The following is a 113,966-nucleotide window of genomic DNA, read 5'->3' on the forward strand; positions in this document are numbered from 1 at the left end:
GATCCCGAGTTTGCTTAAACAAAGCGAGATTTGCCAGTAGCAAAGTCGTGGCAACCGCGATGAGCAAGACTTTACTTCTCAATGAAAAAGGTCCCGTTTTCGGGGGAGATATATCTGAATTCATTATTTTTCTTCTATTTTCACACTATTAAGTTGCCATACCATTTGTGAATGGTAGTGGCTAACATCGATCTCAGGAAAACGAGAGATAGGATAAATTAACCAAAATGGTCCTTTATCTCTTATCTTTATGTATTTCTTGTCTTTTTTATAGGCGACGATAGGTTCGTAACGCAGAATATCTTCACGATTTAGATTGGCATGATAGTCATTTAAAGCTCGTAATTCGACACGCTTTGGGACCTCTCCGAATGCTTGTCGAAGAAGCGTACTGAGAGTTACTCCCTCAAACACCGCCGGACTATCTAACCAAGGTAATTCAGTAACATAGGAGGTAATAGGCAGTGTTTCTATATCTTCGAGTGCAATAACGAGGTTGGTTTTTTCCGGACTGCTAAACTGTATTGTGTTCGCGAAAAGTGTCGGTGCAAACAAAAACAAAGTGAGTGCTACTATTTTTCTCATCTTGTGCCCTTTTGAGTTGTTCCCCTAGTCTCAGATAGCGCATTAATCGCTATCTAAAGCTATGGTTATATATTTATTAATAATAGAGCCAACTTGATGATTTTATATAATATGTTTTGAGTGAAAAGTAACCGCTGGTGAAATATACGTCAAGGTTAATAACACAGTTAACACTGCAACAAGTGGGTGAATGCATTATTTAGCTCATTTTGTGTGCATTTCGCTTCAGCTTGTCTAACTTTCGTGACACTTTCAGCCAATTAAGAGAGGGAATATGTTCGACTGGTATTACAAGGTTATCCTCAATTACACCAACTTTAATGGCAGAGCGAGACGCCAAGAGTATTGGTACTTTACGCTGGTGAATGTGTTGGTCAATTTGGTGATGGGGATCATCGATCGGGTCATTGGCAGCGTGATGCAAATGGACAATTTTGGCTTCTTCGGTGTGATTTATGCGCTGTTTATTATGATTCCTTCGATTGCGGTTACTGTGCGTCGCTTGCACGATTCAGGAAGAACAGGTTGGTGGGCTCTGATAGCCTTTGTGCCAGTTATCGGTATTTTGGTTCTGTTGTACTTCTTGATTCAAGACAGTGAAGAGGGCTCGAACCAATACGGCGCGAACCCTAAATATCAGTCGTGATAATGACAACCGTGATGGTTTGAATCGAGTGGGTTTAGATGCCTGAACCCACTTGGAAATAGACCGCGTTATCCTCATCACTGAAAGCGAAGTCCATACCTGCTTGCAAGCCATACCGACGTGCGATGAGGTAACGAAAGCCCACGCCGTAAGCGTATTCTGCATCGTTTTCAAATAGCGATTCTTCTGTTGAAGCTTAACCAAAGCCACCGAAGAGGTTGGTCGACCAACGAGTGTTCCATTGGTAGGTCAGTTGAGATTCCACCGAGAGTGTTTCATCCCCCTGGTATCGGTTTCTTGCTACACCACGTAGCTCGATATCTGGGTAGGACGCAGGCGGTAAAAAGCGCTCGTCAGTATAAAGCGACTTGTATTGTCCGCGCAGAGCCAGCGACCAATCATCGGCTAATTCCCAGTAATTGATGCCCTCAACGTCCAGTTGTTCGTATTCGTAATCACTACCAATGGCGTCGTTGTACCATAAGAACTCGGCTTTGTAGTTGTAGCCTTGAGTGGGACTAAAGAAGTTGTTTCGGTTGTCCCATTCCAGTGTTAGTCCGAGCCCTGAAATGGTCGGAGCGGTATTGGTCAGGGTTTGCAACAACTTATCGGCCACTGGTGAGTTAGTGGTTTTTTGGTCGGTGACGAAATAGAGCTGTTTCACACCAACAAACAGCGGTGCATCAATAATGCGGTATTGAAGATGGTTGAGCATGCCGCCGCCAGTAATCTCGAAATCTAATCCCTGACCATTGAATACGCCGTCTAAGCCCGGCAGCGCGGACTGCGGGTAGAAGGTCATGTTGAAGTCGCCATAACCGATGCCACCAAGGTAACGAACCGTGTCTTGTGCCCAAGTGCGGCGATGGCCAGCAAACCCCATCCAAGTGCCGTTTTCGGTTGCGAAGCCACCCACAGCGGTAATAGCAGGAGTCAAAAGTTGGGCGCCACCATCGAGTGATGTTTCCGCCAGTTTGCGTCTTTTCTCTCGTTGCTCATCGGATTCATGCAAAAACACGCCAGTAAAACCCAAGCCGTAGCCAACAGCAGGCTCGGTAATCACAATCGGGACGGGTAGAAAGCCGTAGGCGTTTTCAGCAAGGTATTCGCCCATATCCAATTGCCCATCGATGGGATCGAAAAAGCTTATCGCCTCGGCAATAGGAGAGGTCGCTAACAACCCGAAGCAAGTCGAGGTTAGCAGGACTGACGTTGGTTTTTTCATAGCGTACTAGCAGTAATTGAATGATGTTCAATTACAAGTTAGACGCCATTTCGGTAAATTTCAATGGGGTTATGTAAAGGTAAAGTGAGTGTTTTTAGAACACAAAAAGCCACCCAATAATTGGATGGCTTTGTCATAGAGAAGATTATTAAACCGTTTGGTTTTCCGGGCTCTTCTATTTGCTTGCGGTGTTAAAATCGGCCTTAAGCAAATAAGTACTTGGCGTGGAAGTTCAAGTGATCAGCGATAAAGCTCGAGATAAAGAAGTAGCTGTGGTCGTAACCCGGCTGCATACGCAGTTCGACTTCTGAATCGTGGGCTTTCGCTGCAGCCAGTAATGCATCAGGCTTCAATTGTTCAGCAAGGAAGTTATCAGCATCACCTTGGTCGACTAGGATAGGTAATGGTGATTTCGCTTGTTTTAGCAACTCACTTGCGTCGTACTGTTTCCAGCTTTCGATATCAGTGCCTAGGTAAGCGGTAAACGCTTTTTGGCCCCAAGGACATTGCATTGGGTTACTGATTGGGCTGAATGCTGAAATTGAACGGTACTGATCTGAGTTTTTCAGACCAATGGTGATTGCACCGTGACCACCCATGCTGTGACCCGAGATCGACTTCACGTCAGAGACTGGGAAGTTACTCTCGATGAGCGCAGGCAATTCTTTGGTGATGTAATCGTACATATGGTAGTGACGTGACCATGGCTCTTGAGTGGCGTTTAGGTAGAAACCTGCACCTTTACCCAGATCGTAGTTTTCGTCGTCTGCAACGTCGTCACCACGTGGGCTGGTATCCGGTGCCACAATGGCGATACCTAACTCAGCAGCCATGCGAAACGCACCGGCTTTCTGCATGAAGTTCTCATCGGTACACGTCAAGCCAGATAACCAGTAAACCACAGGCACTGGGTTTGATTTGGTTGCGTTAGGTGGCAAGAAGATCGCGAAGCGCATGTTGCAGTTCAAAGCGCGAGATTCGTGAGTGTACTGTTTATGCCAACCACCGAATACTTTGGCTTGGCTTAGGCTTTCAATGGTCATGGATAATCTCTCGATAAAACAATGATTTTCTAACGGCGGACAAGACCGTTAAAGACAGCGGATGACTCTCTTCCCAAAAGAAAACGTGTTCAAGAGAGAAGAGAGTTTATTTCAAATTTTCAAATAATCAGTCACATTACGTGAACCGTTATCTTGGATTATTTATCCATGTGAAGAACAGTACGGATAGATTCACCTTTGTGCATCAATTCGAACGCTTCGTTCACGTCTTGTAGACCCATAGTGTGAGTGATGAATTCTTGTAGACCGAACTCACCAGCCATGTAACGGTTTACGATTTCTGGAAGCTCTGAGCGGCCTTTAACGCCACCGAAAGCTGAACCACGCCATACGCGACCAGTTACTAGTTGGAATGGACGAGTTGAGATCTCTTGACCTGCACCAGCAACACCAATGATTACTGACTCACCCCAACCTTTGTGACAACATTCAAGTGCTTGACGCATCACGTTTACGTTACCGATACATTCGAATGAGTAGTCAACACCACCGTCTGTCATCTCAACGATAACGTCTTGGATTGGCTTATCGAACTTCATTGGGTTGATGACGTCTGTAGCACCAAGTTGTTTCGCTAGGTCGAATTTGCTTTCGTTGATGTCTACACCGATGATGCGGCTTGCACCAGCCATACGAGCACCGATGATTGCAGAAAGACCGATACCGCCTAGACCGAATACAGCAACTGTGTCGCCTTTTTCAACTTTAGCTGTGTTTAGTACCGCACCCATACCGGTGGTTACGCCACAACCTAGAAGACAAACTTCTTCAAGTGGTGCTTCTTTGTTTACTTTTGCTAGTGAGATTTCTGGAAGTACTGTGTACTCAGAGAAAGTAGAACAACCCATGTAGTGGAAGATTGTCTCACCGTTTACAGAGAAGCGGCTTGTGCCGTCTGGCATTAGGCCTTTACCTTGAGTTTCACGAACTGCCTGACATAGGTTTGTTTTGCCAGATTTACAGAACTTACACTCACCACATTCTGCTGTGTAAAGCGGAATTACGTGGTCGCCAACTTCAACGCTTGTTACGCCTTCGCCAACCATTTCAACGATACCGCCGCCTTCGTGGCCAAGGATTGAAGGGAAGATACCTTCTGGATCGTCACCTGATAGAGTGAATGCGTCAGTGTGACAAACACCAGTAGCAACGATGCGCACAAGTACTTCGCCAGCTTTAGGAAGTTGTACATCAACTTCTTCCATTTTTAGTGGCTCGCCTGCAGCCCATGCAACCATTGCCTTTGATTTAATGTGAGTTTGACCTGGTTTGATTTCAAGTGCCATTGGATGTTTCCTTTATATTCTCAGTATATGGAGTGACGCCATAAGCGTAGTTGAGGTTTGTTCACTGCGCTGCGTCGTTTTGTTGGTGCCCATTTTAGGTGTTTCACAAAAAATGATAATCCGGCTAAATTGAAAATGATTTTTACGTATGCGTAATAATCAATGTAATAACGTGATTGTTAGTGCGAGTGAGATTAAGAAGCACGAGAAAAATTATATTGGGGGTTTGACCTTAAGTGCGGTTGAGGGTTTAGTGTACCTGTCAATGCAAAATACTGAATTAGGATTGGTATGAACCAAAATCATTTACAGGCTTACTTAGATAAAATGGGCGTCACCCAATCACTGGATGTCAGCAGTGGTACCTTGTTAATGCTGCATAATGCTCAGCATCGTCGTTTGCCTTTTGAGAACTTTGATATTGCGCTTGGTCGCGGCATTTCTATTTCAGAGCAAGAGATTATCGACAAATTGATTTATCAAGAGCGTGGAGGCTACTGCTTTGAGTTGAATGCGCTGTTGTTGAAGGTGTTGCAGACCATCGGCTTTGATGCGCGACCGTTATTGGGGCGTGTTCATTTGTCTGGCACGCCATCGGGCAGAACTCATCAGTTCACTTTGGTTGCTATGGGAGAAGATAAGTGGATCGTTGATGTAGGGTTCGGTTCGAACACGCCACGTGCACCGCTGCCATTTGTACTAAATCAAGCCATTCATACTGACTTACAAACGTTCCGTTTTGTCGAACATGAGTTAGTCGGCTACATGTTGCAAGTTCAATCCTATGACGACGCGGAACAATGGATTGATTTATACAGCTTAGACTTTGAACACGTATTCGATGGCGACATCGTGTGTGGCAATCATTACACCTCCACATCGCCTAACTCACATTTTACTTCCAGCCGAGTGGCAGCGCTGGCGACAGATAGCGGAATCATTACTTTGCTCAATTACAGTTTAAAGTACCGATCAAATGGTGAAGTGGTTGAAATTGAGTTAGAAGCCGGACAAACGTATCTATCTGCGCTCAAAACCCACTTTGGTATCGATCTTGATGCGGATTACGCATCTTTAAAACCATTGAAAGAGTCGTAGCTGTGGCGAATCGCACTCTAATTGAGACTTCAAACATCGCGTTAGCTCCAATTTCCTTACTTAGTGGCTCAAAAATGTAAAGCACAGCTCAGTCTGTGCTTTTTTATTTGCGCTGCCTCTCGGTAAGGCACAAATCAAAAGTTTACCTTTAACTATGCGAAATAAATGAGGTAAATCATGCGCTTTGAATACTTGCTTGATGATGAAGTCACCCAAGAACTCGATGCTAAGTTAAGAGCTTTGCTGTCCACTTGCTTCACCAAGGAGCAAGACAAAATCTTTCAAACCCAACGCTATTTTAATGAAATGCCTCGCCACCGCTACCTACTTTGGGATGGCGATAGACTTGCCGCCCATGTTGCTGTGCATGAAAAGCAAGTCATGATTGATGACCAATCCTTTCCTATTTGTGGTATTGCTGAAGTCTGCGTCGATCCGGGTTCACGGGGGCAGGGGCTAGTAAAAATATTGCTTGAGGCTGTTCATAAGGACGCGTTAGAAAGAGGCGATGCGTTTTCAGTTCTGTTTGGTCTCACCTCGGTTTATCAATCCAGTGGTTATCAGCCCATCAATAACTTGAAGATGGAAGTTACCGCGAATCATTGGGTCTGTACTGATGAGACCATGGTATGCTCTCTCAAAATCATTTGGCCACAACAGACAGTTCATTTAGTCGGCTATCCTTTTTAAACAGGTTTTCTCCACATTTCAGTTTGTGTGAGAATACACAATAAGTAGAATTCCATAGGATCAAAACCATGGCGAATTGGGAAGGCGTCAGCGAGTTTGTCGCCGTCGCAGAAACCAACAGCTTCACTGGCGCAGCCAATAAGCTGAAAACATCGGTCGCACAAATCAGCCGTCGTGTATCAGCACTGGAAGAGCGTCTTGCTGTGAAATTGCTTCACCGTACTACGCGTAAAGTGTCGCTAACTGAAGCGGGGCAGCTTTATTATCAACAGTGTAAGCATCTTGTCGAAGGCTTAGAGCTAGCAGAGTTAGCGGTAACGCAGATGCAGGCAGAACCGAAAGGTCTGCTTAAAGTCACTGCACCTGTGACCTATGGAGAAATGAATCTTGCTCCCTTGCTGCACCAATTTTTAGAAAAGTACCCGCAAGTGAATTTGGATTTGAATCTGACTAACCAAAAGTTAGATTTGATTGAGCAAGGCGTCGATGTGGCGATTCGTCTGGGACGTTTGCAAGATTCAAGTTTGATCGCCAAGCGACTATCATCGCGTCAGCTGTATGTGTGTGCCAGCCCCGCTTACTTAGAGCGATCTGGTGAGCCGCATACCTTGTCTGAACTGAGTCATCACCAATGCTTGGTGGGTACCGCTGATTATTGGCACTTCAAAGAGCAGAAGCGTGAGAAGTCTCTTCGTGTTTCTGGTCGTATTAAGTGCAACAGTGGTTTTGCTTTGGTTGATGCGGCAAAGCGTGGTTTGGGCTTGGTACAGTTGCCGGACTACTACGTACAAGAAGCGTTAGACAATGGCGAGCTGGTGGAAGTGTTAACCGATTACCGAGACGATCGCGAAGGTATTTGGGCGCTGTATCCACAAAACCGAAACCTGTCGCCAAAAGTACGCTTACTGATTGATTTCTTAGCTGAAAATATGAGCTGAGTGATGAATTCAATGCATTGAAAAAAGCCAAGTTTGCATGTAGCAACTTGGCTTTATTTTTTGTGGCAAGTGGAAGTTACTGCTCGTTTAATTCCGCATCTTCGCGTTTGATGACCTTGTGGCCATCTTCTGATACGCCTTGTTTCCAGTAACTGCTGAGGTAAAGGTTTTCACGTTCCACTTCTTTTTCATTACGGAAGTATTGGCGTAGCGCGCGCATTGAGTCGAACTCACAAGCACACCACACAGCGGCTTCACCTTGTTGCCATTCAAGTTCACGAACTTTGTCTGCGAGAGGTTGCTCAGTAACCCAATGTAGCTCCATGCCTGCCGGCGCTTCGAGAGTTTGAATATCCGCCTCAGAAATCACGCTGATCACGGCATAGCCTTTTGCGTCTTCCGGCAGGGTGCGAATCTTCGCTGATAGCGCTGGCAACGCCGTCATATCCGCAGCCATAAAGAACCAATTCGCTTCAGTGTTTAGGTTCGAAATGCTGCCAGGGCCTGCGATGTTAATGGTGTCGCCTTCTTTGGCGGACATTGCCCAACGCGCGGCAAAACCACATTGTAAGTCTTTAGTAATGTGGCGCACGAAATCGACCTCAATCGTGCACGCTTGTGGATCGAAGCGACGAATGGTGTAAGTACGCATAACCGGACGGTTCTCTTCAGAGAAGCCTTGAATGTCCGTGCCACCGGTTTCGTTGAACAGCAGCTTGATGTAGCTGCCTTCACAATCTTGTGGGAAGTTGCCTAGTGCCTCACCTTGCAGGGTAATGCGCTGCATGTTCGGTGTTACCGCTTGTGTGTTGATGACAACGAGGCTTTTTGGTTGTGGTTTCTTTTTCATTTTAATTCACATTTCACTACGTTTGATAACTATTCTCTTTCTCATCTAAGATTAACAGTATCTCAACAAGGCAGATAGTGTCTTTATCTAAATTTACACTCTGATCTGAGAATCGGCGATTTAATTTCGGTACGCCTCGCTCAAATGAACACTTCGTCGTCCCGCTTTATAAGATAGTGGTGGGAGAATAAAAAAGGGCACCGAAGTGCCCTTGATAGAAGAATGGAGCTTGTTTACTGCGTTTGCTCTAACAAATGTGTTTTCAGGAATCGATCCATCGCTTGGTAACCATCAAGACGATTTTCAAGAGAGCGGAAGCCATGACCTTCGTTCTCTTTGACGATGTACTCCACCTCAACACCGCGGTCGCGCAGAGCATTAACGATCTGATCAGATTCACTCTTCACTACGCGTGGGTCTTTCGCACCTTGTAGAACCAATAGAGGAGCTTTGATTTGGTCGACATGGAACACTGGTGAGTAGGCTTTCATCATCTTCGCATCTTCAGGATCTTCTGGGTTACCCACTTGCTCATGCAGCATAGCTAGGAAAGGTGCCCAGTATGGTGGAATAGAATCCATGAAGGTGAACAGGTTAGAAACGCCAACATAGTCGATACCACATTTGTATAGGTCTGGTGTGAACGTCACACCAGCCAATGTGGCGTAACCACCATATGATGCACCGTAGATACAGACTTCACCATCTCGTGCGTAGCCTTGGTCAATCGTCCACTTAACACCATCAGTGATGTCATCTTGCATTGATTGACCCCATTGCTTAAATGATTTCTCCCAGAATTCACGGCCGTAACCGGTTGAACCACGGAAGTTCATTTGTAGGACGGCGATACCACGGTTTGCAAACAACTGAACTTCAGGTTGGAAGCCCCAATGATCACGAGCCCAAGGACCACCATGCGGCAACACAAGCAGTGGTAAGTCTTTTGCCTCACGACCTTTTGGCAGCGTTAAGTAACCGTGAATGGTTTCGCCATCACGAGCGGTGTAAGTGATTGGCTTCATCTGTGCCATGTGTTCTGGTTTATGCCAAGGAGCATTTGCTGCCAGTTTCTCGAGCGTATCCGTATTACGATCGTAGTAATAGTAATTTGGACGGTCGACATCGCTGTAGGTTACAACGATCATTTTACTTTCATCTCGAGTTGAGTTGTTTACTGAGATTTCAACCCCAGGTAACTTCTCTTGTAGACGCTCAAAAGTCTCTTCATAGCTCTTATCTAGGAAGTGATACTGACGCTTGTCCGTTACATAAGAGATCGTCGTGAGCTTGTTAAGTGCATTGGAGTAACTCGCATTAGTGACGTCTACTTCTGGATGAGAGAAGATCTCGCGTACTTCTTTATTTGCCTTCACATCGTATTCGATGATCGCAGACTTATCGCGTGTGATGCGCGAGGCGACATATAGATTCTTGTTGTCGGGTGTGAAGGAAATCGGTGAGAAGCTTTCTTTGAAAGTGAGGTTCTTTAATGGGCGGAACTCTTCATCCACGCTATCACGATACAGTACCGCAGTATTGACACCGTCAGAGGTTGAAATGACACGGATATTACCATCGTGGTCGGTACCCCAGTAACGGACATTGCCCGGGTTTTGCGCCACCAGTGTATTCTCGCCAGTTTTTAAATTATGGCGGTAAACATCGAACACTTGCGGGTTACGTTCGTTAGTCGTGATAAGAATGTCGTCTGGCTGGCTTTCTAAAGTGTCAATGACATAAGCCACAACACCAGATGTTGGTGTGATGGTTTTCTCTTCACCTGTTTTAACGTTCACCGTGACGAGGTAGAAGTTCTCATCACCGCCAGTATCACGTGAGTAAATTACGGTGTCATCACCAACCCAATAGTAGTAAGCGATGTCACGACCAGTGATTGACGTAATGCGTTTAACATCCTCTGGCTTGCCTACAGGATGTACAAAGACGTTTTTACGGTCTTGCCATGGCTTCATCATTGAAATGTAATCACCAGCTGGAGAGATTTGGTAGCTAGAGACTTCAGCATTACGGAAGAAGTAATCTACAGGATATTCCGGTGGGATAACTTCGGCAGTCGTCGTGGTCGAAGTTTGGCTACAACCCGCGAGTAGTAGGCCAAAAGCGGTAGCAAGAATAAGCTTGCGAGTACGCATTGTATAACGCTCCTTGTGTGACGGACCAGTCAGCATCGTGCTTGTCGGTCAGAGTGAATCGATAGTCGCTATTAAAGAATGAAAGCGACAAAGCAGTGAAAGAGAAGCCAAAATCGAATATATCGATAGGGTTTATGTTTGAGGGTTTTTAATATTCTTGTCACTGCTGTTGCTACTATGACCCAATCTATCCATGGAAGTGGCGATTATTTGTACTTACCGAACAAAGGACTAGCCAAAACTTGGTATCAATCACATTTATCCGTGCTTTTTATCATTTATATCATTGGGATAGTCGATAAAAGCAAAAGCGCAGCCATGCCATAGTTGAAGCCTTTTACCCGTTTTGGTGTGGTGAGCCAGCGTTGAAGTTGGATACCAGCGGCGGTCCAAAAAGTCACAGAAGGTAGGTTTGCTAAGCAGAAGATGCCAGCGATGAAAGCCAGTTCTAGCCAAGATCCACCACTGCTGTATACGGTGATGGCGGTAAGTGCCATTGACCAGCCTTTCGGATTCACCCATTGGAATGCAACGGCACCTAAAAAGCTCATTGGGCGGTAATCATCTTTGACTTCTGTTTTGCTGCTGGTGGCAATTTTGTAAGTGAGGTACACCAAGTATGTCAGGCTCAAAACCTTAAGAATCTTATGCGTGATCGGATACGTGTGAAACAAGCTCATAAGACCAATGCCAACCAAAATCAGCATCGCACCAAAGCCCAGAGTGATACCTAACATGTGTGGGATAGTGCGCTTAAAGCCGACGTTTGCGCCAGAAGTCATAAGCATGATGTTGTTTGGTCCCGGAGTGAAAGTCGAGACAAACGCAAACAGTGCCAGCGCACCAAGTTGATGGTATTCCATAGTGTGTTCCTGCATTTTTGTTTTGCCTGCGTGCACTCAGGCGAAAGATGGTTGTCTTGACTAGTCGAGAACAATGATAGGTAGAAGTGCCATCAATTTTGTGCTTTTATTTGATGAAAATACGCCAGATAAACAACAAAAGGTCATCATGGATAGATTTGACGAAAGAATATTGCAAGCACTGAAATCAGACGGAAGAATCTCCAACGTGGAGCTGTCTGAGCGAGTTGGATTATCGCCATCCGCGACTTTGCGTCGTGTGCAAGATTTGGAGCGTAAGGGCGTGATAAAAGGCTATCGGGCGGTGTTGGATAATCAGAAAATGGGCGTCGGTTTTATTGCTTATGTGTCGATTGGTCTAGCTTCTCACTCTAAACAGGCCCAGCTTGGTTTTGAAGACCACGTGCGCTTTGTTGACGAGGTAGTGGAGTGCCACAACATCACTGGTGCCAACGAGTACTTATTAAGGGTCGAAACCCAAGATCTTGCAGCATACAAAGCCTTCCATGCCGATGTGTTGGGAGAATGCGAACACGTCAAAGCCATCACGACCATGGTGGTGATGGACACGCCAAAAGACGAGCGTTAATTCTTTAGCCTACGATTTTGTAGCACGCCAATTTTGAAGTGACTCGAAAGAGTCAGTCGAGTGTGAGTAAAGTCCACATAAAATGCTGGAAAGCAGTCGTCAATCTGACAATTCCAGCATTTATTCTCACCTTCTAAATAATCGCATCCTGCTAATTTTTCTAAGTCGCTGCCCGGTCCGTGAGCAGTGAGTCAGAAATTTTAAGGATGAATGATGAAATCATACGTAACCCTTCCTCTTGCAAGCTTGGGCGCAATTGTTGCCTTAAGCTCTTTTAACGTCAGTGCCCACGGTTGGGTCGAGTTTCCAAGCGCACGCCAAAACACCTGTTATTTAGACGGTGGATTCTGGACCAATGAAATTCCAAACCAAGCATGTCAGGCCGCTTATGACGAGTCTGGTGCTTACCCTTTCGTACAACGTAGTGAGATTGCTGCCAACGTGCCGAACTACCGCGATATGGAACACGTGAAAGCCATTGTTCGTGATGGCGAACTTTGTTCTGCAGGTGATGCCGCCAAGAAAGGTTTGAATATCCCATCGCCAAATTGGCAGCGTACTAACGTGACGCCAGATGCGAACAACCAAATCGAATTGGTGTTCTTTGGTAAAGCGCCGCACAACCCTTCTTATTGGGAGTTCTATCTTTCTAAATCCACTTATGACGATACGCAGCCACTGACTTGGGACGATTTAGAACTGATCGATACTGCTGGTGACGTGTATGTAGATGCTGAGAAGCGCTACCGCATGCAGGTAACTTTCCCTGCAGAGCGCTCGGGTGATGCGATTCTTTACACTCGTTGGCAACGTATCGATGTGGCTGGTGAAGGCTTCTACAACTGTAGTGACATTACGCTAAACGGCAATGGCACCACACCACCAACTGATCCAGTTGACCCTACCGATCCCGCAAACAACCTGACTTCTCTTGGCTACTTTGTGGCACAAGGCTTTGGCCCAGTAGAGTCGGGTGATACGGTGCGTTTCCGCACCTTCAATGCAACAGGTAGCGAGATCGTCGATCTGTCACTGCCAATCAGTACTAACAACACCACGACGTGGGCTGCAGAGCTAGCGGATCAATTTAACTCACAACAAACCGGTGATTGGTATGTAGGTATTTGGCATGAAGCGATGAAGCACTACATGTTCGATAGCAGTAATATCTACGCAAACCAAGTACTGGCTCCGAATGCCAACTTTAGCTATGCGTTATCATTGATTAAAGGTGATACCCAACCACCGGTTGATCCAACCAACTTGTGGAACAAAGATGCGGTGTACAACCAAGGCGATGTCGTGACGCACAGCGGCCGTGAATGGACTGCGCAGTGGTGGACAACTGGTGAAGAGCCAGGAACCACAGGAGAATGGGGCGTTTGGCGTTAGTCATGAGCCGCTCTATATAAACAAAACCCTTCTCTGGTGAGAAGGGTTTCTTGTTTTAGCCGACGGAGCTATTTTGGGACCAAGGTTGCCAATTCATCGTGGCATGATCTGCCAATTTGAGCATGGGGATATCTTCATGGGTATCACCATAAGCGTAGATAGCTTGATGTTGGCTCAAGTCAAAAGCCGCTTGAACACGTTCTACCTTTCTTTCCAAGCTGCAATCTCTACTGTGATAGAGGCCGGTAATGCGTTCGCTACTACCGAGTAACTCACTGCAAAGTAAGTGATAACCATGAGTATCACACCAAGGTTTTAAGTAGGCGTTAAGTGAAGCAGAAACGACTACGATAGTATCACCTTGAGTATGATGCCAATCTAGTTTGGTTTTGGCTTCGGGGCGAATGTGTTGAACGATCACTTCTCGTGCAAACCGTGCTCCTAATGTTTTCACGTCGTTGGTTTTTCGTCCCGAAAAGGCGATAAAACTGGCGATTGGGCGCATTCGTTTCGCAGGGAGGAGCCCGGATTTGTATAGTGCATAAAATGGCGAGATTAAGATGTTGCCCAGCCACTTGCGTGGACCAGAAACCGAGTAGTGAAGGAACAGGCTAAACATATCCTCATCGGTGATGGTGCCATCAAAATCAAACAGTGCTAAAGCGGGCTTCCGAGAATCTGACAATCTGTTTCCTTAGAGTTTAATGTGCATGTCCGTGGGAGAAGTTTATCACCATCACGCCTGCTGCGATAAGCGCCATGCCAATCCAAAGGCTGGTGTCCATATGCTGACGATACACCAATTGAGAAATTAAGGTCACCGACACAATAGCCAACCCGGCCCACAGTGCGTGAACAATACCCACGGGCATACCGCCTTTCATTGCCTGTGCTAAACAGACGAATGCTGCCAAGTGACCAAGTAAAACAAGTGTTGCAGGCAGTGGTTTGCTGAAACCGTCAGTGGCTTTGAGTGCAACATGTGAAAGGGCTTCTGCGCCCACGCCTAAAAGTAAGAAAAACCAGCTCATTGTTATCATTCGTCTTCGGTTGTTGTGGAGTGCGGCTAGTATATTGGTGTTAAATGAAATGATAATCCCGTCGACTATCAAATTACTTTTACTCATTTGTAATAATTGGCATTACATACGCTTACAACTCAATATGAGCTCAGCAGATACACTCTCGTCCTGCTTTAATCCGTTATAGGGTAGAAATGGATGCGAAAACTACTGTTCTCCATTATATGTGCGTTGGGTTTGATCGGTTGTGATGACGATGGTTTTACCACAGAGAGACTCGACGACTTTCAAGACCCTAGAGCAGAATACGAAATTCAATCGGTGGATTTTCTTGCGACTGCAATTACCGATGCGATTAGCCTTGATGTTCGAGGTTGGGACGTTGAAAATCTATCGAGAAAAATTACATTTACGATTGATCAGATTACGACCAATATTCTCTGGTCTTTCAATGCGAGAGATCTTGTCCATTTAGGGCAGCTAGCTCCAGAGGTTGGCGATACGTTAACGGCTCCCATAATGGGCTATCAACTGATGCGTATTTCCCCTGACGCCTTCGTTGTATCGACAAGTCATCAAGTGGCACATTTGCAATACTCGGCAAATATCCTGGAGTCTAGGAAAGGAATTAGTGAGTACTATCTGAGTGAATCCGATACTGATATCGCTTTAGCCGTTTACCCTGAAGGGATTTCTCTGGAGATTTTTGGTGAACTCTACCGGGCGCATTACTTCAAAGAGAGTGATTCTTACCAACTTCGTTTTGAAAGCAAGGACGTTGACGGAAAAAGTCAGCTTGAACAAATTTCCATTGAGCTAAATGGGGATGCTGTACGACTTGAGAAAGGGAGCAGCGCTTATGATGGATGGCAGAGTCATGATGTTATCTCTCATCGCGAACTATTTGAATACAACCGCAAACAGAACACCCTCTCAATCCAATAGTTTTTTATGAATTATTGAAGTCATGGTCAGATCTATTTCTGAGTAACAGTTGGGAGACTCGCTCAGAGGCCATGACTTCAATTTCTTTTGCGCCTCACCTAGACCCTTTATTGCGCACATGGGGAAAGTTAGGGTTTCTTTCCCCCGTTTTTCTTTACCTGCTCATCGGAATAACAACAAAGTCGACAATCTAGCGGTAGAAAACCGCCAACCAAATTGTCTCTTGTTCTGGGGCTGTCCAACTGACGCGATGCTTTGTATGCGCCGGAATGTTGATGTGGTCACCGGCTTCTAAACGTTTTAAAGATCCATCTTCATAAGTCAGTTCACCTGCGCCTTGCAGCACCAACACCCACTCATGTTCTTCTTGATCGTACCATTCGCCCTCTGGCGTGGTTTGCCCTTTTGAGACAATACGCTCGATGCGCAGCTGTTTATGTGTGAGTAAGTCTTCGAACACTTCTTCATTCAGATCACTGGGTAGGTCTTTAAACAGATTCATAATGCTTCCTAAATAACGATCAGTCCAAATGGTGCGAGCAGTTGTTCTTGCTGCCAGTCGCAGATCTTAACACCGTATAAAGAGACGCGGCGAATGTCCAAACCTTCTAAATCGACGTGGGTAAGATCGCTCTCTTCTATATTAAAGCTGCCCCATTGTTCTCGACTGAATTCTCCTCTCGATAAGTCAGAGCCTTTAAAGCTCGCGCCCATCAAGTTTGCGCCGTTCCATCGGTTCTCAAATAGATCACATTTCTCTAGCAGTGCGCGCTCAAAGTTGGTGTAAGCCAAGTTGCAGCCCGTGATGTAGGCGATACAAAAGAACACAGTGTTGCTGACACGATTAGCGAAGTTGGTACTTTGAAAGTTTGCGCCCTTCAAATCGCATTTGCGCAGCTCGATGCCGACGCAATCCGCACCATTGAACTGAGACATGGCCAACATGCAGTTGCTAAAGCTGGCGTCTTTGAGCTTGGCATAACGGAAACTGCAGCCTTCTATGTCGCTCGGCTGGATAAAACGGCAGTCAATGAACTTTGCATCACTCAGATCGGCGTGGTCGAAATTGCATTGATAAAAGCGGCAGTTTTCAAAAGTGGTGTTTTGCAAATCGTGATGAGAAAAGTCTTCGTGTTCGAAAGTGAGATCGGTCTTAATCATGGCTTTTTATCTTTTCTTTGTTCGTTGGAAGCAGACTACCACTCTAAGTGACTGATTTTCCAGAAATATAACTTGTTGTATTTCAATGCCTTACAAAGGCCGAAAATCGCCAATTTAAGCGGTCAAACTGGCTTTTTGAGGGCGGTGTTTTTTGAAAATAATCCGAGCATATCGAGAAAATAGTTTTGTTGAATACAGAGGCGTACATAGGAGGGGGAATGAGAACTGCGACGCACTCTTCTCACACGCACAGTTTGCATTACAGAATTGTGTCCTATTTGCATAATTTGTTGATCAGTATGGCGATTTTGTATGCGAAAAAGTGATATTTTTTACAAATTGATTTCCATCAAAAAAGTAGGGTTTCTATGTGCTAGATTGCGCGCAGCTCAAGAATATAAAAACTATTAAGCCCTACAAAAGGAAATAACAATGAAAAAAACAATCTGCAGTCTAGCAGTGGTTGCTGCGCTAGTATCACCTCAAGTTTTAGCTCACAAAGAAGGTGATTTTGTATTACGTGTCGGTGCGGCTTCAGTTGTGCCAAATGACAGCAGTGACAAGATCTTAGGTTCTCAAGAAGAGCTTAAAGTGGATTCCAACACTCAGCTCGGTTTGACGTTTGGTTACATGTTTACTGACAACATCAGCTTAGAGGTGCTTGCAGCAACTCCATTTAGTCACGACATTTCAACAGACCTTCTTGGCTTGGGTGATATTGCAGATACTAAACACCTACCACCAACCGTAATGGTTCAGTACTACTTTGGCGACGCACAAAGCAAGTTCCGCCCATACGTGGGTGCCGGTCTGAACTACACCATCTTCTTCGATGAAGGCTTTAACGGTAAAGCGAAAGATGTAGGCCTTACAGATCTAAAACTGGATGACTCGTTTGGTCTAGCGGCTAACGTGGGTGTCGATTACATGATTGATGACAAGTGGTTTGTAAACGCTTCTGCCTGGTATGCAAATATTGAAACTGAAGCGACGTACAAGTTTGGTGGTGCAGCACAAAAAACTGATGTGAAGATCAACCCTTGGGTATTCATGATCAGTGGCGGTTACAAGTTCTAAGAAAAAGCAGTAGTAAAAGAGCAATAAGATTATTGGCATGACTTTTAGGGGCAGTTGCGGGGATTGCCCCTCTTTTTTTATGTCATTTTCTTGCGCAACATTTCCTTCCTATTTTCTCTCATTCGACCAATCTTCCTGTTTGTAAATGTATCGCTTAAAAAATGAATTTTCTGTTAATTCTCGATTGTTGAGAAAAGCGAAAATTTACTATAGCTAGGTTTTGAATTTGTTCTGATAAATTCGATTGCAAGTGCTCGGTTAAATATTAATCGAATACGGGAATAAAAATTACAAAATGAAGCTAAGGATTAGCTGACTAAGGAAAATTGCTCGTGAAGCGTGGAATTTTTACACGAGTATTTTTCGGTTTTGCTGTCTTTAGCTGAGAAAAATATCTTTATTTTTCAATCGATAGACAGGAAGAACTTAAAATGAAAGGAACCACACTCATTGCAGTATTTGCTTCGGCAGTTTTACTGTTCTCATACAGTGAGAAAATAAGTGCGGCAGAGAAATTTATTACTATCGGCACCGGTGGCCAAACGGGCGTTTATTACGTCGCTGGACAGTCGATCTGCCGTTTCGTAAACCGTGGTGCTGCAGACCACAGCATTAAATGTAATGCACCTGCCAGTGGTGGTGGCGTGGCAAACGTCAATGGTTTGCGCAGTGGCGAGTATAACTTTGGCATCATGCAGTCAGACCACCAATATAAAGCCTTAGAAGGTGTGGCTCCTTTCCAAAACAACCAACCAATGACGGACATTCGTGCTGTTTTCTCACTACAAAGTGAAGTGTTCACAATTCTTGCGCGTAAAGACGCGGGCATCACCAATTTCGACGATTTGAAAGGCAAGCGAGTCAACATTGGTAACCCTGGTTCTGGTCAACGTGATACGTTTGAGCAAGTGATGCAAGCAAAAGGCTGGTCGCAAGATGTGTTCAGCTTGGTATCGGATCTGAAACCTGCAGAACAAGCTTCCGCAATGAGTGACAACAACATCGATGCAATGAGCTACTTTGTTGGTCACCCAAACGGCGCGATTCAAGAAGCCTCGACCACAACGGATGCGGTGTTAGTGCCAGTAACTGGTCCGGAAATCGACAAGCTACTTGCCGAGCGTGCTTACTTCACCAAAGCAACCATTCCGGGGGGAATGTACCGTGGTAACCCTAACGATACGCAATCTATCGGCGGCAAAGCGGTACTCTCAACCACAGCAGAGACGGATCCTGAGTTGGTGTACCAACTGACGAAATCTGTGTTCGACAACCTAGACCGCTTCAAGCGTCTGCACCCAGCATTTAAAGACCTGAAAGAATCAGAAATGATTGAAGTGGGTCTGTCTGCATCACTGCATGAAGGTGCGGTGCGCTACTACAAAGAGCGCGGCTGGTTGTAATTCTTAGAACCTTCGATTTTTAGCAAGCGCTGTGATGGATTCGCGGCGCTTGCTTCTCTGTTGTTTGTGAGAAAATTATGGATAAGACGATCTCCACGTCCCATGCTGACACGCATCCGAGTGAGCTGTCGGCAGAAGAACTGATTGCCCAAGATGTGGGTGCTCGCTTGCCAACCGGAATCATGGAAAAGCTGATTGCCGGCTTGGCGTTACTTTGGTCTTTGTTTCAACTTTGGATCGCGTCTCCGCTGCCCTTTATTGTCGGTTTCGGTGTAATGAACGACACCGAAACGCGCGCCATTCACCTTGGCTTTGCCTTGTTGCTTGCCTTCCTTGTCTTCCCTGCTTTTAAGCGCTCCCCACGCGACCGTGTTCCTGCCTTCGACATCATGTTGGGTTTGATTGCTTGTGCGTCTTCGTTGTACTTGTTTGTTATGTACGAAGCACTAGCACAACGTCCGGGCAGCTTAACCACTGAAGACTTTATTACCGCATTGATTGGTTTGCCTCTGCTTTTAGAAGCGGCGCGTCGAGTGTTGGGCCCAGCATTGCCTGTGATTGCGTTGGTGTTTATCGGCTACAGCTTGGCAGGCCCATACATGCCGGGGTTGTTGTCCCACCGCGGCGTGCAGTTGGATGCGTTGGCTAACCACCAGTGGATCACTACGGAAGGTGTGTTTGGTATTGCGCTTGGCGTATCGACCAGCTTTGTATTCTTGTTTGTTCTGTTTGGTGCGTTGTTGGAACGCGCTGGAGCAGGGCACTACTTCATTCAATTGGCATTTAGCATGTTGGGGCACTTGCGTGGTGGTCCTGCAAAAGCGGCCGTCGTTGCTTCTGGCTTAACGGGTTTGATTTCGGGATCGTCTATCGCCAACGTAGTGACTACAGGTACGTTCACCATTCCGATGATGCGCAAAGTCGGCTTCTCTGCAGAGAAAGCGGGTGCGGTGGAAGTAGCTTCATCGGTGAATGGGCAAATCATGCCTCCTGTTATGGGCGCTGCGGCATTTTTGATGGTGGAATACGTTGGCATTCCTTATGTTGAGATCATCAAACATGCCTTCTTACCTGCCGCAATTTCTTACATCGCACTGCTTTATATTGTCCATCTAGAAGCGCTCAAGTTGGGCATGCAGCCAATTGATGCCGTACGCTCAAAACCTTGGCTAGCAAGGCTAACGGGATTTGCATTTGGCGCGGCGTTGATTTCTGGATTGTCGATGGCGGTCTACTATGGTTTAGGATGGTTGAAGCCAGTATTGGTTGACTTTGTACTACCGGGGATGGCGTTGATTCTGGCAATGGTTTACTTGGCGCTGCTAAAAGTCGCCGCAAGTAATGAGCCGCTATCAGAAGAAGATCCAGATGCTCCGCTAGAACAGTTACCAAATACGCGTGCAGTCTTGCTGTCTGGCTTGCACTACTTACTGCCTGTGGTGGTTTTGGTGTGGTGTTTGATGATCGAGCGCTTGTCTCCAGGGTTGTCTGCTTTTTGGGGCAGCGTGATTCTGGTGGTGATCGTTCTGACTCAACGTCCTCTGCTGACTTGGTTGCGTAAAGACGGCAAACACGATTACGGTAACTTCAAAGACGGTTGTATCGATTTGCGTGAAGGCTTGATTGCTGGCGCGCGCAATATGATCGGCATTGGCATCGCGACCGCCACCGCAGGCGTAATTGTTGGTGCGGTATCGCAAACGGGGGTTGGCTTAGTATTGGCTGATTTGGTTGAGATGCTGTCGATGGGCAACTTGCTACTAATGCTGATGCTCACGGCGGTATTGAGCTTGATTCTAGGCATGGGCTTACCAACCACGGCGAACTACATTGTGGTATCAAGTTTGTTGGCGCCTGTTATCGTCACGCTAGGTCAACAACATGGGTTGATCGTACCGTTGATTGCGGTGCACTTGTTTGTGTTTTACTTCGGCATCATGGCGGATGTAACGCCGCCAGTGGGTCTGGCTTCGTTTGCTGCTGCGGCGGTGTCGAAAGGGGATCCAATCAAGACGGGCTTAACCGCGTTTTACTACAGTTTGAGAACCGCGGCTTTGCCGTTCTTGTTTATCTTCAATACGGATTTGTTGTTGATTGACGTGGATTGGGCGCACGGTATCGCCATCTTTGTTATCTCTACTATTGCGATGTTGATATTCGCTGCGGCGACGCAAGGTTGGTTCCTGACTCGTAACCGTTGGTACGAAGGCGTTCTGCTATTGCTGGTGGCCTTTACCCTGTTCCGTCCAGGGTTCTGGATCGACATGGTGGTGGATCCGTACCAATCGAGCAATCCTTCCCAGTTGGCACAAACGCTTGAGCCGCTTGAAGAAGGCAGTGTGCTTAGAATGCGTATCAGCGGTGAAGATGCGGTAGGTAAGATGCGTGAATTCTCGGTGCTGTTTTCGGTTCCTGAAGGGGAAACCGGACAAGATAAGCTGGACGCACTTGGCATAGCGACTTATCAGCAAGGTGAACAAACTCTGATTGATATCGTTAGTTTTGCTAGCCCAGCAGAGGCGGCAGGATTGCAGTTCGACCAACAGATTGTCGATGTGCGTGTGCCAGTTGAGCGTTATCGCAAAGAGTGGATGTGGATTCCAGCAATGGTGTTGTTTGGTGTCGTGATTTGGCTGCAACGTCGAAGGGTAACTGCGCAGCTTGCTTCAGCTAATTGATAGTTAAAGATAAATAACCATAAAGCCCCGTTAGAGTTAAGACTAACGGGGCTTTTTTTGTCTGGAATATTCGTCATTTTTATTTCCATGTTATGGAATGATTAGCGTTCCCTATACTTTATGTACGTTAATAGCCAAGCATTTCGAGGTTGCTTGGCTATTAAAGAGTGTGAATATCTTTGCGCACCTTCTGAACAAATTATCAACGCTCAAAATCGGATCTTAACCTTGCAGATCATCTTATTGTCCGAAGATAGAAAAATCCTACACTGATCACAAAATTGAACACTTGGACAATATAAATGAGCGACGATATCGCGAAGAACTCCTCTTCGAAATCCAAACTGACCAAAATCCTTTTCCTTCTCGTTTGTGCTATCGCTTTTGGTGCGATGTACTGGTCTTGGCAATATTCCGACGGTCACCCGAGTACGGAAGATGCGTATGTAAGAGCAAAAATCCTATCGGTCGCTCCACAGGTTCAGGGTCAGGTGGTATCAGTAGAAGCGAAAGATTTCCAAGTCATCAACAAAGGTGACTTACTGCTTAAGATTGATTCTCGCCCTTACTTATTGGCAGTGAAACAAGCGAAAGCCGCTTATCAGTTGGCCGTTCAACAACACGATGTGGCAGACAAACAAGTGACCGAAGCGGTGGCGGGATTGGATGCGGCGCGTTCTAACCTGACCGAAGCGCAGTTGGAATACAAACGTACTAACTCGTTAGTGAAACGCAAACTAGCGTCTGACCAAGATTTGGATACTGCGAAGAACAAACTCGCTAACGCTCAAGCAAGCTTAGAACAAGCACGCGCAACGGTTGAAAAAGCAATCGCAAACCGCGGTGAAGAAGGCGCAGAAGCAGCGGTTGTTCAACAAGCGGCGGCGCAACTTGCACAAGCTGAATTGAACCTTAGCTACACCGACATCACTTCTCCTGTCGATGGTATCGCGGGTGAAATCAACACACATACTGGTTCTGTTGTTGGCATTGGCCAAACTCTGTTCCCTGTGATTGTGAAAGACAGCTATTGGGTACGCGCAAACTTCAAAGAAACTGACCTAACACACATCAAAGCAGGCATGCATGCTGAAGTCGTGATCGACATGTACCCAGACGTAGTTTGGGATGCGAAAGTGGAAGAACTGTCGCCAGCAAGTGGTACCTCTTTCTCTTTGATGCCACCAGAGAACGCAACCGGTAACTGGGTAAAAATCAAACAACGTTTCCCTGTGCGTTTGACGCTTGAAGTGCCTGAAGGTGCGCCACAATTACGCGTGGGTGCAAGTTCTGAAGTGACTGTTGATCTGAAAAGTAACGCACAATGAGTAACGAGATTACGGCCGACAAACGGGGAATAGCCACCGTCGCCGTGATGCTTTCGGCCATCATGGTGCTGATAGACATGACCGTTGCTAACGTGTCGCTTTCACACATGATGGGCGCGTTGGGCGCAACGGCAGACCAAATCACTTGGGTGCTAACTGGCTACAGCATGGCTGAGGCGATCTTCATTCCGATGACCAGTTTCTGGGTATCGCGATTTGGTGAGCGTAAAGTCATGCTGGTGGCGGTGATCGGCTTTGTGATTGCCAGTGCTTTCTGTGGGCAAGCGGGTTCACTCGAAGAGATGGTGGTGTTCCGTATTATCCAAGGTGCGTTTGGTGCCTCGGTTATTCCACTGGCGCAATCGACATTGGTTCAGATTTACCCTTCTGAGCAAAAAGGCAAGGCGATGGCGATCTTCTCCATCGGTATCTTGCTTGGTCCTATCTTAGGTCCAGTAGTGGGCGGTGTGATTACTGACAACATCAACTGGCGTTGGATCTTCTACGTCAACTTGCCATTTGGCTTGGTGTGTACTGCGCTGATTTATCGCTACATCCACATCAGCAACAAATCCAAACCGAACTTCGACTGGTGGATCATTGGTTATATGGCCCTCGGGGTCGGTGCGTTGCAGTTCGTGCTCGACAAAGGTAACGACGAAGACTGGTTCAACTCTCGCATTATCCAAACCGCAGTGCTGCTGGCGATCATGGGCTTAATCATGTGGATCTACCGCAGTTGGAAGACCAAGAGCCCCATTGCGCCTCTGTGGCTCCTTAAGGACAAAAACCTCATGGTCTCGTCCTTAATGATGGCGGTGGTGTCGATGGCCATGTTTGGCTTGACTACTCAACAACCGATGTTGCTCGAAAGCTTATTGAACTATCCAGTGTCCACCACGGGTATGTTAATGGCACCGCGGGGCTTGGCGTCTGCGTGTATGCTGATATTGGTGATTGTGATTAACCCACAATTCGATCCAAGGTTGAAGATTGTCTTTGGCCTAACCTGTATCGGTATTGGTAGTTACCTCATGACCTTGTACTCCATGGAAATCGATACCTTCTGGATCGTGATGCCAAGTATGATTCAAGGTATGGGCTTAGGTTTGACCTTCTCGACCTTATCGACACTGGCGTACATGACATTGCCAAAAGAGCAGTCGGTGGCAGGGGCGAGTATTTTTAACCTGTTCCGCACCATTGGTAGTTCGTTTGGTATCTCGATTGCGACTACATACCAATACCGCGATAGCCAACAGCAATGGCACGCTTTGGGAGAAGGCTTTAATCCTTATAACCCAGTGTTGCATGACTGGGCTGCGAAGCAGGGGTTATCGATTACCGATCCTGCGGCATTGGAGCAATATCAGAACATGCTCCATCAGCAATCGCAAATGGTGGCCTTTGTGCACACCTTCCAATTGGTCGGGGTGATGTTCGTTATCATGATGCCGATGCTGGTGTTTATCCGCTCAAGGTAGCGTTGAAACTGAAGCTAAACAAAAGCGCCTTTAACTCTTCTGGTTGAAGGCGCTTTTTTCTATTTGACGTCTGCGTATGAGAATAGGCAATTAACTGAAAGTTACTTCGCTGAAATGTGGGTTTTCGGTGAGTGCTCTCATTGCGATCAACTGCTCGGTTGGGAACGAAGTCCGCTCACCTGCAACATCCAAAAATAAGCATTCTTGTCGCTCCATATCGTAACCGGTATCGAATGCGCTACCTTGGTGTGTCTCACCATTCTTCAAGGTAATCTCAACTGGTAACTTAAACATACAGGCGATTTCAATAAAATCATATTGACTACATGTCACCATAACTTTCTCCTTTCGTTCTCTTTTATCAGACCGATAAAGGGTAAGAACTCATCTATGAAGCCTACTCTCTATTTTACGCCTAATTGGAGGACTTCCCAAGTAAACCAAAACATACCAGCCTATCTTTAAGATCACCGTTTCTCCTTTACAAGTAGGAGTCGATGCGTTGAAAGAGAACTTAATGTTGCATATGGAGTGAAAAAATTAGCCGTAGAAAAATATGTGAGCAAGATAGAAAAATAAAGGTATAATATGATGACGCTTCAATAATATTCCTCTCTCTTTAACCAACTCTCTTGCTCCTTATAACAAGAATTTTACTGGTCATTTATTTATTATAATTCCAGTAAGTCGTTATTTTTCTGTGATCTCTCGCGTGACTAAATTTCTAAGTACAATTTTTTGATACTTGCCACCTAATAAAGTAGCCTTTCAATAGAAAACTTTTACTAAAAAACCTAGCGAACTTAATTTTACGCATCAAAACAATTATACTCATCGCATACTGATAAGGCTTGCAATAACTGGTTGAAGCTTAATCTATATGGGTAAAAATCCATCGGTTAACGCTTAGTAAAAAGTCTCATCATTGAAACACATTTAATAGATAGAAATTGCTGGAATTATTTGGAACCGGCATCACAAGAGTAGGACTCTCTTGAATATATCATCAGGGATGCTGAAAAATTAAAAAGGCATTGTTAGATGAATAATTCTGCAACGTATTTACTTGCTGCTTTACGAGAAAAAATAAAAGAGAAAGGGATTTGCTATTCCGATCTCTCTGCTGGAATGGGGATTCCGCTATCAACTATCAAAAGACAACTTCATAACACGTCTCTTGGATTGGATAAAATACTCTCGTTTGCTACTCATTTAGATACGGATTTGGTTGAATTATCTATGCGAGCGAAACAGCTTCAACAAGAGAATGAACAATTCATTACTGAAATTAATAGCGAGATATTTAATCAGTATCCATATTTGTTTGATTTCTTATATTTGTTGCGTCGTAAAGAGTGGTCACTACAAGATATTTTGAGTAAATACCAACTTACTCATACATCTCTTACCTTGTATTTAAGAGCCTTGGAAATGATGGGTTACATTGAGTTAAAAGGTGATGATCAATACCGTTTTAAAGACCAAGGTCGTTTTATTTTTGAAGAGGGTTCCAAGCTCGATACTTTGTTTGCTAAGCGTTTTCGAGACGAAGTGTTTAGCCATGACGTACGACCACCAATCTGCATGGGACGCATAGCCATTACTGAGGAACAAGAAGAGAAACTGGCTAACGAGGTATACAACAAGCTGATTGAGTTTGATGTACAGAACAAGAGTGGGGAAGGCAGCAAGCGACTCCGAAACGTGTTGATGACCTATACGCCAGGTAAGCAAATTTTTCTCTCAGATACCATTCCAAACATTGACGGTGAGTTATTAAAAGCCATATCGATGGCGAATGAAAAATAGTGAATATTTAATCACAAAATAAAGAATTTATATGAAGTGGGTGTGTTTGATAATGAATGCATCAAAGACCCACTATTACCCAAAATTAATGACCTGTTATTTAAATAGGCCAAACGAAGAAGAGACAAATTAACCGATCTCTTCTCAAATCCAAAAGTGAAATAAATAAGGCTGAATCTTCATCATCGAAACTCGGCAGGGCACGTCTCGACCTTTTTTCGCCTGATCAGGACCAAAAGCCAATAAATGAGGGATATAACATGCACTTTAAGACTTCTTTGTGTGCGATTGCTGTCGGGGTTGCTCTAACACTTAGTGGATGCAACAGTAGTGATAATGATTCTAACGTGGATGCACCATTGAAAGCGGCTGAATTCCATAACACCATTGATCGTGCTGGTGTGCCAGTGGCACTGCGTGATTTGCATGGTGGTCACCTTCGCTACATTCCAATGTTCGATAACGGTTCTTGGCATGGACACACGCTAGACACCAAGGGTGGTGAAATTACTCTAGGTGGTACGGCGTTGTTAACTGAAGAGTACGTGTCATTCATGGCAGCACGTTTCGACCGTTTGGCGCTAACGGTGGATGGTGAAGCTATGCCGCTTAAGCTGACAGAAGCGTATTCACAACCTGGCGCGCTGATTCAAAAGTATACGGGTGATGATGGCATCGAAGCAGAATTAGAAATGCGTTTTGTAACAGATCGTACGTCTCTTGTGAAAACGACGATCAAGAACCCGAACAAGCTGGCTATTCAAGGTGAGTGGGACGGTGAGTTGATGGCGGATTACCGCGCTGACGATGGTGAACTATACAAAAACAGCGACAGCACAGTACGCAGTGTTGAAGATGCATACCCTACTTACTCACGTGAAATTGCCGCGACAGAAAATGGCGTAGCAGTGTCTTTTGGCGCGGTTCGTGACTCTTGGTCTCTACTGACTTCGGGCGACTCTAAGTTTGAAGTGACACGCTCTGTTAAGCCAGAAACATCTACCATTGATGATGATAAGAAAGGCTTCGTCCAAACGGCTGAGCTAGGAAATGGCGAAGAAATCACGCTATATACGGCTTACACGCACGTTCAAAACACCCAAGAGCAAGCGTCTGAGTTTGCGAAATTAGACGACGTGATGGCCGATCCAAAAGGCTACATGCATGAGTCGGCAATGCGTTGGGAAGAGTACTTAGAAAATGGTTTGACCAACGATGCTGCTTCTAAAGAGCATGAGTTCGTTGCAGTAAAAGCGATGGAAACACTTAATGCAAACTGGCGTGGCGCAGCGGGTGCAATTGACCATGACACGGTGACACCATCGGTAACCGCTCCTTATTTCTCAGGTAACATGACTTGGCCGTGGGATACGTGGAAGCAAGCTTATGCAATGTCACATTTCAACCCTGATGTGGCGATGGAAAACATCCGTACTGTGTTCCAATATCAAGTACAGTCTGATGATCCTGTTCGTCCTTGGGATGAAGGTTACCTGCTTGACGTAGTGACATACAACTTACCAGCAGAGCGCTGGGAGGGTATGTCGGCGGAATACAAAAAAGTATTCCCTCAAGCTACCGATGGCCTGAACTGGAATGAGCGTAATACTAAACCATCACTTGCTGCATGGGCTGTTTGGGAAGTGTATACCGCGCTAAAAGATGAGCATAACCGTCCCGAAGAAGCTAAAAAGTGGCTAGAAGAGATGTATCCGAAGTTGGTGGCATTCCATGATTGGTGGCTACGCGCTCGCGATACAAACAAAAACGGCATCCCTGAATACGGTGCAGCGAAAGACCCAATTCATACCGTATTTGAAGAGGATCTGAACGACGGCTCTTGGGGACCAGATGCTTCGATCGATGATATGAAGTTCTATTACAAAGATGAAGCGAGTGGTTCTGACTGGATTAGCGAAACAGGTATCGAGAAGTACAACGAGCTACTAACATCCGGCGATTACACCGCAATGAGCATCCCTGCAAAAGTAGCGGCAGGTTGGGAATCGGGTCGTGACAATGCAGGCGTATTCGGTTTTATCGATACCATCGATGACCTACAAGGTAAATCTGCGTTGCCAACGCAAGAAGAAGCTGAAGTGATCGACCAAATGGGGCGCTACGCACACAATACCAACGGTTTCGACAACACCTACGATATGGTGATGGGTACAGATGGTTCTGTTGTGACTTACCGCGATGATTCAGCTGTGAACATGGATAAACTGGCTCAGGCGAAGAAAGACTGGGAAGTGAAATTCAACGAGAACACGGATGAGTCAAACAATCTATCTGGTTACTCGCTGATGCAAGAATCAGTTGACCAAGCGTCTTACTGGTACTCTGACAACCTGTACCTATCGCAAATTGCAGAAGTTCTGGGTAAAGCAGACAAAGCTTCTGAGTTTAAAGCGAAAGCGGATGACACTAAAGAGTACATCAATCGCTGTATGTTCGATGACGCGACAGGGTTCTACTATGACATTGAAGTGGTACCGGGCGGTCTAAGCAACCAGTGTGCTGGTCCAATGCTAGTGAAGCGCGGTATGGGCCCTGAAGGTTGGTCGCCACTATTCAACAATGCAGCGACGCAAGAGCACGCAGACAAGGTTGTGAAGAACATGCTCGATACCAGCAAGTTTAACTCACCTAAGATCCCGCTAGGTACTGCATCAATGGATAACCCAGCATATGGTCCGGATATTTACTGGCGTGGTCGTGTGTGGCTGGATCAGTTCTACTTTGGCGTACGTGGTATGGACAACTACGGTTACGGTGTAGAAGCGCGTCAAATGGTTGATAAGCTATTCCAAAACGCACAAGGTCTAACGGAAACAACGCCGATTCAGGAAAACTACAACCCTGAAACGGGTGCTGTACAGGGTGCAAACAACTTCTCTTGGAGTGCGGCGCACTTATACATGTTGTACAACGGCTTTGTTGGCAAGTAAGACTCGCTTGTTACTTACAGCGTGAAGATTTGAGCGTTGCAGATGACCCCCCTAGCATCTGCAACTGCTTAATTCTCTTCAATTAGGCTCAATAAGATCAAACCGGACAGTGAAAACTGCCCGGTTTTTATAGAGTTAAAGCACTACTTTTTTCTGTTTTTCTAAAAGTTGTATGCGATAAAAACTGCGCTACAACACCACTTCTCTTTAAAACCTAATGGCTTATCTCCCCGCATTTCGTTCTGTCTATTTTCAATAAATAACATTTATAAAATGATCGTTTAACCGTCTTGTAACAATGCATATGCTGCAAGTATTAGTGAGGTCATTTACATTCATGCAAAAGTATTAGAGTTACTTCCAATCTCGCCGTTATTCAATGGTACTGAGCCAACGTCTTTCCAACACTCTATTCTGTCCCTTGAATCTTCCTCACCCTTAAGAGCGTATTGATAAATACCTCACTTTCTACGTTGTCAGCATGACGTGTTGCGATGCAACACCATCCAGGAAGGTGACATGAACTGTTTACAGACCAGCCTTTATAACTTGCTAGAAGATAATAACTTTGTGCCATCTAATGAGTACAAAGCCTCTATTGCAAGCTATCTTTATTCGGATACTTCCCTTACGCCAAAAGCGATGAATGAGCTCACGCAAGAGATTTTTCAGAGCAAGCAAACCATGGCGTATTATCTGTTGCACAACGCGATCAACGAGGAAGAAGGGGCTGAGCGCCTCAAGATGATTGCCAATCGTTATGCGCAAGGAGAAATGAAGCAACAGATCATGCTCCACTACCAAAACGACAGAAATCACTCCGCGATGTATGCCAGCTTAATTCCGTTGACGGGCTATCAAACCGAAGTCTATCAAGAGGCCAAATCGAGCGATTTTAGTAATGTGAGCCACTTTCATGATGATATTAAAATCCACCTTTTCCGAGCTCACTCTGTCGAACTTCGTTCTTGGTGTTTATTGGTTTCTCAACTGAGTTTTATCGATCAATCCGATGTGCCTTACCTGAAAGAGATGCGCCCAACGATCCAGAAGATACTGGATGATGAGATGAAGCAGGTCTCCTACACGGCTCAACATGTTAGTCAGTGGCTGGAAGAAGATCCTTCACTGTGCCAAGCCTTCACTCAATGCATGAACCACACTTATCGAGAAACTTGGGACTATCTAGCTTCGATGGCTGAGTTTATGCGTGATAGTGCGCCGTATTTTATGGTTTAAGCACATCGCATTTGAAATTTAAGAGAGACTCAACGTTGTTTGTACTGCGTTGGGCAATAACCTCTGTTCACACCTGGTGAGCACAGTTTTAAGTGCTTGGTCTTCCTGCCGGTGACTCGATGTCGCCAAAGCTTAAAACTGTTCGGTTGTAAGTGGCGGCGCATTAAGTTGATCACCCCTTTCTCGTCCAAACCAAATTGATGCTCGATGGCTTCAAATGGGGTTCTATCTTCCCATGCCATCTCAATAATTCTTGATAGCATGTCATCGCTAAAGGTCATTCGCTAATCCTGTTTTGCTGTTGGACATACACATACGTAACGCGCAGCGATTCGGGTTCATTGAGGGGGATTTTTAGTAGAAAACTGATGGCTTTCTGGTGCGTTATTTCTGTGGTTTTAGCTCGACCACATTGCCTTCTGGATCTTCCAAGTAGACAGATCGCCCGAAGCCTTGAGCACCATATCTTTCAGTAAACTCTGCAACATGCACATTGTTTTGGTGTAAGTAAGACAGCAGCTCTTTTTCTTCGAAAGGTGCAATCTGAAGGCAAAAGTGGTCAAGGTTACGACCATTTTGGCTGGGCGACTTTCCGCCTAGTTTCCCAAGTTCACTATCGACCGTTACCAAATCAATGATCGCCATTCCTGCGCGAAGCTGAGTTAACCCTAAGTCTGGTAACTCACGCTCTATTGGGCATCCTAATATATCTCGATAAAAGTGCAGCATCGCGTCGAGATTGTCTGTTCTGAGTACCACGTGGTCGAGCGCTTTTACTTCAATTGGATTTCTCGGATTTGCCATGACGTTGTCCTTTTGTCCTTGATGACAAAAGTATACGCACTAAATCAATAAGCTGATCGCCAGAGCAAGCATGACAAAGCCAATGATGAATTCCAAAATCTGCCAAGAACGCGCATGTTTGAAGATGGGGATAAGCAGTTTGGCGCCATAGCCTAGGCTGAAAAAGAACACGAAAGAGGCACAAACAGCACCTATCGCAAACTGCCATTTATGCGGTTCATATTGAGTGGAAATAGAGCCCAGCAATACCACTGTATCAAGGTAAACATGCGGGTTTAACCATGTGAATGCCAAGCAAATCAGTGCTGTCTGCCATGCACTTTTTGAGGTATCACCTTCAGGGTTCATTACGTGTCTTTGTGTGAATGCAGAGCGTAAGCTACTGATGCCGTACCAGGTTAAGAACGCTGCGCCAGCGTAACGCGCAATTGTCTCGATCAAAGGAAACTGAGTTACCAAGTAACCGAAACCCGCGACACCAAGAGAAATTAAAATGGCGTCAGACAAGGCGCATAAGAAGCACACTAAGAATACATGATGCTGTTTGATGCCTTGCTTTAAAACAAAGGCATTTTGCGCTCCAATAGCCAGAATTAAGGAAATGCCCAGCGTAAAGCCCGCAAGATAGGTGGTCATTTTCTCTTCCTTGAATTGTGACCAAATCAGGTTTCAAACCATAACCTTGTCGGAAAATTGCTGCAAGGCACAGAACAGAGACTTACTAAAATTGTTTGATGGCGTTGAGGCGTCGTAATTGTGAGAGTTGCGATCAATTTGCATCGTGTATTTACCCTAATTTGGTGTTACCAGTTACAATATGCACGACTATATGAATAAGGGAAAAACGATGAAAGCAGTTTGGTTAGCTGCCGGTGCAATGGCACTGAGCGGATGTTCTGCAATGAATTCAGCAAATGATGTATCTCGCCCATCAGCAGAGATGTTTCCAGAAATGGAGAACATGACAAAGCATGTTTTCTATGTAGACCCAGCAATCAACGAAGCAGATAAGCGCGTAGAGCTGGTGGTTGGTAAAATGATGGAAACAGACTGTAACCGTGTATCTTTAGGCGGCTCTGTAACTGAACATACATTGGAAGGTTGGGGCTACACCTATTACCAAGTAGATTCTTCAGCGGGTGGTGCTATTTCAACGCTAATGGCTTGTCCTGAAGATATGGAGAAGGTAGAAACGTTCGTGCAAATGCCGACTCGTGATTTGTACCGTTACAACAGCAAGCTACCAGTCGTGGTTTACGCTCCAGCTGATTTGGATGTCGATATTCGCGTATGGGCTCCCGAAGAGTGATCTTGAAGCCTAGCAAAGCGGCTCTGATTTTAAGTGGCTTGTTAGTGTTAGCGGGTTGTTCATCGTCTTCGCCTGAACTCCAATATCAATGTAATGATGGTCAACAGTTCGCTGCTAGCTTTACGGAGGATGCAGCGCTGATCAAAACCAACAATGGAAGCGTTATAGAGCTAAAACAGGTTCGCTCTGCTTCTGGCGCGAGGTACCTATCCGATGATCATATGTTGGTCCTTCACACCAAAGGTGACGAAGCCATTTTGATCGTCAACGAGATATCTCAAAGTACTTGCCGCATTAAAAAGTAATCGCGTTAGTGAAAGGCTTGGTTCAGGACCAAGCCTTTTTTCATGTGCCGTTTGAAGATGGGTTTAGCCTTAGAGAGTGAGTTTGTTGTTTCGTGTTCACAACCCCCTCCAGCTCCCCCTTGTATTGAAATGGTTTGCTTGGCATTGAAGTTTCGCTTTTAAGGGGGAGGGCTTGTTTATGGAGTGCCCCATTTTTCCCGTCATTCCGAGGAGCCTAGGCGACATCAGGAATCTCTTTTTAACGCGCTCAAACAGTTCTTATGTGTTTTGCTCTTCGAAGCTGAAACCAATGGACGCTAGGGAGGGGGCTCATAAAAATTAACAAAAAAAGGTTGGTACTAGGCCAACCCTTTTTGATGCTTAAGCATTCAATTGTTCCAACTGGATGCGTAAGTTTCTTAGCGACAACAGAGTTAAAGAGTAATTGTCTGATCAGTAAACTGAATTTTCTCTATATTTGATAGGATATTAGAGCCATCGCGGTTATCGATGCGATCGACAAGTTGAGTTCTGTTATTTCCTAATTTTTCTATTGTGTACTCAGTTTTTGGGCCATGTACTATGACGGTGTTTGACCCAGAGTTGCCAGTAATGGTGTTATCGTGATGGTTGATTTCAATATTGCTGCTTTTCGTACCTGACAGCGTCAATTTCGTCAGATATTGTGAATGATAGGTATAGGGTGTTGTAGCATCGAGGATCATCTTAAACGTCCCTTCAAACGAATCTGAGATATAAGCATCGTACGTTAACACTGGCGAGAAGATTTGCTCCGTGATGTATTGAGCGTTCGGATCATCAGTCACAAAGTCTTGACGGTGTTTAACGTTGTACATCCCCCACATACCAGCGCCATCGTATGCTCCCCAAAGTCCGTAATAGCTATCAATCACCGCTGCGAAATACTCTTGATCCACACTGACTTCTTGTTGCCATTCTTCTAATGTCTCAGCGGATGGATTATATGCGTTGTGCAACGACTGCTTTTGAATTGCGTTTAACTCTCTCTGGAACTCGGGTAAAGCAGCAACACCACCCTCGGGAGCATTGAGTACTCCGATGCCGTAATCGTGTACCAAGTGAAGAATCTCTTCATAAGAAGCATCGCGGTGGTTCGCATAATCTTGGTTCACGTACCAAGCTCCTCCCTCGACCTGGATCTCCTCTTCAAACAATGGTTGCCCATCTAAGTCATCGTTGTATTTTGGCTCGTCGTGATAGTTCATCAGTTTAAGAATGGCACCATTGTTTGCCATCGCGTTTGCGATCTTGTGTTTTTGTTCGACTGTTCCGTATTTGCTGCCTTCGACGGGTGTTAGGTAGTGATTCAAGACATTGACGGCTTTGACTATCTGATAATTTGATAATCGATTCATGATCAATATATGGATTGATTTTCCGTTCGGCGCCTTGACCGAAACATATCGGTTGTAACCCGCTTTTGAGTAAGCAGAAAATTGACTTGGAACAGGCTCAACCTTGATACCATGAACAACAGAAGAGGATGGTCCAGTAGTAGGGGGAGTTGTTGGCGTCGTATTGTCTGAGCTGTTACAGCCGGAAAGTAATATGGTTGAAGCTAAAATGGTGAGAGGTATTGTTTTCATCATTAGTCTCGCTTTTTTACATTGAACCACCAATGTAATTGAACATCGTTTTATTTTGTTTGATAGCGAGTGGTATTGGACAGTTCAATACAATCTCTTACAAGGTATGAGGAGAGAAGGTTATGAGAAGCAGATTCACTAACATGTGCCAACAAAAAAGGGTTGGCACTAGGCCAACCCTTTTTCATTCTTAGACGTTTAATTATTCGTAATCAGACGCGTAAGTTTCTTCGTAAGTGTGTGAGTAAAGCTCGAACAAGTTACCAAACGGGTCTTCCATGTAGATCATTTGAGCTTGTTTGCTGTCGTCTTCTGGGTGGTATCGCATGATGTCCATGCGAGCTTTACCACCAAACTCTTCAATACGTTTGATTGTGTGTGGGAACTGCTCTTTCGCTACTTGTAGACAGAAGTGGAAGATGCCTAGACGAGAGAAATCTACTTCGTGACGCTCTTGACGCTCTTTCATTTCAAACAGCTCAACACCGATGCCGTCAGATGTCACAAGGTGAGCGATGTTGAAGCCTTTAAAGCCTTCACCGAATACGGCTATACACATACGACCGATTGCCGATTCGCGCTCTTCGATAACTTCTGTGTTGTTCATTACGATGCGAAGACCAAGCGCTTTAGTGTAGAACTCTACTGCTTTGTCCATATCGCCAACCATGATGCCTACGTGATTCATTTTCATAATTCTGCTCCAAAAACTGTGATGATTAATTCGTGTTTCGTTTCGATGGAGGAGAGTATATGGAGAATTTCTGATTACATGAAATTATCAATAATTTTCAAGATAATAACTTTTTGTTATTAACATCTCTTAGGCATCACTCGTTTTATTTTTAGTTAGGCATAAGACTGACTGACGATGAGCTCTCTTAGCCATTTATGGCTTGGGTCGTTATCAAGCTGTTTGTTCCAGAGCAAGAAGAATGCCCCAGGCTCTAGTTCGAATGGTAGCGGTTTGATGACAATATCAGAGGCTTCCTCAAAGATGCGGATGCATCTATACGGGTAGGTGAGTAATAAGTCACTTTTTTCGCAGAGTTTTATCGCACTGGATACGTCAGACATGTTGACGGCATTATTGATATGAAGACGCTGCATTTCTAGTACTTCATGCAATAACCAACGAGAAATCCCCCCGGTGATCACTAGAATGTGTCGGTACTTTAAAAAAGTGTCGAGGCTCCACTCCTCCTCTAATGCTGGATGTCCTTTTCTCATAATACACACAGGAGTATCACGCATTAATTCCGTATAGCTAAGCGAATCAGGTATCGTCTCCACGTGCTTTTTAGCACGGCTGTCGAACTCAAAAATGCCCACCCCAAAATCGACCTCTCTTCTCTGCAGTCGTGCGATACTATTGCTGCTCCAATCATTACTCTTGAGAGTGATGTTAGGCGCACAAGATAAAGCTTGAGGTAGAAAACGTGGATAGATGGTAGTGTAAGCCGTTTCGATCAGATCGATATGGAAAACACGTGTTGAGTTTTCTGGATCGAACTCCTCAGGTTCACGAAGCTGATCAATTTGCATCAGGATTTGTTGCAGCTTGCTTTCTAATGCCAACGCTTTTGGGGTCGGCAATAAACCTTTGGATTCTCGCTCGAATAAGGGGTCATCAAACTCCTGGCGCAATTTAGTAAGCTGTTTACTGACGGCCGATTGAGATAAGAATAGCTTTTCTGCGGTTCTGCTCACGCTGCGCTCTTGCAGTAAAACGTACAGACAAATCAGCAGGTTCATATCATTTTTGATTAAGTGGGATAGATTTATCATGATATTCCTATCATTCAACTTACAAATTGAGGGGTATGAATAGAAACTATATCACTTAATTGAATTGAGCCAGAAATACTGGCTCGTTGCCCACTTAATGAATCAAACTGTTGAGGTATTGGCTAAGCTCTTTCCTAATCTCTAGCTCTGCTTCTGACAGGTATTTCGGTATGTGTTTATCAACCACGGCAGTGTTTTGTTCGCGAGCAGAGTTTCACAAGTCAATCAGCTAACGCTTCAATCGCTTGCTGCACCGACACAAAATGGATTTTGATGATGCAACGTTGTGCTTGAGCAAACTCGTGTTTTTGAATCAGCTCTGTCACTTGTTGTACGTTTAACGTTTTTGGCAAAAGGTTTAATTCCACCACGTTGTCAGATCCCGTTTGTAATGCAAAGCAGTGACCTTGCGTATCTATCACTATGTCATCCTGCCCCCAAATTAACGCTTGGCATTCTGCATTTAGCTGTTTTGGTGAAGCCAAATACACTAATTCATCGTCGCCATCGAGTTTAAGTAAACAAGGCCATGCGATCATTGCGTTACCTTAGGTATTGAGAGTGAATTATCTGGATCTGCGCGTAAGTCGAGTAAGTCAGCGTAAGACAAGTACGATACACAAAGCCTTAAGAGAGCAAAAGGCTTTCTGTCTTATCGCAAATCTGCAGGTTTTCTGAGGCTAAGCGTACTTGCCAATGATGCTGAGCAAGTCTTCTACTTGATGTGCCACATAATCTGGCTGGGCGTTCCAACGCTCCGGTTGAGCGCCACTATACGCTGCTGCTACGGCAATCACTTTGCAGCTACCACCTAACTGTTGCTCAATGTTGCGTGCAAACTGCGTGTCTGCTTCGTGATCACCAATGTACATCAGCAGTTGCTTATCGGTGTGTCCAAAGATGGATTCAATGCATTTGATGCCACCAAAAGGATCCGGCTTCTGATGTCCATTGGATACATCATCGTAGCCCACGATAGCTTTGAATGGCGCGTTAATTTGATTGGTGCTGAGTACGTTGCGAATATTGGATTGTGAGTTCTGGGAGCAGACTCCGTGTGGCAAGCGTGCGAATTCATTCACTACATTGGCAATGCCATTGAATAGATCCACTGGTGTTTGGTTTTGTTCTTGGTGCTCTGCCCACATGGTGCCGGCTACGAGCATTTCATCATGGGACATTCCATAGTAGTTAACGTACAGTTCTTGCCAGTTTTTCGCTGCGTGATTGGCATGATGATAATCTTTTTCACTGCGTAGGTATTTTGGCAAGTTATCCCCGGTCAGATGCGGTGCTACAACGGACAATATCGCTTTGGTGATGTCGATATTTTTCGGTACAGAATTTACTAGGGTGCCATCGTAATCCCACAGTACGGCGTCTAACTTCATGCAAAACCTTTTGATACAACGAAGGGTGATTGGCTTTAAATCTTGCCAGTCTTAGTGTGAAGATAATCAGATCTTGCTCATGTTTTCATAAGCTTGCTTCCACTTGCATAGCAAGACATAGAAGAGATAAACAATAAGCCAGCAAGGTGATGGTTGCTGGCTTTCTAATCTGTGCTGTGCGAGATCTTTATCAAAGTGAAGGGGGCTACCGCGCTTTCGGGTATCAAATATCAATTGATAATCGTTATGTAATCTTGTGCTTTCCGTATTTAAAAACTTGATCCCGGCTGCTGTAAGAATTCCACTTCTTCTGCGGTGCTATCTCGGCCTAGAATCGTATTGCGGTGTGGGTAGCGACCAAAGCGATCGATGATCACTTTATGCTTTAGCTCGAACTCGTAATTAGATTCTCGCCCCAGAGCTTTGAACAGCTTCTCTGCCTCTTCATGAATCCGCTTAGACTCACTGTGCATAAATGGCATGTACAAGAAGCTGCGTTCAACGTCCGTCAATTCTTGGTCTAAGCCTAGACGAATTGCCTCTTGTGCCAAGGCAAGCGCGAGAGCATCTTGAGCGAACGCTTTTGGCGTATTGCGGTAAACGTTGCGAGAGAATTGGTCGAGCACGATGATCTCAGCCAGACGGCCTTGCGCTGTGTCTCGCCAGTCAAACAATTCAGATTGAGCGGCTTGTTCTAAGGTGGTGAGAAAGCGTGTTTCGATTTGTTTATCGACGTCGGCATTACTCACAAACCAGTCTTTTGGTTCCAGTTCTTCAAACCAGAAAGTCAGGATATCTTTGTACATGGTTGCTTCCCTGATAGAAAAAGAGCTAGGAGTATAACCCCTAGCTCTTGGTTTCGCTTATCGACCGTAAGTCTCTTGGATGTAGCGCTCAAACTGCTCGCACATCTGCTCGTCTGAGACCGTATTGCTCGCAAGCTCTTTACTGCCATCCACCACCTTGATGCTGGCATTTAACGATGCCACAGGCGCGCGTTCACGAGTTTGCAACGAGGCAATTTTTTTCTGCTGAACTTCCCATGCTTGTTCTGGCGATAGGTTACACACGTCTGCCAGATACTTAGCGTTAAAGCCTTCACCCGTTAGGCTAACGATAGTCTCGTTGTGCGATAGGTGATTACCCGCATGCCAGTAATGTTTTGCCAGTAGCGGACCAATCTCTGGGTTGTCAGTCAGGTAGCCAAACTTGTCGAGGAAGTAAGCGCGAGTCTGGTAAACCGCCATGTGTGCTAGCAAGTAACCGTGGTAGGCACACGCTGCTTCATCAGACAAAAGGTGTGGAATTGCCATCAATGGGCGTGGGCTGCATTCCAAACCAAGGATTTGCTTTTCGCAATCGCGCGCCAGTTTAGTGATGCGCTCTGGCGTCAGCTCTTTATCGCTTAATTGGTAAAGTGCACGTTCAAAATACGGCACGACCAAAATGCTGCGCTCTTCGTACGCTTTGAATGGCTGACGGCTGTTGATCATCGCTTGGATGATCTCATCCGGTACTGGGTTACCTTCTGCGTCCAACGCGTATTGTTTTAGCCAATCGGCATCGGTCAACAGGCTGTCACAGAACATGGATTGTGTTTCTGCGTATGCCATGGAAGTTGGTGCGAATTCTTGAGAGAAACACGGCGCGTTCATCTTCACGTTAGCGAAGTGCGCAGCGTGACCCCCTTCGTGGAACAGAGTATTGATGCCATCGTAGCCGCTGCCCACTTGGTCTGGCTTCGCGTTACTGGTGAAGTTCACTTGCGCGGCAACCCATTCGCCTTGGTTGTAGAACGATGGGATAGGACCATGACAGAAACCGTTCGGGTATTTGCCTTTACGATCAAGCAGGTCTAGCGTCAGTTCTGCGCCTGAATATTCGATGTTAAGACGACCGAACGATTCCACCCAACGACGTAGCGACTTTGAGAACGGTACGTACGGGTCAAGGTCACGCATGACGTCACCCGCGAACGAGTACACAAAGTTGTAGCCTGTCAGTGCGCTTTGACCTTTCTGCTCAGCAAGGTTTGCCAAGCTGCTTAGGTGGGCATCACGCGTGCGTTGTTCAAAGTCATCCAAGATGCTGAACAGCTGCTCTGAGCTCATCTTTTCTGTCTTCTTCACTGAGTAATCAAAGAAGGTTTCGTAGCCCAAAGAACGTGCGAATTGATTACGCAGTTTGATCAGCTCAATAAAGCCGTTTTGCAGCAACCATTGCTCAAGATCGAGCAGGGTTTGGTGTGCTGATTGACGCACTTCTTCGTGATTGTTGGCACGAATGGTCGAAGACAATACTGGCAAAGAGCCCTCGGTTTGTTCACCGTTTTCATTGGTAAACGTCAGAACGTGGTTTTGCTTTTTCTCGAACAACTCGGCTTCAAATGCAATCAGAGCATTCTTTTGTGCTTGAGCTTGCTCGCCTTCAATCGCATGCGATTCAAATGTTGCCAGCCATCCTTGCAGACCAATTTGCGTTTGCTGTTTCTCTTGTGGATCAGCAATCGTTTCAGCCGCTTCAAGTTGCGCTTTGATAGCAGAGATTTGTTCGGCGTTGCTTAAGAAATTCGTCCAAGCGGTTTGTGCTTTTGTCGAACCATCGTGGTCGTCGCTGATGCCCATGTACGTCTCCCAAAAGAAATCTTCTTTGGTGCGATGGATAGCGAGGTAACGTTGGTTTAGGTCGTTTAGGTATTCCGTTGCAGTCATTTTGATCCTTCAAATGTTTGCTTTATTGAGGTTTTTATCGTCGTTGATTATGGCACGTCTAAGTAGCAGAAAGGAATGCGAAATCCATTTGTCTTCTTTATGGCTTGTAAACAGTAATTTACCGCACTTTTTACATGTGCAGACGTCAGTCACAAAGTTTTTCCGTTTTTGATTAGAAATCGTGGAGCGCAGTTTATAAAATTCGGTCTTTCGCAGTGATGCTGAAAGTAAGGGAAACAATAATGAAAACAAGAGTAGCAGTGGGTTTGATGGGGCTGATTTTAGCGGGATGTTCAACGACGACACCAACTAATGTTCAAGTTCAAAATATCGAAACGAACTGTACTGTCATCATGAGTGAAGGTGTGACGCCGGAGCAGCGTTGGAATGCTTATAATAAGCTTATTGAAAGTTATGGGGACTATTATGTGGACAACAATAATCGTCTTGAACTGGCGCGTTGGAACTCCTTTCGTCAAAAAGTGATACATGATGAAAGTGGTCAACTAATAAAGGAATTTGTTGAAGTGAGTGACTGGGGCTGCGCAAACGGTAATTACCTAGAAGAGATGTATTTGTTTGTAAAGGAAACTCAAGCTTCGAATAAATAAATGAACAAGCCGAGTGTAGAACCACTCGGCTTGAAGTGTGATCTTCTATACAGTTGGGTACTATTCCTCTGGGTATTCACCCATGCCTTGAGTTTTTCCTTCTGCTTTCCAATGTTCGTTTGGATCAAATGCTTCGTCACATAAATCGACGGTATAACCCATTTCAGTCAGCTCTTTAAGGGTGAGGTTATCTGCAATTTTTGCAGTATCCCCTGCTTTGTTGCGTAGTTCCATAAGTCTCCCTCCGGTACCAGTTTCAGTAGTAAGTATATATCCCTTTATCGAGGGTGATGCTTTAAAGCCATATAAATATTATGGATATAAAGAAGGTGGATTAATCCCTATTATGAAATGTGGTTTAACGTCATGATTATAGTATGCAAAGGGTGACGAATTAAGCTCCTACCCGTTAAGGTTTAACAAAGTAGGAGGATGCCGTGTTCGCAGGAGATTGAAATGAAAGTTGTGATTGCCCCAGATTCGTTTAAAGAGAGCTTGACCGCCAAACAAGTGAGTGACGCGATCAAGAGCGGTTTGTCTCGTGTTTGGCACGATGCTGAATTCGTCACGGTACCTGTTGCTGATGGCGGTGAAGGGACAGTTCAATCTTTGATTGATGCGACTGAGGGTGAGCAGGTTTTCGTGACCGTAAAAGGCCCACTTGGCAATGATGTCGAGGCGTTTTATGGCATTCTAGGTGACGGTGAAACCGCAGTAATCGAAATGGCAGAGGCCAGTGGTTTGCACCTTGTGCCAAGTGAGCAACGTGACCCGAAAAACACCAGCAGCTTTGGTACTGGCCAGTTAATTTTGAATGCGCTTGATCGTGGTATTCAACGCTTGATCATCGGCTTGGGTGGTAGCGCAACTAATGATGGTGGCACGGGTATGCTGGCGGCGTTGGGTGTTAAGTTTCTAGACCATTCCGGCCACTCAATCACTCCTAATGGTGGCGGCATAGTTGAGCTAGCAAGCATTGATGTATCTGGTCTCGACGCTCGCTTAGCGGACTGCGAAGTGCTGGTGGCATGCGATGTGGACAACCCATTGTGTGGCGAGAAAGGTGCGTCAGCGATTTTTGGCCCACAGAAGGGCGCGACGCCAGCGGATGTAGAGCTGTTAGATTCTGCTCTAAGCAAATTCGGTGCACTGACAGAGCAGGTGACAGGCAAGCATGTGCTGACTCAAAATGGCGCGGGCGCCGCAGGTGGTATGGGCGCAGCGTTGCTTGGTTACCTACCAGCACGACTGAAGCCGGGTATCGAGATTGTGCTAGAAACCGTAAAGCTCGCAGAGCACGTAGTAGACGCTGATATTGTCTTTACTGGTGAAGGTCGTATTGATCATCAAACCGTGCATGGCAAGACACCAATGGGTGTGGCGAAAGTGGCGAAAGAATATGGTTTGCCTGTCATTGCCCTAGCAGGTTGCACAGGTGATAACTTCCAAGCAGTCTATGAGTGCGGCATTGACGCAGTATTTGTATGTGTACCACGCGCAATGAGTTTGCCAGAAGCTATGGAAGAAGCCGACGTGAACCTTGCGAACTTGGCTGAAAACGTAGCCAGATTGTGGCAATTACCTCGCTAACACTCTGTGTTTGGTTGAGCAGATAGCTCAGAGAACTCATATCAAAGCCTCCCAATTGCGGAGGCTTTGTTGTTTCTGGTGCTGAATGTTTGGAACGGAATGCTTAGAACGAAATGTCTGGAGCGACTATTTGGCGTGTTGAGCAATCAGTGCTGCAAGCGTTTCCATCGCAGGGAGCCAGTTTTTCTCCGCTCCAAAGTTTGCCACGCTGAGACGAATGCAGTTTTGATACTGTCCCTGAGTGCCAAATACCGAGCCGGGCAGGATACTGATTTTGTGTTCGTTACAGGCTTGATAAAGCGCATAGCTGTCAGTTTTGGGTGGTAAGCGTAACCAAAGCAAGAATGAACCTTGTACTGCATTGATTTGATAGCGATTCTTTAGCTCAAAGTGTGCATCCAAGCATTGATTGAGCATCTGCAAATATCGTCTTACGTTGGATTGGTAAACACGGCACATACGCGCAGTGTGAGTTCGGTACTTACCTGAGGTTAGGAAAGTGCCCACCGCCGATTGCATCAAGTTCAAACTGCCCATGTTTTCACACAACAGGTATTGCTCGACTTGAGCGCGATAACGCCCCGCCAACGTCCAACCAATACGAAGGCGTGAATCGAGCGTTTTCGATAACGAGTTGACGTAAATTACTCGTTGTTTCTCGTCCAATTTGCGCAAGCTTGGCAACGGCTTGTCGTAACTCAACGCACCAAAGACGTCATCTTCAATGATTGGAATATCTCCAGAAACCTTAAGCAGTCGCTCGCGCCTTTCAAGGGGCATCATTGAGCCTGTTGGGTTGGTGAAGTTTGGCGTGACAATAATGACTTTGATCTCCCACGTTGCCATGGCTTTTTCTAGAGCGTCTGGATCCATACCATCACGAGGACAACTAGGGATCTCGACCACCTGCAAACCGAGGGATTCGAGCATCAACAAGTTACCGAAATAGCAGGGCGATTCCACCGCAACAATGTCTCCAGTCTGTGTTGTTGCTCTAAGGGCAAGACTGATCGCTTGCTGTGCACCATGGGTGACCAAAAGATCATCCACGTTTGCCGGCGTTCCCAGATCTTGGGTGATCTTTGCCAGCTGTTTGACCAACAAGTCATCACCCGGTGGCAGTTGATAATGGCTGGAAATATGGCTTTGTTGGCGACTCTGGCGGCCAATTTCGGCATACAGGCTTTTGATGGCTGGCGCGTCAATGTTCGGGTGTGCTGAGCCAGTCGGAAGCCGCTCTTGATACTCGGGGTAGGTAAGGATTTGTTTGCACACTGAGAGCAAATCCACGCGCGTAGGCTTAGCGATATTGACTTCATGTCGCTCGGTTGGCTTTACTCGATAACCGGATTTTGGCACCGAATAAACCATGCTTTGTGCTTCTAGTTCCTGATAAGCGCGGATCACCGTGTTCTTGCTTACCTTGAGTTCAGTGCTCAATTGACGGATGGAAGGCAACTTGTCGTTCGGCTGATAAACCCCATTGCTGATCGCTTGTTTGAGATGCTTCTCGACGATCAAATACTTATTGACATCAAGTGTACTTGCTAAATCTGTACCCATAAAAACACTTCCATCTGTCACTTTTTGAAAACACTGTACCTAACTACATTAGCAACATTCGAGATTAAAAACATTCAAGATTTAAAAGCAAGTAGAGTGAGGGCGAATCATGTTAATCAGAGCCATTCCTTTTGTATTTGTGATCCTTTGGGCTTCTGGATTTGTTGGTGCGCGATTTGGTTTGCAGTACGCCGAGCCTGCGACCTTGTTGTCGATTCGCATGGCGTTTAATGTCCTGCTGTTTCTGGTGATTGTGGCTTTTCTGCGTCGTCGCATTCCAACGGGAAAAGACTTTTGGCACAGCTGCGTTGTCGGGATATTGATTCACGGCTTTTACCTTGGTGGAACGTACTTCGCCATCAGTTTGGGAATGCCGGCGGGCTTAAGTTCGCTACTCGTCGGAATACAACCTATTTTGACGGCCGTATTGCTGGTGGCGTTCGCTTCTGAGCAGTTCAAACCATCACAGTGGATTGGTTTGTCCTTGGGGTTTGTCGGTATTGCTATGGTGCTCATGGGCAAGATGGAGTGGCAATCCGATTTGCACAAAACCTTAGCCATTGGTGTGTGCTTGTCGTCGTTGTTTGGTATTACGCTTGGCACTTTGTATCAAAAGAAATATTGCCAACAAGTGGATATGGTAGGCGGCGCGACCGTGCAGTATTTAGCGGCGTTGGCCATGTTCTTACCAATCGCGATGCAGTTTGAAACCATGCAGGTGCAGTGGACGACGGAATTCATTCTTACCTTAATCTGGCTTGTGGTCGTGCTGTCTTGTGTGGCGATTCTGTTGCTGCTGTACATGGTGAAGAATGGCGCGGCATCGAGTGTTGCTTCTGTGTTCTACCTTGTGCCTCCGACCACGGCGCTTCAAGCTTGGTTTGCCTTCGGTGAGTCGTTTGATTGGATGGGCATTATTGGCTTTGTATTAGCGGCGACGGCGGTCTACTTAGTGGTGAAAAAGCCTGAGCTACCAATGTTTAAATCAAAGGTTGCAAAGCAGAAACGTAAAATATACCTAAATTAGGTAGGGACATTTGCGTGCCAGAGAGTACAATCCGGCTCCTTGAATCTTTGTGGAGTCGGATGATGACCGTCAAGCCAGATCGAATGAGCGCTATGCGCAATATCATTGAACAAGTGAAAGCAGAATTGCCGATTTATGAATCGGAGACCTTTGTTTGTGGCCCTGAGGGTAAATGCATCGGTTGCCCAAAAAAACTGTTGGAAATGGTCGATTCTGAACTGAGCTATTGGGAATCTGCAATGGATCGCGGTATCACGCCTCAGTTTGATGAAATCCGCCGATTCGGCAAGATGTGCACCAGCGTACGCCGAGGTTTAATCCGCAATAACGTGCCGTTGCTCAACGCCTAATCAACACTTTTTCGACATATCCCTCGTTACCTTGTCTTCATTGATTAAGCGAAGACAAGGGGCTCTCATGCGCAAATTCTTTTTCTCTGCTGTTTTGTTATTACTGGCTTCCAGTTCTGGTTTTGCGGGTTACAAATGGTTCACTGACAATCAATATGGCGAAGCGGATCTTGCTGCGGGTCAGCAGTATTTTGAATCTTACTGTGTCTCTTGTCATGGTGATAAAGGGCATGGAGATGGATTGGTGGCCAAGGCGACGAACATCAAGCCTGATAATATTTTTGATGAACTGACCAATCCATTCGGAACAAAAGTGGAGTTGATAGGGACGGTATTGGAAGGGGAGAATGGTCAAAGCGGTGCAATGCCACTATTCAAATCTGTGCTGAGTGAAAAGCAAGTAAATGACATTTTTGAATACATCAAAAGTATTAACTGAGCTAAATTCTTATTTTATAAACAGTTGCTTACTAGTCTTTTGTGTGCTTCAAGGTTTTGAGTTCTGTCGAATTTTTACGTTACTTTAGCCGCTCGTTTCAATGTAATTTGGCGGTCACTCTCAAGTTCTCGATTCCCTCGTTTTTTCTTATCATTTGCGCGTTTCTCTGTGTAATTTCAGCGATATATTGGCTCGGTTCTCACATGGATGTGGGAGCGAACCCCTATCATCTGTCTGTATGCTGAGAGTCGAAAGTGAAAACAAAAGGATTTACGTTGATGGAAATCACCATCGTCTTAGCAACCTTGGGTTCCATCGCTCTCGCGGCATTGCCAATTCTGCTCGATATTAACCGTCAAGCTTATGTCTCTATGCTGCACAGTTCGCAGTCTTCTCTGGGGACGTCTCTTAAGTTCTTCCATGCCAAAGTGATGATTGATGATGCGCAGGAGCGCAGACAAATGACGTACATTGATCATCAAGTGAACATGCTCAGTGGGATGCCAGAAGCCAGTGCAAATAGCATACGAGCATTGTTAGAGATTGGTCTGCCTGCCAAAGGCAATTCACCGATTGATAAGCCGTGTAAAGGCAGCGATTTTTGCATTATGGGGAATCAATTCCCAAACAGTGCTTATTTTGTTGCGATTCCTGAGTATGAGTTCGCTGATCGTTCTGGCTTAGATCGTGTGGTGTATATTTGGCCGCAAGGGTACACCTTGGAACGTGAAGCTTGCTATTTCTATTACGTTAATCAAGCGTCGACGCGCTCGGTGGTGAGAGGGCATGTTACAGAAGGTTGCTAGACATCAAGCAACCTGGCGCGAGCAGAAAAGTACAAAGCCCCAAGCGCAGAACTTGGGGCTTTGTTTATTCTTAGGTTGGAAAAACTTAGCGAAGCGCTAAATCTCTGCGACCAACTTTTTTAGCAAGCGAAGCATCTCTTTTTGCTCTGCTGGCTCTAGCGGACTCATCAGCTCTTTATTAACAGCCAGTGGGATTGGCACCAAGGTTTCTTTAAGGCTTCGTCCCTCTTCCGTTAGATAAATACGGAACGAGCGGCGGCTGTTTGGATCGGGATGGCGCTCTACCAAACCTAACTTCTCCAACTTGTCTAAGGTACGAGTCGTGGTTGAGTTTTCTACCTTAGATTTCGCTGCGATATCGCGCTGCGTCACGCCTTCTTCTTCCCACAAACACATCATGGTCGGCCAAAGTGCAACGGTAAGTCCGTGCTTTTTGAGCTCGGCTTCAAATCGCTTCGCTGCATCGTGTGCAACGACATTGATCATCCAGCCAAAGCTGTCTTGTCTGTCAAACTGTTCGCTCATTTTCTTACTCTTATGATAAAGCAACGATTGCCATGGTAACCAATGTTGCAGCAACTAGCACCCCTAAAGCACGGCTTTGCGGCGCGAGATAGACAATTTTCTGTTCCGTGATAAGCGCTTGCTTGTTCATTTGGGTTTGTTTACCTGTGATCATCGCTTTCAACAAGGGTTTACCTCTTAGTTTATAGAAAAGGATCGCACCAACATGTAAGGCGATCAGTAAAGGCAAAAGATCGGCCAAGGTCAGGTGTAACCACTCAAGCCCTGCAAACACGTTGTCGTTAAGCCAAACATCGGAATATGGCCACGTATCGAATAAGCCGCCAAGCGCCATTCCCGAGATACATTGAAGCAGCAATGTCGTCAGTAATGTCGCCACCATCCAGCCGCCTGCAGGATTATGACCCACAGTCGCCGCCGATTTACCTTTTAAGTAAGTAATGACACCTTTAGGCGAGCGGAGAAACTGTCGAAACAAACTGGTTTCGCTGCCGATAACTCCCCAAGTCAATCGCCATAACAACAAAGTGAATAACGCTAACCCCAATTGAACATGAGGCCCATTGCCAGACAATCCAGATGCCATCAAGGCTATAAACAGTAAGGCTTGAGCCCAGTGATAAAGTCGCGTTGCTAAATCCCAAATTTTCATAGTTACCTCGATCTTTTCTCGGTGTGATGATCTTCTTTACTGTAATTTACACAACAATAGTTGCGTACGCAATGATTGTTGTGTAAATTTATTTGCAACCACACAGCAATAACGAAAAACCAGGAGAACGAAATGAAAAAGACATTGGCACTGATTGCACTTTTACCGACCATCTTTGTATCAACAACAGTGTTTGCCCAAGACTTCAGCGCTCAAATCGAAACGCGTCAGAATGCATTTGAGCAAATAGAGTCCCTGTCGAAGCAAGCCGATAAAACATTGAAAGGCAGCAATACCGATTGGCACGCGCTAGAGCAGATTGGTGTTGAGCTCACTCGCCACAGCGCACAACTGCAACAAGCGTTTCCTGAGGGAAGCCAAGTTGATAGCAAAGCGAAGAAAGAAGTGTGGAGCAAACCAGATAACTTCAATCGCTTGATGCTTCAAATGGACGAAGGGTTTGCACAGTTGTATCAAGCTGCGCAGAACCAACAAGTTTCATCGGCTGAGGCAGGACTTAAGCAAGCTCAGAGTACTTGCCGAAGCTGTCATCGTGCATACCGCAGTCGTTGGTAATCAAGCGATCCACAACATTGAATTTATATTGAAGCAAAAAAGAAAATCGTTAAGTGAAAGGTAACCTTATGAAAAAAATCATTCTATTAAGCACGCTTACTGTGGCTTCTTTCTCTAGCTTTGCTGCTGATTACGGTGTGGAACTGGCTTGGAACACCAATGATTCGGAACAGGTTCTCAAAACATTGCCAGAACAGAAAGCGGCCTTTAGCCAACTGATCGAACAAGGTGATGTGAAAGACATGTTTGTTTTACCAAGCAGTATCGATGGTAAACCAGTACAGATTCTGCGTTTCGTGTTGTCGGCTGATAACGAGGCGGAAGTTGCCACTAAATTGCAGGACTTACCTATGTACCAGCAAGACTTGGTGAAGATCGCGAGCATTCAACCACTAGGCGCCAAATGGTTAGATAACACGCCAGAAAGTGATAACTACAGTGTGACGTTACGTTGGAAAGAGGGCATCGAGGCGTTAGAAATGGACCGTGTATTGGGTGTCGATCTGCAGCGAGTGATCAGCTTGAACAACTCCGGCTTAGTCACGTCGTCTTACATCAATACCCAAGTGTTGGACAATGGTGTTGAGCGTCCGATTTACTCCGTCGCCGTATTGGCGAAAGATGCCCAACAGGCGCAAAACCTTGTGTACTCTTTTGAAGCGGTACAGCTTGGGTATGCGACTTTTGAAATTGAATACTTGGGTAAAAAGCTAGATATGAAAAGCTAACTAAGCCTTTATGTTTAAAGGTCTAGATACAGACGCAACATGTCTTTGTGCTGGATACCGTTCTCCCAAATTGGTTCTGGGTAGTGGAGTAAGAAGTGATCTTTATCCACGCTCTCTACCCTGAAACCCAAGCGTTGATAGTAAGTCAGTTGGTAACCAAACGTCCCCGTTCCCAATATCAACTTTTGAAAAGATTGGCCTTTTAACTGTTCAATGGCAAATCGCAATAAATTTGAGCCAATACCACGTTGTTGATGCGTAGGTGCGACTGAGACGTTCATGATTTCAGCCTGCGTTTCTGAAAGCGGTAACACCACACATGCACCGACGATCTGGTTCTCTTCCACCGCCGCAAAGCTCAATGAATTGGCAAGATAGCGATTAACATTATCTTGGTCTGGATCGGCTTCTAATAGCAAAGCCATCGGGATTTGATTTGGCGATAAGGATTTATATTCAATCATCACAAGTACGCGGTAAATATTGAGTTCCGATCAGTATATCGCAAAGGCAATGTGGTCTTGCTACTAGAATCAACTTACGGGTGCTTTAAGACCATTTTCTGACTCATCAGATATTTGCCGTTGGGCAACAGCACTTCACCTAACTCGCCACAATGCTCGAAGCCAAACTGCTCATACAAAGCAATCGCAGGGTGGTTGGTCTTGTAAACATTCAACGCAATAGTGTCATAGCCATATTGCCAACCGCTTTGAATGGCGGTGGTGAGTAGCTTTTTTCCTAACCCTTGGTTTCGATAGTGGCGGTCAATATGAATGCCGAGAATGCCCGTTTTAGCAAACTCTCCTCCTTCGTAGCCACACATTTCGGCCGGGAAGATTTCGATACTGCCGACTAGGCGTTTTCCATCAAAGGCCACAAATTGGGGAATGGATTCTTTTTCCACACGAGTTATTACCTCACTCAGCATCGTTTTGTCTGGCGCTGGCGAGCGTAAGTATTCTCCTTCCTCATAAACGCGATTCCAGAGCGAAATAAAGTGGTCAATGTCGTTGACGGTAATCGGTCTAATCTGCATTCATCTTCCTTGATTGGTGCATAAAGTTTAGTGGCTCAACTGTATTTGTGCGTATGTCGGTTAGATGCGTAGCAACTCAGACAAACAACGTATTTGATTTGGGATGGGTTTGCTTGGCGCAGGGAGGTCTTGAGGATTGAACCAAATGACGTTTAACCCTGCGTCCATTGCTGGGTAAATGTCTTTTTCTGGTAAGTCGCCAACCATGGTGAGTTGGCTCGGTTCAACGCTCAATTGTTTTGCTACCGCAAGATAAAAATCAGGCTGATTCTTGGCAATACCAAGGTTTGCAAAGCAAAAGTAGCCAGAAAGGTATTGGTCGAGCCCGACTCGTTGAAAGGCTTTTTGCACATCTTCCATCGCGGAATCTGATGCGCTAGTCGCGATATAAACTTGGTGATGTTGTGTGAGCTCCGCCAGAGTCTCTTTGGCTTGAGGAACGGTTTCAACGTGTTCCCAATCGCACATTTTTCCTTGTGCGTGAGGAAAATCGACCATCAAGGTGTTTCCCCAATCGAAAAGATAAATCATGTTCGAATCTCCTTTATACCCAAGTCAACTCGCCCTGAATCCTGCATCTTGAAGTCACTTGGGGATATCCGTACATCATATCGTCTTTTCGAAAAGGGAAGGAAAGCGCGAAAGATAAATGCGATTCACGTTAGCTTTAACGCTGAAATTCGCTTAAATGCCGTGATCGTTACAAACATTTCATCATAAGACGGGAGTTGGGAACAAAGCCCAGTTTGTCGTAAAACTGCTGCGCATTGTGGTTAAACTCCATGACTTCCAAGCGGACTTGAGTTGCACCTGACTCGCGTGCCCATTGTTCAACGGCCGTCATTAAGGCTCGGCCAACGCCTTTTGACTTCTGATTTTCATCGACGACGATAGTGCCAATGCGGCAAATCGGGTCTTTGATTAAAAAGCTGATGGTTTCATTTTGGGTAATGGTCGCAGTGATAAAGCCAAGTGCTTGTTGACCTTCTTCGGCTATGAGCACCAATCGGGCATCATCGGCCAGCGCATCTGCTAGAAAGGTTCTGTCTTCTTCAGAAGGTGGAACAAAAGTTTGTGGCGCATGACGAAAGTGAAGTTCGCTAATTTGCGTGTTTAATACAAATAGCGCATTGAGATCGTCGGGTGTCGCTGATCTGATTTTCATTACTGTTCCTTAATTTCCGCCAGCTAGATCGATAAACGAGCCTGTGACATAAGACGCTTCATCACTGAGTAGCCACGCGATGGCATTGGCCACTTCATCTACCGTGCCTCCTCGCTTAAGAGGGATTTTTTCACTGAGCCTGTCGACTCGATTCGGCTCGCCGCCATCGGCATGGATATCGGTATAAATGCAGCCGGGGCGAACCCCGTTTACGCGGATGTTTTGCTCCGCTAACTCTAACGATAATCCCTTGGTGAGCGAGTCCATTGCACCTTTAGAAGCGGCGTAATCAACGTACTCAAACGGCGCACCAGAGCGGGATGCGGCAGAAGAAACATTAACAATCGCATTGCCAGATTCAAATCGTTTTGCTGCTTCTCTACAACAGAGAAAACAGCTCGTCACATTAACGTTCATCACAGCTTGGAATCGCTCAAGGCTCATGTCCGCAAGACGAGACTGGGTGAACAAGATGCCAACATTGTTGACGAGGTGGGTGACCTTTCCCAGTGCTTGTTCGGTTTGTTCAAACAATGAGAGTACCTGTTGCTCATCGGAAACATCCGCTTTGATGGCGATGGCTTTACCGCCAACCTCTTCAATCTCACGAACAACTTGCGCGGCAGCCTCGGCTTGTGCGCGATAGTTAACGCATACGGCATAGCCTTGTTTGGCGAGTAATTTGGCGGTTGCGGCTCCGATGCCTCGGCTTGCGCCTGTGATGATGACTACTTTCTGCAAAACACGTCCTTATTTTTGTCGTGAATATTATTTTTGTAATAAATAGAGCTTATCTGCGTACTTTTTCCCACCTATTTCATAGGCTTCGGGGATGGTCTCGGTGAGCTTGAAGCCACATTTTTCCAGCACTCGCTCAGATCCAATATTGCCCTCTGTGACCGTGGCGGAAAACTGAGAAATCTTGTGCTGCTCAAACGCCCACTCAATCACACCGGTAAGGGATTCCGTACCAAACTGTTGGCCATAAAATTCTGGCAGTAACAAATACCCGACTTCAGCAATACCATCTTGCAACACAAAGCCAGTGATGCCGATTGGTCGTGTGCTTTGTTTTTCATAAATCACCAAACATAACCAATGCTCGCTTTGCGGTGTCCATGCAGGTAACCGCGATTCGAACTTTTGGCGCATTTCCTCATCGGTCGGCGGGTCAAAACAAAGCGCGATTATTTGTGGTTCGCTACTCAAGCGGCGATACAGATCCCAATCACTTTTCGTTAGCGGTTTAAGCTCAGTTCTTGGGGTGGAAATGGGTAGAGATAACACGTTTGAATCGCCTCCATGTGATCGAGTTTTCATATCTCACACAAACATATCAAAAGAGCTTTGATAAACAATAGCTTTTGTTTCATAAACTGCTTTTTCAGGCCCGGATAAAGAAGAAGCCAGCAATTGCTGGCTTCTTCTTACCTGTGATTAGGAGGCCTTATTTCGCGGCTAGCGATATAAAAGGTGCTTTCTTTGTCACTTTGAATACTGGAAGTAAACTAAACACGATGGCGACGAATACCACGGAACCAACCAAATCCTCAATTCTGTGCATACCGAGCCACAAGCGACTGTACGCCACGCCCATTGCCCAAACCCATAAGGTAGCAGCAGAGAAATAGCACTTGTTCTGCAAAAATAACCCACCAAAGAAGGCCAAGCAGATAGAAACGAAAATCGTATGACCAGATGGGAAGGAATAGTCTTTTTCACCTTGCCAGTGACGAGTGCGCCATTCACTGACTTTTTCGGAGATCTCACCAATCACACTCGCTTGTTGTTCAGTCTCCAATTGATAAAACGCTTCTGGGTGCTCAATCAATTGCTCTGCGGCAAGCAGTTCGGTGTAGGGACGCGGGCTTTCTGTCATCAACTTTAAGCCTGTTTTGCTGGCAAAACCAATCACCAGTAGCAACCCCAGCATCGACAGTTTTTGCATCCAGTCGGTGCGAGATGGTTTAAAGCGGTAAAGGGACAGCACCAACAACGCCAAGGTAATTAAAAAGCCTTTGCTGCCTGCAGAGTCTGTCAGCAAGGTGAATAGGATGCCAGTACCATCAGAAACGTGAGAAGTAAGATCGTGGAACGAGGCAAACAGCGAAAGCGGGATGATGCCAAGAATGAACAAGGCGAGCATCATCAAACCATATTTTTTTGTTTTCATGAAAAGTCATACAGCAGTCGAAAATAGGCGGCTATCTTACGACAGTCGATGTGAAAAACTTATCAACGCTCTGTCAATTCGAGTGTGAAAGTGACATCGCAGGTCTTCGTTGTGAAAGGAGGGACTGTTGAAAGTTTTGAGAGGCGAACGCGCTCATCCATAAGCGCTTTGTTCTGGCGTGAATAAGGTTAGCTCATCAACCCTAACAGATATTCCGATGCGGCTTTTGGATCTTCTGCGTGGCAAATCGCTGAAACCAAAGCCAAGCCATGAACACCAGTGGCGCTAAGCTGCGGAATGTTACTTTCGTTAATGCCGCCAATGGCAACAATCGGTAGAGAGGTCGTCTCTAACGCCATCTTCAAACCATCAGTACCCCAATGTTTTTTGGTGTTGGTTTTGGTTGGCGTCGCGAAGATCGCGCTCAAACCGATGTAATCAATCGGCAGAGAGTCCGCTTCTGCAAGCTGCTCTTCATTTTCGATAGATAAGCCGAGGATTTTGTTTGGTCCAATCAACTCACGGGCGATAGTTGCTGGCATGTCTGATTGCCCGAGGTGGACACCATCAGCATCGACAGCCAGTGCGACATCTACGCGGTCATTGATGATTAAAGGCACATCGGTATCTTTAAGGATGTCTTTCACGGCTTGAGCACGTTCGATAAACGCACGCACATCGCCGTGTTTTTCGCGGACTTGAACCATGGTCACGCCACCTTCCACGGCTTTTCTCACAACACGCTTTAGTGTGGCTAAATCTTGTTGGTCATCGGTGACCAAATATAAACGATAGGCGTTCATTTTGTTTCCTTTTGGCCTCTCATCTAGATGGAATGAGAGGCCGGTATTTGTTAGAGAAAAGCTTAGCTCACTTGCAGTTTTAGGCGTTTTGCCAGCGTTTCTTCATCCAACTGGTAAAGCTCATCCAACAAGTTCATTTGCAGACTGCCAGGGCCGCGAGCTTTTTCCGCTGCAATCTCGCCAACAACGCCTAGTACCGCCGCCGCAGCAAGTCCGGTGTTATCACCAACAGCAGCAAAAGCGCCTGTAAGAGCCGTGAGCGTACAACCCATTCCGGTTACGTATGGCATCATCTCGTGACCGTTGTTTAGCTGTACGGTCTGCTCTTTTGTGACGATGTAATCGGTCTCGCCAGAAATCACCACGCTCGCGCCGTACTCTGCTACTAAGAAGTTGGCTACGCCAAGTGCTGCGTCACTACTGTCTAATGCATCGACGCCTTTGCTTTGTGCTTGCTCGCCAGCGAGTGCAATGATTTCTGAAGCGTTACCACGAATGATCAGCTTGTTTGCAAGTCGTGCGATCTCACGTGATGTCTCGGTACGTAGTGAGCTTGCTCCACAACCGACAGGATCGAGCACAACGATTTTGCCATTGGCATTGGCTTGCTCTACGGCATAGCTCATACGCGGTGTCCAAACGCTATCTAGGGTACCGATGTTGATAACCAGTGCGCCAGCGAACGACATCATCTCGGCCATTTCTTGCTTGGAGTGCGCCATGATTGGAGAAGCGCCGATGGCCAATAGCGCGTTTGCCGTGTTGTTCATCACCACGTAGTTAGTGATGTTGACGACTAACGGCTTTTGCTGGCGTACTGCGGTTAATGCTTGGGTGATTTGTTCAATTAACATGAGACTCTCCGATTAATCTTACTGATCGTTCAGACCTTGTTGCCAGAATGCCACTTCCATACGCGTTGCGGTTTTGAATACCTGAATCAGGTTTTGACCACGCTGGCTATTGATATCGATTTCCGCCAATAACTGATTAAAGTGTTCTGCACCTTTTGCGACACCAGATTGGAACTCTTCACCACCGTAGAGGTTGATCCAACTTGCGTATGGGTTGCCTTCGATTACTGTCTTTTCATCTTCAATCAGCATCTTACCGATTACGGCATAACCGATAGAGCATGGTGCCAGTGCTGCATATAAATCAACAAGATCACCCGTCATGCCTGCATCCAACACGTAGCGGGTGTAAGCCACAGTGCCGAAATCTTCTGGCTCGTTTTCTAGGTCGGATTCTGTCAACCCCCATTGCTCACAGTAAGTCACGTGATGGGCGATTTCAGAATCGAGCAATGCATGTACGCTTGGTAGGGCGCGGCGCATGTCATCCAAAGTACGCGCTTTGTAGATCGCTAATGCGTAAGCTCGTGCGTACTGCTTTAGGAAAAGAAAATCCTGCTTTAGATAGTGCAGAAAACAAGGCTGAGCCAGAGTGCCTCGCGCCAATTGCTGCACGAAAGCATGCTCAGTGTATTCTTGCCAATCTTGGCGGCAAGCGTCGATCAAATCTTGGTATTTCATTATGGGTATCTCGTTATCAAAAGACCCTAGGCTTTGAGCCTAAGGTCAGTAGAATTAGTCAAAGTTCGGCACGTAATCTTTCGCTTTTGGCAGTGTTTCGATGATTTTTTGTGAATACATAAACTCGGCGTAATCATCGTAGCGTTTCAGATCTACTGCAGATGGACGAAGAGCGAAACGAGTTAGCGTGTCATTCCAAGCGCGCTGGTTAAGCTCGTTGTTGAGGGTGTCTGGTGAATAAGCCACAAACTCTTTCCAAGATTCTTTTGGATGGTTAACGATGTAAGTGGTCGCTTGCTCCAGTGCTTTGTTGAATGCCTTGATGGCTTCTTTGTCGTAGGTTTTTGCATTGGCTACGAAGACTAACTCGTCATACGCTGGCACGCCGTGTTCTTCAGGGAAGAAGGCTTTAGCTTTATAACCTTCTAGTGCCAGTTGGTTGGTTTCGAAGTTACGTAGACCGCCCCAAATCGCATCCACCTTGCCAGACGCAAGAGACGAAGATAGCGCCCAACCTACGTTGATGATTTGTACGTCAGAAAACTTCACGTTCTCTTGAGCTAACATAGTGCCGATTGTTGCTTCTTCGTTGCCTGCGATCGCAATACCGATCTTCTTGCCTTTTAAGTCGCCAAGGTTTTCATTCTTACCGTTATCCAACACCATCAGAGTGTTGAGTGGCGTAGCAATCAAAGTCGCAGAGCGGATTAGTGGCAAACCAGCTGCGACATCGATGGTCAGGCTTGGTTGGTAAGAAATCGCCATGTCGACTTTACCCGCCGCGACCAACTTAGGTGGCGTGCTTGGATCTGCCGGCTCTTGAATGTTGACCTTCAAACCTTGCTCTTTGAAGTAACCACGCTCTTTGGCAATAACGATAGGACCATGGTTTGGATTGACGAACCAATCCAACATCAGTGTCATCTCTTTTTCAGCTGCAAGCACGTTGGTTGATACCACTGAAGCGAGTAGAGCAACAGCGCTCATAAGTTTGTTTTTATTCACGGGGTTCTTCCTTTTCTTTCCCAATTTCCTTTGGTTACTTTCGGCAATTACTTGCTTTCCCAAGGGATGGCTTTTTTCAATAATTTATCGGTGATGAAGTAGAGTGAGATAGACAGCACGGCGAGGATAAACAGCGCCGCAAACATCTCATCAATGATCATGCGAGCGTTAGCTTGGAGCATCAGATAACCCAAGCCTTCACTTGAACCTACCCACTCACCGACCACTGCTCCAATTGGCGCAATAACGACGGCAACACGAATACCTGAAGCTAAAGTTGGTAGTGCGGCTGGCAATTGAATATGACGAAGTAGCTGCCATTTAGACGCGCCCATGGTCTTGGCAAGGTCGAGGTAACCTGTTGGCGTATTGCGCAAGCCGTCATAGCAACATGTCGTGACCGGGAAAAAGATGATGATCGCCGCCATAACAACTTTTGAAGCAATGCCGTAACCGAGCCAAAGCATGAGCACTGGCGCGATGGCGAACACAGGGATCGCTTGGCTAGCAATCAGAATTGGCAGTAACCAACGCTTCAGCGGCTCGAACATCAGCATTTGCAATGCGAACAGCAAACCCATCGATAATCCAAGCGCCAAGCCAAGTAAAATCTCTTGCGCGGTAACCCAAGTATGTTTGAGCAATACATCGTAACGAGTGACCAATCTATCCAGCACTTCAATAGGTGAAGGTAAGATGAAGCTTGGCATATCGAATATCACCACGACCAACTGCCACAATCCCAAGATCACCGCAGTGCTTATGACTAAGCGCAGAGCCGGATGGGTCACGCGTTCTTTTTTACTAATGCGTGCCGAAACGGAGTTGTACTGAGTCATATCACTCATAGTCTTTCTCCAATTGATCCAAAATCGCTTGTTGTAGCGCCGCGCACTCTCCATCGAGAGCTCGGGGCGGCTTGGAGTCTGGAACGACCAAGTGCTGAGCTTGCGCAGGTGTGCCTTGCAACACATAGAGTTGGTGAGCTAATCGCACCGCTTCTTGTGGGTCGTGGGTAATCAGAACAACCGTCTTATCTTTCAGTAATTCGGCAGACAAGGTTTGCAACTTATGACGAGTAACCGCGTCCAGTGCAGAGAAAGGCTCATCCATCAGAACTAGAGGCTTGTCTTGCATCAGAGTGCGAGCAAGGGCAACGCGCTGTCTCATGCCCCCAGAGAGCTGAGCAGGCTTAGCATCAGCGTAATCGGCGAGTCCTACTTGGTTTAGTAAAGTCAGTGCGCGTTGTTTATTTTGCTCTGGTGATTGGTCTTGAGAAAATCGAGAACTGAGGCAGACGTTGTCTAACACATTTAACCACGGCAACAACAAGTCTTGTTGTGCCATGTAGGCGATACGTTCTTGTAGGGCGATGCCATCCGTGGTAGTTAATTCACCATGCCATTCGACTTTGTCGTCTAACAACCCGGCTAGATAACGAAGGATCGTCGTTTTTCCGCAACCACTGCGACCAAGTAACACAGTCCATTGATTGGCAGGGATGGTCATACTCAACCCTGCTAATGTTGGTGTTTGGCTGTCTTTGTATTGCAGACTTGCCTCGTTAAGCTGAATGCCGAGTGCATTAGCGCACATGCGTGTGACCTGCAAAAAAGTGGTTCACAGGGCCGTGACCTTTACCGACATCCAATTCGTCTGCGTGCGCGATAGCTTGGCTAATGTACTGCTTACCAAGGTGCACCGCTTTGTGCAGGTTGTTGCCTTGGCCAAGGTAGGACGCTATAGCAGAAGACAGCGTGCAGCCTGTGCCATGGGTGTTTTTGGTTGGAAAGCGTTTAGCGCTGATTAACTCGGCGCTGTCTTGCATGATCAGCAGATCGTTGCTGTTTTCATCTTTTTCCAAGTGGCCGCCTTTTAACAGCACCGCTTTTGCACCGAGTGCGCGTAAATCAGCAATCATATCGTTCATTTCAGATTCTGATTGAGGCACTGGCTTACCCGTCAAGGCTGCGCCTTCTGGTAGGTTAGGGGTAATGATGTCTGCGAGCGGAATCAATTCTTCTTTTAAAGTGCTGATTGCCGACTGTTCCAGTAATAGATCACCGCTGGTGGCCACCATTACAGGGTCAATCACGAGGTGTTTTGGTTGGTATTGTTTAATTTTGTTGGCAACGACTTTGATGATGTCGGAATCGGCCAGCATGCCTACTTTGACTGCAACGATGTTGAGGTCGGTAAATACCGCATCGAGTTGGCTCTCTACATGGTCGAGAGGAATGGGGAAAATCGCAGAAACGCCTTGGGTATTTTGCGAAGTAATCGCCGTGATTACCGAGCAAGCAAAACTGCCGGTTGCGGACATCGCTTTGATGTCGGCTTGAATGCCTGCGCCGCCGCCACTATCAGAACCTGCAATCGTCAACACAATTGGTGTGTCTGTTGAAGTTGCTGCTTGTGGCTGTATTGATGGTTTTTCTTGGCTTGACTGCTGCGCCATGGTCGCTCCTATTACAGACGTACAGGAACTGACTTGGCCAAGCAAGGGAAGATCGGTGATCGGATCCATTGGGCTAGTTGCACTGGTAGAGACTCAAGGCAAGCTAGTGGCAAAGTGATGATAGTTCCCTACGTCAGTGCTAACTGAATCAGGTTCAACGGGTCTCGAATTTCGATCTCAGCCGATGCATAAACTGCAAGGGCCCCCCGACTATTTCGTCAAGATAATAGCAGTTCACTCAGTTACGGTGCACGTGTTTTTTCCGGCTAAGAGGGGGCAATCGATTAAATATGAGACTTGAGAGCAGTAATGAGAGAACCAAATTTAGAGTAAATAACGTGCTGCATTGAAACTGGCAGTTCAAGACACTATCTAATAGTGAGATGTCGACATAATACGTAACGATTCGTTCTTTGATTTAGCAAGGATTAGTATAAAACAAGGTTAAAAAAGTGTTAATATTTAACGCGTTGCCAATATCCTTTTGAGTCATCCAATTTAGGTTATGACTGTAATAAACAGAGTCTAACTCAAAGGTGGGGAAGGCTAGGACGATCAACGAGCAAGGAGATTTCATGCTTAATTCTGTAACAGCGAAAGCGGTGATCGATCATGCCCTCTTTTTAGGGGCTGATTTCGCTGAGCTATTCGTTGAACACCATCAAACCAACACTGTCCAGATCGCATCTGGTGAGGTGGACAAGGTGAACTCGGGTATCGATTTTGGTATCGGTATTCGTCTCTTCTTCGGTCATAAAGTGCTTTACGGTTACACCAACAGCACCGATGAAGCTGAACTTAAACGCGTAACCTCACTGCTTGCTGCAAAAGATAAGCGTGAGCAAATCGCGTCAGCAGGTTCTCTCAATCTGAACCGCTACCCAATTCAACATAGTTGTCGTATGCCACTTGGCAAAGACGCTAACCTAGATTCTAAAATCGCTTTCCTATTGCAAGTTGACCAAGCTGCACGCGCAGAGAGTGAACATATCAGCCAGTTCATTGGCAGCGTACTTCAGCGCGAACAACAAGTGTCTATCTTCAACTCAGAAGGTCTACACGTTGACGATACTCGTCACTACATCCGAGTTGCTGGTAATACTGTTGCGCAAAAAGGTAATGAGCAGTCTTCTGGTATGGAAGGTCCGGGCGCTCTTGCTGGTTGGGAGTTCAGTGAACAGCTTGATGCGAAAGAGCTAGGTCAAACTATCGCGCAGCAAGCGTTAGTAAAACTTGGCGCGGATGCGTGTCCATCGGGTGAAATGCCGGTGGTAATTGGCAATGGTTTTGGCGGCGTAATCTTCCACGAAGCTTGTGGCCACTTACTAGAAACTACTTCGGTTGCGAAAAAAGCGTCCGTATTCCACGACAAGATGGGCGAAATGATTGCTCACACCGCAGTGAATGCTGTCGATGATGGCACCATGACCAACGAATGGGGTTCGATTCATGTTGATGATGAAGGCATGAAGACTCAGCGCACTCAGTTGATCAAAGACGGTAAGCTAACCAGCTTTATGGTCGATAAAATGGGTGGCATGAAGACGGGTTACGAACCTACGGGATCTGGTCGTCGTCAAAACTACAAGTTCGCACCAACCTCACGCATGCGTAACACCTTTATCGAAGAAGGCGAGCATTCACTTGATGATATGCTGGCAGGCATCGAACGTGGCATCTATGCGAAGAAGATGGGCGGCGGCTCGGTTCAACCGGGCACGGGTGAGTTCAACTTTGCCGTTCGTGAAGCTTACCTCATTGAAAATGGCAAAATCACCAAACCTTTGAAAACTGCAACGCTGATCAGCACGGGTCCAAAAGTGTTGAAAGAAATCAGCATGGTCGGCAAAGACATGGCACTTGCGCCGGGCATGTGTGGTTCCGTGAGTGGTTCAGTACCAACAACAGTCGGTCAGCCAACGCTGAAAGTCGATAACATTCTGGTAGGAGGCGGTAACTAATGAGCCAAGAACAACAACTTCTTAATGCGGTTGATTACGTCCTATCAGAAGCAAAACGCCAAGGTGCAGAAGCGGACGTCATTGTAAACCGCAACAGCAGCTTTTCTCTGAAAGCGAACCAAGGAAAGCTGGATGAGTACAAAGTAAGCTCAAGCCAAGTTCTGGGTGTTCGTGTTGTGAAAGATGCGCGCGTTGCAACAAGCTATTCTGAGTCGTTAGAGCAACCAAGCTTAGATTTGATGCTGACCAACGCACTGCAAAGCGCTCGCTTTTCCAAGCAAGATGAACATCAGACTATTAGCTGCGTGAACAGCCAAATCGCGACTGATGTTGCTGAGATTGCGCAAGAAGATACAACTTCTGTTGACGAAAAAATAGAACTGTCTCTCGCACTTGAGCAATGCGTAGTCGCTTTGCCTCACGCTTCTAGCGCACCTTACAATGGTTATAGTGATGGCGAAACGCAATTAATCATCGCCAATACACAAGGCTCGTTGTGCCAACACTTCGAACGCTCGTTTACTTGTTACGCGTACACCTTGTTTGAAAAAGACGGTAAACAGTCGATGGCGGGTAGAATGTCACTGGGTCGCCGTTTTGATGAGTTGAATCCAGCTTACTGTATCGAAGGTGGCTACAACCTTGCTCGCGATCTTCTTGAAGGCGCACCGGTTGCTACGGGTAACTACCCTGCTATCTTCCACATCAATGCGCTAGCAAGTTTATTCGGTGCTTTCGGCAGTGCTTTCTCTGGCGTAAGCGCGATGAAAGGCATTACGCCACTGGGTGACAAGCTTGGCCAACGTGTTGCGAGTGATTTGATTACCTTTACTGATACGGCTTACATGCCAAATGGTATGGCAATCGCGAGTTTTGATAGTGAAGGCTTTGCTACTCAAGACAACGTGATGATTGCTAATGGTGAGTTGAAAACCTTGCTGCACAACAGCCAGACTGCAAGTTACTTGGGCGCAGTCTCGACAGCAAGTGCCGCTCGCGGTGCAAAATCGAGCCTAGACGTATCAGCCAATCACAAAGTGATTGCGACAGGTAACAGCAGTGCGTCAGAAGTAAAAGCGGGTGAGTACCTAGAGTTAGTCGAACTTCAAGGTGTTCATTCTGGTGCGGATGCAGTGAGTGGTGATTTCTCTTTTGGTGCGAGTGGCTTCTTGTGCCGTGATGGTGAGCGCATTCAACCAGTGCGTGGTATCACTGTAGCGGGTAACTTCTACAAGATGCTGCAAGAAGTTGAGGCTGTGGGTGATACTCAGTTAATTAACGATAGCCGCACGTTCTTCTCGCCAGACGTTCGCTTTGCACGCTTGAGCATTGGTGGTAAGTAAACTTAGCATTCCTATAGAAACAAAAAAGAGGACTCAATGGAGTCCTCTTTCTTTTATAGAGTGATTAACTCGTGAGAATTAAAATTCGCGAATGTCCAACTCATTGTGGATCAATACCACACACTGAGAAGCGAAAAGCATCTTAGGACCTAAGCTGATCTTCTCTGTGCCAAGGCGCTTCAAGCTGTTATAAGACTTCTTCGGCATCGGAATATGGTCAGTTAGCAAGAAACATGGGTTACCACCGATTTCTGCATCACGAACAAATTCGCCTTTTTTATCCAACATATATAGTTGGTGATCTTCTGCCAGTTCTTGCACTAGGCGTTCAAAGCTGACGGTACGAACGGTGATGCCTGGTTCGACTTCACGAAGCTGCTCTTTACCCATACCAACCGAAGCGTCTAAAGCGCGAGCCACTGCTGCAATCAAGGTTGACTCATGGAAGCCGCCAATGTTGGTGATGTCGTTGGAGCGAATGGTAATAGTACGTGAGAAATCTTTTGTGCTTTCTAAAACCAAGTGCACAACCACATCTTCACGGTGCGATTGAGCAACGAACATAGTGTTCATCATGGTATGAGCAAGAATTTCTGTATGCGCTTCATTACCAACACCTTCTAACAGTGCTTTGCTGGTGGTTGGTGCCGCGCGAGCTCGTAAAACAAAAGAGCGCATGAATTTAGCCTCTATATAGGAAGAGTGAATGCGCGGAAGTATATACCCAAGCAGGGAAGGGATGCGAGTTTAATAGCAAATGTGAACTTACTTACAAAGCTTCGATTGTCGTACGGAGTGTGCTGGTTAGAATAGAGGCAACCTGTTAGGAGCGGTATATGGAAATCAAAAAAATAAACAAACAAGTCTATAGAAAGAAGGTCAACCTAGTGATTGGTGGCTTTGTTGCCTTGCTTGCTATCTCTTCTCTTGCTTTTAGTACTTTATTAATTGTCTTGTTCGGTAATACAGATGTAGTACCTGAACAATCGACGGGGAACTTTCATTGGAACTTAATTGGTGTAGTGCTCGCCTTAGCCACTTCACTGTCTTTGTTGAACCAATTCAAAACACGCCCTTATATGGAAGAAGTGTTGTATGTCTGGAAACTCAAGCAGCTTCACAACAAGATCTTTCGCAAACTGAAAAGCATTAAAGCTGCTTCTGCTGAGCACGATGTAAAAGCGCTGACGATACTTAAGTTCTACTATACGACTCAAAGTCAGGTGTTTGAGTTAGACAACAACACATTAACGATGAGCAGTGTAAGTAAAGAATTAGAGGCAATTGAAAAAATAGAAGCGGCGCAATCACTGGATCTGGATATCACGCGCTTTGAAGAGTCTTGGATAGACACATATTGATTGCCTATTTGCTACTTGAAGTTAACAACTAAGTGCTAAAAATAAGCGTTTGAGTGAGATTTCATCACTCGACGCTTTTTTTTGAGTTTTTTTCTAAAAAAGGGTTGCCAAGAAAAATCATCTCCCTATAATGCGCCTCCGTTGTCAGGGCAAAGCGGAAACGCAAAAGCGGTTGGCAATGAGGCGAAAGAAAAGCTTCTAAAAATTAATTTAAAAAAGTGTTTGACACTAAGAATTAATTCCTTAGAATACGCCTCCGCTTCGATAGCAAAGCTTACGAAGCAAGCTCTTTAAAAATATAGACCTATCAATCTGTGTGGGCACTCGTTGATGATAATCCAATTAGAAATTTCTCTTAATAAAGAGCGGTTTCAAATTAGGTTTCAATGATACGAAGTGACCATTGAATCGAAAGATTCAGCACAGTCAATTCAAACATTACTTATGTAATGTTCAGTATTCATTGAGCCGAACAAAATCTTAAATTGAAGAGTTTGATCATGGCTCAGATTGAACGCTGGCGGCAGGCCTAACACATGCAAGTCGAGCGGAAACGAGTTATCTGAACCTTCGGGGGACGATAACGGCGTCGAGCGGCGGACGGGTGAGTAATGCCTAGGAAATTGCCCTGATGTGGGGGATAACCATTGGAAACGATGGCTAATACCGCATAATGCCTACGGGCCAAAGAGGGGGACCTTCGGGCCTCTCGCGTCAGGATATGCCTAGGTGGGATTAGCTAGTTGGTGAGGTAATGGCTCACCAAGGCGACGATCCCTAGCTGGTCTGAGAGGATGATCAGCCACACTGGAACTGAGACACGGTCCAGACTCCTACGGGAGGCAGCAGTGGGGAATATTGCACAATGGGCGCAAGCCTGATGCAGCCATGCCGCGTGTGTGAAGAAGGCCTTCGGGTTGTAAAGCACTTTCAGTCGTGAGGAAGGTAGTGTAGTTAATAGCTGCATTATTTGACGTTAGCGACAGAAGAAGCACCGGCTAACTCCGTGCCAGCAGCCGCGGTAATACGGAGGGTGCGAGCGTTAATCGGAATTACTGGGCGTAAAGCGCATGCAGGTGGTTTGTTAAGTCAGATGTGAAAGCCCGGGGCTCAACCTCGGAATTGCATTTGAAACTGGCAGGCTAGAGTACTGTAGAGGGGGGTAGAATTTCAGGTGTAGCGGTGAAATGCGTAGAGATCTGAAGGAATACCGGTGGCGAAGGCGGCCCCCTGGACAGATACTGACACTCAGATGCGAAAGCGTGGGGAGCAAACAGGATTAGATACCCTGGTAGTCCACGCCGTAAACGATGTCTACTTGGAGGTTGTGGCCTTGAGCCGTGGCTTTCGGAGCTAACGCGTTAAGTAGACCGCCTGGGGAGTACGGTCGCAAGATTAAAACTCAAATGAATTGACGGGGGCCCGCACAAGCGGTGGAGCATGTGGTTTAATTCGATGCAACGCGAAGAACCTTACCTACTCTTGACATCCAGAGAACTTTCCAGAGATGGATTGGTGCCTTCGGGAACTCTGAGACAGGTGCTGCATGGCTGTCGTCAGCTCGTGTTGTGAAATGTTGGGTTAAGTCCCGCAACGAGCGCAACCCTTATCCTTGTTTGCCAGCGAGTAATGTCGGGAACTCCAGGGAGACTGCCGGTGATAAACCGGAGGAAGGTGGGGACGACGTCAAGTCATCATGGCCCTTACGAGTAGGGCTACACACGTGCTACAATGGCGCATACAGAGGGCAGCCAACTTGCGAGAGTGAGCGAATCCCAAAAAGTGCGTCGTAGTCCGGATCGGAGTCTGCAACTCGACTCCGTGAAGTCGGAATCGCTAGTAATCGTGGATCAGAATGCCACGGTGAATACGTTCCCGGGCCTTGTACACACCGCCCGTCACACCATGGGAGTGGGCTGCAAAAGAAGTAGGTAGTTTAACCTTCGGGAGGACGCTTACCACTTTGTGGTTCATGACTGGGGTGAAGTCGTAACAAGGTAGCGCTAGGGGAACCTGGCGCTGGATCACCTCCTTATACGATGATTACTCACGATGAGTGTCCACACAGATTGATACGGTTTATAAGTAAAAGAGACGAAGATATCCCAATATCTTCAATCCAGTGTCCCGTTCGTCTAGAGGCCTAGGACACCGCCCTTTCACGGCGGTAACAGGGGTTCGACTCCCCTACGGGATACCATTGGGTCGTTAGCTCAGTTGGTAGAGCAGTTGACTTTTAATCAATTGGTCGCAGGTTCGAATCCTGCACGACCCACCATTTCAAGCTGGGGCTATAGCTCAGCTGGGAGAGCGCCTGCCTTGCACGCAGGAGGTCTGCGGTTCGATCCCGCATAGCTCCACCATCTTGAAAACCATCTTCCACAAGAAGTAAAACTAATGTGGGCGATTAGCTCAGTTGGGAGAGCACCTGCCTTACAAGCAGGGGGTCACTGGTTCGAGCCCGGTATCGCCCACCATCTTTAAACATTCTCTCTTGAGAGTTTTTAAAAATGGTTTTCATTAGAAAATCTGCTCTTTAACAATTTGGAAAGCTGACAAATCAACAATTTATTGTTGATTGTAAAGTTCTCAATGTTTGTCTTTATGACAAACACCAACTGTTTGTTTTCATTTTTCAAAAATGAAAGTAAACGAGCACATTCAAGTGTTCTTGGCTTTTGTCTTACTTTTTCAAAGTAAGGTAGAAGAAAAATTGAGTCCGGCAAAATCGAGTCTGCATCATGTATAAAAATTGCAGACAACTTTGGTGATTTGACCGTTTGTTTTCACTTTTTAAAGTGAAAGTAAATTGGCAACTCGAAACTCCTTCGGGTTGTATGGTTAAGTGACTAAGCGTACACGGTGGATGCCTTGGCAGTCAGAGGCGATGAAGGACGTATTAACTTGCGATAAGCCCAGATTAGGTAGTAAAAACCATTTGAGTCTGGGATTTCCGAATGGGGAAACCCACTTGCATAAGCAAGTATCCTGTTGTGAATACATAGCAGCAGGAGGCGAACCGGGGGAACTGAAACATCTAAGTACCTCGAGGAAAAGAAATCAACCGAGATTCCGAAAGTAGCGGCGAGCGAAATTGGACTAGCCCTTAAGCTTTATATGCGTTAGACGAACGGTCTGGAAAGTCCGGCGATACAGGGTGATAGCCCCGTAGTTGACAACGCACATTCAGTGAAATCGAGTAGGGCGGGACACGTGATATCCTGTCTGAATATGGGGGGACCATCCTCCAAGGCTAAATACTACTGACTGACCGATAGTGAACCAGTACCGTGAGGGAAAGGCGAAAAGAACCCCTGTGAGGGGAGTGAAATAGAACCTGAAACCGTGTACGTACAAGCAGTAGGAGCACCTTCGTGGTGTGACTGCGTACCTTTTGTATAATGGGTCAGCGACTTATATTCAGTGGCAAGGTTAACCATCTAGGGGAGCCGTAGGGAAACCGAGTCTTAACTGGGCGTTCAGTCTCTGGATATAGACCCGAAACCAGGTGATCTAGCCATGGGCAGGTTGAAGGTTGAGTAACATCAACTGGAGGACCGAACCGACTAATGTTGAAAAATTAGCGGATGACTTGTGGCTAGGGGTGAAAGGCCAATCAAACCTGGAGATAGCTGGTTCTCCCCGAAAGCTATTTAGGTAGCGCCTCGGACGAATACTACTGGGGGTAGAGCACTGTTAAGGCTAGGGGGTCATCCCGACTTACCAACCCTTTGCAAACTCCGAATACCAGTAAGTACTATCCGGGAGACACACGGCGGGTGCTAACGTCCGTCGTGGAGAGGGAAACAACCCAGACCGCCAGCTAAGGTCCCAAATTATAGCTAAGTGGGAAACGATGTGGGAAGGCTTAGACAGCTAGGATGTTGGCTTAGAAGCAGCCATCATTTAAAGAAAGCGTAATAGCTCACTAGTCGAGTCGGCCTGCGCGGAAGATGTAACGGGGCTAAGCTATAAACCGAAGCTGCGGCAATGAAGTTTACTTCATTGGGTAGGGGAGCGTTCTGTAAGCCGTTGAAGGTGAGTTGTAAAGCTTGCTGGAGGTATCAGAAGTGCGAATGCTGACATGAGTAACGATAAAGGGGGTGAAAAACCTCCTCGCCGGAAGACCAAGGGTTCCTGTCCAACGTTAATCGGGGCAGGGTAAGTCGACCCCTAAGGCGAGGCCGAAAGGCGTAGTCGATGGGAAACGGGTTAATATTCCCGTACTTCTTACAATTGCGATGGGGGGACGGAGAAGGCTAGGTGGGCCTGGCGACGGTTGTCCAGGTTCAAGTGCGTAGGCTGAAGAGTTAGGTAAATCCGGCTCTTCTTAAGGCTGAGACACGACGTCGAGCTACTACGGTAGTGAAGTCATTGATGCCATGCTTCCAGGAAAAGCCTCTAAGCTTCAGATTGTAAGGAATCGTACCCCAAACCGACACAGGTGGTCGGGTAGAGAATACCAAGGCGCTTGAGAGAACTCGGGTGAAGGAACTAGGCAAAATGGTACCGTAACTTCGGGAGAAGGTACGCTCTCGACGGTGAAGTCCCTTGCGGATGGAGCTATTGAGAGTCGCAGATACCAGGTGGCTGCAACTGTTTATTAAAAACACAGCACTGTGCAAAATCGTAAGATGACGTATACGGTGTGACGCCTGCCCGGTGCCGGAAGGTTAATTGATGGGGTTAGACTTCGGTCGAAGCTCTTGATCGAAGCCCCGGTAAACGGCGGCCGTAACTATAACGGTCCTAAGGTAGCGAAATTCCTTGTCGGGTAAGTTCCGACCTGCACGAATGGCGTAATGATGGCCACGCTGTCTCCACCCGAGACTCAGTGAAATTGAAATCGCTGTGAAGATGCAGTGTACCCGCGGCTAGACGGAAAGACCCCGTGAACCTTTACTACAGCTTGGCACTGAACATTGACCCTACATGTGTAGGATAGGTGGGAGGCTTTGAAACCAGCACGCCAGTGTTGGTGGAGCCGTCCTTGAAATACCACCCTTGTAGTGTTGATGTTCTAACGTCGACCCCTTATCGGGGTTACGGACAGTGCCTGGTGGGTAGTTTGACTGGGGCGGTCTCCTCCCAAAGCGTAACGGAGGAGCACGAAGGTGGGCTAATCACGGTTGGACATCGTGAGGTTAGTGCAATGGCATAAGCCCGCTTGACTGCGAGAATGACAATTCGAGCAGGTGCGAAAGCAGGTCATAGTGATCCGGTGGTTCTGAATGGAAGGGCCATCGCTCAACGGATAAAAGGTACTCCGGGGATAACAGGCTGATACCGCCCAAGAGTTCATATCGACGGCGGTGTTTGGCACCTCGATGTCGGCTCATCACATCCTGGGGCTGAAGTCGGTCCCAAGGGTATGGCTGTTCGCCATTTAAAGTGGTACGCGAGCTGGGTTTAGAACGTCGTGAGACAGTTCGGTCCCTATCTGCCGTGGGCGTTGGAAGATTGAAGGGGGCTGCTCCTAGTACGAGAGGACCGGAGTGGACGAACCTCTGGTGTTCGGGTTGTGTCGCCAGACGCATTGCCCGGTAGCTAAGTTCGGAATCGATAACCGCTGAAAGCATCTAAGCGGGAAGCGAGCCCTGAGATGAGTCTTCCCTGATACTTTAAGTATCCTAAAGGGTTGTTCGAGACTAGAACGTTGATAGGCAGGGTGTGTAAGCGTTGTGAGGCGTTGAGCTAACCTGTACTAATTGCCCGTGAGGCTTAACCATACAACACCCAAGGGGTTTTGATGGACTCAATGTAAGAACATTGAATGTGTTAAGAACGAAAAACAGCTTTCCGAATTAAAGAATTTGCTTGGCGACCATAGCGATTTGGACCCACCTGACTTCCATTCCGAACTCAGAAGTGAAACGAATTAGCGCCGATGGTAGTGTGGGGCTTCCCCATGTGAGAGTAGGACATCGCCAGGCTTTAATATCGCTTTTAGATAAATCTAAAGGCAAAACTGAGATTTAGCATTATTTAAGTAAGACTAAATTTTAGTAACAATTTGTGGAGAGATGGCTGAGTGGTTGAAAGCACCGGTCTTGAAAACCGGCATACGTTAATAGCGTATCTAGGGTTCAAATCCCTATCTCTCCGCCACTACACAGAAAGCCCGTTGAGAAATCAACGGGCTTTCGTCATTTCTGACGTTTGAGAATTAGACGGGATTTGCATCAAATCTCTAGTCGATCGAGTCCCAACTCTCAGAACGATTAAGAAGCCTCGCTAGAAATAGCGGGGTTTTGTCGTTTTCAGTATTTGAAAATTAGCTAAAGCCTTACCATAACGGGAATTTGAAAACGAACAGGTTGCAGTGTCACCTATTATCTATAATGGTGGTTGCCCTAAGCTTAACTTTATGAATTTTAGGTACAAAAAAGCCCAAGCTAACAGCTCGGGCTTTTCAGTAATTGTTGCTTGGTCGAGTTATTAGAACTCTTTTGGAGCAAAACCTGTCATTACGTCTAGGCGAAGCTCTTTACCAACTTTAGTCAGTGGGTGAACGATAACAAGACCTTTCACACGCTTCTTAAGTTTGCCGATATCCGCTTGTTCCGCTTTAGTGATTTCACGAGAGAATGGCATATCAAGCAGGCTCTTACGCTCTTTGTTTAGCTCGTAAGTTTGCTTATGCTTAAGTTGGTTCAGTTTCTTTGTTAGATCTTCAACTTCATTCGTGAACTTAGTAATCATTTCGTGATCACCACGAGAGCGAGCCGCATCAAGTTTACGTTGGCAAGTATCTAAACGGTTGTGCAGCTTTTGAATATCAGTTTTTATGCTCATGGTAATTAGGCTCAAATTTTTATTGGTCGAGGAGTATAGCATAGCTGAAATTCAACGCTCTACTATACTGCTCGATCAAAGGATTTAGTTGATCAGTTCATTGCCTGACGCATTGCCCGCAAAGAAAGCATCAACGTTGTTTAAAGTTACTGAAGCTATGTTGTTCAGCGCTTCATGAGTCAAGAAGGCTTGGTGCCCTGTGAACAATACGTTGTGACAAGCGGATAGGCGGCGGAACACGTCATCGACAATTACGTCGTTTGATTTGTCTTGGAAGAATAGGTCTTTTTCATTGTCATACACGTCTAAACCTAGTGCGCCAATTTTGCCCTGTTTTAGTGCTTCAATAGCGGCGACTGAATCAAGCAATTCACCACGGCTAGTATTAATGATCATGACGCCATCTTTCATTTGAGAGAAGGCTTGCTCATTCAATAAGTGGTAGTTTTCTTCGCTCATAGGGCAATGGAGAGAAATGACGTCTGCGTTGGCGTAAATTTCTTCGAGAGAACAGTAGCGAGCGCCCATTTCTAGTGCAAGTGGGTTTTCATAAGGGTCATAGCAAAGCAGTTCCATGCCTAAGCCTTTGAAGATACGCATAGTCGCGATACCAATTTTACCGGTGCCAACAATGCCTACGGTTTTTCCATAGAAGTTGAAACCGACCAAGCCTTCTAGGTTGAAGTTTGCATCACGTGTACGCTGATACGCTTTATGTAGTCGGCGATTCAGGCACATCATCATACCGACCGTATGCTCAGCGACGGCTTCTGGGGAATAGGCTGGAACGCGAACTACTTGCAGGCCTAGCTCCTTTGCAGCCTCTAAATCTACTTTGTCAAAACCAGCACAGCGCATAGCGATAAGCTTAGTACCGTTTAGAGAAAGCTGTTTAAGTACAGGTGCAGATAAGTCATCGTTAACGAAGGCACATACCACTTCACAACCTTGCGCCATTTTCGCTGTTTTAGAGGTCAATCGAAAATCGTGATAGTGGAACTCGAAGTCCCGATGATTTTTGATTTTATTGAAAGAGGCTTCGTCATAGGATTTTGCACTGAAAAAAGCGATGTTAAGCATAATACCCTCTCTATTTGTGCTGAATTTATAAAGTAATCTCCTTATAAAGTAATATAACTTGGTTGCAATAAGTAGTGATATTTGTACATATTAAGTTTGCTTTGGTATTACCTTATGATTAGCATGGCTGCTCTTTGGTGTTCCCTTAAGTTGTAAGAGTTAGGCGTTCTGGCGATGTCAGTAAAATGGTTGTCTTTAATCTTGTGTTGTTTTTTTATCCCTCTTACGCAGGCTGCTGTAGATTTGGTCAAAGTAGACAAATCTAAGCGCAGAATGTACCTAATGGAAAATGGCGAGGTGGTGAAAGAATACCGAATTGCGTTAGGCGCTAATCCCAAAGGACACAAACAGCAAGAAGGGGATAATAGAACCCCAGAAGGTGATTACACCCTAGATTATGTGATTAATGATTCTGCTTTCTATCGTTCTGTCCACATCAGTTACCCAGATGCGATTGACCGTTTGGAGGCCCATCGACGAGGTGTATCTCCTGGTGGAGACATAAAGGTTCATGGTCTCAAGAATGGTGAGACGCAATCCCCTCAGTTTATTCAAAGCTTTGATTGGACCAATGGTTGTATCGCTATTACCAACGAAGAGATGGATGAGTTTATCAAGTTGGTCAAAATGGGAACCCCAATTACCATTGAATGGTAATGAAGTTCCAGATTCCAATATTATGAATTAGACATGAATCGGCTAGGGTGATCGCTAAAGATGCCATCCAAGGCTGGTAAGTGTTTTAGCTTATTTGGGTTGTTGACCGTATAGCACATCACCTTATAGCCCGCTTGTTGTAGTTTATTGATTTGGCGTGAACGCACCCAGTTAATATTGAGGTTGCAGCTGTAAGCATTTACCTCTTCCAGCAACAGCTTATCTTGACGAGTAAAGAACTCACTTAATACTCCTAACCGATAGCCAGTACAGTGCTTGTGTAGTGCTCTAATCACATCATGACTAAAGCTTGATAAAAGGATGCGCTCATGAGCTAATGGACTTTCAGAGAGCGTTTGAGCGACTATTTGAGCAACATCTTCTGCGGAATGGTGATCGACTTTTACTTCAATATTGAGGTTCAGGTTATTTTCTGCTGCGAGCTCTAGCAGCTCTGATAATGTCATGATGGATTCATTGACAAACTCATCGCTAAACCAGCGACCAAAATCCAACGTTCGAAGTTCTGATAAGGTCATTTGGTCAACTCGACCTCGACCATTGCTACAACGGTTTACTGTGTGATCATGACAAACTACCAGTACGTTGTCTTTGGTTGGTTGAACATCTACTTCAACCCAATGCAGTCCCATATCAATGGCGGCTTGAATACTGGCTTTCGTGTTTTCTGGATACTTACCTGCCACACCTCGGTGGCCAATCAATAGCGTTGTCATATACGTCTATTCTCAATAAGAAACTGCAAAGAATTGTACTCCTTTTTCGTTTCTAGAGTCGAAATGTATGGGATTATTTTTTATTTATGAACACAAAGACGAAATTGCCATCATTCAAACTCGATCGAATAGAGAAAGACTAGCTTAGATAAGTATTCTAGGTATCATAAAGTAATTGGACTTTTATGCTCTCGCATCCCACGCTTTTAGGGTGAATATTAAGAGAGGGTGTAACTATATTTTCAGGGAGAGAAGTATGAAGATTGGTGTAATTGGCGCTGGTGCCGTGGGTGTCGGAGTATGTAATTACTTACTGACCATGGGTAGCGTAAGTGAATTGGTTCTACTGGATCAAAACTTAGAGCGTGCCGAAGGGGAGGTTTTCGACTTCCGTCATACTGCTGCACTTACGTTCTCTAAAAACACCCACATTATTCCTACCGATGATTATCTAGATCTCCTAGGTGCTGATATTGCTGTGATTACTGCAGGCGCGCAGATTAAACAAGGCCAGACTCGAATCGATATTGCAGAAATTAACGCTAAGATTGGTGTTGAAATTGCTCGAAAGATTGAGCGAGTTGCTCCTAATGCAACATTGATTGTTGTTTCTAATCCTTCTGATATTGTCGCACACTTCATCGCGGCTAATACTGGTTTCGATCACAACAGAGTCATTAGCAGTGGCTGTGTGATTGATACGGCACGTTTGATGAGTATCGTCGCAAATCGTGTTGATTTGGATCCTAAGAACATTTTTGGCTACGTTCTTGGTGAACACGGTAGTAACTGCTTCACGCCTAAAAGTCTCATTTCCATTGCAGGGCAACCCGCAGACTACTATTGTGATACACACCATATAGCGCGTATTGATGCCGATGAATTACTCGAAGCTGTCAAACAAGCTGGTTACGAGATCTTTCGCCGTAAACAAAATACGGTTCATGGTATTGCCGCGAGTGTATTTCGTATTATTCAGGCTATTAAGATTAATGAGCGCTCCGTCCTTCCTGTCGGTACTATGATGACCGGGCAATATGGGGTAGAAGGTGTGGTGCTCAGCTTACCGACAATTGTTGGTAAAAAAGGTGCAGAGTCAGTACTTACTCACCCATTTACAGATGAAGAATTGGACACCTTGCATTCCATTGGTAGCAACTTGCGCGGTATCGTAGAAGATGTTGCTAAAGTGACAGGTCTAAAGTGCTGATTTAGCAGATATTATATATAACGAACAAATCTTGAATTAGCTCACTGAAAAGTGGGCTTTTTTTGTGCTGTTTTTCGAAATAAAAACCACAAAAACTATGGTTGTTTAATGTGTAAATGAGTAATAGAATGCGAACCATTTTTATTTGAGTGGTGATTGAACATGTCTCGAGTTTTGATCGTAGATGACGACGTTCCGTTGTGTGAATTGTTAGAGGCAGTATTGCAAGAAGAGGGTTATACCGTTTCTTCTGTGCATTGCGGTGAAAATGCGTTGCAGTATATGGAAAAAACACCAGTTGACTTGGTTCTTCTTGATGTGATGCTGCCAAACCTAAATGGTATGCAAGTTGCTCGTCGTATTTGTCAACGCTTTGCCACTCCGATTCTGATGCTCACCGCGCTAAATGATGAGAATTCAATGTTAGATGGCTATCAAGCTGGGGCCGACCAGTACATCGGTAAGCCATTTAATGTCGCTGAGCTGTTGATGCGCATAAAAGCGATTCTTCGCCGAGTAGGTTTGGAACGTCAGCGACAAGCGATGTGCAGCACTGTACAAAGTATTAGTGGTCAACTAAACAGCTTGCCATTGACAGGTACTGAAGCTGATTTGCTTGGTTATCTGGTTAAAAATCAGGGTATTGTGGTCTCTAAAGCTGAGCTGCAAACCGAAGTTTTAAAGAAAGAACTAAGCCCGTTTGATCGTAATCTGGATATGCATATCAGTAATATACGTCGAAAACTGGTGGAAGCTGGTTTGTCTAAACAGCATATTAAAACGTTTCGTGGTAAAGGTTATAGCTACCTAGAGGCTGTGACGAGCTAATGAAGTTTGTGTGCCCATCCTACATCGCTAAGCGCAGAGACAGCCTTGCATTTCAACTTTTTAGTTATATGACGGCCATCGTCATTAGCATTTTGGCCGTCCAAGCTGTTGCTGAGCAAGCATTGGTTAAAGCGATGCTTAAAGTGCCAGCAGCAGTCAAAACTGAAATGCTGGATTTGGCTCATCAAGCCAACGTGTTGATTGAAGAGGGGGACATGGATGAATTGGCGGATTGGGCCAATGCTCAGCATTTTTATTTGTTCGTTTTAAATGAAAACCAACACCCAATAACGCATCGCCTAATGCATCCTCATTTTGAGTTTAAGTTGAAATTCAAAAGGAGTTTAGACGAGCAGCTAGAAGGTAAAGTCAGTAGACCTATTTTCAGTATTCCTCTTATTGGTAACAATAGCTTAGTCATTCAGCTACCGCACCGTTTGCACCCAGCCCATGATTTCATTCTCTACTTTTCAATACTTAAGGTAATCATTGCTGCGGTCATTTTAGCTCTCTTTTCGCTGTTGATGGCAAGGAATCTACAACAGCCTTTGGATCGACTTAGAGAAGCCAGCAAGAAGCTGTCGGCTGGTGATTTCAACGTGAGCGTGGTTGCTGAACTGAAATCAAACACGCGCGAATTCAATGAACTGGCTCGAGACTTTGATCACATGACCAAAGAGATCCACTCGTTGGCGGAAAAGCAACGTCGTCTAATCCGCGACGTGTCTCATGAGTTACGTACGCCTCTTGCCCGTCAGAATTTGGTATTACACCTGTTAAGAAAGCGTGTCGGTGATAGCGAACAGAGTCTAGTGAATCGTATGGAAGAAGAAGCCAATGAGCTTAATCACCTTATAGGAGAGATTCTGGAGTTCAGTCGGTTAGAAAATGCACGCTATGATACGGAGTTAAAACGCAGTGACTTGGAGCTCTTGCTTGCCCCTCAAGTAGAGCGTTGCAAAATAGATTTGAAAGCTGGGCAGAAGCTTTCATTTGATTGTGAAGCAACAAGAACAAAGGCACAGTGTGATGACACTTTAGTGGTTCGATGTTTAAACAATCTGATTGGTAATGCGATCAAGTACGCAGGGGATACTGCTCAGATTGATGTTTCGTTATCGAATAAAACCGCCGATAAGCATAGTTATTTGGCGGTGACCATTTCTGATGATGGTCCAGGTATCCCCATAGATAAACTGTCAGATATATTTGACCCATTTACCCGCTTAGATGCATCTCGCGACAAAAAGCTCGGTGGTTATGGCCTGGGGCTAGCGATAGTAAAAGAGTCGATGAGAATGATGGGGGGCAAAGTCATTGCATCTAATCGTCCTGAAGGTGGACTTGCCGTTACCTTGCTGTTCAGACAGTAGGCTAAATCATAGTAAAGGGAAAATGTGATTTACATCTAGTTCACGAAGCAAATTGAACACGAGCTCTTTACAAACCTTTACGAATGCAAAGAATGTAAATTTAATGCAAATAGTAATAGTTATCACTTATATTCTCCTGAAAAATAACTATTAAGGAATCACGTAAGGTATATGTGAATTCCGAAACACAGTCGGAGTAAAAGGATATGTTTACTAAGAGCCAATTGGCATTAGTGATTGGTGCGGTGTTAGCAGCGCCTGCAGTGGCAGAAGTTCAAGCAACAGATGAACACCTCGTAGTTGAAGGTCGTGAATTTGGTTACAAAGCGGATACCAACACAACAGCAATGCGTATGGAAATGACGCAACTGGAAACTCCAGGGCAAGTTGCTGTTATTGATGAAGCAGTAATCGATGAGCAACGTGCAAGCACACTAGGTGAAGTCCTACAAAATGACGCGAGTGTTAGTGCGGGCGGTACAAGCCGTAACCGTGAGCGCTTCTCACTACGTGGTTTTGAACTAAGCAGCTCAGATGGCTTTCTTCGCGATGGTCGTCAGCACTGGTCTCACTACCGTCAACCAATTGAGCTTTTAGAGCGAGTTGAAGTTCTTAAGGGTCCTTCAGGCCTACTTTACGGCAAGTCTGAGCCGGGTGGCCTTGTGAACATGGTTTCGAAGAAGCCAACAACAGAAACGCAAGCAAGCTTGAGCCAAGATATCGGTTCAAACGATCATTCTCGTACAGTACTAGACGTGAGTGGTGCATTGAATGAAGAAGAGACGCTACGTGCTCGCGCCATTCTTGCAAAAGAAAGCTACGGCTCATGGCGCGAATACGGTGACGGTACCGAGCCAGAAACGGACCGTGCTGTTGGTGGTTTAGTTGTGGAGTACGACATCACTGAAAACGTGATGGTTTCTGCACATTATGACCGTACCAAAGATGAAGGCAGTGTGGATTCAGGTGCTTACATCGTAGACGGTAAGCCTGTGCTTGGAGACAAGTATATTTGGGATGCACAATGGTCGAAGATCGATAACGATGTAGAAAACTACGGTATCGACATTAACGCGCAAGTTACAGATAACGTAAATGTGAAAGCGGGTTATAACCGTCAAGATTTCAAACGTTTTGATGTGGAGTCTTACCCGAAATTCGATATGTACGAAAAAGACGGTACGGTTAAGCACAAAGGTAACGAGCGTTCTGATAACTGGGTATTTGATACTGCGTACGTAGATGTGACGACAGATTTTTCACTATTTGGCACAGAAAACACGCTTTTAGTTGGCGCAAACTATCTGGATTACAGCTACGACCGTTTTATGGCATTCCATGAGCAAGCGTACGTCCCTGCGGGCGAAACCGTTGTTAAGCCAGAGCCAACAAGCTCTAAAAAGTGGCCGACCAGCGAATATGATACTTGGGGTATCTACGCGCAAAACATGATGACAATCAACGATTATTGGCAAGTACTAGCGGGTGTTCGTTACGATGAAAAGCGTAGTGATACATTAACTGAGAGCCAAGTATCACCAAAGCTAGGCGTTATCTTTCATCCTGCGAGCAACGGTTCAATCTATGTCCAGTACTCTGAAAGCTTTATGCCACAAGGTGCAGTGAGTGATACTGACTTTACCAATGATGGTGAGGAGCTAGAGGCTGAGCGCGGTATATCTTACGAAGTAGGTACTAAATGGGAACTGTTTGATGAGCGTTTATACCTAACTGGTGCGTTGTTTGACATTACTTTGGAAAATGTTCGAATAGATGTTAACGATCCAAACAACCCTGGCATGGAGCTAGCGACGCAAGATGGTGAGCAAGTGCACCGAGGTGCGGAGATCCTAGCGCAAGGTTTCGTTACTGATGAGCTATCTCTGACTGCTTCTGCAATGTACTTGGATGCAGAATTGACCAGAAGTAAGTACTACCAAGGTAACCGTCCGGCAGACGTTCCGGAGTTTTCAGCAAGTGTTTGGTCGAGCTACAAAGTTCAGAACAACACCAACGTAAACCTGGGATTGATTTATGAAGGTGAGCGCTACGGCGACGCGGCGAACACATTTAAGAAAGATGGGTATGCACGTATTGATATGGGCGTGTCATACACACACAAGTATGATGAGAAGTTGGACATAGTAACTCGATTCAACGTGGAAAACCTATTCGATACTGACTACTTAGCAGGTGGCGGTAGCACAAATGGTGATCAAGCGGGAGCGAGTAATGTAGTGATAGGTGAGGGCCGAAACTACATGGCGACAATCCAGTTCAAATACTGATAACAATCTGATTTTTAAAGGGGAAGAAGAGTCTTCCCCTTTAGTCGTTTTTGGAAAACAGAAATATAACTCGTATGAATCTAATGAAATCAAGTATCGCTCTGTTGATCTCATCGGTTTTGATTCCCGTTCACGCGGAAAATCTTAACGATGCACAAGCAGTGCAGAGTAAAACAAACCAAGCGTCGGCAGTGAGCCAAAAGCGCATTGATGCAAGTGCAGAGAAGTCTTTGTCTCTAGAAGCTGAAATTGAGCAGCTACAAGAAGAAGTCAGCAACTTGAAGATTTATCGTGATCACCTGTCAAATCTTGTCGATAGTCAGAATGACGAAGTAGCAAGTTTGAATGAGCAAATTGAGCAGATCGCTCAGACTCGTCAAGGCGTAGTGCCTTTGATGTACCACATGCTCGATGGCCTTAAAACGATCGTGGCTAATGATAAGCCTATTCGCAAAGCACAGCGTGAAGAGCGTATTGCTAAACTCGATGCCATGATGACCCGTGCGGACGTCGCGGATGCTGAGAAATTCCGTCGAATTCTAGAAGCGTACCAAATTGAAATGGACTATGGCACTAAGATCGGTGTTTACCAAGGTAAGATTGCTTTGGACAGCAACGATCAAGTTGAAGCCGATATTCTTTACCTAGGCCGTGTGTCGCTTATTGCGCGCAGCCTGTCAGGTGAACATTTCTGGAGTTGGTCTCAGCAACAAAAAGCATGGCAAGCCGTTGGAACGGAACAGAAAGCAGAACTCGATAACGCATTCGCGATGGCGAACAAACAGATTGCACCGAGCATGCTTACTTTGCCTGTGTCTCTAAACGTTGCGGAGGGCAAATAAATGATGAAGAAATGGCTATCAGTCGCATTGATTTCTAGCGCTGCGCTTCTACCGCACACCACATTTGCAAGCGATACTTTGCTGCAGAAAGCACAGCAAGAGAACCGCCAACAGCAGTCACACAACGTGGCTCGTGAGTCTGGCTTTAAGCAAACTCAACAAGAGCTGCAAGCAATGAAAAACAAGCTTGTAGCAGAGCGTGTAGCGTTACAGGCAGAAGCTGACACGCTTGGCGTGACGTTCAGTGAAAATGAAGCAGAGCTTGCACAGCTAGAAGAAAAACTGCGCCTTGAAACAGGCAGCTTAGGTGAGTTGTTTGGTGTGGTTCGCCAAAATGCAAAAGAACTGGAAGCAGAACTTAAGCACTCTGTTACTGGTGTAGACGCAAACTCTTACCAGCAAAATATCGCCGACATTGTTGCCGCTAAATCACTACCAACATTGCCACAGCTTCAAGCAATGTGGCGCAGCATGGAAGAGCAAGTCAAAGCAAGTGGCGAGATAGCGAACGTGTCCTTCTCATTGCTTGATGGTGAAGGGCGTGAGCAAACCGTTGATGGTGTCCGCCTTGGCTCAATGGCGCTGTTGAACGATGCGGGTTACGTAAAATGGAATGGTCAACGCGGTGATGCAGTTAGCTATCTCCGCCAACCAGAGAATGGTCCAACGGCAAGCAGCGTAAAGGCTGGTGAAATCGATGCCGTAGTGATTGACCCATCTCGTGGCATTCTACTTGAGCAATTAGCAAATTCACCAACCATGGCCGATCGCCTGAACGCAGGTGGTGTGGTTGGTAAGATCATTCTTGGCTTGTTAGCGATTGGTTTGATCATCGCGTTGGTTCGCGGTGTGTCACTAATGATTGCTCGTCAGAAAATCGCCAAACAGCTTAAGAATCCAGCTCAACCAGAAGATAACCCACTCGGTCGTATCTTAGCGGTTTACCACAAAGACAAGCACCGCAGTGTAGAAGCGCTTGAGCTTCGTCTACTAGAAGCTGTCGTGGATGAGCAAACGCACCTTGAGAAAGGCCTATCAATGCTGAAACTGCTTGCGGCTCTGGCGCCGATGCTTGGTCTACTGGGTACAGTAACAGGCATGATCGAAACGTTCCAAGTGATCACTCAGTTTGGTAACGGTGACCCGAAAGTGATGGCTGGTGGTATCTCAATGGCATTGGTGACCACTGTACTTGGTCTCGTTGCAGCAATGCCGTTGCTTCTGGCACACAACGTATTAAGCTCTCAAGCAGAGAACATTCGCAATATTCTTGAGAAGCAAGGCATTGGCCTTGTGGCAGAACAAGCTGAGCGTGATATGCCAAAAGGCCAAAAAGCACCGAATACAGTAGCGGAGAACGCAGCGTAATGGAGCAGATCCTACTCAACACATTGGGTTTGATCAGTGAGGATTGGGCCTCAACCTTGATGCGCTTTATGCAGCAAGGTGGCCAAATCCTATGGTGGTTGGCAGCCGTAGTTGCGGTGTGCTGGTTACTGGTTATGGAGCGTGTTCTTTACCTAACAATGGAATTTCCAAAGGTGAAGAAACAGCTTTGTGCGCAGTGGTTAGCAAGAGCCGATCATCACTCTTGGTACGCGCATCAAATCCGCGAAGGATGGATAGCTAAAGCGCACATTGAACTGCGTCAAAACCTATCAACGATTAAAGTCCTTGTGGCCATTTGTCCAATGCTAGGTCTATTAGGAACGGTAACAGGTATGATTACGGTTTTTGATGTGATGGCCACACAAGGCAGCAGCAATCCTAAATTGATGGCTTCTGGTATTTCACTTGCGACGTTGCCAACCATGGCAGGTATGGTCGCAGCACTTGCTGGCATGTTTGTGCATGCGCGCTTAAGCAAAGTGTGTGAACGCAAAGCCCTCCAGTTAGAACAATCTTTAAGGAGTCAGAAGTGAGACTCGGACGTAGAACCAATCGACAGGATGAAGCACAGATCGACTTAACCTCGATGCTGGATATTGTCTTCATCATGTTGATCTTCTTCATTGTGACTAGCTCATTTGTGCGTGAGTCTGGTGTGGAAGTGAATCGCCCTCAAGCATCGAATGTCGTTAGTCAAAAAGATGCGGGCATTTTTATTGCGGTAACTGCTGCAAATGATGTGTACATCGATAAACGTTTGGTGGATATCGAGCGTGTGGAAGCCACCATCGAGCACCTATTGCTTGAGCAGCCAGATGCATCGCTTGTGATTCAAGCTGATGAGCATGCTTACAATGGTACGGTTGTGAAAGTCATGGATGCGGCGAAGGGCGCTGGTGTGAAGAACATTGCTTTGGCGGCGGAGAAACCTTAATGAAAAGGCTATTACTCGCGCTACCAGCATCAGTTTTGATCGCGGTGAGCTTGTTTAGCTTTATGGCGTGGATGGTCGATAAGGGCAATCAACGTGCACCTAAACCTTCGGAGGCGGTGCGCTTTGATATGGTGATGGTAGAGAATGATGCTGATGTTCAACGTCGTCAACGCTCTGTACCTGAGCAGCCTGAACCACCAGAATCGCCAGAGCCGATGGACGTGTCTCAAGCGGAAACCCAAGTAGAGCCAATGAGCCAAGTAACGCCAATCAGCGCATTGGGTTTGAATACTGCGCTGGATGGTATCGCGATCAGTGCGCCGAACTTAAAAGGCAGCATGGGCAACCAACAGGCGATAATGCTTTACAGCCCAGAGCCTCGTTACCCAAGTAAAGCGGTTAAGCGGAAGATCGAAGGCTACGTGACGATGCGCTTTACTATTGATGCGACAGGCCGTCCTAAAGACATTGAAGTGATAGATGCTAAACCTAAGAGAATGTTCGAGAAAGAAGCCATTCGTGCATTGAAAAAGTCGAAGTATCAGCCGAAGGTTGAAAATGGTGTAGCGGTCGAGCGCTTTGGGCAAACCAGAAGAGTGGAGTTCAAGTTAGCTAAATGATGAAGCAATTCTTAATCGGAGCGGTATTAAGCCTGAGCGCTTTTACCACTGTCGCGAATGAACTGAGTCAGTACACGGCGACTCGTGTTCAACGTGCTCACAACCTGGCGCAAGAAGAAAAGCTGCAAGAAGCCATTTCCACGCTCGAAGGTCTCGACTTATCTCGTGAGTATGATCAAGCGTTTGTTGCTCGCATGCTGGGTATTTTCTACTGGCAGAATGAGCAAGTTAAGCCTGCTATCAAGCAATTGGAGATCGCAGTAAATAGCGGTCTTTTGAATGACGAGCAAGCTTGGCAAACACGAAAAATGTTAGCGGATATGCTGTTAAATGAGCAGCAGTTTTCTAAAGCTCTGCCTCACTACTACGACTTGAGCAAATCGGTGCCAAAGACTCAAAAAGCGCACGATATTTGGTTGCGCATCGCGCAGTCTCACTATCAGTTGAGTCAATGGAACAAAGTGCTCTCTGCAATGGCTCGTTATGAGAAACTGGGCCAGCCAGATGAGATGGCGCCTCTGTCGATCAAATTGTCTGCAGAGCTTGAGCTGAAAAAGTGGAAACCTGCCATTGTTACGATTAAACGCCTGATTGCGATTGAGCCTGAGCGTGTGGAATGGTGGCGACAGCTTGTTGCTCTGTATTTACGTGTTGGTGATGACAAGCGTGCTCTGGATTCTCTCGCTCTTGCAAAATTGCAAGGTGTCGCGTTGAACCAAGGTGATTTGAGGCTTCTCGCTCAGTTGTATGGCAAGCGTGGTATTCCAGAGCGAGCTGCACAAATATTAGGTGAGCTGAATGACATAAACTCAGACAGCAAACTTAAAGCACAACAAGCAACGTACTGGCAGATGGCCAAGGAATGGGATAAGTCGATTGCAAGTTGGCGCGTGGCTGCAAAGTTGGACCGTCAATATTACTGGAACTTGTCTCAACTGCTTGTTCAAGAGGGGCAATACAAAAATGCGCTAGTTGCCTTGGACGAGGTTTCTGGGCGTAAAGCTGATGTGGCATTAGTGAAGACTCGTGCTTACTATAAGCTGAAACGTCTAGAAGATGCGTTAGCGAATGCCAAGCGCGCGAACGAGATTGAGCCATCAACCCAAGCAGAGAGTTGGGTGAAATACTTGTCTCAACTGCGCAAAGCAAAAGCGAGCCAGAATAGCTAAGTCCAATTGTAAATAGGCACGTATTGGTGCTCGAAAGACCCGGGATAACTCTCGGGTCTTTTTGTTTGTAAACAGTGAATCTGGTTCGATCTGTTTTTAAATATCATAACGTTATATTACCTCCATTCAGCGTTAAGACTGGAACGTCAGTTTTTCTTATAAGGACAGTACTATGAATCTCGATTCTGCTATCTGGCTATGGGGCCCACTTATACTAGCGATAGGTGCGGTGTTTTTTCGGCAAAAGGTGGTTGCTCTGGTTTTACTTGGACTCACTTTGCTGAGTGCTCTGTTTATCGGTCGGATAGAGCTCACCGCATTCGTAAGTACTTTAGTGGTTTTGGGTGTTGCGTATCGACTGCCCATGTTGGCGTCGAACCAAAAAACGAAGCCCGTTTATTATTTGGGCTGGAGCGTTGTGATTATTTGGTGTGTGATGCTCTTTGTGCATGTCATTCCGGGTTTCAATAATCTGCAAGTTCTTGACAAAGTGACGGCAGGTCCACTGAGCGCACCTTTCTCGATGTATCTGAATTTAGACAAGCCGCTGGCTCTCTTTGCTCTCTTTCTCGCTTATCCTTTTTTGCTGGGCGGAGAGGCTAAAGGCAGAGTAAAGCCTGCATTGCTGGTGATGATTCTGCTGCTTTCGCTGCTGCCTATTGCCGCTATGCTTGGTGCATTAAAGCCGGAGTTGAGTCTGCCATCATGGTGGTGGCTATTTGCGTTGAACAACCTAATACTTACTTGTGTGGCTGAAGAAGCGCTGTTCCGAGGGTTTGTACAGCAATCATTTTCCCGCCGTTTTGATTGGCGACTAGGTTTGGTCATCGCTAGCATCTTGTTCGGCTTGGCTCACTTTGCTGCTGGTCCTCTACTTATTGTATTCGCAACGTTGACGGGACTGGGCTACGGACTGGTATTTCATTTCACTGGCCGTTTATGGTGCGCGGTGTTAGCCCATTTCTTATTTAACTTCTGCCATTTGGTGTTCTTCACTTATCCCATTTTAGCTCGATAAACTTCTCTTTATCTGCTCCCGTTGTTTTTAGCGGGAGCCTGACGTTTACTCTAAACGTAAACAATGTAAATTAAATGCCAATACGAATGATTATCACCTAAATTGAGCCCTCATTTATTGGTGATGATTGTTTCCTATGTTGCTCAAAAGCAAAGGTGTGCAAACTTGGGCCCGCCGTCTGCACATTTACATTTCTATGGCTCTTTTATTGGTGACGCTGTTCTTTGCGATAACTGGCATCACACTAAATCGCCCAGAACTGTTCGAGCGCAGTGAACCCATCATTCAGCAACACACGCTGACCATTCCGAATGAACAACTCTTTGCTAACGAGGGAAGTTTTCAACCTAATCGAGCAGCACTACTGAGTTTCCTCACCCAAGAAACAGACTTACGAGGCACGCCATCAGCACTTGATGTGTACACCGAGGTTGAGGACGGCGAGCTGCTCATTGGTGAGCTTTCTTTGGATTTCAAAGGTCCAGGTTACAACGCGACGGTATTTGTTGATATGACGACCGGTGAAGCTGAAGTAGAAACCACCAATTACGGCATTGTCGCACTATTAAACGACCTACATAAAGGTCGCAATAGCGGAGATGTTTGGAAGTGGTTTATTGATATCACAGCTTTGCTGATGGTCTTTTTTGTTTTGACTGGTGTGTGTCTGCTACTTCCAAAGAAGAAGACTTTTAGAACCTCAATGCAGTGGATGTCTTTTGGCACTGTGTTGTCACTTATTATTTATTTTGCTGCTGTGCCATAGCGGCCTATTCAGAGAAAATCCGATGTTAAACAAAGGTCGATTCTTTCGTCACAACTCCTTTTGCAAAGTAGCTTTGATTGCTGCCTTAGCACCTTTGCCTCTGCTGGCAGCTCCTTTTCCTGATAATGCCAAAGTCGATTTTGAGTTTGAGTTACCAAAGATTGATACCTCGATGTATGCAAGACCTTATGTCGCAGTGTGGATCGAAGATGAAAAGCGTAAACCAGTCAAAACCATTCAACTTTGGGTAGGTAAAGATGAGTGGTTAAAAGATCTTCGTAGCTGGTGGCGCAAAGTGGGTCGTTATGATCGTGAACTCGTCGATGCTGTAACGTCAGCCACCCGTCCAGCAGGCCAATACCGATTCGTTTGGGATGGTACTAATGATGATGGCCAACGCCTTGAGCAAGGTAACTACACGCTGCACGTAGAAGTGGTACGTGAACACGGTGGCCGCAATTATGTACGTCAAAAAATGCAGTTGGCGGACAGTGAAGTGCGCTACCAAATCAAACCAACGGAAGAGACGGGCGTAATCACCGTCAATTACCAAGTTAAGTGATAGAGAAGGAATAATAATGAAAGCAAAAATGAAAGCGGTGGCACTCGCAAGCGTAATGGCGATGGGGTTAGCAGCGGCGACAACAGCACAAGCGCACCCACGTTGGGTTCTACCTTCTCATTTCACGGTATCGAAAGAAGGTGGTGATTGGCTCACGTTCGATGTGACCGCATCTCATGGGACGTTTGTTTTTGATAAACCAGCAGGCAGTGAGCAAGCGTTTGTGATCATGCCGGATGGCCGTTCTGAGCGTCCTAACTTTGTTGTGCGTGGCAAACGCCGCTCGATGTTTGACTTCTATTTCGAAGAGGAAGGCACACACAAGGTCGCGATCAACAATCAACCTAGCTACTACACCCAATATAAAGCAGGACGTCGTGACACGGTTAAATGGGCAAAAGCGAGTAAAGCTGACCGTGCGAGCGTTATTCCGGAAAAAGCGCGTGATGTGGTGACTCAGCTAAGCTACACCCGTGCGGAAAGCTACGTAACAGTGGGCATGCCAACAGAAAAAGCATTGGAAATTGAAGGCAAATTGCTTGAGATGAAGCCGCTTACGCACCCTTCAGACATCATTGAAGGTGAAGAAGTGATCTTCCAATTTTTCTTTAATGGGGAACCTCAACAAGGTGTGACTGCGGAAATTACTCGTGAAGGTACGCTTTACCGCAACCATCAAGAGCAAATCGATGTAGTGAGTGATAAAGACGGCAAAATTACATTCACGCCGGAAGTGGCGGGCCGTTACCTGATGAAAGCCAACCACAAAGGTGAGCTGAAAAACGACCCACTAGCAGATAAAGCCAGTGTGAATGTTCATCTGACTTTTGAAACGCAACTTAACTAATCAAAGCTTGGCTCAGTGAAACACTGAGCCATTTTGGATACACCATGAAAAACCTTTCAATTCTTAAAGTCTCAGCTATTTTTGCTGGTTTTATTTCCTTTCAAGCAGCGGCGCATTTTCCATTGATGAGTTGCCATCTAGAGCAAGAAAAAGTGATATGCGAAGCGGGCTACTCTGATGGTTCAACTGCAGTGGATTACGATGTTGAGATGTACGATTACGATGACAACTTGATAGCCAAAGTAACCACAGACAAGCGTTCGATTGCTGAATTTACTCATCCTCAAACGGACTTCTACCTTGTCTTCGATGCTGGTCATGAAAACCCAGTAGAAGTGGATGTGGTTGAGTTAAAAGAGAAATGATTACGCAGAAAGTTCGCCCAGATAATGGCAGTCGTGAAGGCAAATGGGTTGCTCTGACCATTGCTGGCATTCTCGCCATATCAACGCTTTTGCTGCCTTATCATCAAACCGAATCAGAGCATACTGAAGCACTCGCACATCAAGTATTGATTACCGATCTTGAACAAGAAGAGCTTGCCATGATTGCTGATCTCAAACTTGCACATGAGGAAATCCGTGATCTTCGTATTGATGAAGGCCAATGGCCAGAAATCAGTGAGCTGGAAGAGTTTTGGGTTGCTCCATTTGTTAAAGACCAAAGCTGGCAGCGCAAAGGCTCTCATGAGTGGCAAAAACTGGATGCAGGTCTTTACATTGGTGTGAGACAAGGTGAAAAGGGCTCGGCTTCGATGCTCTTAGATAGTCGTCATGAGCAAGCCGATATCTGGCTCTCTGCATCAGAGTCACTGGGGCAATTGAGTCACCTTATCCAGCAAGACGAGCGAAAGCAAAATGGCTGGTATCAGGTTGTCTTAATGCCTTCATCCACTGCTACGCATGCCCACTAAGTCGTTATGAACCATCAATATTGCGATCAATAAGCCATCACGTTCAATAAGTAACCATCAATATGATAACAACTATGAAGAAACGCGCCTTCTTACGTCGAATTCTAACGGCATGTACATTACTGGCCGTATCCACTTCAACCTTCGCAGAGAAGCTGAACATAGGTATTACCTTGCAGCCTTACTACAGCTATGTCAAAGCGGTGGTCGGAGATAAAGCGGAGATCATTCCTTTGGTCGATGCAGGCTTTAATCCTCATAACTACTTGCCACAACCGAATGATCTTAAGCGTTTGAACCAAATGGATGTGATTGTCGTGAATGGGATTGGCCATGACGATTTTGCACTAAAAGTGATCCAAGCGGCTCAACGTGATGACCTAGTGGTGATAGAAGCAAACAAAGAAGTACCGCTGTTACCAGCAATGGGGCAATCAGTCGGCAAAGGCGCGGTGAATCCACATACGTTTGTTGGCCTATCGACTACGATTCAAAAGGTTTACACCATTGCGAGTGAGCTGAGCAAACTTGACCCAGAAAATGCCGCTTTTTACCGTAAAAATGCGCGAAAGTACGCCAAAGCGTTTCGCCTTCTAAAGCGTGATGCCATGTTGTCACTTGGGCAGTTAGATACGGCAGGCATGAAGGTTGCGACCACACACAATGCTTACGGTTATATCTTGCAAGAGTTTGGTGTCGATGTTGCAGCGGTGATTGAACCAGCACACGGTGTTGAGCCAAGTGCTAGCCAACTTCAAGAAACCATCGAGAAGATCCGTCAATCTGGCATTGATGTGCTGTTTTACGAACTCAATATGCCTAACCGCTTTGTCGATACGATCGAAGAAGCGACTGGCGTACAGCTTTACCGTTTTTCTCATATGACCCATGGCGAGTACGAAGCCAATAAGGTTGAAGTTGAAATGCGTGAAAACGTCGCGACGCTTATTGAAGCAATGAAGTTCGTCGCAAGCAAACACGCGCAGGAGAAAGCGTGATGCCAGGTCCTTCTATTTCTCTTAACGGGGTAGGCCTGAAATATGGTGACAACCTCATTCTGCAAGGTATTCAAACCCAGTTCGAGGCGGGGCAATGCCACGTCATTATGGGGCCTAACGGTGGTGGTAAGACATCCCTTTTGCGTTCAGTGTTGGGCTTAACGCCTTTTACGGGTGATATCTCGGTACATTGGCCAGATCCAAAGCAGACGCAACAAGCAGGACAAATTGGTTATGTGCCTCAAAAGGCTGTGTTTGAAGCCAGTCTGCCACTGACAGTCATGGACTTTGTATTGCTGAATCAAACACGCGTTCCGCTGTTTTGGCGACGTAAGTCTAAGCAAACTCAACAAGCACTGGCTCAGTTAGAGCGAGTGGGGATGGCAGCGCGCAGTGACCGTCGCATGGGACAACTATCAGGTGGTGAACAACAGCGGGTATTGTTTGCTCAAGCTTTGCTAGACGACCCAAGTTTACTTGTCCTAGATGAGCCAACAACAGGTATGGACGAGCAAGGGGTTCGTTACCTAGAGGGTTTGATTCATGAAGTGGTTGCAGAGGGGAAAACAGTTCTCGCTGTACATCATGATGTAACGGCTGTGCGTCGTTTGGATGCCCAAGTCCATGTTGTGAATCGTCAGATAGTCGCGTCAGGACATCACTCTGAAGTGTTAAGCCCAGAGCGAATTGAGTCTCTGTTTAAGCACTACACCGCGAAAGTGGAGGCTGCATAATGGATTGGTTAAGAGAACTGGCCCTGCATGGCGTTGAAGCGGGTTGGTTAAGCGACAGTTTTGCTTATGCGTTTATGGTTAACGCGATTGTCGCTGCGTTAATTTTGGGGCCTTTGTTGGGCGGTTTGGGCACGTTGGTGATTGCCAAGCGTTTGGCGTTCTTTTCTGAAGCCGTCGGTCACGCAGCTCTGACTGGTATTGCGATTGGTGTCCTGCTGGGCGAGCCACCAGAAAATCCATTTATTGGACTGTTTAGTTTCTGCATGATCTTCGCTTTATTGCTGCATTTCGTGCGAAATCGAACCAATGTTCCATACGATACACTCGTCGGGGTATTCCTCGCGCTGGCTTTGGCAGTTGGTGCTGCCTTGCTGATGTATGTGGCACGAAAAATCAATATCCACATGTTAGAGAACGTTCTGTTTGGCTCAATCCTGACGGTGACAGACAGAGATATTACGATTTTGGCGGTGAGTTGCTTGATCATTTTATTGTTGCTGATCCCGACATTTAACCGCATTTTGTTGACTTGCATCAGCCCAGATATTGCTCGTGTTCGAGGCTTTAATACCAGCTTCTACGACTACCTGTTCGTTATGATGATCACGCTTGTCACCATTGCGGCAGTGAAGATCATTGGTGCCGTGTTAGTGGGCGCGCTGCTACTTATCCCAGGGGCTACAGCACGTCTACTTACTAAGAGAATGGGTAGCTTTGTGTTGCTGTCATCCTTACTCGCAACCATCGCATGCTTGGTGGGGACGGTCTTACCGATGGAGTTGGAACTTCCGGTGCCATCTGGCGCTTCGATCATTATCGTTTCTGCCATTTTCTTTTTAACCGCAACGATGTACCGCATCGTACGTAAAGCCTAGTCAGGTATCTAAATATGAATACGAAAAAGCTAATCATCGGGTTGGGCATAATAGTAGCGAGCGCATATACGCCACTTACTGTTGCTAAAGACATTCTCACCAGTACCCCTGTCACTTACATGCTGTCACAGCAGTTGATGCAAGGCACAGGCATTGAAACTAGTTACTTACCACCTAAGCGATATGGCATTGAGCGTTTAGTTAACTGGTTTGGGAGCAAGGGTCAGCAACAAGTGATTAAAGCGGGACAGGATGCAACAGTTGCGATCACGTTGGGGGCTATTTGGCATCAAGATCCTACCTTTGTTTATGCTCGACAGGGGAATGTTCGCCTAATTGAGGTTGATGCTTCCCAAGCTATTTCTCCAAGGGCGCAAGGGGTTGCGGCGTTGAAACTAGAAAACGGCGAAACGTCTAAATTTGCCTGGATGAACCCGACCAACTTGATTCGGATGGCTGCGATTGTCGGTGAGGATCTGCAAAAAATATACCCTCAATATCAAGAGCGAATTGAGAAGAACCAACAAGCATTGATGTTGAATGTACGAGAGCTTATTAATCAACAACAAGAAGTCATTTTCGAAAAAGAGATCGATTCGGTGGTATTGTTGGGAAAATCGTTAGAAGATTTCGCATCAGGTAATCAATTGTTTGTTGTCGATCGTCAATTCAAACCTGAATTGGAATGGACTGACAAAGAGAAACTATCTTTAAAAGCTCAATTTGAGGAAGATAAAACTCTGTGGTTGATCACAGATAAGCGACCGTCAAAAACACTGATTTCATTAGTAGCACAGGATCGCATACTGCAAATTGACGTTATTGACCGTTGGGGAAGCAAAGGTATCAAAACTGAGAAGCCACTCGCACGCTGGCAGTTGTAACACGCAAAACTCCACACAAATTATGAAGGGAACTGAAAAGTTCCCTTTTTTTATGTGATCTTGCTTAAGAATTAACCACAAATACCACCAATTGCATAAGAAAGTATTTGTTTCATTTATGTTTCATTACTACTTTGTTATCTGTTCGTTGCGATCTGGTTGCTGATTTTGCTGTCGGGACGAACCAGTACAAACAACTATACGGATGTTAACAATGAAAATGAAAACTCTAGCCGTTGCAGTGGCGGCACTAGCATGTGGTTCTCAAGCTTTCGCAGCAGAAGTTTATAACAGCGATGGCACATCAATGTCGATTGGTGGTCACGTATCGGTAGGCTTAGGTGAGTACTTTGAAGATGAAGTAAAAGTTCACCAAGTTTCTCCTCGAATCAACGTTGCTGGTAAAAAAGATATTGGCAATGGCTTCACCGTCGACGTGAAAGGTGAATGGGCTTTAAATTACTTGAAAGGTGGTGAGAATTCATTTTCTACACGTCTTGGTTACATCGGTGCGACACATGAACAGTTTGGTCGTGTTGTTGCGGGTACGCAATGGGCACCTTACTACGACGTAGCGGGCGTAGCGGATTTACCAATCGCGTTTGCTAACGATTTCTTGTACGACAATCACAACAACCTAGGTACAGGTCGTGCGGAAAAAATGCTTAGCTACCGTAAAAGCTTTGAGTTTGGTGAAGGCTTTGGTTTTAACCTTGGCCTAGGTTGGCAAGGTAACAATGATGATGTGAAAGAAGTACTTAAGAAGAGCCCAATTACAGGCCTACCGGTATACGTAACGACAGGTGCGGAATACGATCAACGAGGTCAAATTGCACTTAGTACTGAACTAGCTGGCTTTGGTTTAGGTTACGTGTATAGCGGCGGTGACGTTACTGTCGGCAATATGACAGAAAATGCGACTTCTCATGTCTTGGCTGCAAATTACGGAAAATATGGTTCGGGCGTGTATGCTGCGATCGTCTACGGTATGAATGAGTACTTCTTTGGTGGTTATGAAGAAACCATTCAGCTAGAAGGTCTATTAGCGTATGGCGTAAATGATTGGACGTTCAGTGTGAACTACGAATCTGTAGAAGATGATAAAGCAAGCAAAACACTTTATAGCGAAGCTGCACTTCAGGCAGAGTATGCAGTTACACCAGCATTCTACACGTTCGCAGGTTACCAGTTTGACCTAGGTAACGATATTGGTAAAGAAGAAAATGATTGGTGGACTGTAGGTGCACGTTACTACTTCTAACCAATAGGACAGTTTCTACTGCCTAAACACATTTATTGTGTTAACGCCTACTCGTTGTGAGTAGGCGTTTTTCTTTCTGTTAAGCTCGAAAGGACGACATAGCTTGTGTTTGGATTAAAAATGCCCGCATTAAGCGGGCATTGAATTTTGTGAGTACTGCTATTTACGCTGGCACTATTTCGTTTCTAGTAAATCTAAGAAGAATGCGTATTCTAATGCGTCTTCTTTCAATCGTTTAAATCGACCTGATGCGCCACCATGGCCTGCTTCCATATCAGTTTTGAACAGCAGTACATTGTCATCGGTCTTCATTTCACGAAGTTTAGCGATCCACTTCATCGGCTCAAAGTATTGCACCTGTGAGTCATGCAAACCTGTTGTCACCAACATGTTCGGGTAGTTCTGAGCTTTCACATTATCGTATGGTGAGTAGCTCAGCATGTAATCGTAGTAGGTTTTATCGTTCGGGTTACCCCATTCGTCGTATTCGTTGGTGGTGAGAGGTATTGACTCATCCAGCATGGTTGTTACAACGTCTACAAAAGGCACGTGCGCACCAATACCACGGTAAAGCTCTGGTGCTTGGTTGATGATGGCGCCCATCAGTAGACCGCCCGCAGAGCCACCAACCGCAAATACTTTATCTTCTGCCCCGTAGCCTTCTTCCACAAGTCCCTTAGTCACATCGATGAAGTCATTGAAGGTATTCTGCTTAGTCAGCTTTTTACCATCTTCATACCAAGGGCGACCAAGCATTTCTGAGCCACGAATATGAGCGATTGCGTACACGAAACCGCGATCAAGTAGGCTGAGGCGAGTTGAGCGGAACGTTGGCTCGATGGTGGAACCGTAAGAGCCGTAACCGTATTGGTAGATTGGGTTGGTGCCGTCTTTCTTAAAGAGGTCTTTGCGGTAAACCAATGAGACTGGCACTTGCTTACCATCACGAGCAGTAACCATGATACGCTCTGATTGATAGTTATCAGCATCAAAATCACCCAGTACTGGCGTTTGCTTCATGATTTCAGATTCACCAGTAGTCAGGTCGAAATCATAGTAAGTTCCCGGTGTGGTCAAGCTGCTGTAATAGATGCGAACTTTTGAGTTATCTAATTCATAGTTGCCTGTTAGGTAAGCCGCAAACGCGCTGTCATTAAATTCAAGTGGGAACTCTTTGCCCGTCGATAGTTGGCGAACCTTAACGGTAGATAAGCCGTTAGCGCGTTGCTCGTAGACAAGGTGGTCGTCGAACAAGTCGAAATCGACAAGCTGAGTGTTATCGTCGGCAGCAATGACATCAACCCATTTAGAGCGGTCGTGCATCTCTTCCGTTTTCACTTTCATCAAGCGGAAGTTTACGGCTTGGTAGTTAGTGTAGATGTAATACCAATCACCCAGTTTAGCGATGCTGTATTCAATGCCAGTCTCTCTAGGATAGAAAGCTTCGGCTTTAGCGTTCGGATTGTTGGCATCAATCACGGAAACGCCACTTGTCTCTGTACTTGAGTGCCAAATGTAAACTTGCTGACCGTCTTTACTCTTACTTAAGAAGGTGTAGTAAGCGCTGTCGGTTTCTTCGTAGATTAGCTCATCGCTAGTCTGAGGAGTGCCCAATACATGGCGATAAACTTGATAACCCAACAGTGTTTGAGGGTCTTTTTTGATGTAGTAGAAGGCTTGGTTATCGTTTTGCCACGCAATTGCACTTGATGCGCCTTCAATCTCATCTTTTAGATATTTGCCTGTCGTGAGGTCTTTGATCTTGATGGTGTAAATACGGCGACTCAGTGTGTCTTCACCGTAGGCCAGCATGTTTTCATTTGGGCTTAAGTATAGGCCGCCAATACTGAAGAACTCATGCTCTTTTGCCAGCTCGTTAACATCCAAGATGACTTGCTTATCTGTACCAGCAAAGTCTTTTGCACGCAAGTGTACTTCGTATTCGTTGTCGCCCGTCACTTCATTCGAGTAGTAGTAACTGCCTTTACGAACTGGAACCGAATTGTCATCTTTCGCAATGCGACCTTTGATCTCTTCAAATAGCTGTTCTTGCAGTGCTTCGGTGTGTTTTAAAACGGTTTCTGCGTACTGATTCTCTTGCTCAAGGTGTTGCAAGATTTCTGGATCTTGGCGCTCATCATCACGCATCCAGTAGTAATTATCGATTCGTGTATCACCATGAATATTCATTGCATGAGGGACTTTTTTTGCAACGGGTGCTTGGGTTTGTTGAGCAACGAGTTGCGATTGGGAGTAATGGTTCATGGTTGGTAATCCTTGATTGCTGCATCCGGCGACTAGCGCGACCGATACGGCCAACGTGGTTAAAGTGAAACGCATCTGTGTATCCTTATTGTGTACTCTTCTCGTGTTTTTTTCGCCATTCATTTATCTTGCGAGTAAAAGTACGTTTGTGTTCTTCCAGTGAATGTATTTATATCGAATGGCAAACGAATAATTCCTGTATAAGCAACTGTTCTTTTTAGCAAAGATTGGATGGGATGTTAAATGCAATTGCTGGTGGATGAGAGCTAAAGGGTAAGATGTGTGCAACAAAAAAGGGACACACTTTTCAGCATGTCCCTTTTGGGTGATGAGAGTCAGATTTTAGATCGCCAATGGCATTTCGTTTGAGTGATCGTGCTTGCGATTAACCCAACGCAAACCAAACATAGCAATGATCGACATTGCCATCATCAAACAACCTAGCGGCATTTGGTCTTGTGCCGGGAAGAACGAAGCCAGCAGTGTCGCGATACCCGCACCTAGGTTTTGCATGCCACCCAAAATCGCACCGCCAGTGCCGGCGTGGTATGGGAACGGTGACAGTGCACCTGTTGTTGCCGCTGGGAACAAAATACCCGCACCCAAGAAGTAAATGGTTGCACCGCCAATCAGAGTCAACGCCGTTGTTAGACCAAACAAACCCGGAATCAATACCACTGCTGAGCCAACTAAGATAGCGACTAGACCAACGTTTAGAGCACGGCGCTCAGAGCGACGTTGTGCGATGTAGCTAGATAAACCTGCACCGACTAGGTAACCCGGAATCGGCAAGACAAACAGCAAGCTTACTGTGGTTGCGGGTAAACCAAGTACGCCACCTAGTAGTACACCGGCTGCCGCTTCAAATACTGCAACGCCTGCGAAGGTAGCAACCAACACCAATAAGAAACCTTGGAAGCGTTTGTCTGAAAGTACGAACTTGTAGCTCTTCGCAACAGATTCATGTTTGCGACGCTCTTTCGGCAAAGTTTCCATCATGCTTGTCATCATGGTGATCACTACCGCGATACCAAACAGTGCAAGGAATAAGTAGCTAGAACGCCAGCCAAAAGCTTCTGTTAGGTAACCGCCAAGTACTGGTGCGATCAAAGGTGAGAAAATCACGCACATGCTGATCAAGCTGTTTGCACGGTGTAGTTCTGCGCCTTCAAAGCAGTCACGAGTCAGTGTGCGAGACATTGCACCACCACAGCCGATACCTAAACCTTGGATAAAGCTACCTGCTAGGAACCATTCGTACTCATGAGCGAACAACGCCACCAAGGTACCAAGAATGTAGATGATCAAGCCTGCAACGATGATTGGTTTGCGACCAAGACGATCAGAAAGCGTACCGTACACAAATTGTGATAAACCGTAAGGGATCAGGTAACACGCCATCACAGCTTGAAGTGAAGACGCTGATACCAAGAACTCACCCGCCATATGACCGATAGAAGGCACGTACATCGTTTGAGTCATTTGACCTACGGCAGTCAGAATTGCGATTAAAAAGGTAAGTTTCGCTAATGGAAACGAGGCAGACATTTGCGTATCTCTCCAGAAATTTAAGACGTAAAAAGCCTTAGCGCTCCATATAGGAGAGCCAAATAAACAAAGTAATTAGGGAATCTAGGCGCGAGATATTAGAGCTTGAGTGCCGACTTAGCAATCAAAAAATGTGAAGTTGAGCAAGATAAAAATCTATGATTTGGATTAGAAAAACTAATCCATTTTTTGTGAGGAGTAGAGCACAAAAAAGGGAGCTGAAGCTCCCTTTTAAATACCGTGATGACTTTGAACAAACTTACGTTATTCGCGACCTGACGCGTAGGCGTAAAGTAGTTCAAGTGCGATGGTCGCACCAGCCAATGCTGTTACATCGCTGTGGTCGTAAGGAGGAGAGACTTCTACCACATCCATACCCACGATGTTCATGCCAGCGAAACCACGAATGATCTTCAGAATTTTATCTGAGTTCAAGCCGCCGCAAACAGGCGTACCTGTACCTGGTGCAAACGCAGGATCCAGACAGTCGATGTCAAAAGTGACATACACAGGCTTATCCGCAACCGTGCGACGAATCTCTGCCAGAATCTCTTCTACCGACATGTCGTTCGCTTGCATCGCGTTGATCACATTGAAGCCGTGATCTTGTTGGTCATATTCAGTACGAATACCAATTTGAACTGAGTTCTTCGCAGAAATCAGACCTTCTTTTGGCGCATGGTAGAACATAGTACCGTGGTCGTAAGAACTGCCGTTTGCGTATGTGTCAGTGTGCGCATCGAAGTGAATCAGTGCCATTTGACCATGGTGTTTTGCGTATGCACGTAGGATTGGTAGCGTGATGAAGTGATCACCACCTAAGCCTAGCATTGTCTTACCGCTCTTTAGAATCTCACTTGTTGCCGCTTCTAGGCGGTATGTGAAATCTTCAGCATCACCACAATCGAACACAAGGTCACCTGCGTCGATCACTTTCAATTTATCAAATACGTTGAAGTCCCAAGGGAACTTCTTGCCTTCCCAAGCAAGGTTTACTGATGCACGACGGATCGCATCTGGACCCATACGTGCACCAGGACGACCAGAAGTCGCCATGTCCAGAGGAACCCCTAGCACTACAACGTCTGCGTCTGCCGATACTGGATTTTTGATGTACGGTCGACGTAGAAACGACATAGAGTTGGAGTAAAGCGAATAATCGGTTTTAGTAAACAAATCATTCATATCAGAAGTCCTCTAAATAGGTGTAGCCTGCCAAACCTTGTTCTAGTTCAGCTAGGATTTGTTCTTGTTCACTGGCTTCAACACGTGCTGAAACCAATTGTTTGTAATTGTCACGAATCGCATCTACGTCGATGTGAACGTAGCGCATCATGTCTTCTACGCTATCACCTTCGTTGATGTAGCTGATCTCAAATTGACCTTCTTCATCAACATTGACTACTGCACTGTGGGTATCACCAAATAGGTTGTGCATGTCACCAAGGATCTCTTGGTATGCGCCTACTAGGAAGAAGCCCATTAGGTACGGTTTGTCGTTGCTCCATGCTGGTACTGGTAGTGTGCTCTCAATGCCTTGACCATCAACGTAATGGTCAATTGCGCCATCGGAGTCACAAGTGATGTCCAACATCACCGCACGACGCTCTTCCACATCACCAAGACCAGAAAGCGGCAGAACAGGGAATACCTGATCAATACCCCATGCATCTGGCAGGGATTGGAAAAGAGAGAAGTTCACGAAGAACTTGTCTGCAAGACGTTCGCTCAACTCATCCAAAATAGGACGGTGGAAACGGTTCTTCGTACTCATTTGACGACTTAGCTCGAAGTAAATGCGCAGCGACAGTTGCTCTGCCCACGCACGTTGTTCAAGGTTCAGTACGCCTGTAGCGAATTGTGAGTGCACCTCAGCCAAATCGCTTTGGGTATCGTTGTAAATTTCAATTAATGCACGCGCATCCGTACCATCTTGCAGGTTCTCCCAGTTTCGCCACATGTTTTGTAGCAAGAATGGAGCGTCTGCTGCTGGCTCGAACACTTCTTCCGGTTGGTATGTTTCAGTACCAATAACGTTAGAGATAAGTACAGCGTGGTGTGCAGTCAATGAGCGACCCGATTCAGAGATGATCACTGGCATCGGTTGTTCGTACTGCTGACACACATCACCGACGGTATTTACGATGTTGCGCGCATATTCTGCAAGGCCGTAGTTCATCGAGTTCGAAGATTGGCTACGTGTGCCGTCGTAGTCTACTGCTAAACCGCCGCCAACATCGAAGTAATCAATGTTTGCACCCATGGCACGTAATTCACAGTAGAAACGTGCTGATTCGTTTACACCATTACGAACGTCACGGATGTTTGCCATCTGTGAGCCAAGGTGGAAGTGAACCAACTGCATGGTGTCCAGTTTGTCTTCGCGTTTTAGACGATCAATCACGCTCAATACTTGAGACGCAGATAGACCAAACTTCGATTTTTCACCGCCGCTCGCTTGCCATTTACCCGCACCTTGAGATGCAAGGCGGATACGCAAGCCAAGACGTGGTGTTACGCCCAAGCTTTTTGCTTCTTCAAGTACTAGATCAAGCTCAGATAGCTTCTCTAGTACGATAAATACTTTGTGACCTAGCTTTTCACCGATCAGTGCAAGACGCACGTATTCACGGTCTTTGTAGCCATTACACACGATCACGGAGCTGCCTTGTTGAGCTAGTGCAAGTACTGCCAATAGCTCTGGCTTACTGCCTGCTTCAAGACCCAGCTGTTTATTTTCTAGCTGTGCTTGGCTTGCTAAGATCTCATCAACCACTTCACGCTGTTGGTTTACTTTAATTGGGTACACCAGCAGGTATTTGTTTGGATATTGGTATTCTTCAATTGCTTGGTTGAAAGCTTGGCAAATGCCATGCACGCGTTGGTGTACGATTTGTGGGAAGCGCACTAACACAGGCAGGTTCAACTGCTTAGCTTCTAGTTCATTTACAATCGCACTGAAAGGGATTTGGTGTGCACGGTCACTACGAGGAGATACGTATACCTCGCCTTGGTCATCAATTCCGTAGAAGCCTTGGCTCCAGTAGTGAACGTTGTAGTCCGCGCGGATGCGGTCTAATTTAGTTGCTTTTTCCAACTCGATTCTCACAAAAATGTATTTAAGCCCTCATTGGAAATAGAGGAGAAAATACAAAAAAGCAAATCATGAGGCGCTAACCTCATACCCTGACACGAACTCCGTGTGCGCGCATTAACGGATAAAACCCAACCAGAGTCTAATGATTAAAATTTGTGCTTTCGATTAACAACTGTTGTTGATGGCTGGTGTAAACATTTATTTAACAGACTGTCCATTCTGCTGTTATAGTTGGTCTGACCAGTAAGGATTTGGTCGAAGAAAAATAAGAACAAAGACTCAACAAAACAAGGACATGTTTTGCAGCTGCACAGAATTCAAGGATACATCCAAACCATGTATCTCGCCGAGTATCCAGACAAATTGATGCTGCTTGATGGCGCAAGTCGAGCGGATATTCCTCACCTCAAAGATTTTATCGAGCACCAGCTCAATCGCCCATTCACCGACCTAAAACTAGTTGTCGTTACTCACATGCACCCAGACCATGCTGGTGCGGCGCACAAACTAAGAGATTTTACGGGCTGCAAGCTATTGGCAGCCAAACGAGATACACATTGGTATGGCGGTTTTGATGGCTGGCTAATGCATCTTACGGATTTGATTTTGGCACGTTGGATGGCGAACCGAATGCGCAAACCCAAGCGCAACTTATGGTATTCGCGAAAACTAAAGCCAGATATTGAGCTGGTGGATGGAGAGGTGATTCCCGGTTTTGCTGATTGGCAGATATTGGAAACACCGGGGCATACCGACAGGGATTTATCGGTTTATCACGCCGAACAGAGTGTGTTGTACGTAGCGGATTTAATGGTGCAGGTGAAAAGCCATTTGATCGCGCCATTTCCTATCTTTCATCCCAACCAATATCGCAGTTCGTTAAAACGCGTTTTTGAGATGAAACCAAGCTGTTTATTGGCGGCACATGGGGGAGAGGTTGAGTTTGATGAAGACGCGTATCAACACATCATCAATACCGCACCGGTTAGACCCATTACGCATTGGCGAGTAACGAAGATAAAGCTGAAAGGATTAATGCGTTCTGTTCTGAAAAGGAAGAACGATAGACAGGAGAAGGGCAGCTAGAAAATCAGAGAAGAGCCAGATGAGCGACCACGGAGTTCGCTCATCTGAAGCTACGGGGATTATGGAGCCAATAAGTGAGATTGGCTCGGGTCTACCAGAACTTTGTCTGCCATACCCTGACGACCTAACAACATCATGTAAGTCATCTTTTCACGGTTAGTTAGCGTGATGTCGATTGGCCACTCTTGGTCGCCCATGCGCAGCATCGTTGTGATCACGCAGCGGTGTTCGAAAGTACCGTTTGATGATTTCACTTTGCGGTTCGCCTTCAGTGGAGCTTTACAGCGAACGACTTGCTCTAAGTGGTAAACATCTGGGTGTAGATCGAACTCTACGTATGACTGACCGTCTTGTTCAGTGCACTCTAGGTTATCTACGTGCAGAGAAGAAGTCTGTGCGCCTGTATCAATACGCGCTTCAAGGTGAGTAATCCCTAACTCAGGTAAGCAAATTGCTTCGGCGTTCCCAATGATCATTTTCTGATTCATAGTGTCATCCTAGCGATGAGTTAAAAGAGAGCCATTTATCAGACTCTCACTCAAACAATTATCAGCCTTTACCGCGAGTACGGTTAGCGTTTGGTTTTGCGTTCTTCTCGATGAAGTCGAAGATCATGCCCGCAACGTCTTTTTCTGTTGCTGATTCGATACCTTCAAGGCCTGGAGAAGAGTTCACTTCCATTACCACAGGGCCGTTCTTCGATTGAAGAATATCAACACCACATAGGTTTAGACCCATCACTTTTGCTGCGTTGATTGCTGTTGCACGCTCTTCTTTGCTTAGTTTCACTAGCTGAGCAGAACCACCACGGTGAAGGTTAGAGCGGAACTCGCCTTCTTTTGCTTGGCGTTTCATAGCTGCGATAACTTTGTTACCCACTACGAAACAACGGATGTCTGCGCCGTTTGCTTCTTCAATGAACTCTTGCACCATGATGTTTGCTTTTAGGCCCATGAATGCTTCGATCACGCTTTCTGCTGCTTTCGTTGTCTCAGCAAGAACAACACCGATACCTTGAGTACCTTCAAGTAGCTTGATAACCAATGGTGCGCCGCCAACGTTTTTGATCACGTCCTGAATGTTGTCAGGGTGGTGAGCAAAACCTGTGCGAGGTAGACCAATGCCTTTACGTGATAGCAGCTGCATAGAGCGTAGCTTGTCACGAGAGCGGCTGATTGCTACTGACTCGTTCACACAGAATGTGCCCATCATTTCAAACTGACGTACAACCGCTGTACCGTAGAAAGTGATAGATGCACCGATGCGTGGAATAACCGCGTCGTACTTTGGCAATTCTTCACCCATGTAACGGATCTTAGGGTTGTTACTCGTAATATCCATATAACAGTGCAGAGTATCGATAACATCAACTTGATGTCCGCGCTCTTCACCCGCCTGCTTTAGGCGCATGGTTGAATATAGATTCTCATTACGAGAAAGAATAGCAATACGCATGGCAATTCCTTAGTAAGTCAGTACCAAATTAAAAATGTAAGTATAGAGTATAGTGAGTGGGTGTAATTGATGTGACAGAATCCACTCTCTTCAGCGACTTAGAATTGTGGTTGGACAACCACGTCGTCAGAGGTGCGAACCTTAGGGCGTTTTCTCAGTAGATGAAAACGAAAAAATATCGTCGATACGACAAAAATAATTTATCGAACTCTCACGCCTTGCTGCATGCGACTGTCAAGGGAATGAAAAAGAAAAATGAGTCAAAATTTCATCAATTTACTATGGCACAAATCACAAAAAAGCGGCCATTCAGCCGCTTTTTGTTATTGAACTAAGTAATGACTTAAGAAGAGTTCAGCCGTTTGGGTGGCTAAAACCCTAGATTCTTCCAAGGTTAGCGAAGCTCGCATCCCCATCAATTGTGGCCAGAATGCGCTGCCTTTAATTAAGTTGTGCAATTGAATGCTTGCCACGTCCACATCATCAACCTTCAATGTATTTTTTTCTGATTGCTGAGTGAGCCAACGGTACAAGGCCGTTTCTTGCTTCGACATGTGTTCCGCTTGTTCTTTGAGATCTTCCGGCTTAAACAAGAAATGTCCGAAAGCCACTTTCGCCAGTTCAATATAATCAGGTGCGGTTACAACGATAATTTCGCTGTACAACAATTCGACCAGTTGATCTTTGAGAGGGAGTGTTGGTAAACGTTCAATGTCGCTATCCATCATTGAAGAACGCCATAGTTCCGTTAGTAACTCTGTCACGATCGCTTCTTTAGAAGGGAAGTGGTTGTAGACCGTGCGCTTAGAGACTTGCGCGATAGCAGAGAGCTTATCCATGCTGGTGTTTTGCACCCCAAACTCTTGGAACGCTTGCTTTGCTGCGCACAGGATGGCTTCTCTTTTGGTCTCACTGCGACCTTTTCTTTTTACATTCATAAACTTGCCGAGTTAAGAAGATCTTTTCTGGATCTATTTTACACTAAGTAGTTTACTTTTGATAATTAGAATGTAAACTGCACCGTGTAGTTTACTTTTGTTCGGGTTAACTTTTTATGAAAAAAACTTTGCTAGCCACAGTAGGAGCGTTCGCGATGGGTACATCAATGATTTCTTGTTCTAATGTTGATACTGAAAAAGCGCCAACATACCCGGACAAATTTGCAAACACAGAGTTGGAATACAAAAGCAGCTTGGGTGACATGTTCGGCATCATGAAAGCCTACTTTACGACTGAGCGCCTCAATCCAACGCCAACAATTGAAATTCCGGTTCATGCCATGACTGCGAATCAACTGTTAGAAGAGCAAGATGACGTTATCTACCGTTTAGGTCATTCAAGCGTGTTAATGAAGCTCGATGGCAAACTGGTGATGACTGACCCTGTATTCAGTGATCGCGCGTCTCCTGTGCAATGGGCAGGGCCAAAACGTTTTCACCAAACACCAATTACGCTAGAAGATTTACCAAGCATCGATGTGGTGGTGATCAGCCATGACCATTACGATCACCTAGATAAAGCTTCTATTAAAGTGCTAGGCGACAAAGTGGGCACTTTCTTGGTGCCGTTAAAAGTGGGGCAATTACTGGTTAACTGGGGCGTGCCCAAGGAGAAAGTGGTCGAGCTAGATTGGTGGGAGTCACATTCTGTCGACGGTATTGAATATACACTGACTCCGACTCAGCATTTCTCTGGTCGAGGTTTGACAGACCGCGATACGACACTGTGGGGCAGTTGGGTTATTAATGCACAACAACACAAAGTGTTCTTCAGTGGTGACTCTGGTTACTTCAATGGCTTTAAAGAGATTGGTGAAAAGTACGGTCCGTTTGATTTCACTATGATCGAAACCGGCGCATACAATGAACTTTGGTCAGACATTCACATGTTCCCAGAGCAAAGCGTTCAAGCACACATTGATGTGCAGGGTAAAGTGATGATGCCGATTCACAACAGTACGTTTGATCTGTCGATGCACGATTGGAATGAACCGATGCAACGCGCGTTAGACATCAGTGAAGAGCGCGGTGTAACGTTAGTGAGCCCTGAGATTGGTCAACGCTTGGCGATTGCGGAGCCTCAGTCTGCGAAGGCATGGTGGCAATAATTGCTGAGCTAAACGGCCAAACACCAGAATAGTTAAGTCACTTATTAGTAGTTACTTGGTATTAGTTACTTGCTATTAGTTACGTGGTCAGGGATAAGGATAAAGGTGCGATGAAAGCAAAGTGGACGTTGTTACTTACATTAAGCATTCTGCCTACCTTTGCACTAGCAGGGGTAGAGCAAGATATCTCGACGTTGATAAAACGAGTTGAGCAATCCTCTTGCACCTTTATCCGCAACGGCAAGGCGTACACTAATCAAGAAGCAGCAGAACACATGCGCAATAAATGGGATTACGCCAAAGATGACGTTGATTCTGTGGATGTGTTTATAAAAGAGGTCGCGTCAAAGAGCTGGTTATCTGGCAAACCCTATTGGGTGGATTGCCAAGATAAACGCATTACCAGCGAAGAGTGGCTAACATCATTGATGAGCCCCGCCAATCACATCCAATAATACTTCTTTGATGGTCTGGTATCGCAGCGGCAGAGTGCGGCTGCGTTTTCTCACCAAAAACAAATCTTCGTATACCGGTTGTTTTAACTCAGCCACATACAACTCTTCTCTTAATGGAAAACTTTCCACCGCACTATAGGGCAAAACGGTAAACCCCAGTCCTTTGCTGACTGGCAATAGAATCTGACTGAGTTGGTTGACGTAGCCCGATAATGGCATGTCACTGACCTTGATCTCTTTGAGTAAAGGTTCTGCACATTGGTCGAAAAACAACGTCATATAATGCTCAGCATCCGGGTGACCAATCACGCCGCAACTTCGAAGTAGCTCAGGTGTTAACGTTTTTCCATGATAGGACTTTGGTAAGATCAGACACAGCGCTTCTCTGCCAATTTGTTCACTTTGGAAAACACTCTTATTGGGAGAGTAAGTCACGATGCCCATATCAATACGGCCGTCAGCGACCCCATTTAGAATCGACTGATTCGGCGCCGCTTCCAAGTGAATCGATAGTCCGCGATGCTGGGTTTGTTTTTCAAGCAGTGGATCAAACAGCATCAAGGCAAGTGCTCCGGAACAAGCCAGCTTGCAATGACCTGCAAAGGGGTCATCGAAGCTCAGATCTTCCAGTAAGTTTTTCTCTTTCTCTTCCAACTCTAACGCGTAGGCATACACCATTCGGCCTTGCTCTGTCAGTTCAAAGCTTTTGTTCTCGCGCTTAATCAATGGGTGCTGACAAGCTTGCTCTAGCTTTTTTATGTGCTGACTGACTCCGGGCTGGGTCATATAGAGCTTTTCTGCTGTCTGAGTAAAGTGGCCGACTTCGACAAGAGTTTTGAATGTGTGTAACCAAACTGGATTAAGCATAGGACGTTGTTTGCTCAGCGTTTATTAAAGAAAGCGTTTCGAGAGAAAGTGTAGAAATAATAGCATGATGCGTGGAATAACGCAGAGGAGGATGATAAATGACAGGCAAAATAAAACCCCGCCTGGTTTCCCAGACGGGGCTTATTCTTTTTCGCAGCAATCCGGCTACTAATAGGTGCTCCCTGCATCTATCCTTGATTGTGGCTAAGTCCTTTAACCGAGTTCCTTGTTCATCGCCTTCCTAGCGGTGTCCATTCTTGCCTATCATCCTGACGGGCGAACTCTATCCTAGAGCTTAACTACATCCTTGCTGATAACTCATCCTAAGCTACCAAATCTTCATCCTGAAGATACCCAATCCTTTAGGCTTTTTTCCTGTTCCCGCCAACATCCTGTCGACACACTTAGTATTGTTGTTTTGCTGATTACTCTCAATCAGCTAGGTAAAAAAACTTTGGCAGCGAATATTGCTTAAAAAAGGATAATTATTAATTTTCAGTTAGTTAGGTTTGTTGTTCGATTTGTTCTTAGTCAAAAATGGTCGTTTTGCTTACATCGCTTGTGAGAGATCTCGCACAAGATACCGAGCGAATGTACGAATCGGCGTCTTTTTCGTCTTGTTTAAGAGTTTGCTCAAGATCACAACTCGACTTGTAGCCATAGGATTTGGCGATGGCTTTAGATGAAATTCCCATTTCCTTTATCGCAAACGCAGCCCACTCATCACGAGTTTTTTGCATGATCTGGCGCAGCTTGGTTTTAAAGTTACTCATAACAGCTCCTTAGTTAGCTTGTCTTTACAAGAGAAGAATAAGGAGCGTGATGAGGCTTAGTTGATAGTATGCCGCTCAATATCAATACTATTGAGGCGTGATGAAGAATATGTCGGTAATACTGATATTATTTGCGCGTGAAACAATACTATCTTGTGGAGTGGCAAATGGCGCACATCGAAAAAGTACCGCAAAGGCCTGGCTTTTCTTGGCGCTACCGTCGTATTGATGAACCAGCGAAAGAATACGATTTTCATTTTCACGATGACGTTTTTGAGTTGGTCATCCACCGTCACTTTACGGGGACTTTGCACATTGGGCATCACGAGCTAGAGGTGACCCACAACCAAATGCTGTTAATTGCGCCGGGTGTGCCTCACTCTATTCACTCCACGTCGGTAGAAAGCAACTGCGAGACTCATGTGATTTGGTTTAAGCGTGAGTGGATCGCGAACCTAATGTTCTATTGTACTGAGTTACGCAAACTGGACCCGTTATTGAAAGCTGCAAATAAAGGAGTGGTGTTCTCTGAGCGAACGGCTCAGCAAGTCGTGGATCTTCTGCAAGAGTTGATGAAAGTGCCCGCGATGGAGCAATTGTCGAGATTCATTCATATCCTATCTTTGGTTGCCCATGACGAAGCGGCGAAAACCTTGATGACCCATTCATACCTTTCGATGAGTGAACACGAGCAACAAGAAAGAGAGCGCGTCGCAAGTGTGAATGCGTATCTTGAGCAGCATTTTGCCAACAAGGTGACATTGGCCGATTTAGCCAATTACTTGTCGTTGAGTGAAAGTGCGGTCACACGGTTGTTTCAAAAGCACTTTAAAGAGCCCTTTAGCCAACGCTTGATGAAGCTACGAATCAACCATGCCGCGGATTTGTTGCAATCGACTGAGCTACCAATAGGGATCGTGTTTGAACGAGTAGGTTATCGCAATCAAGCTTTGTTTAATCGTCATTTCAAGACCTACAAGGGACTGACTCCGAGAGATTACCGACAGCATTACCAGCAGCGAATCCAACCTTAGTTTGAGCATGTGCGTGCTTTTGTTGTGTACTGAGCTGGAATTTATGTGCAACTGGTATATTATTTGCTAGGTTATCTAAGAATCGTTATTAAGATTCGATGACAGGTTAAATAGGGAACTTGATTGCCATATTTCTGTCATAAGTGATGAGTAAGTTGACCGTATCAACAAGATAAAAGCAGTTTTACTGGTCAAAAAATGACTGCAACGCTTCTACTTTTATCATTATGTTGTGAAATTAGTCACGGTTAATTGATTCGTTCCTCGATAGATTGAAGGGGAATACAACCTTAGACAATAAGCTCAAGATGAGCGTTACCTATATAGATGAGGGAGATTGCTATGAAAAAGATGAGAAGAGCTCAGCTACATCGTGTTCGTATCCAATACTGGAAAGACACAAAGACTGAGACTGCTAAAAAAGCATAGTAAACCATACTCAATGGCACTGAGCTGGCAATGGACGGATAACCTTCCATAAAATGCCAGCTCTAAAATTATCTAGCACATCCATACTCTCCAAGACTCCTGCTTTCCTAAACTAAGCTTCCAAAACAACCAAACACTCCACTCTTTCTAGATTCAACATTTCAGCACAAAACCATAGCCTTAAATGCAAAAAAGCCAGTCCGAAGACCAGCTTTCTCATTACTTGCTCAACCCTGTTTATTCCAGAGTGATTCTGTAATTACAGGTAGTTTGCGTCAACCAATTCGCCAGCTTTTGCGCTGCTTACTTCTGGGCGAGCTTGTAGCCAAGCTAGAACCTGTGCTTTTTGTTCTTCAGTTGCGCTTTCGTAACGTTCTGTTGAACATAGGAAGCCTTCAAACAGCTCTAGACCGCCGCCACCAAAGCATAGGTTTAGACCATCAATGTAGTCGATAAACTCATCAACGAATGCATCGTAACGGTCGAAGTCGTTGATGTCTGTTTCGCAGCTGATTTCAAAGCCTAGGATCGCGAATTCACCTAGGAATAGCTTCTTACGCAGACGACGATTTTTGTTATCGATTTTATCTAGTTTCATGATTATCTCTCGTGGATGATTTGAGTACACCTTATACCCCCAAATCTGGCTTAGCCCAAGTAAAATCGGGAGTACATAGAATAGATGGGTGCTTTATAACATTTTCTAAACACAAAGTTCATAAAGATAGACTAGTTCTGTCACTTTTCTCTTCCAAACTTCCCTCGCTCACAAACCTATAATTCAACCTAACACTGGGAAAGCAACACCATGAGTAAGGAAACCTTCGACGCGACGCGTTACAACCAGAGTAATAACAAGCCTTTTGAAGAAGTACTGGAAGCGAGCCTATCTCGACGCAGTATCCTGAAAGGTGGCCTAGGTATCAGTGCGATGACCGCTTTTGGCGCATTTGGTCTATCTGGGTGCAATTCTTCTAGTTCAGGCACTTCTGCTGGTGGCGGCTCTGGCGTTTCAAGTGCAGTCCTCAATTTTGATTCGATTCCAGGCTCACTGACGGATGCAGTTTCGATTCCGCAAGGCTACGTCGCACAAGTGTTGGTGCCTTGGGGGACGCCTTTAAATGCACAAGGTAATGCTTGGAAAGACGATGGCAGCAACACGAGTACCGATCAGCTTAATGCGCTTGGTATGCACCATGACGGAATGCACTTTTTCTCACTAAACGACAGCGACACGGACGGCTTGTTGTGTATTAACCATGAGTACATTGATACCGCTGCTCTGCACCCAAGCGGTCCAACAGCTGTGGGCGGTGTGCGTACTATCGTCGACGAAGTTCGTAAAGAAATTAATGCACATGGTGTGTCTGTGGTTCGCGTTCAACTTGAAGACAACATGTGGAAATTGGTAGATACCGATCCATTAAACCGCCGTTACACTGGCGCGACAGTCATGGACCTTTCTGGGCCTGTCGCGAATACAGAATTGACCGTAACTCGCTTCTCACAAGATGGCAGCCAAGCGCGCGGCACACTGAACAACTGTGGTAATGGTTTCACGCCTTGGGGGACTTACCTAACGTGTGAAGAGAACTGGCCGGGTTACTTCGTTAACGCTGGCGTTCGTACTGAAGAACAAGATCGTATTGGTGTTGATGACACGAGCACTCGTTACCTATGGGAAACGTTAGCGGGGAATGCCGAAGAGCGTTTGGACGAATTCACGCGATTCAATGTAGAACCAACAGGCGCAAGCGCATTGGACGATTACCGTAACGAGGCGAACGGCCATGGTTACATTGTTGAAATCGACCCTTATACGCAAAACTCACGTGCGAAGAAGCGTACTGCACTAGGTCGTTTCCGCCATGAAGGCTGTACATTCGGCAAGCTTGAAGAAGGCAAACCAGTGGTATTCTACTCTGGTCACGACTCTCGCTTTGAGTATCTATACAAATTTGAATCTGCGGAAGCGTGGGATCCTGCGGATGCTAACCCTGATAACCGCTTGGCGATGGGTGACAAGTACATGGATGAAGGCACATTGTATGTGGCACGCTTCAATGAAGACAGCTCTGGTACTTGGCTACCATTGACACTAGACAGCACGACAGTTTCTGGTGGCACACTTGCAGACAGCTTCAATTCTCTAGCAGAAATCATCCTGAACACGGCTGGCGCTGCCGACCTTGTTGGTGCGACGCCAATGGACCGCCCTGAGTGGTGTACCGTTGACCCATTTACAGGCTCGGTTTACCTGACGCTAACGAATAACACTAAGCGTACAGAGGAAACTAACCCTGCAAATCCACGTTTGAACAACAAGTTTGGTCACGTAATCCGTTGGGATGAAGGCGAAGCAGCAACAGACTTCACGTGGGATATCTTCGTGTTTGGTTCTCCAGCAAACGGTGATGCGGACACTAACCGTTCGAGCTTAACCGAGCTTAACCAGTTTGCGAGCCCAGACGGCTTAGCGTTTGACCCTCGCGGTATTCTGTGGATTCAAACAGACAACGGTGCAGACGAAGTGACGTCTTACACCAATGACCAAATGCTTGCGGTTGTACCTTCTAAGCTGACGGATGAAAACGGCACACAAGAAGTGATCGGTGCAGAAAACCAAGCTGAGTTGAAACGTTTCTTTGTTGGCCCTAACGGCTGTGAAGTGACGGGCTTTACCATTAGCCCAGACTACAAGTCTCTGTTCGTGAACATTCAGCACCCAGGCAACTGGCCTTACAGCGACAATGCAGCAGAAGAAACACCTGCGGGGATGACACTGCGTCCACGTGCCGCGACGGTGGTTATTCGCCGTGAAGACGGTGGTGAAATTGGTGTTTAACCAATAGGTCATACGACTGAATATCGGGAATAAGAAAAGCCCTGCGTTTGCAGGGCTTTGTTTTTTCTATCTAAATACACATGCACTTTGTGTCTAGGCTTGTATCTAGATAATAAGCTTAGTTTTTGAGCGAGCCGCCCGCAGTGCGAATCACATCTTGATACCAGAAGAAGCTCTTCTTACGTTTACGTTCTAACGTACCTTGACCATCGTTGTGGCGATCAACGTAGATGTAACCGTAACGTTTGCTCATTTCAGCGGTTGAGTTCGCGACCAAATCGATTGGTCCCCAACTGGTGAAGCCCATCAGCTCAACGCCATCCAAAATTGCTTCATGTGCTTGTACAAGATGGTCGTTCAAGTAAGCGATGCGGTAATCATCTTGAATCTCACCGTTTTCATCGATTTCATCACGCGCACCTAGGCCGTTTTCTACGACGAACAGTGGCTTTTGGTAGCGGTCGTGAAGGAAGTTCAGCAGAACACGCAGGCCTTTTGGATCGATCAGCCAGCCCCATTGGCTCTTTTCAAGGTATGGGTTTGGTACGCTATCGACGATGTTACCCACTTCTTTCTGTTTCGGATCCGCACTTGCACAGCCGCTTGCGTAGTAGCTGAATGAGATGAAATCGACACTCGCAGACGCAATTTCTTCTAAGTCGCCTGCTTCCATCTGAATTTCAATGCCGTTTTCGCGGAAGTAACGCTTCATGTAGCCAGGGTACTGACCACGTGTTTGTACATCACCGAAGAACAACCACTTGTTGTTTTCATGCATGGCAGCAAGCACGTCATCAGGGTTACAGGTGTATGGGTAGTTGATTGCGCCAAGCAGCATATTACCAATCTTGCCGTTTGGTACGATTTGCTGACACAGTTTTACCGCTTTCGCATTTGCGACTAGCTGGTGGTGAATCGCTTGATAAATCTCTTGTTCGTTAGCGTCTTCTTGCAAGCCGACACCAGTAAATGGCGCATGCAGAGACATATTGATTTCGTTGAACGTTAACCACAGCTTCACTTTGTCTTTGTAGCGTTCAAGCACGGTGCGAGCATAACGTTCGAAGAACTCGATCACGCGACGATCGCCCCAACCGCCGTAGTTTTCAACCAGTGCGTAAGGCATTTCGTAGTGAGATAAGGTCACGAAAGGTTGGATATCGTGCTTCGCTAGCTCATCAAAAATTTTATCGTAGAACGCCAAACCTTCTTCGTTTGGTTCTAGCTCGTCACCATTCGGGAAGATGCGGCTCCACGCCAAAGACAGGCGTAGACAGTTAAATCCCATCTCTTTGAACAGCGCAATGTCTTCTGGGTAGCGATTGTAGAAGTCAATTGCCAGGTCTTTGATACCCGGCGTACGCTCTTCACGGGTTTGATGCGGACTCAAAATACCGTTTGGCAGCATGTCCGAAGTCGATAACCCTTTACCCCCAAGGTTGTACGACCCTTCTACTTGGTTAGCAGCAATGGCACCGCCCCAAAGAAAATGTTCAGGAAACTTAATCATGTTTCTCACTCTTTATTGTTCTGAAATATGTGTTTTCTGTATTTGAGAATAGTGTAGGTCAAAGAGGGATTCTGATATTGAGATCGTGTTTTTCTCAAGCTTCGGGAGAATATGGCTCAACTGGTATTTTTTTAATCGGAAGGGGGGTAAATCAGAATAGTTGGAAATAGAGTTCCAGCCCCGCTTATGCAAGGCTGGAGATAACATTTAGAAAGTAAATGCTAGGTTTGCTGCTGCACCTAGTTGGTTTTCACCAGCATAAGAGCCTGCGATGTCTAAGCTAACGACATCAAATGGGCTGATGCCAATACCTGCAGTAATTGAGTTTTCTAAAGTATCTTCTAGATCCATCTCATAACCTGCTCGTAGTTGTGCCCAACCCCAAGCATTGCCTTCAATACCAACTCGAACAAATTGAGTGTCGTCTGCTAGTTCTTTGAAACGTTTTTGCTTGGTTAAGTCGGCATCAATGCTAAATGAAACGTAGTCGCTTGCATAACCAAGACCTACAGTTGCTTGAGGGGTGAGTTCGTAAGTGTACCCACCAAGTTCTGTATCGATGTCTTGTTTGAACAGATCTTTAATAGTGATACCAGCGCGGAATGCATTTTTGTGCCACGCCATGCCTAGATCCATGTTGAAGGCACTCTTTGATACTTCACTCTTATCGTAATCTTCGACATCAAAATCATCTAGAGAAGTGCGCTGAGAGTAGGTCATCAATTGTTGGTATTTAGGAGAGATACCAAACGCGATGTTTTGGCCGCCTAGCTCAAAGTTGCGCGCAAATGAAACGCCGTATTCAGCAGTGCCAAATGCCACTAGCTCAACGTTTGAGTTCAGGTAGCGCTGCTCTACCGTACCAGAATCAGCAATGTCTGGAGCCGCGATCACTTCAACGTAACCTGTACTAAATAGGTTGATTGAAACATGGCGAGTCGGGATTGCGATAGCCAGACTTAGACCACCGTTGATTGCTACTGGAGCACTATCATCGAGCTTATCTAGTAAGCGAGACATTTCTGCCTCATCTGCAGGTGTTGGCATGCCTTTAATGCGATCGTACAGGTCTTGCGCATCTTCGACAGTGGTAAGCGCTTCATCTTTGTCATTCGCATTGATACCAAATGCAGGCAGAAGTAGGCCGACATCATCGTTTTCACGGTATAACGCACCAAGAGCAGGGTTGTGAAGTGGGGCTGTTAGGTAATCTGCTGAAACCACACCAGTGTTACCCATCGCATGGCTGCGAGCATCTGCGACGTATGGTGCCGCAATTGATTGTGTTGAAAGCACGGTTAGTGCACTAGCCACTGCAAAAGCTAATTTGTTCATAACGTTTCCATTGTTACTTTATATTTTTGTTGCCGAAGCAATTGAATAGATCGGATTTACAGTTGCATTGTTATAGGTGTGCAGACGTTGGTCTCTGTCTGCTTATGCAACCTATGTAAATTGTCTCATTATTTAGACGCTCTTATCAATTATCTTGTAAATATATTTGAGCAAAAATATGTGGTTATTGATTGCTTTCTAGGCAGCTATAAAAATAAGCTCAAATGAAAGGCCTTTGGAGTGGTTTATGCGCACAGAAATACTGCCACCCATGTC

Annotated in this window: 112 protein-coding genes, 5 tRNA genes, 3 rRNA genes, 1 pseudogene and 1 riboswitch (2 of these 122 cut by a window edge); of the genes and pseudogenes, 63 read left to right on the forward strand and 58 right to left on the reverse strand. The window is 45.9% G+C overall.

Annotated features, from left to right (window positions below):
* Positions 1–124: the beginning of a GGDEF domain-containing protein gene (locus tag J4N37_RS21050; RefSeq protein ID WP_252042203.1), read on the reverse strand. It extends 968 nt beyond the left edge of the window; the window shows 124 of its 1,092 coding nt (coding positions 1–124); its start codon is at positions 122–124; its stop codon lies off the left edge, out of view.
* A complete protein-coding gene (locus J4N37_RS21055; protein WP_252042204.1) occupies positions 124–585 on the reverse strand; it encodes a putative pterin-binding protein in 462 nt (153 codons plus the stop codon). Before J4N37_RS21055 ends, J4N37_RS21050 begins: the two co-directional genes overlap by 1 nt.
* Before the next feature lie 274 nt (positions 586–859).
* Here J4N37_RS21055 and J4N37_RS21060 point away from each other — a divergent pair, with 274 nt between their 5' ends.
* Positions 860–1,231 (forward strand): DUF805 domain-containing protein, encoded by a 372-nt coding sequence (locus tag J4N37_RS21060; protein WP_252042205.1) that lies wholly within the window; start codon positions 860–862, stop codon positions 1,229–1,231.
* Between the two features lie 34 nt (positions 1,232–1,265).
* Here the strand turns inward: J4N37_RS21060 and J4N37_RS21065 are convergent.
* The 3 genes and pseudogenes from J4N37_RS21065 to J4N37_RS21075 form a co-directional block, all read right to left on the reverse strand.
* Positions 1,266–2,456: pseudogene (locus J4N37_RS21065) on the reverse strand (BamA/TamA family outer membrane protein).
* Between the two features lie 203 nt (positions 2,457–2,659).
* Positions 2,660–3,499 carry an S-formylglutathione hydrolase gene (gene fghA / locus J4N37_RS21070; RefSeq protein ID WP_045392572.1) on the reverse strand — a complete coding sequence of 280 codons (840 nt, stop codon included), beginning with the start codon at positions 3,497–3,499 and terminating at the stop codon, positions 2,660–2,662.
* A 158-nt stretch (positions 3,500–3,657) separates the two neighbouring features.
* Positions 3,658–4,806: an S-(hydroxymethyl)glutathione dehydrogenase/class III alcohol dehydrogenase gene (locus J4N37_RS21075; RefSeq protein ID WP_010453462.1), complete on the reverse strand. Its 1,149-nt coding sequence runs from the start codon at positions 4,804–4,806 to the stop codon at positions 3,658–3,660.
* 291 nt (positions 4,807–5,097) lie between these two features.
* Between J4N37_RS21075 and J4N37_RS21080 the strand changes: the two genes are divergently transcribed.
* The 3 genes from J4N37_RS21080 to J4N37_RS21090 all read left to right on the forward strand — a co-directional run bounded on the left by J4N37_RS21080 (position 5,098) and on the right by J4N37_RS21090 (position 7,532).
* Positions 5,098–5,904, forward strand: a complete 807-nt coding sequence (locus J4N37_RS21080; RefSeq protein WP_252042207.1) for an arylamine N-acetyltransferase family protein — start codon at positions 5,098–5,100, stop codon at positions 5,902–5,904.
* A 177-nt stretch (positions 5,905–6,081) separates the two neighbouring features.
* The gene (locus J4N37_RS21085; RefSeq protein WP_252042208.1) at positions 6,082–6,594 is read left to right on the forward strand and encodes a GNAT family N-acetyltransferase; all 513 of its coding nucleotides are present in this window, start codon (positions 6,082–6,084) and stop codon (positions 6,592–6,594) included.
* 68 nt (positions 6,595–6,662) lie between these two features.
* A complete protein-coding gene (locus J4N37_RS21090) occupies positions 6,663–7,532 on the forward strand; it encodes a LysR family transcriptional regulator (RefSeq protein ID WP_010453456.1) in 870 nt (289 codons plus the stop codon).
* A 76-nt stretch (positions 7,533–7,608) separates the two neighbouring features.
* Here J4N37_RS21090 and J4N37_RS21095 read toward each other — a convergent pair whose 3' ends face one another.
* From J4N37_RS21095 to J4N37_RS21105, 3 genes are all read right to left on the reverse strand, one after another.
* Positions 7,609–8,382: a siderophore-interacting protein gene (locus J4N37_RS21095; RefSeq protein WP_252042209.1), complete on the reverse strand. Its 774-nt coding sequence runs from the start codon at positions 8,380–8,382 to the stop codon at positions 7,609–7,611.
* 233 nt (positions 8,383–8,615) lie between these two features.
* On the reverse strand, positions 8,616–10,538 hold the full coding sequence (locus J4N37_RS21100) for a S9 family peptidase (RefSeq protein WP_252042210.1): 1,923 nt from the start codon (positions 10,536–10,538) through the stop codon (positions 8,616–8,618).
* 278 nt (positions 10,539–10,816) lie between these two features.
* Positions 10,817–11,401: a LysE family translocator gene (locus tag J4N37_RS21105; RefSeq protein ID WP_045392585.1), complete on the reverse strand. Its 585-nt coding sequence runs from the start codon at positions 11,399–11,401 to the stop codon at positions 10,817–10,819.
* 148 nt (positions 11,402–11,549) lie between these two features.
* On the opposite strand from J4N37_RS21105, the gene J4N37_RS21110 reads away from it, so the two are divergent.
* Both J4N37_RS21110 and J4N37_RS21115 read left to right on the forward strand, forming a co-directional pair.
* Complete coding sequence (locus J4N37_RS21110; RefSeq protein WP_252042211.1) at positions 11,550–11,990, forward strand: Lrp/AsnC family transcriptional regulator; 441 nt, start codon at positions 11,550–11,552, stop codon at positions 11,988–11,990.
* A 213-nt stretch (positions 11,991–12,203) separates the two neighbouring features.
* Positions 12,204–13,382, forward strand: coding sequence for a lytic polysaccharide monooxygenase (locus tag J4N37_RS21115; protein WP_252043292.1), 1,179 nt, complete (start codon positions 12,204–12,206; stop codon positions 13,380–13,382).
* A 55-nt stretch (positions 13,383–13,437) separates the two neighbouring features.
* Here the strand turns inward: J4N37_RS21115 and J4N37_RS21120 are convergent, their stop codons facing one another.
* Together J4N37_RS21120 and J4N37_RS21125 are read right to left on the reverse strand one after the other, a co-directional pair.
* Positions 13,438–14,067 (reverse strand): HAD family hydrolase, encoded by a 630-nt coding sequence (locus J4N37_RS21120; protein ID WP_252042213.1) that lies wholly within the window; start codon positions 14,065–14,067, stop codon positions 13,438–13,440.
* A 16-nt stretch (positions 14,068–14,083) separates the two neighbouring features.
* Positions 14,084–14,413 (reverse strand): DMT family transporter, encoded by a 330-nt coding sequence (locus J4N37_RS21125; RefSeq protein ID WP_005428450.1) that lies wholly within the window; start codon positions 14,411–14,413, stop codon positions 14,084–14,086.
* Positions 14,414–14,602: 189 nt separating this feature from the next.
* On the opposite strand from J4N37_RS21125, the gene J4N37_RS21130 reads away from it, so the two are divergent.
* Positions 14,603–15,349, forward strand: coding sequence for a hypothetical protein (locus J4N37_RS21130; RefSeq protein ID WP_252042214.1), 747 nt, complete (start codon positions 14,603–14,605; stop codon positions 15,347–15,349).
* A 190-nt stretch (positions 15,350–15,539) separates the two neighbouring features.
* On the opposite strand, the gene J4N37_RS21135 is transcribed toward J4N37_RS21130, so the two are convergent.
* Entirely contained in the window at positions 15,540–15,851 is a 312-nt protein-coding gene (locus J4N37_RS21135) for a cupin domain-containing protein (RefSeq protein ID WP_252042215.1), read from the reverse strand.
* An 8-nt stretch (positions 15,852–15,859) separates the two neighbouring features.
* A complete protein-coding gene (locus J4N37_RS21140) occupies positions 15,860–16,510 on the reverse strand; it encodes a Qnr family pentapeptide repeat protein (protein WP_252042216.1) in 651 nt (216 codons plus the stop codon).
* 432 nt (positions 16,511–16,942) lie between these two features.
* Here J4N37_RS21140 and ompW point away from each other — a divergent pair, with 432 nt between their 5' ends.
* From ompW to J4N37_RS21165, 5 genes are all read left to right on the forward strand, one after another.
* Positions 16,943–17,587: an outer membrane protein OmpW gene (ompW, locus tag J4N37_RS21145; protein ID WP_010453431.1), complete on the forward strand. Its 645-nt coding sequence runs from the start codon at positions 16,943–16,945 to the stop codon at positions 17,585–17,587.
* A 431-nt stretch (positions 17,588–18,018) separates the two neighbouring features.
* Positions 18,019–18,990 carry a TAXI family TRAP transporter solute-binding subunit gene (locus J4N37_RS21150; protein ID WP_252042217.1) on the forward strand — a complete coding sequence of 324 codons (972 nt, stop codon included), beginning with the start codon at positions 18,019–18,021 and terminating at the stop codon, positions 18,988–18,990.
* Between the two features lie 77 nt (positions 18,991–19,067).
* On the forward strand, positions 19,068–21,668 hold the full coding sequence (locus J4N37_RS21155; RefSeq protein WP_252042219.1) for a TRAP transporter permease: 2,601 nt from the start codon (positions 19,068–19,070) through the stop codon (positions 21,666–21,668).
* 302 nt (positions 21,669–21,970) lie between these two features.
* The gene (locus J4N37_RS21160) at positions 21,971–22,996 is read left to right on the forward strand and encodes an HlyD family secretion protein (protein ID WP_252042220.1); all 1,026 of its coding nucleotides are present in this window, start codon (positions 21,971–21,973) and stop codon (positions 22,994–22,996) included.
* Entirely contained in the window at positions 22,993–24,480 is a 1,488-nt protein-coding gene (locus J4N37_RS21165) for an MDR family MFS transporter (RefSeq protein WP_252042221.1), read from the forward strand. The genes J4N37_RS21160 and J4N37_RS21165 overlap by 4 nt, the downstream gene beginning before the upstream one ends.
* 90 nt (positions 24,481–24,570) lie before the next feature.
* Here the strand turns inward: J4N37_RS21165 and J4N37_RS21170 are convergent, their stop codons facing one another.
* Positions 24,571–24,816 (reverse strand): Rho-binding antiterminator, encoded by a 246-nt coding sequence (locus J4N37_RS21170; RefSeq protein ID WP_045392615.1) that lies wholly within the window; start codon positions 24,814–24,816, stop codon positions 24,571–24,573.
* A gap of 705 nt (positions 24,817–25,521) precedes the next feature.
* Here J4N37_RS21170 and J4N37_RS21175 point away from each other — a divergent pair.
* From J4N37_RS21175 to J4N37_RS21185, 3 genes are all read left to right on the forward strand, one after another.
* Complete coding sequence (locus tag J4N37_RS21175; RefSeq protein ID WP_038883549.1) at positions 25,522–26,289, forward strand: helix-turn-helix domain-containing protein; 768 nt, start codon at positions 25,522–25,524, stop codon at positions 26,287–26,289.
* A gap of 260 nt (positions 26,290–26,549) precedes the next feature.
* Complete coding sequence (ygjK, locus tag J4N37_RS21180; RefSeq protein ID WP_252042222.1) at positions 26,550–29,240, forward strand: alpha-glucosidase; 2,691 nt, start codon at positions 26,550–26,552, stop codon at positions 29,238–29,240.
* Positions 29,241–29,759: 519 nt separating this feature from the next.
* Positions 29,760–30,479: a hypothetical protein gene (locus tag J4N37_RS21185; RefSeq protein WP_038883555.1), complete on the forward strand. Its 720-nt coding sequence runs from the start codon at positions 29,760–29,762 to the stop codon at positions 30,477–30,479.
* A gap of 29 nt (positions 30,480–30,508) precedes the next feature.
* Here the strand turns inward: J4N37_RS21185 and J4N37_RS21190 are convergent, their stop codons facing one another.
* From J4N37_RS21190 to J4N37_RS21200, 3 genes are all read right to left on the reverse strand, one after another.
* On the reverse strand, positions 30,509–30,760 hold the full coding sequence (locus J4N37_RS21190) for a TIGR03643 family protein (protein WP_252042223.1): 252 nt from the start codon (positions 30,758–30,760) through the stop codon (positions 30,509–30,511).
* Between the two features lie 103 nt (positions 30,761–30,863).
* On the reverse strand, positions 30,864–31,283 hold the full coding sequence (locus J4N37_RS21195) for a VOC family protein (protein WP_252042225.1): 420 nt from the start codon (positions 31,281–31,283) through the stop codon (positions 30,864–30,866).
* Between the two features lie 39 nt (positions 31,284–31,322).
* Positions 31,323–31,919: a LysE/ArgO family amino acid transporter gene (locus J4N37_RS21200; RefSeq protein ID WP_252042226.1), complete on the reverse strand. Its 597-nt coding sequence runs from the start codon at positions 31,917–31,919 to the stop codon at positions 31,323–31,325.
* Positions 31,920–32,130: 211 nt separating this feature from the next.
* Here J4N37_RS21200 and J4N37_RS21205 point away from each other — a divergent pair, with 211 nt between their 5' ends.
* Together J4N37_RS21205 and J4N37_RS21210 are read left to right on the forward strand one after the other, a co-directional pair.
* Complete coding sequence (locus J4N37_RS21205) at positions 32,131–32,592, forward strand: ecotin family protein (RefSeq protein ID WP_045392629.1); 462 nt, start codon at positions 32,131–32,133, stop codon at positions 32,590–32,592.
* The gene (locus J4N37_RS21210; RefSeq protein WP_252043294.1) at positions 32,589–32,897 is read left to right on the forward strand and encodes an MliC family protein; all 309 of its coding nucleotides are present in this window, start codon (positions 32,589–32,591) and stop codon (positions 32,895–32,897) included. Before J4N37_RS21205 ends, J4N37_RS21210 begins: the two co-directional genes overlap by 4 nt.
* A 413-nt stretch (positions 32,898–33,310) precedes the next feature.
* On the opposite strand, the gene J4N37_RS21215 is transcribed toward J4N37_RS21210, so the two are convergent.
* The 7 genes from J4N37_RS21215 to J4N37_RS21245 form a co-directional block, all read right to left on the reverse strand.
* A complete protein-coding gene (locus J4N37_RS21215) occupies positions 33,311–34,504 on the reverse strand; it encodes a hypothetical protein (RefSeq protein WP_252043295.1) in 1,194 nt (397 codons plus the stop codon).
* 202 nt (positions 34,505–34,706) lie between these two features.
* Positions 34,707–35,198 carry a VOC family protein gene (locus tag J4N37_RS21220; RefSeq protein ID WP_252042227.1) on the reverse strand — a complete coding sequence of 164 codons (492 nt, stop codon included), beginning with the start codon at positions 35,196–35,198 and terminating at the stop codon, positions 34,707–34,709.
* A 155-nt stretch (positions 35,199–35,353) separates the two neighbouring features.
* Entirely contained in the window at positions 35,354–36,292 is a 939-nt protein-coding gene (locus tag J4N37_RS21225; RefSeq protein ID WP_252042228.1) for a LysR substrate-binding domain-containing protein, read from the reverse strand.
* 221 nt (positions 36,293–36,513) lie between these two features.
* On the reverse strand, positions 36,514–36,831 hold the full coding sequence (locus J4N37_RS21230) for a DUF4144 family protein (protein ID WP_252042229.1): 318 nt from the start codon (positions 36,829–36,831) through the stop codon (positions 36,514–36,516).
* A 141-nt stretch (positions 36,832–36,972) separates the two neighbouring features.
* Positions 36,973–37,683 carry an HAD family hydrolase gene (locus tag J4N37_RS21235; protein ID WP_252042230.1) on the reverse strand — a complete coding sequence of 237 codons (711 nt, stop codon included), beginning with the start codon at positions 37,681–37,683 and terminating at the stop codon, positions 36,973–36,975.
* A gap of 269 nt (positions 37,684–37,952) precedes the next feature.
* Positions 37,953–38,489, reverse strand: coding sequence for a DUF924 family protein (locus J4N37_RS21240; RefSeq protein WP_252042232.1), 537 nt, complete (start codon positions 38,487–38,489; stop codon positions 37,953–37,955).
* A gap of 57 nt (positions 38,490–38,546) precedes the next feature.
* Positions 38,547–40,394 (reverse strand): M3 family metallopeptidase, encoded by a 1,848-nt coding sequence (locus J4N37_RS21245; protein WP_252042233.1) that lies wholly within the window; start codon positions 40,392–40,394, stop codon positions 38,547–38,549.
* Positions 40,395–40,636: 242 nt separating this feature from the next.
* On the opposite strand from J4N37_RS21245, the gene J4N37_RS21250 reads away from it, so the two are divergent.
* Positions 40,637–41,005 (forward strand): hypothetical protein, encoded by a 369-nt coding sequence (locus J4N37_RS21250; RefSeq protein ID WP_252042234.1) that lies wholly within the window; start codon positions 40,637–40,639, stop codon positions 41,003–41,005.
* 60 nt (positions 41,006–41,065) lie between these two features.
* Here J4N37_RS21250 and J4N37_RS21255 read toward each other — a convergent pair whose 3' ends face one another.
* Positions 41,066–41,239: a hypothetical protein gene (locus tag J4N37_RS21255; RefSeq protein WP_010453386.1), complete on the reverse strand. Its 174-nt coding sequence runs from the start codon at positions 41,237–41,239 to the stop codon at positions 41,066–41,068.
* 222 nt (positions 41,240–41,461) lie between these two features.
* Here J4N37_RS21255 and J4N37_RS21260 point away from each other — a divergent pair, with 222 nt between their 5' ends.
* Positions 41,462–42,595, forward strand: coding sequence for a glycerate kinase (locus J4N37_RS21260; RefSeq protein ID WP_252042235.1), 1,134 nt, complete (start codon positions 41,462–41,464; stop codon positions 42,593–42,595).
* A 126-nt stretch (positions 42,596–42,721) separates the two neighbouring features.
* Here J4N37_RS21260 and J4N37_RS21265 read toward each other — a convergent pair whose 3' ends face one another.
* Positions 42,722–44,158 (reverse strand): aminotransferase-like domain-containing protein, encoded by a 1,437-nt coding sequence (locus J4N37_RS21265; protein WP_252042236.1) that lies wholly within the window; start codon positions 44,156–44,158, stop codon positions 42,722–42,724.
* 109 nt (positions 44,159–44,267) lie between these two features.
* Here J4N37_RS21265 and J4N37_RS21270 point away from each other — a divergent pair, with 109 nt between their 5' ends.
* The 4 genes from J4N37_RS21270 to J4N37_RS21285 all read left to right on the forward strand — a co-directional run bounded on the left by J4N37_RS21270 (position 44,268) and on the right by J4N37_RS21285 (position 46,780).
* Entirely contained in the window at positions 44,268–45,185 is a 918-nt protein-coding gene (locus tag J4N37_RS21270; protein ID WP_039974322.1) for a DMT family transporter, read from the forward strand.
* A gap of 62 nt (positions 45,186–45,247) precedes the next feature.
* Positions 45,248–45,535 carry a hypothetical protein gene (locus tag J4N37_RS21275; RefSeq protein WP_009706824.1) on the forward strand — a complete coding sequence of 96 codons (288 nt, stop codon included), beginning with the start codon at positions 45,248–45,250 and terminating at the stop codon, positions 45,533–45,535.
* Between the two features lie 67 nt (positions 45,536–45,602).
* Positions 45,603–45,974 carry a c-type cytochrome gene (locus J4N37_RS21280; RefSeq protein ID WP_252042238.1) on the forward strand — a complete coding sequence of 124 codons (372 nt, stop codon included), beginning with the start codon at positions 45,603–45,605 and terminating at the stop codon, positions 45,972–45,974.
* A 278-nt stretch (positions 45,975–46,252) separates the two neighbouring features.
* On the forward strand, positions 46,253–46,780 hold the full coding sequence (locus tag J4N37_RS21285) for a hypothetical protein (protein WP_104038505.1): 528 nt from the start codon (positions 46,253–46,255) through the stop codon (positions 46,778–46,780).
* A 96-nt stretch (positions 46,781–46,876) separates the two neighbouring features.
* Here the strand turns inward: J4N37_RS21285 and J4N37_RS21290 are convergent, their stop codons facing one another.
* Entirely contained in the window at positions 46,877–47,305 is a 429-nt protein-coding gene (locus J4N37_RS21290) for a MarR family winged helix-turn-helix transcriptional regulator (RefSeq protein WP_005435347.1), read from the reverse strand.
* A 10-nt stretch (positions 47,306–47,315) separates the two neighbouring features.
* Positions 47,316–47,957, reverse strand: coding sequence for a cytochrome b/b6 domain-containing protein (locus tag J4N37_RS21295; RefSeq protein ID WP_078608753.1), 642 nt, complete (start codon positions 47,955–47,957; stop codon positions 47,316–47,318).
* Between the two features lie 132 nt (positions 47,958–48,089).
* Here J4N37_RS21295 and J4N37_RS21300 point away from each other — a divergent pair, with 132 nt between their 5' ends.
* Positions 48,090–48,533, forward strand: coding sequence for a c-type cytochrome (locus J4N37_RS21300; RefSeq protein ID WP_180826683.1), 444 nt, complete (start codon positions 48,090–48,092; stop codon positions 48,531–48,533).
* Between the two features lie 68 nt (positions 48,534–48,601).
* Positions 48,602–49,261 carry a hypothetical protein gene (locus tag J4N37_RS21305; protein ID WP_252042239.1) on the forward strand — a complete coding sequence of 220 codons (660 nt, stop codon included), beginning with the start codon at positions 48,602–48,604 and terminating at the stop codon, positions 49,259–49,261.
* 14 nt (positions 49,262–49,275) lie between these two features.
* Here the strand turns inward: J4N37_RS21305 and J4N37_RS21310 are convergent, their stop codons facing one another.
* From J4N37_RS21310 to thiD, 14 genes are all read right to left on the reverse strand, one after another.
* On the reverse strand, positions 49,276–49,725 hold the full coding sequence (locus J4N37_RS21310; RefSeq protein WP_252042240.1) for a GNAT family N-acetyltransferase: 450 nt from the start codon (positions 49,723–49,725) through the stop codon (positions 49,276–49,278).
* A 74-nt stretch (positions 49,726–49,799) separates the two neighbouring features.
* The gene (locus tag J4N37_RS21315) at positions 49,800–50,300 is read right to left on the reverse strand and encodes a GNAT family N-acetyltransferase (RefSeq protein WP_252042241.1); all 501 of its coding nucleotides are present in this window, start codon (positions 50,298–50,300) and stop codon (positions 49,800–49,802) included.
* Between the two features lie 60 nt (positions 50,301–50,360).
* Positions 50,361–50,831, reverse strand: coding sequence for an HAD family hydrolase (locus J4N37_RS21320; RefSeq protein WP_252042242.1), 471 nt, complete (start codon positions 50,829–50,831; stop codon positions 50,361–50,363).
* Between the two features lie 169 nt (positions 50,832–51,000).
* Positions 51,001–51,465, reverse strand: a complete 465-nt coding sequence (locus J4N37_RS21325) for a GNAT family N-acetyltransferase (RefSeq protein ID WP_045484694.1) — start codon at positions 51,463–51,465, stop codon at positions 51,001–51,003.
* Positions 51,466–51,474: 9 nt separating this feature from the next.
* Positions 51,475–52,206, reverse strand: a complete 732-nt coding sequence (locus J4N37_RS21330) for a glucose 1-dehydrogenase (RefSeq protein WP_252042243.1) — start codon at positions 52,204–52,206, stop codon at positions 51,475–51,477.
* Positions 52,207–52,233: 27 nt separating this feature from the next.
* Entirely contained in the window at positions 52,234–52,785 is a 552-nt protein-coding gene (locus tag J4N37_RS21335) for a GNAT family N-acetyltransferase (protein WP_252042244.1), read from the reverse strand.
* 127 nt (positions 52,786–52,912) lie between these two features.
* Positions 52,913–53,638 carry a phosphatase PAP2 family protein gene (locus J4N37_RS21340; protein WP_252042245.1) on the reverse strand — a complete coding sequence of 242 codons (726 nt, stop codon included), beginning with the start codon at positions 53,636–53,638 and terminating at the stop codon, positions 52,913–52,915.
* 188 nt (positions 53,639–53,826) lie between these two features.
* Complete coding sequence (thiE, locus tag J4N37_RS21345) at positions 53,827–54,441, reverse strand: thiamine phosphate synthase (RefSeq protein ID WP_252042246.1); 615 nt, start codon at positions 54,439–54,441, stop codon at positions 53,827–53,829.
* A gap of 62 nt (positions 54,442–54,503) precedes the next feature.
* Complete coding sequence (gene thiM / locus J4N37_RS21350; RefSeq protein WP_252042247.1) at positions 54,504–55,295, reverse strand: hydroxyethylthiazole kinase; 792 nt, start codon at positions 55,293–55,295, stop codon at positions 54,504–54,506.
* Positions 55,296–55,313: 18 nt separating this feature from the next.
* The gene (gene tenA / locus J4N37_RS21355; RefSeq protein ID WP_252042248.1) at positions 55,314–55,976 is read right to left on the reverse strand and encodes a thiaminase II; all 663 of its coding nucleotides are present in this window, start codon (positions 55,974–55,976) and stop codon (positions 55,314–55,316) included.
* 54 nt (positions 55,977–56,030) lie between these two features.
* Entirely contained in the window at positions 56,031–56,981 is a 951-nt protein-coding gene (locus J4N37_RS21360; protein ID WP_252042249.1) for an ABC transporter substrate-binding protein, read from the reverse strand.
* A 47-nt stretch (positions 56,982–57,028) separates the two neighbouring features.
* Positions 57,029–57,829 carry an ABC transporter permease gene (locus J4N37_RS21365; protein WP_005374292.1) on the reverse strand — a complete coding sequence of 267 codons (801 nt, stop codon included), beginning with the start codon at positions 57,827–57,829 and terminating at the stop codon, positions 57,029–57,031.
* Positions 57,822–58,577, reverse strand: a complete 756-nt coding sequence (locus J4N37_RS21370) for an ABC transporter ATP-binding protein (protein ID WP_252042250.1) — start codon at positions 58,575–58,577, stop codon at positions 57,822–57,824. Before J4N37_RS21370 ends, J4N37_RS21365 begins: the two co-directional genes overlap by 8 nt.
* Entirely contained in the window at positions 58,567–59,439 is an 873-nt protein-coding gene (gene thiD, locus J4N37_RS21375) for a bifunctional hydroxymethylpyrimidine kinase/phosphomethylpyrimidine kinase (RefSeq protein WP_252042251.1), read from the reverse strand. Before thiD ends, J4N37_RS21370 begins: the two co-directional genes overlap by 11 nt.
* A 108-nt stretch (positions 59,440–59,547) precedes the next feature.
* Positions 59,548–59,658, reverse strand: a riboswitch (TPP riboswitch).
* A gap of 356 nt (positions 59,659–60,014) precedes the next feature.
* Between thiD and J4N37_RS21380 the strand changes: the two genes are divergently transcribed.
* Positions 60,015–61,400 carry a TldD/PmbA family protein gene (locus tag J4N37_RS21380; RefSeq protein WP_010453337.1) on the forward strand — a complete coding sequence of 462 codons (1,386 nt, stop codon included), beginning with the start codon at positions 60,015–60,017 and terminating at the stop codon, positions 61,398–61,400.
* Complete coding sequence (locus J4N37_RS21385) at positions 61,400–62,743, forward strand: TldD/PmbA family protein (RefSeq protein ID WP_252042252.1); 1,344 nt, start codon at positions 61,400–61,402, stop codon at positions 62,741–62,743. Before J4N37_RS21380 ends, J4N37_RS21385 begins: the two co-directional genes overlap by 1 nt.
* 78 nt (positions 62,744–62,821) lie before the next feature.
* Here J4N37_RS21385 and trmY read toward each other — a convergent pair whose 3' ends face one another.
* Positions 62,822–63,421 (reverse strand): tRNA (pseudouridine(54)-N(1))-methyltransferase TrmY, encoded by a 600-nt coding sequence (gene trmY, locus J4N37_RS21390; RefSeq protein WP_038890998.1) that lies wholly within the window; start codon positions 63,419–63,421, stop codon positions 62,822–62,824.
* A gap of 158 nt (positions 63,422–63,579) precedes the next feature.
* On the opposite strand from trmY, the gene J4N37_RS21395 reads away from it, so the two are divergent.
* The 9 genes from J4N37_RS21395 (at position 63,580) to J4N37_RS21435 (ending at position 70,212) form a co-directional block, all read left to right on the forward strand.
* Positions 63,580–64,104, forward strand: a complete 525-nt coding sequence (locus J4N37_RS21395) for a DUF3087 domain-containing protein (protein ID WP_038883626.1) — start codon at positions 63,580–63,582, stop codon at positions 64,102–64,104.
* 482 nt (positions 64,105–64,586) lie between these two features.
* Positions 64,587–66,139, forward strand: a 16S ribosomal RNA gene (locus tag J4N37_RS21400).
* Between the two features lie 89 nt (positions 66,140–66,228).
* Positions 66,229–66,304: transfer RNA gene (locus J4N37_RS21405), tRNA-Glu, on the forward strand.
* A 2-nt stretch (positions 66,305–66,306) separates the two neighbouring features.
* A tRNA-Lys gene (locus J4N37_RS21410) sits at positions 66,307–66,382 on the forward strand.
* A gap of 9 nt (positions 66,383–66,391) precedes the next feature.
* Positions 66,392–66,467 (forward strand) — tRNA-Ala (locus J4N37_RS21415).
* 38 nt (positions 66,468–66,505) lie between these two features.
* Positions 66,506–66,581, forward strand: a tRNA-Val gene (locus tag J4N37_RS21420).
* A gap of 362 nt (positions 66,582–66,943) precedes the next feature.
* Positions 66,944–69,833: ribosomal RNA gene (locus J4N37_RS21425) — 23S ribosomal RNA — on the forward strand.
* 87 nt (positions 69,834–69,920) lie between these two features.
* Positions 69,921–70,037: ribosomal RNA gene (gene rrf / locus J4N37_RS21430) — 5S ribosomal RNA — on the forward strand.
* The 16S, 23S and 5S rRNA genes sit together here with 5 tRNA genes alongside, the layout of an rRNA operon.
* A gap of 84 nt (positions 70,038–70,121) precedes the next feature.
* A tRNA-Ser gene (locus J4N37_RS21435) sits at positions 70,122–70,212 on the forward strand.
* Between the two features lie 330 nt (positions 70,213–70,542).
* Here J4N37_RS21435 and J4N37_RS21440 read toward each other — a convergent pair.
* Together J4N37_RS21440 and J4N37_RS21445 are read right to left on the reverse strand one after the other, a co-directional pair.
* The gene (locus J4N37_RS21440) at positions 70,543–70,899 is read right to left on the reverse strand and encodes a YibL family ribosome-associated protein (RefSeq protein WP_071235255.1); all 357 of its coding nucleotides are present in this window, start codon (positions 70,897–70,899) and stop codon (positions 70,543–70,545) included.
* 84 nt (positions 70,900–70,983) lie between these two features.
* Complete coding sequence (locus tag J4N37_RS21445; protein WP_010453311.1) at positions 70,984–71,979, reverse strand: 2-hydroxyacid dehydrogenase; 996 nt, start codon at positions 71,977–71,979, stop codon at positions 70,984–70,986.
* Positions 71,980–72,153: 174 nt separating this feature from the next.
* Between J4N37_RS21445 and J4N37_RS21450 the strand changes: the two genes are divergently transcribed.
* Positions 72,154–72,636: a L,D-transpeptidase family protein gene (locus J4N37_RS21450; RefSeq protein WP_010453309.1), complete on the forward strand. Its 483-nt coding sequence runs from the start codon at positions 72,154–72,156 to the stop codon at positions 72,634–72,636.
* Positions 72,637–72,656: 20 nt separating this feature from the next.
* Here J4N37_RS21450 and J4N37_RS21455 read toward each other — a convergent pair whose 3' ends face one another.
* Entirely contained in the window at positions 72,657–73,373 is a 717-nt protein-coding gene (locus tag J4N37_RS21455; protein ID WP_038883185.1) for a glycerophosphodiester phosphodiesterase family protein, read from the reverse strand.
* A gap of 256 nt (positions 73,374–73,629) precedes the next feature.
* On the opposite strand from J4N37_RS21455, the gene J4N37_RS21460 reads away from it, so the two are divergent.
* The 21 genes from J4N37_RS21460 to J4N37_RS21560 all read left to right on the forward strand — a co-directional run bounded on the left by J4N37_RS21460 (position 73,630) and on the right by J4N37_RS21560 (position 92,884).
* Positions 73,630–74,583: a lactate/malate family dehydrogenase gene (locus J4N37_RS21460; protein ID WP_252042253.1), complete on the forward strand. Its 954-nt coding sequence runs from the start codon at positions 73,630–73,632 to the stop codon at positions 74,581–74,583.
* A gap of 162 nt (positions 74,584–74,745) precedes the next feature.
* Positions 74,746–75,411 (forward strand): response regulator transcription factor, encoded by a 666-nt coding sequence (locus J4N37_RS21465; RefSeq protein WP_252042254.1) that lies wholly within the window; start codon positions 74,746–74,748, stop codon positions 75,409–75,411.
* Positions 75,411–76,784, forward strand: coding sequence for a sensor histidine kinase (locus J4N37_RS21470; RefSeq protein WP_252042255.1), 1,374 nt, complete (start codon positions 75,411–75,413; stop codon positions 76,782–76,784). The genes J4N37_RS21465 and J4N37_RS21470 overlap by 1 nt, the downstream gene beginning before the upstream one ends.
* Positions 76,785–76,990: 206 nt before the next feature.
* Positions 76,991–79,072: a TonB-dependent siderophore receptor gene (locus tag J4N37_RS21475; protein ID WP_252042256.1), complete on the forward strand. Its 2,082-nt coding sequence runs from the start codon at positions 76,991–76,993 to the stop codon at positions 79,070–79,072.
* Between the two features lie 74 nt (positions 79,073–79,146).
* Positions 79,147–79,914 (forward strand): DUF3450 domain-containing protein, encoded by a 768-nt coding sequence (locus tag J4N37_RS21480; protein WP_171358501.1) that lies wholly within the window; start codon positions 79,147–79,149, stop codon positions 79,912–79,914.
* Complete coding sequence (locus J4N37_RS21485) at positions 79,915–81,282, forward strand: MotA/TolQ/ExbB proton channel family protein (RefSeq protein ID WP_038883194.1); 1,368 nt, start codon at positions 79,915–79,917, stop codon at positions 81,280–81,282.
* Positions 81,282–81,836 (forward strand): MotA/TolQ/ExbB proton channel family protein, encoded by a 555-nt coding sequence (locus tag J4N37_RS21490; protein WP_071235250.1) that lies wholly within the window; start codon positions 81,282–81,284, stop codon positions 81,834–81,836. The genes J4N37_RS21485 and J4N37_RS21490 overlap by 1 nt, the downstream gene beginning before the upstream one ends.
* Positions 81,833–82,237: an ExbD/TolR family protein gene (locus J4N37_RS21495; RefSeq protein WP_005432634.1), complete on the forward strand. Its 405-nt coding sequence runs from the start codon at positions 81,833–81,835 to the stop codon at positions 82,235–82,237. Before J4N37_RS21490 ends, J4N37_RS21495 begins: the two co-directional genes overlap by 4 nt.
* A complete protein-coding gene (locus tag J4N37_RS21500; protein WP_010453289.1) occupies positions 82,237–82,857 on the forward strand; it encodes an energy transducer TonB in 621 nt (206 codons plus the stop codon). Before J4N37_RS21495 ends, J4N37_RS21500 begins: the two co-directional genes overlap by 1 nt.
* Complete coding sequence (locus tag J4N37_RS21505; RefSeq protein WP_252042258.1) at positions 82,854–84,026, forward strand: tetratricopeptide repeat protein; 1,173 nt, start codon at positions 82,854–82,856, stop codon at positions 84,024–84,026. The genes J4N37_RS21500 and J4N37_RS21505 overlap by 4 nt, the downstream gene beginning before the upstream one ends.
* A 172-nt stretch (positions 84,027–84,198) precedes the next feature.
* Positions 84,199–85,044, forward strand: a complete 846-nt coding sequence (locus J4N37_RS21510) for a CPBP family intramembrane glutamic endopeptidase (RefSeq protein WP_252042259.1) — start codon at positions 84,199–84,201, stop codon at positions 85,042–85,044.
* A gap of 136 nt (positions 85,045–85,180) precedes the next feature.
* A complete protein-coding gene (locus tag J4N37_RS21515; protein ID WP_252042260.1) occupies positions 85,181–85,810 on the forward strand; it encodes a PepSY-associated TM helix domain-containing protein in 630 nt (209 codons plus the stop codon).
* 22 nt (positions 85,811–85,832) lie between these two features.
* The gene (locus J4N37_RS21520; RefSeq protein ID WP_252042261.1) at positions 85,833–86,372 is read left to right on the forward strand and encodes a DUF2271 domain-containing protein; all 540 of its coding nucleotides are present in this window, start codon (positions 85,833–85,835) and stop codon (positions 86,370–86,372) included.
* 16 nt (positions 86,373–86,388) lie between these two features.
* The gene (locus J4N37_RS21525; protein ID WP_252042262.1) at positions 86,389–87,219 is read left to right on the forward strand and encodes a DUF4198 domain-containing protein; all 831 of its coding nucleotides are present in this window, start codon (positions 86,389–86,391) and stop codon (positions 87,217–87,219) included.
* 44 nt (positions 87,220–87,263) lie between these two features.
* Positions 87,264–87,584: a hypothetical protein gene (locus tag J4N37_RS21530; protein ID WP_005432620.1), complete on the forward strand. Its 321-nt coding sequence runs from the start codon at positions 87,264–87,266 to the stop codon at positions 87,582–87,584.
* Positions 87,581–88,132, forward strand: a complete 552-nt coding sequence (locus J4N37_RS21535) for a DUF6162 family protein (protein WP_252042263.1) — start codon at positions 87,581–87,583, stop codon at positions 88,130–88,132. The genes J4N37_RS21530 and J4N37_RS21535 overlap by 4 nt, the downstream gene beginning before the upstream one ends.
* Positions 88,133–88,206: 74 nt before the next feature.
* Entirely contained in the window at positions 88,207–89,130 is a 924-nt protein-coding gene (locus J4N37_RS21540) for a metal ABC transporter solute-binding protein, Zn/Mn family (protein WP_182052551.1), read from the forward strand.
* Positions 89,130–89,864: a metal ABC transporter ATP-binding protein gene (locus J4N37_RS21545; RefSeq protein WP_252042265.1), complete on the forward strand. Its 735-nt coding sequence runs from the start codon at positions 89,130–89,132 to the stop codon at positions 89,862–89,864. Before J4N37_RS21540 ends, J4N37_RS21545 begins: the two co-directional genes overlap by 1 nt.
* Positions 89,864–90,739, forward strand: a complete 876-nt coding sequence (locus J4N37_RS21550; RefSeq protein ID WP_005432612.1) for a metal ABC transporter permease — start codon at positions 89,864–89,866, stop codon at positions 90,737–90,739. The genes J4N37_RS21545 and J4N37_RS21550 overlap by 1 nt, the downstream gene beginning before the upstream one ends.
* 14 nt (positions 90,740–90,753) lie before the next feature.
* Positions 90,754–91,623, forward strand: a complete 870-nt coding sequence (locus J4N37_RS21555) for a metal ABC transporter solute-binding protein, Zn/Mn family (RefSeq protein WP_252042266.1) — start codon at positions 90,754–90,756, stop codon at positions 91,621–91,623.
* 214 nt (positions 91,624–91,837) lie between these two features.
* Complete coding sequence (locus tag J4N37_RS21560) at positions 91,838–92,884, forward strand: porin (RefSeq protein ID WP_045387197.1); 1,047 nt, start codon at positions 91,838–91,840, stop codon at positions 92,882–92,884.
* A gap of 174 nt (positions 92,885–93,058) precedes the next feature.
* Here J4N37_RS21560 and J4N37_RS21565 read toward each other — a convergent pair whose 3' ends face one another.
* The 4 genes from J4N37_RS21565 to speA all read right to left on the reverse strand — a co-directional run bounded on the left by J4N37_RS21565 (position 93,059) and on the right by speA (position 99,794).
* Positions 93,059–95,224 (reverse strand): S9 family peptidase, encoded by a 2,166-nt coding sequence (locus tag J4N37_RS21565; RefSeq protein WP_252042267.1) that lies wholly within the window; start codon positions 95,222–95,224, stop codon positions 93,059–93,061.
* Between the two features lie 267 nt (positions 95,225–95,491).
* Complete coding sequence (emrD, locus tag J4N37_RS21570) at positions 95,492–96,697, reverse strand: multidrug efflux MFS transporter EmrD (protein WP_252042268.1); 1,206 nt, start codon at positions 96,695–96,697, stop codon at positions 95,492–95,494.
* 264 nt (positions 96,698–96,961) lie between these two features.
* Entirely contained in the window at positions 96,962–97,882 is a 921-nt protein-coding gene (gene speB / locus J4N37_RS21575; RefSeq protein ID WP_005432598.1) for an agmatinase, read from the reverse strand.
* 1 nt (position 97,883) lies between these two features.
* On the reverse strand, positions 97,884–99,794 hold the full coding sequence (gene speA / locus J4N37_RS21580; RefSeq protein ID WP_009705121.1) for an arginine decarboxylase: 1,911 nt from the start codon (positions 99,792–99,794) through the stop codon (positions 97,884–97,886).
* Positions 99,795–100,130: 336 nt separating this feature from the next.
* On the opposite strand from speA, the gene J4N37_RS21585 reads away from it, so the two are divergent.
* The gene (locus tag J4N37_RS21585) at positions 100,131–100,880 is read left to right on the forward strand and encodes an MBL fold metallo-hydrolase (protein WP_252043296.1); all 750 of its coding nucleotides are present in this window, start codon (positions 100,131–100,133) and stop codon (positions 100,878–100,880) included.
* Between the two features lie 59 nt (positions 100,881–100,939).
* On the opposite strand, the gene J4N37_RS21590 is transcribed toward J4N37_RS21585, so the two are convergent.
* The 3 genes from J4N37_RS21590 to J4N37_RS21600 form a co-directional block, all read right to left on the reverse strand.
* Positions 100,940–101,368: an ATP-dependent zinc protease family protein gene (locus tag J4N37_RS21590; protein WP_005432588.1), complete on the reverse strand. Its 429-nt coding sequence runs from the start codon at positions 101,366–101,368 to the stop codon at positions 100,940–100,942.
* A gap of 61 nt (positions 101,369–101,429) precedes the next feature.
* On the reverse strand, positions 101,430–102,335 hold the full coding sequence (gene rimK / locus J4N37_RS21595; protein WP_005438260.1) for a 30S ribosomal protein S6--L-glutamate ligase: 906 nt from the start codon (positions 102,333–102,335) through the stop codon (positions 101,430–101,432).
* Positions 102,336–102,658: 323 nt separating this feature from the next.
* Positions 102,659–103,273, reverse strand: a complete 615-nt coding sequence (locus tag J4N37_RS21600; RefSeq protein WP_005438259.1) for a TetR/AcrR family transcriptional regulator — start codon at positions 103,271–103,273, stop codon at positions 102,659–102,661.
* Between the two features lie 155 nt (positions 103,274–103,428).
* On the opposite strand from J4N37_RS21600, the gene J4N37_RS21605 reads away from it, so the two are divergent.
* Together J4N37_RS21605 and J4N37_RS21610 are read left to right on the forward strand one after the other, a co-directional pair.
* Complete coding sequence (locus tag J4N37_RS21605) at positions 103,429–104,442, forward strand: MBL fold metallo-hydrolase (RefSeq protein WP_252043297.1); 1,014 nt, start codon at positions 103,429–103,431, stop codon at positions 104,440–104,442.
* A 110-nt stretch (positions 104,443–104,552) separates the two neighbouring features.
* Positions 104,553–104,897: a DUF5329 family protein gene (locus J4N37_RS21610; protein WP_009705117.1), complete on the forward strand. Its 345-nt coding sequence runs from the start codon at positions 104,553–104,555 to the stop codon at positions 104,895–104,897.
* On the opposite strand, the gene J4N37_RS21615 is transcribed toward J4N37_RS21610, so the two are convergent.
* Positions 104,865–105,764: a LysR family transcriptional regulator gene (locus tag J4N37_RS21615; protein WP_038896566.1), complete on the reverse strand. Its 900-nt coding sequence runs from the start codon at positions 105,762–105,764 to the stop codon at positions 104,865–104,867. The genes J4N37_RS21610 and J4N37_RS21615 overlap by 33 nt on opposite strands.
* A 527-nt stretch (positions 105,765–106,291) precedes the next feature.
* Positions 106,292–106,537: a hypothetical protein gene (locus tag J4N37_RS21620; RefSeq protein WP_252042269.1), complete on the reverse strand. Its 246-nt coding sequence runs from the start codon at positions 106,535–106,537 to the stop codon at positions 106,292–106,294.
* A gap of 167 nt (positions 106,538–106,704) precedes the next feature.
* On the opposite strand from J4N37_RS21620, the gene J4N37_RS21625 reads away from it, so the two are divergent.
* A complete protein-coding gene (locus J4N37_RS21625; RefSeq protein WP_038896564.1) occupies positions 106,705–107,571 on the forward strand; it encodes a helix-turn-helix domain-containing protein in 867 nt (288 codons plus the stop codon).
* 688 nt (positions 107,572–108,259) lie between these two features.
* On the opposite strand, the gene J4N37_RS21630 is transcribed toward J4N37_RS21625, so the two are convergent.
* Positions 108,260–108,598, reverse strand: a complete 339-nt coding sequence (locus tag J4N37_RS21630) for a YggL 50S ribosome-binding family protein (protein WP_005438242.1) — start codon at positions 108,596–108,598, stop codon at positions 108,260–108,262.
* A gap of 210 nt (positions 108,599–108,808) precedes the next feature.
* On the opposite strand from J4N37_RS21630, the gene J4N37_RS21635 reads away from it, so the two are divergent.
* Positions 108,809–110,845: a PhoX family protein gene (locus tag J4N37_RS21635; RefSeq protein ID WP_252042270.1), complete on the forward strand. Its 2,037-nt coding sequence runs from the start codon at positions 108,809–108,811 to the stop codon at positions 110,843–110,845.
* A 118-nt stretch (positions 110,846–110,963) separates the two neighbouring features.
* Here J4N37_RS21635 and J4N37_RS21640 read toward each other — a convergent pair whose 3' ends face one another.
* From J4N37_RS21640 to J4N37_RS21650, 3 genes are all read right to left on the reverse strand, one after another.
* Complete coding sequence (locus J4N37_RS21640) at positions 110,964–112,355, reverse strand: glycoside hydrolase family 1 protein (protein WP_252042271.1); 1,392 nt, start codon at positions 112,353–112,355, stop codon at positions 110,964–110,966.
* Positions 112,356–112,562: 207 nt separating this feature from the next.
* Positions 112,563–113,690 carry a conjugal transfer protein TraF gene (locus tag J4N37_RS21645; protein WP_045387168.1) on the reverse strand — a complete coding sequence of 376 codons (1,128 nt, stop codon included), beginning with the start codon at positions 113,688–113,690 and terminating at the stop codon, positions 112,563–112,565.
* 198 nt (positions 113,691–113,888) lie between these two features.
* Positions 113,889–113,966, reverse strand: partial view of a sensor histidine kinase gene (locus J4N37_RS21650; RefSeq protein WP_252042273.1) — the final stretch only. It continues 1,983 nt past the right edge of the window; 78 of the gene's 2,061 nt are visible here — the last part of the coding sequence; its start codon lies off the right edge, out of view; the stop codon is at positions 113,889–113,891.

The sequence above is a fragment of the Vibrio sp. SCSIO 43153 genome (genome assembly GCF_023716625.1).
In the GTDB taxonomy this organism is placed as follows: Bacteria; Pseudomonadota; Gammaproteobacteria; order Enterobacterales; family Vibrionaceae; genus Vibrio; species Vibrio rotiferianus.

Excerpts from the sequence above, each read along its gene's own strand:
- J4N37_RS21055 (WP_252042204.1), bottom strand. The coding sequence starts at position 585 with ATGAGAAAAATAGTAGCACTCACTTTGTTTTTGTTTGCACCGACACTT.
- J4N37_RS21060 (WP_252042205.1), top strand. The coding sequence starts at position 860 with ATGTTCGACTGGTATTACAAGGTTATCCTCAATTACACCAACTTTAAT.
- fghA (WP_045392572.1), bottom strand. The coding sequence starts at position 3,499 with ATGACCATTGAAAGCCTAAGCCAAGCCAAAGTATTCGGTGGTTGGCAT.
- J4N37_RS21075 (WP_010453462.1), bottom strand. The coding sequence starts at position 4,806 with ATGGCACTTGAAATCAAACCAGGTCAAACTCACATTAAATCAAAGGCA.
- J4N37_RS21080 (WP_252042207.1), top strand. The coding sequence starts at position 5,098 with ATGAACCAAAATCATTTACAGGCTTACTTAGATAAAATGGGCGTCACC.
- J4N37_RS21085 (WP_252042208.1), top strand. The coding sequence starts at position 6,082 with ATGCGCTTTGAATACTTGCTTGATGATGAAGTCACCCAAGAACTCGAT.
- J4N37_RS21090 (WP_010453456.1), top strand. The coding sequence starts at position 6,663 with ATGGCGAATTGGGAAGGCGTCAGCGAGTTTGTCGCCGTCGCAGAAACC.
- J4N37_RS21095 (WP_252042209.1), bottom strand. The coding sequence starts at position 8,382 with ATGAAAAAGAAACCACAACCAAAAAGCCTCGTTGTCATCAACACACAA.
- J4N37_RS21100 (WP_252042210.1), bottom strand. The coding sequence starts at position 10,538 with ATGCGTACTCGCAAGCTTATTCTTGCTACCGCTTTTGGCCTACTACTC.
- J4N37_RS21105 (WP_045392585.1), bottom strand. The coding sequence starts at position 11,401 with ATGGAATACCATCAACTTGGTGCGCTGGCACTGTTTGCGTTTGTCTCG.
- J4N37_RS21110 (WP_252042211.1), top strand. The coding sequence starts at position 11,550 with ATGGATAGATTTGACGAAAGAATATTGCAAGCACTGAAATCAGACGGA.
- J4N37_RS21115 (WP_252043292.1), top strand. The coding sequence starts at position 12,204 with ATGAAATCATACGTAACCCTTCCTCTTGCAAGCTTGGGCGCAATTGTT.
- J4N37_RS21125 (WP_005428450.1), bottom strand. The coding sequence starts at position 14,413 with ATGAGCTGGTTTTTCTTACTTTTAGGCGTGGGCGCAGAAGCCCTTTCA.
- J4N37_RS21130 (WP_252042214.1), top strand. The coding sequence starts at position 14,603 with ATGCGAAAACTACTGTTCTCCATTATATGTGCGTTGGGTTTGATCGGT.
- J4N37_RS21135 (WP_252042215.1), bottom strand. The coding sequence starts at position 15,851 with ATGAATCTGTTTAAAGACCTACCCAGTGATCTGAATGAAGAAGTGTTC.
- J4N37_RS21140 (WP_252042216.1), bottom strand. The coding sequence starts at position 16,510 with ATGATTAAGACCGATCTCACTTTCGAACACGAAGACTTTTCTCATCAC.
- ompW (WP_010453431.1), top strand. The coding sequence starts at position 16,943 with ATGAAAAAAACAATCTGCAGTCTAGCAGTGGTTGCTGCGCTAGTATCA.
- J4N37_RS21150 (WP_252042217.1), top strand. The coding sequence starts at position 18,019 with ATGAAAGGAACCACACTCATTGCAGTATTTGCTTCGGCAGTTTTACTG.
- J4N37_RS21155 (WP_252042219.1), top strand. The coding sequence starts at position 19,068 with ATGGATAAGACGATCTCCACGTCCCATGCTGACACGCATCCGAGTGAG.
- J4N37_RS21160 (WP_252042220.1), top strand. The coding sequence starts at position 21,971 with ATGAGCGACGATATCGCGAAGAACTCCTCTTCGAAATCCAAACTGACC.
- J4N37_RS21165 (WP_252042221.1), top strand. The coding sequence starts at position 22,993 with ATGAGTAACGAGATTACGGCCGACAAACGGGGAATAGCCACCGTCGCC.
- J4N37_RS21170 (WP_045392615.1), bottom strand. The coding sequence starts at position 24,816 with ATGGTGACATGTAGTCAATATGATTTTATTGAAATCGCCTGTATGTTT.
- J4N37_RS21175 (WP_038883549.1), top strand. The coding sequence starts at position 25,522 with ATGAATAATTCTGCAACGTATTTACTTGCTGCTTTACGAGAAAAAATA.
- ygjK (WP_252042222.1), top strand. The coding sequence starts at position 26,550 with ATGCACTTTAAGACTTCTTTGTGTGCGATTGCTGTCGGGGTTGCTCTA.
- J4N37_RS21185 (WP_038883555.1), top strand. The coding sequence starts at position 29,760 with ATGAACTGTTTACAGACCAGCCTTTATAACTTGCTAGAAGATAATAAC.
- J4N37_RS21190 (WP_252042223.1), bottom strand. The coding sequence starts at position 30,760 with ATGACCTTTAGCGATGACATGCTATCAAGAATTATTGAGATGGCATGG.
- J4N37_RS21195 (WP_252042225.1), bottom strand. The coding sequence starts at position 31,283 with ATGGCAAATCCGAGAAATCCAATTGAAGTAAAAGCGCTCGACCACGTG.
- J4N37_RS21200 (WP_252042226.1), bottom strand. The coding sequence starts at position 31,919 with ATGACCACCTATCTTGCGGGCTTTACGCTGGGCATTTCCTTAATTCTG.
- J4N37_RS21205 (WP_045392629.1), top strand. The coding sequence starts at position 32,131 with ATGAAAGCAGTTTGGTTAGCTGCCGGTGCAATGGCACTGAGCGGATGT.
- J4N37_RS21215 (WP_252043295.1), bottom strand. The coding sequence starts at position 34,504 with ATGAAAACAATACCTCTCACCATTTTAGCTTCAACCATATTACTTTCC.
- J4N37_RS21220 (WP_252042227.1), bottom strand. The coding sequence starts at position 35,198 with ATGAAAATGAATCACGTAGGCATCATGGTTGGCGATATGGACAAAGCA.
- J4N37_RS21225 (WP_252042228.1), bottom strand. The coding sequence starts at position 36,292 with ATGATAAATCTATCCCACTTAATCAAAAATGATATGAACCTGCTGATT.
- J4N37_RS21230 (WP_252042229.1), bottom strand. The coding sequence starts at position 36,831 with ATGATCGCATGGCCTTGTTTACTTAAACTCGATGGCGACGATGAATTA.
- J4N37_RS21235 (WP_252042230.1), bottom strand. The coding sequence starts at position 37,683 with ATGAAGTTAGACGCCGTACTGTGGGATTACGATGGCACCCTAGTAAAT.
- J4N37_RS21240 (WP_252042232.1), bottom strand. The coding sequence starts at position 38,489 with ATGTACAAAGATATCCTGACTTTCTGGTTTGAAGAACTGGAACCAAAA.
- J4N37_RS21245 (WP_252042233.1), bottom strand. The coding sequence starts at position 40,394 with ATGACTGCAACGGAATACCTAAACGACCTAAACCAACGTTACCTCGCT.
- J4N37_RS21250 (WP_252042234.1), top strand. The coding sequence starts at position 40,637 with ATGAAAACAAGAGTAGCAGTGGGTTTGATGGGGCTGATTTTAGCGGGA.
- J4N37_RS21255 (WP_010453386.1), bottom strand. The coding sequence starts at position 41,239 with ATGGAACTACGCAACAAAGCAGGGGATACTGCAAAAATTGCAGATAAC.
- J4N37_RS21260 (WP_252042235.1), top strand. The coding sequence starts at position 41,462 with ATGAAAGTTGTGATTGCCCCAGATTCGTTTAAAGAGAGCTTGACCGCC.
- J4N37_RS21265 (WP_252042236.1), bottom strand. The coding sequence starts at position 44,158 with ATGGGTACAGATTTAGCAAGTACACTTGATGTCAATAAGTATTTGATC.
- J4N37_RS21270 (WP_039974322.1), top strand. The coding sequence starts at position 44,268 with ATGTTAATCAGAGCCATTCCTTTTGTATTTGTGATCCTTTGGGCTTCT.
- J4N37_RS21275 (WP_009706824.1), top strand. The coding sequence starts at position 45,248 with ATGACCGTCAAGCCAGATCGAATGAGCGCTATGCGCAATATCATTGAA.
- J4N37_RS21280 (WP_252042238.1), top strand. The coding sequence starts at position 45,603 with ATGCGCAAATTCTTTTTCTCTGCTGTTTTGTTATTACTGGCTTCCAGT.
- J4N37_RS21285 (WP_104038505.1), top strand. The coding sequence starts at position 46,253 with ATGGAAATCACCATCGTCTTAGCAACCTTGGGTTCCATCGCTCTCGCG.
- J4N37_RS21290 (WP_005435347.1), bottom strand. The coding sequence starts at position 47,305 with ATGAGCGAACAGTTTGACAGACAAGACAGCTTTGGCTGGATGATCAAT.
- J4N37_RS21295 (WP_078608753.1), bottom strand. The coding sequence starts at position 47,957 with ATGAAAATTTGGGATTTAGCAACGCGACTTTATCACTGGGCTCAAGCC.
- J4N37_RS21300 (WP_180826683.1), top strand. The coding sequence starts at position 48,090 with ATGAAAAAGACATTGGCACTGATTGCACTTTTACCGACCATCTTTGTA.
- J4N37_RS21305 (WP_252042239.1), top strand. The coding sequence starts at position 48,602 with ATGAAAAAAATCATTCTATTAAGCACGCTTACTGTGGCTTCTTTCTCT.
- J4N37_RS21310 (WP_252042240.1), bottom strand. The coding sequence starts at position 49,725 with ATGATTGAATATAAATCCTTATCGCCAAATCAAATCCCGATGGCTTTG.
- J4N37_RS21315 (WP_252042241.1), bottom strand. The coding sequence starts at position 50,300 with ATGCAGATTAGACCGATTACCGTCAACGACATTGACCACTTTATTTCG.
- J4N37_RS21320 (WP_252042242.1), bottom strand. The coding sequence starts at position 50,831 with ATGATTTATCTTTTCGATTGGGGAAACACCTTGATGGTCGATTTTCCT.
- J4N37_RS21325 (WP_045484694.1), bottom strand. The coding sequence starts at position 51,465 with ATGAAAATCAGATCAGCGACACCCGACGATCTCAATGCGCTATTTGTA.
- J4N37_RS21335 (WP_252042244.1), bottom strand. The coding sequence starts at position 52,785 with ATGAAAACTCGATCACATGGAGGCGATTCAAACGTGTTATCTCTACCC.
- J4N37_RS21340 (WP_252042245.1), bottom strand. The coding sequence starts at position 53,638 with ATGAAAACAAAAAAATATGGTTTGATGATGCTCGCCTTGTTCATTCTT.
- thiE (WP_252042246.1), bottom strand. The coding sequence starts at position 54,441 with ATGAACGCCTATCGTTTATATTTGGTCACCGATGACCAACAAGATTTA.
- thiM (WP_252042247.1), bottom strand. The coding sequence starts at position 55,295 with ATGTTAATTGAACAAATCACCCAAGCATTAACCGCAGTACGCCAGCAA.
- tenA (WP_252042248.1), bottom strand. The coding sequence starts at position 55,976 with ATGAAATACCAAGATTTGATCGACGCTTGCCGCCAAGATTGGCAAGAA.
- J4N37_RS21365 (WP_005374292.1), bottom strand. The coding sequence starts at position 57,829 with ATGAGTGATATGACTCAGTACAACTCCGTTTCGGCACGCATTAGTAAA.
- J4N37_RS21370 (WP_252042250.1), bottom strand. The coding sequence starts at position 58,577 with ATGTGCGCTAATGCACTCGGCATTCAGCTTAACGAGGCAAGTCTGCAA.
- thiD (WP_252042251.1), bottom strand. The coding sequence starts at position 59,439 with ATGGCGCAGCAGTCAAGCCAAGAAAAACCATCAATACAGCCACAAGCA.
- J4N37_RS21380 (WP_010453337.1), top strand. The coding sequence starts at position 60,015 with ATGCTTAATTCTGTAACAGCGAAAGCGGTGATCGATCATGCCCTCTTT.
- J4N37_RS21385 (WP_252042252.1), top strand. The coding sequence starts at position 61,400 with ATGAGCCAAGAACAACAACTTCTTAATGCGGTTGATTACGTCCTATCA.
- trmY (WP_038890998.1), bottom strand. The coding sequence starts at position 63,421 with ATGCGCTCTTTTGTTTTACGAGCTCGCGCGGCACCAACCACCAGCAAA.
- J4N37_RS21395 (WP_038883626.1), top strand. The coding sequence starts at position 63,580 with ATGGAAATCAAAAAAATAAACAAACAAGTCTATAGAAAGAAGGTCAAC.
- J4N37_RS21440 (WP_071235255.1), bottom strand. The coding sequence starts at position 70,899 with ATGAGCATAAAAACTGATATTCAAAAGCTGCACAACCGTTTAGATACT.
- J4N37_RS21445 (WP_010453311.1), bottom strand. The coding sequence starts at position 71,979 with ATGCTTAACATCGCTTTTTTCAGTGCAAAATCCTATGACGAAGCCTCT.
- J4N37_RS21450 (WP_010453309.1), top strand. The coding sequence starts at position 72,154 with ATGTCAGTAAAATGGTTGTCTTTAATCTTGTGTTGTTTTTTTATCCCT.
- J4N37_RS21455 (WP_038883185.1), bottom strand. The coding sequence starts at position 73,373 with ATGACAACGCTATTGATTGGCCACCGAGGTGTGGCAGGTAAGTATCCA.
- J4N37_RS21460 (WP_252042253.1), top strand. The coding sequence starts at position 73,630 with ATGAAGATTGGTGTAATTGGCGCTGGTGCCGTGGGTGTCGGAGTATGT.
- J4N37_RS21465 (WP_252042254.1), top strand. The coding sequence starts at position 74,746 with ATGTCTCGAGTTTTGATCGTAGATGACGACGTTCCGTTGTGTGAATTG.
- J4N37_RS21470 (WP_252042255.1), top strand. The coding sequence starts at position 75,411 with ATGAAGTTTGTGTGCCCATCCTACATCGCTAAGCGCAGAGACAGCCTT.
- J4N37_RS21475 (WP_252042256.1), top strand. The coding sequence starts at position 76,991 with ATGTTTACTAAGAGCCAATTGGCATTAGTGATTGGTGCGGTGTTAGCA.
- J4N37_RS21480 (WP_171358501.1), top strand. The coding sequence starts at position 79,147 with ATGAATCTAATGAAATCAAGTATCGCTCTGTTGATCTCATCGGTTTTG.
- J4N37_RS21485 (WP_038883194.1), top strand. The coding sequence starts at position 79,915 with ATGATGAAGAAATGGCTATCAGTCGCATTGATTTCTAGCGCTGCGCTT.
- J4N37_RS21490 (WP_071235250.1), top strand. The coding sequence starts at position 81,282 with ATGGAGCAGATCCTACTCAACACATTGGGTTTGATCAGTGAGGATTGG.
- J4N37_RS21500 (WP_010453289.1), top strand. The coding sequence starts at position 82,237 with ATGAAAAGGCTATTACTCGCGCTACCAGCATCAGTTTTGATCGCGGTG.
- J4N37_RS21505 (WP_252042258.1), top strand. The coding sequence starts at position 82,854 with ATGATGAAGCAATTCTTAATCGGAGCGGTATTAAGCCTGAGCGCTTTT.
- J4N37_RS21510 (WP_252042259.1), top strand. The coding sequence starts at position 84,199 with ATGAATCTCGATTCTGCTATCTGGCTATGGGGCCCACTTATACTAGCG.
- J4N37_RS21515 (WP_252042260.1), top strand. The coding sequence starts at position 85,181 with ATGTTGCTCAAAAGCAAAGGTGTGCAAACTTGGGCCCGCCGTCTGCAC.
- J4N37_RS21520 (WP_252042261.1), top strand. The coding sequence starts at position 85,833 with ATGTTAAACAAAGGTCGATTCTTTCGTCACAACTCCTTTTGCAAAGTA.
- J4N37_RS21525 (WP_252042262.1), top strand. The coding sequence starts at position 86,389 with ATGAAAGCAAAAATGAAAGCGGTGGCACTCGCAAGCGTAATGGCGATG.
- J4N37_RS21530 (WP_005432620.1), top strand. The coding sequence starts at position 87,264 with ATGAAAAACCTTTCAATTCTTAAAGTCTCAGCTATTTTTGCTGGTTTT.
- J4N37_RS21535 (WP_252042263.1), top strand. The coding sequence starts at position 87,581 with ATGATTACGCAGAAAGTTCGCCCAGATAATGGCAGTCGTGAAGGCAAA.
- J4N37_RS21540 (WP_182052551.1), top strand. The coding sequence starts at position 88,207 with ATGAAGAAACGCGCCTTCTTACGTCGAATTCTAACGGCATGTACATTA.
- J4N37_RS21545 (WP_252042265.1), top strand. The coding sequence starts at position 89,130 with ATGCCAGGTCCTTCTATTTCTCTTAACGGGGTAGGCCTGAAATATGGT.
- J4N37_RS21550 (WP_005432612.1), top strand. The coding sequence starts at position 89,864 with ATGGATTGGTTAAGAGAACTGGCCCTGCATGGCGTTGAAGCGGGTTGG.
- J4N37_RS21555 (WP_252042266.1), top strand. The coding sequence starts at position 90,754 with ATGAATACGAAAAAGCTAATCATCGGGTTGGGCATAATAGTAGCGAGC.
- J4N37_RS21560 (WP_045387197.1), top strand. The coding sequence starts at position 91,838 with ATGAAAATGAAAACTCTAGCCGTTGCAGTGGCGGCACTAGCATGTGGT.
- J4N37_RS21565 (WP_252042267.1), bottom strand. The coding sequence starts at position 95,224 with ATGCGTTTCACTTTAACCACGTTGGCCGTATCGGTCGCGCTAGTCGCC.
- emrD (WP_252042268.1), bottom strand. The coding sequence starts at position 96,697 with ATGTCTGCCTCGTTTCCATTAGCGAAACTTACCTTTTTAATCGCAATT.
- speB (WP_005432598.1), bottom strand. The coding sequence starts at position 97,882 with ATGAATGATTTGTTTACTAAAACCGATTATTCGCTTTACTCCAACTCT.
- J4N37_RS21585 (WP_252043296.1), top strand. The coding sequence starts at position 100,131 with ATGTATCTCGCCGAGTATCCAGACAAATTGATGCTGCTTGATGGCGCA.
- J4N37_RS21590 (WP_005432588.1), bottom strand. The coding sequence starts at position 101,368 with ATGAATCAGAAAATGATCATTGGGAACGCCGAAGCAATTTGCTTACCT.
- rimK (WP_005438260.1), bottom strand. The coding sequence starts at position 102,335 with ATGCGTATTGCTATTCTTTCTCGTAATGAGAATCTATATTCAACCATG.
- J4N37_RS21600 (WP_005438259.1), bottom strand. The coding sequence starts at position 103,273 with ATGAATGTAAAAAGAAAAGGTCGCAGTGAGACCAAAAGAGAAGCCATC.
- J4N37_RS21605 (WP_252043297.1), top strand. The coding sequence starts at position 103,429 with ATGGGTACATCAATGATTTCTTGTTCTAATGTTGATACTGAAAAAGCG.
- J4N37_RS21610 (WP_009705117.1), top strand. The coding sequence starts at position 104,553 with ATGAAAGCAAAGTGGACGTTGTTACTTACATTAAGCATTCTGCCTACC.
- J4N37_RS21615 (WP_038896566.1), bottom strand. The coding sequence starts at position 105,764 with ATGCTTAATCCAGTTTGGTTACACACATTCAAAACTCTTGTCGAAGTC.
- J4N37_RS21620 (WP_252042269.1), bottom strand. The coding sequence starts at position 106,537 with ATGAGTAACTTTAAAACCAAGCTGCGCCAGATCATGCAAAAAACTCGT.
- J4N37_RS21625 (WP_038896564.1), top strand. The coding sequence starts at position 106,705 with ATGGCGCACATCGAAAAAGTACCGCAAAGGCCTGGCTTTTCTTGGCGC.
- J4N37_RS21630 (WP_005438242.1), bottom strand. The coding sequence starts at position 108,598 with ATGAAACTAGATAAAATCGATAACAAAAATCGTCGTCTGCGTAAGAAG.
- J4N37_RS21635 (WP_252042270.1), top strand. The coding sequence starts at position 108,809 with ATGAGTAAGGAAACCTTCGACGCGACGCGTTACAACCAGAGTAATAAC.
- J4N37_RS21640 (WP_252042271.1), bottom strand. The coding sequence starts at position 112,355 with ATGATTAAGTTTCCTGAACATTTTCTTTGGGGCGGTGCCATTGCTGCT.
- J4N37_RS21645 (WP_045387168.1), bottom strand. The coding sequence starts at position 113,690 with ATGAACAAATTAGCTTTTGCAGTGGCTAGTGCACTAACCGTGCTTTCA.